Source organism: Pleomorphochaeta sp. DL1XJH-081 (assembly GCF_049310885.1).
Classification (GTDB): domain Bacteria; phylum Spirochaetota; class Spirochaetia; order Sphaerochaetales; family Sphaerochaetaceae; genus CAYZJV01.
Genome location: NZ_JBMDYO010000008.1, coordinates 1 through 95,344 on the forward strand (window position 1 = coordinate 1; position 95,344 = coordinate 95,344).

The window sequence follows — 95,344 nt, forward strand, 5'->3', positions numbered from 1 at the left end:
ACTTCTTCCTCAAGCTCATGGCTGCTTCCAGGAGACCCTACTACAAGCCTCGTTCCCCCAGATTTTTGCACTGAGCCTCTTTTTTTGTATATACAGGGATCAGGTAACGAGCAGGTCCTCATCCGAAGCGTAATCGCGTTTTTTGATATTCTTGAATTTCTGAACCAATTTTGCCACTGTAAGAGTTTGTTTCTCTTCTTCTGAGAGATCAAGGATTATTTTCCCTTCATCCATCATGATCAATCGATTTCCAAAATCAATGGCATGTTGCATGTTATGGGTTACCATAAGTGATGTTAGGTTGTATTCTTTGATGAATTTTGTGGTGAGATCCATCACAATCTGAGCATTACGGGGATCCAAAGCAGCCGTATGTTCATCCAATAACAGCATCTGAGGCTTACTCAATACCGTCATCAAAAGGGTCAAAGCTTGCCTTTGTCCACCTGAGAGCAATCCTACATTATCCTTAAGCCGGTCTTCCAAACCCATGGAAAGTTGTTTCAATTCATCACGAAAATGCTCTCGTACAGCGCTATTTAGAGTGATCTTGAGACTCTTCATTCCTTTATGCAAAGCGGTAACCATGTTGTCTTCTATGGACATGGCGGCGGCTGTGCCTTTCGTAGGATCCTGGAATATTCGTCCAATAGTAAAAGCTCGTTTGTACTCGGGGGTATTTGTGACATCTTTGCCATTGAGGCTGATACGACCGCCGGTTACGGGGTAGCTGCCTGCAATGAGATTAAACAACGTACTTTTCCCTGAGCCATTACTTCCTACAACGGTGATGAAATCCCCAGGTTTGACATCGAGATTCAAATATTCGATCGCTGTCTTCTCATTAACTGTTCCGGGATAGAAGACCTTGGAGACTTGTTCAATTTTCAACATGGTTTGACTCCTTCACTTCAGCTTCCCTTCTAACCTTGTTTCTTCGTAAGGCTTTTTTCCTGGCATCGGCACTGGATGCGGCATTCCTCGTTTGGGCAACGATGAGGGATACGATAACCAGTATACCTGTGAGGAGTTTCAGGTCACTCGGTGTGAGATTGATGTAGTAGCCGTAATATCGGCCGAGGAACATCAATGCCTTGTAGATGATCGCACCAAAAACAACTCTCAACGTGATAAGTGATATCTTATTGCTATCGAATAAGAATTCTCCAATCATGATTGCAGCTAATCCCTGAACGACCATTCCCTGCCCAAGGTTAGCATCGGCAAATCCTTGGTATTGAGCCAGGAGACCCCCAGAGAGGGCGATAAGGCCGTTTGAAATAGCCATGCCGATAACCTTCAGAAGCTTGGGATTCATTCCCATGCTGATGATCATCTGTTCATTGCTACCCAATGCTCCAATGGCAATTCCCAGATCCATCCTGAAAAAGATGTCGATGATTAGCTTAATCACCAGAACGATGATCAATGTTCCCACGAGAAGAGCCCAAGATGTCGAGAGCATACTGAAGATCTCGGGAAATTTCGTATACAATGTCGTTATCCTCAACAAAGGTACATTCGCCCTTCCACCAAGGATACGGATATTGATCGAATAGAGCATCGTCATGGTAAGTATACCGGCAAGCAATCCTGGAACCTTCAATCTGTTATGGATTGTTGCAGTGACGACACCTGCGATCGCTCCCGATAGGGAGGCAAGCAAAAGGGCTGTCACCAGCCCTGTTCCGTTGACTATTGCCATTGTCGCTACGGCGGCTCCTGTAGCAAAGGAGCCGTCGCAGGTCAAATCGGCAAAGTCCAGTATCCGGTATGAAATCAACACACCGATGACCATGATGGAAAATATCAATCCATCAACAAAAATTCCTTCTAACATCAATACATCCTATCTGACGATTTTTTGACCATCCTGAATTACTACTGCAGCCGAGTCCTTCAGGTCATCAGGAATAGTTATCCCTAATTTTGCGGCTACGTCAAGATTGAACCAAAGTTCGAAGTCGGTTGGATCGGTAAGGAAAACGGTTCCGATCTCGCCGGGCTCTTTCCCATCGAGCAATTGTTCGATGATTTTTCCTGTAGCAAGGCCGATTTTGTAATAATCGAAGCCCCATGCGACTAGGAAGTCCAAACCTTCTACATTCGAGGGGTCGGCTGCCATGAGGGGGACATTCGCTTTGGATGCCACATCATCTACAGATGGCAGTGCGCTAATTACGGTGTTGTCAGTAGCAATATAAATTGCATCAACTCTTCCGATGATCGATTGGGTCGCCTGCATGACCTCAGCGGTATTGGAAACAGCAGCAGTCACAAATTCAAGTCCAAGATTTTCAGTTGCTGCCTTAGCTTGTTCCATCAGAGTGACCCCGTTCGCCTCTCCACTAGCATAAACGTTTCCGATTACTTTAGCTCCGGTCAAGCGGGCTAATAGTTCAATCTGGGCGTCGACAGGGTTCATATCCGATACACCGGTTGTGTTTTCGGTATAGGGAGTATCATAGGTAGTTACGAGGCCGGCTCCAAGTGGATCTGTAATAGCTGAGAACACGACAGGAATGTCAGTGAAAACATTTACAAGAGCCTGTGCAGTAGGAGTGGCGATACCTACAGCGATATCCACATTGTCTGCCTTGAATTTCTGGGCAATCTGAGCTGAAGCCGAAACATCTGCATTGGCATTCTGGAAATCGAAACGGACGCTCTTACCCACAGATTCCAGGTGGTCCTGCATACCGACTTCTACGGCGTCGAGGGCAGGGTGAGCCAAGAATTTAGATACACCGACCAATGGTTCTTTCGCAGCAGCCGATTCTTGAGTACCGGCGGCGGAGAGAGGCATCGCAAGCACGAAGGACAAGAGCAACAGGATACTAGCTTTTTTCATACAAAGCTCCTTAGCATATGGTTTGATGGTCACTATAGACCGACGTTACATTTTTGTAAAGATGGCTATGCAAAACGATGCATAAAAATACGAGCGATATTCATATATTTGACAATACGGTTCCTCAATACATAAGGGGTAGGCCCCAAGTCCCACCCCTTGCCAGTGTTCCGATACCAATGAAAAGTACCAATATCCCAAGAAAAGCGAGAGGTGTCCAAACTTTACCTCAACAGCCCTCGCTCCGTTTGAACTCAATTACCGGTGTAGAGAACTGCAGCCGAGTCCAGATACTGCTTCGGGATAGTGATTCCCAATCGCTTTGCAACCTCTAGGTTGAACCATAGCTCGAAATCAGCAGGATCGGTAATGAAGATGGTTCCCAATTCTCCAGCTGTTTTCTCATTTTTCAAGACTTGTGCGACAGCTTCTCCGGTCTTCCTTCCGTGTTTGTAGTAATTGAAACCCCAAACCATGAAGTAATCCAATCCTTCGGCACTGGTTGGATCCGCTGTGAATAGGGGAATACCAGCACTTGCACAAACTTCACTGAGACTAGAAATTGCTGAAACTACCGTATTATCAGTGCCTACATAGAGTCCATCAATCCTATTCGCTATAGAAAGTATAGCCGATTTTACTTCTGCCGAATTGGAAACTCCTGCAGAAACGAATTGCAATCCCAATTCTTTTGTTGCAGATTCCACGAGATCTTTCAGCTGCACACCATTCGCCTCACCGCTGGTAAATACGATTCCAATAGTTTTTGCACCGGTGAGTTCAGAGAAAAGTTTTATCTGATCAAATACGGGATTTTTGTCTGAGACTCCACCCACATTTCCATCATTAGGCTCATAGGTCGGAACGAGTCCAGCTTCGAGTGGATCTGTTATCCCTCCAAATACTACCGGAGTCTCGGTAAAGACGTTGGCGAGAGCCTGGGCAACAGGTGTGCCTATACCGACAGCGAGATCTACTTTGTCTGCTTTGAATTTCTGGGCTATCGAGGCTGCAGTGGAAATATCACCATTTGCGCTTTGGGAATCATAAGAGATAGTGAATCCCTGTTCATCAAGATAGTCCACCATTCCTTTTTCTATCGCATCAAGCGCAGGGTGGGTCACTATTTTCGAGACACCGATGCGGATCGATGTCGATTCACCGACTTCCATCTCTCCTGTGGCTGAAATCACTCCTATGAAAGCCACGCCTATAGCCAATAGTCCTACAATTTTTTTCAATCCTCTCATTTCGATACTCCTCAAATTCCGAATGATAGGACTATAGCGCCTTCTTATGTTTCTGTAAATAGAAACATAAGATAATCTGTACATTTTTTTTCTGGAGGGTGAATATAAAAAAACTGTTGCATAGGATGCCCATGCAACAGTTTTCAGTCCAGTATGGAAAAATGGTGGAAAGGAGATCAATAATCGAAGGGGTCTTCCTCTTCATCGATTACATCATCGTCGAATAGGAAATCTTCTTCCTCTTCCTCTTCTTCAATGATTTCAGTCTCCTCATCATCAAGGAAAAATCCATCGAGATCCTCATCCTCGTCTTCATCCTCAAACTCATCGTAGTCATCATCTTCCCTGAGTTCGTTAGGATCGAAATCATCATCGATTTCTATACTTTCATCTTCTTCGAAATCGTCATCGAAGTATTTGTCTTCCCATTCATCCTCATCATGGTATTTCATGGCAGTCCCCCCTCTCAGGTACCGATAGGTACACAGTAGAAGAGAAGGTTCCATCTGTCAATCGGGTTTTTAACGGTAGGAACCTACTTTTATATTTTCCAAACGAAGCGGAATGTACCGATACCAAGATTCTGACCTTGTCCAAAGGTTCTGAGACCGTCCATTCTATTGCGTCACCAAGGTGATATTGGTATAGTTCCGTTATCGAGGAGGTGTTCTCATGTCTAGAAAATTGGTGCTTGCTATTCCTATGGGCGATCCAGCCGGAATCGGACCGGAAATTGTGTGTAAGGCATTGGCACATGGAGTTCATGGAAAATCCGCGAGTGCATTGGTCATTGGCGACTGGGCTCTCTTCGAAAAGACCATACATGATTGTGCATTGGGAAATCCATTCAACACTATCGTCCATACTGACCAAGATTGTAGGCAAGCCATTGCCTCCCACAATGAGTCTATTTTCTACCATCTTCCATTGGTCGACCTCTCCCAATTCAATTATGGGGAGATAGACGGAATGTGTGGAAGAGCGGCATATGAAGCAATAGTTAAAGCAGTGGATCTGACCCAATCAGGTATATCCGATGCGATTGTTACACCTCCATTGCATAAAGAGTCACTTCGTGCCGGCGGAGTAAACTCTATCGGGCATACCGAGATTCTTGGAGAATTGACTAAAAGTGGTTCCCCAGTGACTATGTTCGAAACACTCGGGTTGAAAATTTTCTTTATGACCAGACATCTTAGTCTACGCCAGGCTTGTGATGCTGTTACCGAAGACAGAGTATTCCGTTCAATCAAGGAGTGTTATCGATTGACCCAGAATTCAGCATTCGATACCTCTTTGCCTTTTGTGGTCGCTGCTCTAAATCCCCATGCCGGCGAACATGGATTGTTTGGTGATGAGGAGCAAATGGCTATCGTTCCCGCTATAGAACATGCCCAGGAAGAGGGTATGAATGTAGTAGGACCTGTCGGGGCTGACTCTGTCTTTCATCTAGCGAAAGTGGGAAAGTATCGTGCAGTACTTTCTCTCTACCATGACCAGGGTCATATTGCCGCAAAGACTCTCGACTTCGATCGGACTATTTCCGTCACATGGGCTCTACCGTTTCTCCGTACCAGCGTCGACCATGGGACGGCATTTGATATAGCAGGTAAAGGAATCGCCAGCGAGGTCAGTATGGTTGAAGCCATCAAGGTTGCTATTAAATACCTCTCAACTGGAGACGAAGATTCATGATTGTGATCGATGGACTCCATAAGAGCTACAAGATCAGATCGGGAAAGAAACATGTACTCAAAGGAATAACCTGTACAGCTCGTGACGGTGAGATTTATGGATTGCTCGGACCGAACGGTGCAGGTAAGACCACTACATTGCGAACAATCGCTACACTCTTAAAACCCGATAGCGGAACGGTACGGGTAGATGGGCACGATGTGGTGACCGAAGGTAGAGTTGTTCGGGACCGTATTGGCTTCCTTACCGGAGAGATGAAATTAGCTGGACAACTCTCCTGTAGGGAGCTGTTGCGATATTTTGGCCGTTTGAACCATATGTCCGCTGCTACCATAGCAAAAAGGACTGAAGAACTGGCAGCCGATTTTGATATGATAAATTATCTAGATATGCCAATAGCCAAGCTTTCGAGCGGCATGACACAGAAGGTCGGTCTTGCTGTGAGTATCGTACATGAACCTCGGAACATCATCTTCGATGAACCTACTAGTAGCTTGGATGTCCTCGCAGTCAAGGTTATCTCCGATTTTCTTCGTTCAGCGAAACGTAATGGTAAATGTGTGGTCCTTTCCACCCATGTCCTCGCCGATGCCCAAAGATTGTGTGACAGGGTGGGGATAATCTATGATGGTGAATTGTTATGCGAAGGTACGGTCGATGATTTGCTATCCACCCATAAGGTTCCCGATATCGAGACATTGTTCTTCTCATTGGTGAACAAACAGATGGAGCAAGTATGAATGATGCATTGGTTATCTTCAGGAAGGAATTGAAGAATTTCATTAAAGACAAGAGGACACTCTTCTCCACCTTCCTCCTTCCTCTCATGGTACTTCCCATAATCTTTATTGGTATGGGTACTGTTATCGGTGAACTGGATAAGGATGCCCGAGATACTACCTATGCATTGGCTATTGAAGGAAACGAGGACCCTCGGTTAATCCGTCTTCTGGATGAAAACATCCTCTACGAGCGTGTTGAAAATAGGAGAGCCGATATCGTTGTCACCTTTCCACCAAATTATGTTCCAGGGATCCAGTCGCAAGTCGTGATCACCTACGATTCCAGTAGCCAGAAGATGCAATATGCACAGCAACAGGTGGCTTCTGCGATCAAGCAGTATGAAGCTCTCCTTGCCTCCCAATTACTGAGATCCTATGGATTATCAAGAATGGATCTTGAGAGCCTTTCGATACTGACTGTAGATACGGCTAGTGAAGCTGTTCAAGCCGGAGGGTCGTTCCTCGCTATGTTGGTTCCTTATTTCCTGATGATTTTCCTCTTCTCCGGTTCCATTAACGCAGGCTTAGATACTACCTGTGGCGAGAAGGAGCGGGGGAGCCTTGCTATACTTCTGGTGAACCAAGTATCGCGTACTTCCATAGCTTGGGGAAAAATACTCTTTGTCTCTGTAATTGCCGTATGTTCCGCTGGAGCTACCTTCCTTGGCCTCATGGTCTCTGTGATTCTCCCCCATGGGTCCCAGATGATTTTTCCTGCAAGTGTAAGTGGGGCAACGTTGAGTGGCATTTCCCTTGTGGTAATTATTGGAGCTTTATTGTCTGCAGCCCTGTTTACTGGTGCCGTAGTCGCGCTGTTGGGAAGTCTCGCTCGAAGTGTGAAAGAGGGAGGGACCTACGTAATGCCACTGTACATGATCGTTGTTCTCGTAGGAGTGACTACCATGTATATGGATCCTACCACCAACGGATTCATTTTCTTGGTCCCTATTGTCAATACGATTTTCGTCATGAAAGCGAGCTTCATGGGGATGATCACTACATTGCATGTGGTGGTATCGATTGTTGCTAATATCGTATTCGCTGGTATATGTGCTTTTCTGGTTGCACGGTTGTTTAATTCGGAAAAGATTCTGCAGACAGTTTAAGAGGTGTCCATGGACAGAAGAATACCATTGGTTATCGTCTATACGGGTAACGGTAAGGGTAAGACAACAGCTGCGATGGGATTGGTGATGAGGACTTTAGGCCACCAAAAACGATGTGCGGTCTTACAATTCATCAAACCCGAAGGTCTGGAGACTGGAGAAAAGCGATTCTCCATTGCCCAAGGAGTACTCTGGGAAAATTATGGGGAAGGATTCCTCTGGCGTGTGGACGATACAGAACCATCCCGTAAAGCTTGCCTTGCCGGTTGGGAGAGGGCGAAAGAGCTAATATGCGACAATTCATATGAAATGGTCGTATTGGATGAATTCACCTATGCACTGAACAACAAATTTGTTCCTGTCGGGGTTGTAGTCGATTTTCTCAAATCGATACTGAACGATGAACAACGACCCCATATCGTGATCACTGGGCGTGATGCACCATCCCCATTGGTAAATCTGGCCGATATGGTGCACGAAATTGTTGAAATCAAACATCCATGGCGAACAGCACGGGTTAAAGCGCAAAAGTGCATAGAATTTTGAAATAGAGACAATTAGACCCTCAAACGAAAGAAAGATAGGGTTTCTGTATACCAATTCGAATAAACAGGGTATAATCGTTCAAAGAGGTCAACTATGGGTTTAATCGAATGTCATTCACATCTTCTTCCATTCGTTGACGATGGTGTGCGATCTAAGGAAGAGAGTTTCAAAATTCTCCAAGCTTATGCAAAAGCAGGATTCGACCGGATTGTCGTTACTCCTCATCTCTATAACCCCATGGTTTCCACGAGGATACATAATATTCGTCCCATGTACGCGTGGGCTGGTGAGGAAGCCAAGAAGCTTGGTATAGAACTCATCCTTGGTAGCGAAACCTATGTGGGAGGAGCCGTGGATCCGCAGGTGTTGCCTTTTATCAATAATTACGTATTGATCGAGGTGGATACCAGTACTGAACCACTGTTCTTGTTGAATCATGCCTACTCATTGCGGAAGAGGGGGCTTTTCGTCATCCTCGCCCATGTCGAACGGTACCGTTGGTTCAAGGAAGATGGACAATTGACCGATAAATTACGTGAAATCGGGGTCTTTTTCCAATCGAATGTAGAGGGTGTCGAGAATGGAGAGGCAGAAAAGTTTCTCAAACTGGGAATGATAGATATTATTGCGGGAGACAACCATGGCAATGAGCAGTTGCCGGCTAGGTTGGCAACCGCTTTGCGAGATAATCCTACGGTGTTACAAAGAATGGAAAATCTTTTCCGTAGCCGATAGGAATTCAATAGGGGGATAACTATGCTGCTGGACATGACGATTTCCAATTTTCGTTCAGTACGTGACTCACAGACAATCTCATTCGAGGCAGTCAAGGATAATAGGCTTGCTCAGGAGAAGATTGTAGAAGTGAGTGAAAAACTGAAAGTGATCAAGACTGTCGCTATTATCGGTCCCAATGGAGCGGGGAAGAGCACGTTCGTTCGTGCCTTGGAAGCCTTGAAGGCAATAGTAACAGCCGACGCAGAATTGGAAAATCCTTTACAATTATTGGCTGGGACTTCATTTGCCTATTCCGATATAAAAGGAAGACCTGCCGATATCACGGTTGAGTTGGTAATGGGTACCGATGAGGAGTCTGGGCAGGCTCTTGTAGGAAAGTACTCTATGGTAGCCGATCGGGAGAAGGTCTTCGAAGAATCGTATCATCTGTTTGTCGGTCGTTCAAGGAAGTTGATGTTTGAAAGGAAATTAATCGATGGGGATGCAGATGAACTTAAATATTCTTATCGATGGGGAAAAATGTTCAGGGGTGAGAAAAAGCGTCTCGTAAACAAGGTTCCCCACAACCATTCCTATCTTGCCGCTGCGGCAAGAAAAGGTAGTACGACGCTCCTTCCCTTGTATACGTGGTTTACCGATGAGTTGATGCTTCTCCCATTTGGTCTCTCAACTGCGAGCGAAAAGCTGATAGTCGACCAGTTGAAGAAACATCCAAGTTGGAAGAAGGCTCTTATAGATTTTCTCTGGAGTATTGATATCACCGATATTCGTGATGTCAGATTCCAGGAAGACCGTCTCATCTTTGTCCATACCAATGTTACCCAGCATTATGCATCTTATTTCTCAAATGAATCTTTGAGTCTACGGAGACTCACATCTATTGCAATGGCAATGTTCGAGAGTTTTACCACAAAACGCTGTCTGGTAGTCGACGATTTTGGAATGTTGTTGCATCCCAATGCTTTGGAACATGTTATACAGGTGTTTGAGGCTAACAATGCTCGGTTCGGCTCGCAAATGTTGGCTGTGGATTGTAATCCCTCTCTCCTAAAAGATGGCATTCTACGTCGCGATGCGGTTTGGTTCGCCCAAAAGAGTACCGACTCAGCAACAGAATATTACAGCCTGGCCGACTTCAAGTTCTCCAAGGCAAAGCGGGATCTTACCGGCCAATTCTATTTGAATGGCTCGTATGGAGCCCTTCCAATTACAAGCGAATTCAAGTTCGTCGATAATGAATCAAAGGAGCAGTGAAATGAAACGCAAGAAAAATAATGAGAAACCACGAAGAACCTTGCTTGTCGTCACCGCTTCGGAGGCACAGTCACTCTACTTTTCTCAAATGCGCAAGGATTGTCGATACACGAATATGACTGTCTTGTGGGCACAGGAGGCGGTTACACTTGAGGATTTAGTAAAAGAGGCCTACAAAGCACGCATCAAAGGAAGATACGACAGTACCTGGTGTGTATTTGGTTTCCATGATATGGGAGTCGATTCCCAACAAGTGAGGTTGATTGCCGCTTTTGCACAGAAAAAGAAGGTCCAACTCGCTTGGACTAATCCCAGTATTGCTCTCTGGTATCTTCTTCATTTACAGAGCCCCCGAACTCCGATAAGCGATCCAGCTATCATTGAGAGTACCCTGTCGAGTGTATTCCCAAACTTCTCCAATAGTCCTGCATACCTGCTGAATGAAGGCTCTTCGCTCCACTTGAAACTCTTCTCAGCAAAAGCTCAGGCTGCGGTGAATGCAGGATCCTACAACGCTCTGGTACAACAACGAGGGTCGGATTTGCCTCCAGTGAATATGACCAAGCTGTTGACTGAGATATCCGATATCTGTGGTACTGCTGATATGTCCCATAACCAGAAGCTTATCGGGTTGAAGAACGCCTGATATGCTTGGCCAAGGACTCACGATTCTCCTCTATATGTTCGCATTCGCCACAGGGTGCATGACTCTCGTGCTCTCTGTGGTGTTCCATATCCGTGAGAGTTACCAATGGACTAAGTACTTCATCATTTTTCATGCTTCTCTCCTATTGGTGATAGTGCTCCAGGTCCTTAAGGTATTTGTCGATGTTTTTCTTGGGGATACGGTTGCATCCGTCACGGGAATAGTCGTACAAAGCCTTCTTGCTGCAAATGTAAGTTTCCTCATACTTTTTGTTCCTTATTTCACCACTTGGATAATTGCCCAACCGTGGAGAAATCCCTATCGAATAATCTTTAGTTTCCTTGCGATAGCTTATATGTCCCTGAGCGTTCTCCATATCATTTTTAACTCAATCTGGGTTTTCCAGATGTCGATGATGTTGGTTTTCGTAGGAACCTTGTTTTTCTGTATTGGAGTTATTCTCAAGAATCTTAAGACCATTGTGCAACATGATGTCCGGATCGTAAGTAAGTCCATAATTATACTATCATTCGTCATGATACCTCTGCTCATCATCAGTCTCATATTCCCCCAATGGCGCTATATCACCTATCCGATTTATTTCATGGCATTCTCAATTATTCTTCTTGTCTTCCTCTTCATCTATTTTAAACGTATGCCCCATGAAGTCCAACATGAACTCACCTACGATAAGGTTGGGAAATATCATATCACCGAGCGTGAATTCTCTGTCATTCTCCTTATAAGGGAAGGACTTACCAATAAGGAAATCGCTGGTCATCTTGACATATCGGTGAACACAGTGAACAATCATGTAGCAAACATATTTTCAAAGACAAAAGTGAGAAGCCGCATAGACTTGTTGAATAACCTCAACAAGGATTAGGAGGTTATCCATGGAAAACGATACTGCAATTGATATCCGTTTGTGCGCTAGACCAATAACACTGGTGCATGAGATCAAACCCGATCGAGCTGTTGTTTGCCTCCATGGTTATGCCGGTTATCCAGGTGAGTTGGCTCTCCCTGCCAAACGATTGTATTCCCATGGATTCGATGTATTTGTTCCCCGTTATCCCGGACATGGGACCAATGGAGAAGATTTTATGAAAACGGGTAGGGGGGACTGGATTGAAGAAGCCGAGAGGGTTCTTCTAGAGGCATTGTCTACCTACCACAGCGTATCTCTTGTAGGACACTCCATGGGAGGCGCAATCGCTGTTATCCTGGCAATGAGACATCCTGTAGATAGAGTTGTACTGTATGCCCCTGCGCTATCTATTCCAGCTCTGCCTTTCAAGCTCGTCTCGTTACTTAGTGTTTTTATGAAACGTAGGGCACAACCATGGCAATCCGATAGTCGATATCCTTTCTTCGATGAACGTGACGAATCCGATGATGCTTTTTTAGGTAAAGAATATTGGAGCTGGCAATATTTTAAACAGCTTCGGCAATTGGGCTTGATACAACGAGAAGCTGTATCTGCACTTTCACAAACATCAGCTGATATCCTCGTGTTGACTGGAGAAAAAGATGCTGTGGTCGATAAGCATGCCGGAAAGATCGTTGTGGAGCTTGGATCCGGGAAAAACAATTGGGTCCATCTTCCACTCGCTACCCACCTTATCCCCTACGATATTGATGAAAATACCCGTGAAGAGGCTATGCAGAGGACCATTTCCTGGCTCTCTTGACCGATTTGATCTTAGCGGGGGTTGTTGCCACTTTTCCCTTTTTGTACTAAAACTGTAACAACCGGGTCCACTTTTCCGGTACAGGAGGAGAATTTCCCCATGAGTGTACGCGTACGTTACGCACCATCACCCACTGGTATGCAGCATATCGGTGGTGTAAGGACTGCATTGTTCAATTATTTCTTTGCCAGAGCCCAAAAAGGCTCCTTTATCCTACGGGTAGAGGATACCGACCAGGAACGAACTACAGCTGATGCTTTGCAAGATCTCTACGATACGTTGGATTGGCTGGGTATTGAATGGGACGAAGGCCCATTGGTTGGGGGAGATCATGGTCCATACGTGCAGAGTGAAAGGTTTTCGCTCTATCAGGAATATGCCGAAAAACTGATTTCAGACGGTAAGGCTTATCGCTGTTTTTGTACTCCAGAGCGTCTTTCGGATTTGCGAGAGAAACAGGTCGCCGAGAAAGCGAAGCAACAGGGGTATGATCGCCATTGCAGGAATCTCACAGATGATGAGAGATCCAAGTTAGAAAGTCAAGGTTTGCAATCGGTAGTCCGTCTTAAAGTTCCTCTTGAGGGTAAAACCACATTCCACGATGTCCTCATGGGGGATATCACCAGACGCAACAGTGATGTGAATCCCGATCCCGTACTTCTGAAATCGGATGGCTTTCCCACGTATCATTTGGCGAATGTGATAGATGACCATCTTATGGGAATTAGTCATATCATGCGTGCCCAGGAATGGATTCCCTCCGGTCCCTTGCATATTCTTCTCTATGAAGCTTTCGGATGGGAACCACCCATCTATTGCCACCTTCCCATGGTCATGGGAAAGGATGGACAGAAACTCTCCAAACGTCATGGATCGACAGCGGTTCGTGATTTCAGGAAAAAGGGGTACTTGCCTGAAGCTCTAATGAACTATGTCAGTATGGTTGGCTGGTCATATGATGGTCAACGCGAATTCTTCACTAAAGAAGAGCTTTGCGAATTGTTTAGCCTCGAAAAGATCAACAAGGCACCAGGTGTCTTCGACTATAAGAAGCTCGATTGGTACAATGGGATGTATATTCGGCAGAAGAGTGATGAAGAGCTCACCGAACTATTGGTTCCCTATCTGCAGGAGGCTACCTTTGTGTCGGAAGTACCGACTGTTGATGAGCTCTCCATGGTAAAGGCTATTGTCCCGGTTGTTAAGGAACGCCTTAAAGTATTGGAAGATGTGGTGGAGATGAGTAGATTCCTCTTCACTGAAATCGATGTTCCCCAATCTTCATCGCTTATTCCTAAGAAACAGGACGCCAAGACTACATTGGAAGTATTGAAGCAGGTAGTTCCCATTATTAAAAAGATGGCCAATACTGCCGATGAGGTGATCGAGGAAGAATTGGTAGCTTTGGCGAATGGATTGGAGATCAAGGTTAATGGAGTGTTCATGCCTATCAGGGTAGCAGTTACTGGTAGCACGATTAGTCCTCCTTTGTTCGATTCGATTCGGTTGCTTGGATTGGATACTGCTGTCGCCCGGCTGGAACGGGCAATTTCTACGCTAGAAAACGAGGTTGCATAATGGCTGAAACTACAATGGACAAATTGGTCTCTCTCTGTAAGAGACGCGGGTTTATTTTTCAATCCAGTGAAATATATGGTGGATTGACCGGAGCTTGGGACTATGGACCGCTTGGAGTCCAATTGAAAAACAATATTCGGGATTTCTGGTGGAAAGAGATGACCCAGATGCACGACAATATCGTCGGCTTGGATGCTTCTATCCTCATGCATCCGAAGGTGTGGGAAGCAAGTGGTCATGTTTCGAATTTCACCGATCCGATGGTCGACTGCAAACAATGTAAGAGTCGCTTTCGTGCCGACCAGATTGATCTTGATGCCGCATGTCCAAATTGTGGCACAAAAGGTTCTTTCACTGAACCACGTAATTTCAATTTGATGTTCTCTACCCATATTGGGGCTGTACATGACGATTCTTCGGTAATTTATCTGAGACCCGAAACTGCTCAGGGTATTTATGCCGATTTCAAAAATGTGGTGCAAAGCAGCAGGGTGAAGATCCCCTTTGGCATAGCCCAGGTCGGAAAATCTTTCCGCAATGAGATTACAACAAAGAATTTTATCTTCCGCTCCTGTGAATTCGAACAGATGGAGATGCAGTACTTTGTCAAGCCAGGGACCGATGAACACTGGTTCTCTTTCTGGCGTGACCAGAGGATGGCCTTCTATCATAAGATGGGAATCCGACCCGAAGCACTCCGATGGCATAGACATGGTGAAGATGAATTGGCCTTCTATGCAAAGGATGCCTACGATATCCAATTCCAATTCCCCATGGGCTGGCAGGAACTCGAGGGAGTCCACAATAGGACCGATTATGATCTGAACCAACACCAGAAGTTCAGTGGAAAAGACCTCACCTACCTGGAACAGGAGACTAAGGAGAGATATGTTCCCTATGTAGTGGAGACTTCTGCCGGTTTGACCAGGAATGTCCTTATGGTCCTGTCTGATGCATACGAAGAGCAAGAACTAGAGGGCGGTGATGTACGTACGGTGCTTCATTTCCATCCATCAATCGCTCCTGTAACGGTAGCAGTCCTTCCTTTGGTGAAAAAAGATGGAATAGGTGATTTTGCTTCAAGACTCGAGCACGAACTGAGGGAAGATTTCGCTACCTTTTTCGACCAGAGTGGAGCCATAGGACGTCGATACCGTCGGATGGATGAGATTGGCACTCCCTATTGCGTCACTGTCGATTACCAGACACTGGAAGACAATACTGTGACATTGCGTTTCAGAGATTCCATGGAACAGATCCGTGTATCCATCACCGATCTTGTGTCGAGGATGAAACAAGAGACAAAGAACTACAAAAGGCAATAGATAGGAGCCCATTCGATGAATAAAGCCTTACAGACTTTGCAAGATCGTGGATTTATCAAACAGTGTACCGATTATGAGGGACTCAGTGATCTGATGGACAAGGAACCGGTTACCTTCTATGTTGGCGTCGATCCAACCGGTAGAAGTATCCATATTGGACACATGGTTCCCTTTTTCGCTATGCATCATCTCCAAGAGGCAGGGCATAATCCTATTGCACTTGTTGGTGGAGGTACTTCTCTCATCGGTGATCCATCGGGAAAGAGTGAGATGCGAATGATGCTCACAGTAGAACAGATCAGACAAAACAGTGCATCCATCAAGGACCAGTTGGGAACGGTGGTAGATTTCTCGGATAGTCTCGGGGAAGGGAAAGGCCATGCCACGATGCTGAACAACTATGATTGGCTTGGCGGGTTGAACTATATCGAATTCCTTCGTGACATCGGTAAGCACTTTTCGGTCAATCGCATGCTCACCTTCGAAAGCTACAAACAGCGTTTGGAGAGAGGGTTGTCCTTCATAGAATTCAACTATCAATTACTCCAATCCTATGACTTCTTGACCTTGTTTCGTGACCACGGTTGCCGATTGCAGATCGGTGGCGATGACCAGTGGGGAAATATAGTAGCCGGTATCGAATTGATACGAAAGGTAGAGAGTGCAGAATGTTTTGGTCTTACCTTCAATCTCATAACCCGTGCAGATGGCCATAAGATGGGCAAGAGTGAAAAGGGTGCCGTATTCTTGAATCCTGAAATGTACAGTCCCTACGACTTCTATCAATATTGGCGTAATGTGAATGATGCAGATGTTATCAAATTCATGAAACTATTCACATTCCTTCCTTTGGAGGAAATTGCTACCTATGAAAAATCATCGGTTAATATCAATGAGGCTAAGGAAAGGTTGGCTTTCGAGCAGACAAAGATAATCCATGGGGAATCTGAAGCAGAGAAGGCAAGGGATGCAGCTAAATCGATGTTCGGAGGCGGTCTCTCTGCGGAAGCCAGAGAAGGACTCCCTACGATTTCCATCCCGATGGCTTCTTTAGAGGCGGGAATTGGCGCAATTGAGCTTTTCGCTATGACCGATCTATGTAAGACGAATTCGGATGCTCGTCGTCTCATTTCCCAAGGAGGCGCTACTATACAAGATAGGAAAGTCGAAGATGTCAAACAAGTGATTGATGCATCTTGGGCTCAACAGGGTGAGATGATCCTTAAAGCCGGAAAGAAACGGTATTTCAGGATTGTTTTCACTTCCTGATACAAGGCACGTCGGGAGCCGATCCCGGTACGAGGTTCCATACCATGCGTAAGAAGATTGTCCTTTTGGTTTCACTGGTGTTGTTTATTGCAGTCATGCCGACTCTTGTAGCACAAGCTGCTCAAGAGGCCCTTGCCGCTGACCAGGTTATTGTCGACATGGCAGTAATGCAAGGACCATCAGGTTTTGGAACCATAGGTCTCAACCGCAATGAGGGCAGATTGGATGACCAAACTAGAATCGATCTTTCGGTTTATCCATCGCCCAATGAGGTTATCGCACGTCTTGCAAATGGAGAGTTGGATATTGCAGCACTTCCCACGAATGTAGCTGCGAATCTCTATGCGAAGGGAGTTCCCGTAAAGACAGCCGCTGTAGTAGGCGAGGGTATGTTATTGTTCCTCACTACAGACAAGACGATAACCGAACTCTCCGACCTCCAAGATCGTAAGATTTCCATTCCAGGCTCTGGCAGTACACCTGATCAGATGACAAAGATCTTGGTATCGGCTCTAGGATTTGATTATGAATCGGATGTGCAACTGGATTATAGTATTGCTTCTCCGGCACAACTTGCTCAGATGATGATTGCTGGAAAGCTTGATCTTGCAGTCCTTCCAGAGCCCTTCGTCACAATGGTTCTTAATGCCAACGAACAAGCTGTTCCTTTGTTAGATGTACAGGTCCTGTGGTCTGCACTTACTGGTACCGGTAATTATCCCATGACTGTCATCGTAGTCTCAGATGGATTCATTGCTGAGCATAGTGATCGTCTTCCACTAGTCATGGGAGCAATAAAGGACTCGGTGGAATGGGTAAATGCAAACCCTGGCGATGCAGGTGTTATGATAGAAGAGGCTGGTATCATGAAGGCTGCAATGGCTACTCCTGCTATTCCACGGTGTAATCTGGTCTTCAGAACTGCTACCGAAGGCTACGATGCCATGGATACCTATCTTAAGGTCCTTCATGGATTCGACTATGCCTCTGTCGGCGGCTCGGTACCCGATGAATCGTTCTACCTGGCTTACTAAAGCGATAACTATGTTTTCGGTCCTCATCCTGCTACTGCTGTGGCAGCTTGGGGCCGTGCTTCTCGATTCTGGAGTCCTGCTTCCAACTCCTAGCAAGACGTTGACCGCATTGTATGGACTATTGTCACAGGCACCATTTTCTCTCCAAGTCTTAGCTACTGTAGGTAGAGCACTAAGAAGTTTCCTTATCATATTCACCGTGGGTGGTGTATTGGGGATTCTTGCCGGTTATGCAAAACCATTACATGCATTCTTGGTTCCTGTATTGGTAGTTTGTAAAGCTACTCCAGTAATGTCTATTATACTCCTCGCATTTATCTGGTTTTCCAGCGGAACCGTACCGCTATTCTCCGCTTTCCTAATGGGGTTTCCCGTGATGTTTGTCCAGGTTGAACAGGGGGTTCATCAAATTTCCCCAAGACTCCAAGAGATGACTCTCGTCTACGGGTTTAGTCCCTTCGCCCGACTCTTCCATTTAGTGATTCCCTCTCTGGTACCGTCTATTGTCACAGGGGCTAAAGCTTCATTATCTATGGTATGGAAAGTGGTAATCGCTGCAGAAGTCCTTACGGTTCCCCGCTATGGTGTAGGATCAAGAATGCAATTGGCTCAAGTCCATTTGGATACTGCAGAGGTTTTGGCATGGACCCTGATTGCCGTAATGCTTACGGCTCTCGGAGATATTGTTTTCCTTGCTATTCTTCGTATTCCATCCTATTTGAAAAGTCGGAAGAGGCTTTTGGGGGAGGGGGATGCATGATCTTGGAACGACTGTACAAATCCTATCGGATAGGAGACCACCTGCTGCCTGTATTGAGTGATTTCTCACTTGAGATGCCCCCAGGTTCAATTACTGCTTTCGTCGGGCCTTCAGGATGTGGAAAAACCACACTACTACGTCTGATTGGTGAATTGGAGCATGCTGATAGTGGCTCTATAAAGCGTACTGAGGAGGAGAAGGGAGTTTTCAGTTATCTATTCCAGGAGCCAAGATTGCTGCCTTGGAATACCGTTTTAGCAAATGTCGAATTAGTATTACGTCCTTGGTATGATGATCGGCATGAGAGGATTCATCGAGCGTCCGGATTCCTTCATTTAGTTGGACTGGAGGAATATGGTAAATTCAAGCCTGACCAATTATCGGGAGGAATGCGTCAACGTGTCGCTATCGCTAGGGCATTCGCTTATCCGGGCAGGATCATGCTTCTAGATGAGCCTTTTCAAAGCTTGGATACACATTTGAGGTGGTCCCTTGTTGAAGCATTCCTGTCACTTTGGAAGGCAGATAAAAGGACTACCGTCTATGTTACACATGATGTGTCAGAAGCTTTGCTTATGGCAGACCTTGTAGTCCGACTTTCATCACGTCCTATGGGCATTCTTGAGACTTTTACTATCGGGACCCCAAGAGAACAACGCAGTCTTGGAAGTCCCGAATCAATCGTTATACAACAATCCTTTTATACGTAGCCTTGGTCTATCATGGCATTGGCGACCTTCAGGAAGCCAGCAATATTTGCTCCATCTACTAGATTCCCCTCACTACCATAGTGTTTTGCCGTATCACGAATATTAGCGTATATTCCCTTCATGATACGCTGGAGTTGTTGATCTACCTTCTCGGCGGTCCATTGGATCCTAGAGCTGTTTTGGGCCATTTCCAGACCACTTACAGCTACTCCTCCAGCATTGGCAGCCTTCGCAGGTGCGAAGAGTACTCCGTTGTCGTGGAAAATATCGACTCCTTCCAATGTAGTGGGCATGTTGGCACCTTCAGCCACGAGCTTGATATTCGATTTCACTAGGTTTCTAGCGTCAGTTGCTGATATCTCGTTTTGTGTAGCGCAGGGGAAAGCGCAGTCGGCTGCAAATGTCCAAACTTGGTTTGCTCCTCCGTTCTCTTTCCGAGGAAAGTATTCTGCCTCTTTGAAGGCCTCAGCGTATGCGGATATGCGTCCGCGGGTAACATTCTTAAGGGTTTTTACATAGCGCAGTTTTTTATCGTCGATTCCGGAGGGATCATAGATACACCCGGTTGAATCACTCAAGGTAACAACTTTAGCTCCTAGGGAGTTGAGTTTCTCAACGGTATATTGGGCTACATTACCACTCCCAGATACTAAACAGGTCTTTCCTTCAAAAGATTCTCCCTTATCATGTAACATTGCTGCAGCTAGGTATACAAGGCCGTAACCTGTGGCTTCAGGACGGATATACGAGCCTCCCCAGAGAGGACTCTTCCCGGTAAGGGTTCCTGTGAATTCATTTCTTAGGCGTTTGTACTGTCCGAAAAGGTACCCGATTTCCCGACCACCTACGCCGATATCGCCAGCAGGTACATCGGTATCGGCTCCAATATGACGACTTAATTCGGTGATGAAGCTTTGGCAGAAACGCATAACTTCACTGTCGCTCTTACCTTTTGGATCAAAATTGGATCCGCCTTTTCCTCCCCCCATCTGTAAACCAGTTAGGCTATTCTTAAATGTCTGTTCAAAGGCAAGGAATTTTACAATACTCAGATTAACCGATGGATGAAACCTGAGCCCTCCCTTATAGGGACCGAGTGCACTATTCATTTGAACGCGGAATCCTCTATTAATCTGAAGGATTCCTTCGTCGGTTGTCCAGGGAACACGGAACATGATTGCACGTTCGGGTTCTATAAGACGATCGAGAACCTTATGGTAGACTACATGTGGCAAGTCATCGATTATCTTATCCACAGAATTCAAAAATTCATGTACGGCTTGTTGGAACTCGGTCTGGTTTGGATCGTCTTTTTGTATTTTTTGGAATAGTTCAGCGGTCACGTCTCTCATCTGATGCTCCTCTGGGGTATGGAAAATTCCATTGCTTAATTTTGGTAAAAACTATAGAGAACTAGAGAAAAATGGTAAATAGGGTGCAATTTTTGCAGAATGTATGGGTAGAGAAGTTTATTATGGTGCTACGCAATCATAGATATGCGATTTATGTATACCTCAAAATAAGCCAGTAAAAATTGAGTTAAAAAGAAATGTATATTTATGCAAAAAAATTACAAGAAACCTAATGCCATCATTCCTGATATCCAGAAGAATAGGGTGATTAGAGAGAATACAGTCGTGAAGACAACAATTTGACCTGCCAGATCTGCATCTCCCTCCATTTGTTGGGCCATGGTATAAGATGAGACCGCAGCCGGAGAAGCAAACATCGACATGAGAAGGATGAGCTCTAAGCCTCTGAATCCAACTAGTATGGAAATGGTAAGCCCAACAGCTGGGACGATGATTAAACGATTAATTATGCCGATTGAAAGAGGTCTGAGATTATTTCTTACCGATGTGAACGTCACCGATCCTCCAAGTACTATCAAAGCTAATGGGGTTGCGATATCAGCAACTTCGAAAAGAAAGTTTTCAATCATTGTGGGTAATTTTACTTGTAATAGAGTAAAGAAAAGACCGAGCAAACCTCCGATGATAATGGGATTCTTCATGATTCCCTTCAGAATCTTTGGATAGTCGGGGGTACGTCCCCTAAAATATTCGAGTGCTGTAACACTTGTCATATTAACTAAAGGAACAACGACTCCGACCATTAATGAGGCGATTCCGGCACTAGTTCCGCCGTACAGCTGCATTGCCATGGGCATACCGAAAAAAATGAAATTGCTACGACAAATTCCTTGTACCAAAACTCCCCTTTGGGAATTCTCGGTAACCAGTTTTGGGATGATGAACATATAGAATCCGAACATTGCTAGGAGAGCTATAACCGAATACCACAAGAGTCTGAAAGATGTAATAGTCGAGAAATCCGATTTGTATATGTTCGAAAACAACAATATCGGCATGAATACCCTGAAAATGATGTTGTTCAATTCTCGTAATGATTTCTCAGATAGCAGTTTCATCTGACGCAGGCTGAATCCGAGGGCGATCTTTGTGAACAACGGGAACAATACCGTGAACGCTGTTATGAATACCATGACCGAATCCTATGAGCTGGGGCGTAGACGGGCGATGTTCTCTTCGAATGGAGGATAGATTATTCCTTTCTCGGTAATTATTCCGGTAATATGTTGATGTGGTGTCACATCAAAAGCAGGGTTGTACACATCCATACCGTCTGGAGCAACTTGGACTCCACCAGGGTGGGTTATTTCAGATGCTTCTCGCTCCTCGATAGGAATCTGATCCCCTCTCGAAAGCTGGAAGTCGATCGTAGATACTGGAACCACGCTGTAGAAGGGGACTCCATAAAGTTTACACAAGGCGCTGAGCATGAATGTCCCGATTTTATTGCAGACATCTCCATTCGCAGCGACCCTATCGCCACCAAGGATTACCAAGTCTATCTTGCCATCCCGAATTAACGTTGCACCAACACTATCGGGAATCAGTTTCGACGGTATTCCAGCTTGAGTCAATTCCCAAGCAGTTAGCCGGGCTCCCTGCAATCTGGGTCTCGTTTCATCAGCATATACGAATAGTTCTTTACCGGAATAGAATGCCTCTTTGATTACTCCCAGCGCGGTTCCCCAACCAGCGGTAGCAAGGGCTCCTGTGTTGCAATGGGTAAGAATAGTGGCTTTGTGAGGAATGACTTGGTTTCCTATTCTGGACATGGTCTTGTTGGTTTCAATATCTTCTTCCCTGATCAAATCAGCTTCGCTCTTCAATCCAGTCAGAATTTCTTGTGTTGTCTTCCAATCCGAATGATCATATGTGCTGAGCATCCGATTCAAAGCCCAATGGAGATTCACCGCGGTCGGGCGTGCCGCATCCATAAAATCACAGGCCTCTTTAAGATTTTTTCTGAAAGCCGAGGGGCCATCTGAGTCAAATGTGGGAGCTAATTCCATTGCGGCTAGGAGGACACCATATGCCGCAGTCGCTCCAATCGCAGGGGCTCCTCTCACAACCATATCACGGATCGCGAACTCAACCTCCCGGTAATCGTGACATACAAAGATAGTGTATTCAGTAGGTAATACCCTCTGGTCAATCAAATGCAAAGCCCCTTCCTTGAATTCTAAAGTGATGAATGATTCCATCATGTAATGATTCCTCCGTATGTTCCGATTAAGACGATCTATGCTGGATTTGTTCCCAGCGATCATTGAATTCCTGGATTACCTGATGTTCATCCAGGACAAGGATCTTCCGATTTTCCATGAGTAGCTCTCCACTACAAAACACTGTCTGCACATCAGAGGACTTGGCACTGAAAACCAGAGCACTGAATATATTGTTCAACGGCGTCATATGCAATGAGTCTGTTGATAAGAGCATAAGATCGGCATCTTTTCCTACCTCCAAGGTGCCGCACTCTGAATCGCGGCCTAAGGCTGTAGCTCCACCGATAGTAGCCATGCTTAAAATATCAAAAGGCGATACTTTTCCCGCATCTCCAGTACTTGCAGCTGCAAGCATTGCTGCCAATCTGATCTCCTGAAACATATCCAAGGTATTGTTAGAGGAGGCTCCATCGGTACCAAGTGCAACCCGAATGTGTTCATCAAGATAGGTCGCCAAAGGTGCTATACCACTTCCGAGTTTGCAGTTGCTGCTTGGATTATGAACCACGGTAGCTCTATTCTTTTTCAGAATAGCAATATCTTCACCCTGCGGGTGTACACAATGTGCATAATAACAATTAACAGTTGAGAATCCCAACGAATCGAGGTAAGCGATGGGGGTTTTTCCAAAAGAATTCAAACTATCGTCTACTTCCTGTAGTGTCTCGTTGGCATGTATATGGATTCTACAGTTCTCTTGTTTTGCAAGTTCTACTGCGTAACGTAATGTTGCCTCTGTACAGGTATAAACGGCATGCGGTGCTATATCGTATCGAATTTTTCCTTGGGATCGGGTTGCCTGTTCACGAAGGAATGGAAGTCGTTCAGCTACACGTTCCTTCGATTCTTGGAGATCTCCGAATAACGTGATGCCAATATTTGCCTTTACCTTGGTTTTTTGTATAGCTTCAACGGTTCCCTCGGGGAAAAAATACATATCGGCAAAACAAGTCGATCCGCTTGATATCATCTCTGCAATACCGAGGAGGGATGCAGGGTAGGTGTCTTCAGCTATGAGGGTATCTTCAAGTTTCCATATCTCCGATAGCCAATCATGGAGGTTGGATACTGAATCTCGATAGTTTCTGAAGTAGGTCATACTCAAATGTGTATGTGCATTCACCCATGTGGGCATGGCGATCATGTTGTGGGCATTGATAGTCCGATCGGGAGTGAATGTATGAGGTCTTTCCCCCAGTGCAACGATCCTTTTTCCATCAATAGCGATATCACCTTGGAAGATCTCCCGCTCACTGGTCATAGGTATAATCGTTGCATTTTCAATCAATGTTTTCATTGGCACGATACTACCATACAAAGTCGGTTGATGTCATCCAAAGGATAAGGGTATGGCCACCCGGAGGTGGCCATATTAGAAATCAATATGCTCCGTAAAGGGGACCATATGCATTGCATGCACGATAGTCTGATCCTTCGCTATCCATACCAAATGAGTTCCAGGCGCTAGGTCTGAATACCTGATCAGCTGGTACGTTGTGCATGCTGACTGGAATACGCAACATGGCACAGAGGGTAATGAGATCTGCTCCAATATGACCGTAGCTAATGGCACCATGGTTTGCTCCCCAAGTTGCCATAACCGTGTATACATCCTTGAATGGCCCCTCTTCTCCGTCAGTGCGGGGTACGAACCATGTAGTTGGCCAGGTTGGATCTGTACGTTTGTTGATCTTGTCATAGACTTGATCGGGAATGTCGCATGTCCAACCTTCAGCTATTTGCAGCACAGGACCAAGACCTTTTACCATATTCAATCTGCACATGGTAACCGGCATTTCTCCTTTTGTGAGGAAGGTGGAAGAGTAACCACCTCCACGGAAATAGCCACCGTTGGCAACACTGAACTGAGATGCCTCCAAGGTCTTCTGGACATCCTCTGTCGTTACCTCCCAATAGGGTTTCATTACAGGATTTCCGTCTGCATCTTTCATGCTTCCCGCAGCATCCAGAGTAGTGGCACCGCTGTTGATCAAATGGATGAATCCCTTCTCAGCTCGTCCGGTAGGTTTCCATCCGGTTACTCGCTCAATGGCTTCAGGGCTCCAGTAAGTTCTTACATCGCTGAAGATCTGCGCACGATTAGTCAACAATTTACCAAATAGCATTGATATTCCGTTACAGAAATCATTCTCAGTTGCCATGATATAGGGCTCACGTATACCATTCCAATCGAAAGATGTGGTCAACATGGTTTCCATGAAGTCACCATTCGGCCAATGGTCTGTCCACTGACGTTGACCTTGGAAACCGGCTGCAATGGCATTCCTACCCATTGATTCCTCTTGGAATCCAAGTTCAGCCAAGTTCTTGTTTCCCACCATCAAATCGCGACCGATCATAACCATCTTAATGCAGTAATCCCAATCGGCTTTTCTCTGGTCCTCAGTGCGTTGCCATTCGGGTGGATTGACTGTGTCAGGAGCTTCTGTACAGTTTTCAGCGACCCACTCTTGAGCTAGGGCAAATTCTTTGGGATCGAAAATTTCTTCTTCAACACGTCGAGCAATTTCACTCATATCGACAACTTCAGTACGCATACCGAGATATGCTTGTAGGAAATCCTGATCAACTATGGAACCAGCGATTCCCATTGAGCATCCTCCAATCGAAAGGTATGAACGATTTCTCATAGTCGCTACTGCGATTCCGGCGCGGGCAAATCGGAGAATCTTTTCCGAGACGTCCTTTGGAATCGAGGTATCGTCATTATCCTGTACATCCCTTCCATAGATTCCGAAGGCGGGAAGACCCTTCTGTGTGTGTGCGGCAAGTACAGCTGCAAGATAGACAGCACCAGGGCGTTCGGTTCCATTGAAACCCCAGACAGCCTTTACGGTCATAGGATCGGCATCGAACGTCTCTGTCCCATAACACCAGCATGGAGTAACAGTCAATGTCACCGCGACATTTTCTTTAGAGAATTTTGTCTGACACATTGCCGACTCGGCAACACCGCCGATGGTGGAATCGGCAATAACACACTCGACAGGTTCTCCATTGGAATACCTTAAATTTTCACTAATCAATTTGGCGGCTGATTTTGCCATATTCATCGTCTGATCTTCCAAAGATTCCCGGACTCCTCTCTGTCTGCCATCGATAACAGGACGAATTCCAATCTTTGGTAGAGCATCTGTATATCGTTGCTCAGGTCCAATACGTTTCATGTCGGTAATGTTTGCCATTTAGTACCTCCTATGGTATATACTACATATGATACTGTTTGTGTAATCGTTTACATTGATCATAGTATCGCATGGACAAATGAATAACGCAATCATTTTTTCCACCACTTGGTGAAGGAGGATCCTATGTTGAAGAATGTTCCGGCTCTTTTGAGTCCTGAGTTGCTGAAGATTATCATGGAGATGGGTCATGGTGATGAATTGGTAATTGGGGATGGTAATTTCCCAGCTGCATCTTGTGCACAGAGACTAATCCGTCTTGATGGTCTGGGAGTTCCTGAAATCCTCGAGTCTTTGTTGAAACTCTTTCCACTCGATTCATTCGAGAAGAATGCTTTCTTGATGGAAAAGGTACCTGGCGATACGGTTGAGACTCCAATCTGGAAAACATACGAGAAGATTGCAGAGGCAGGAGATCCAAATTTTAAGGGTTTTTCACAGATTGAGCGATTCGCATTCTATGAGAGGGCAAAGAAAGCCTATGCCATCATCGCAACTAGCGAACAATCCCTCTATGCAAATATCATACTGAAGAAGGGTGTCGTGGTTTCCTGAAAACCTCAATTTCCTCTAAGTCGATCAAGCGTTCTTGAGACCTTTCCTCTCTGAATTTTCTTCGTACTGGTCATAGCCATCGGCTTGTCCAGTACGGTCACCTTTGAAATCTTTTTATAGGAAATGAGTTTCTTATTCACTTCGGTTACAATCTTGTCGATATCTTCCCTTATGGTCATCCCATTAGTATCCGTATCCATTTTTCCATAGTGATCTTTATTGGGATAGATCAAGGCTTCGATTCCTTCGGCACGAGCCGATCTATTGGCGACATACCCGCGTATCATGACCTGTTCTACCTGATTGTAGAGTTGGAACATATCCTCGATTTCTTCCGGGTATACATTCTTTCCCCCTTCGGTCACGATCATATTCTTTGCTCGCCCTTTCAGATACAGATATTTTTCCTTATCGAGAGATCCTAGATCGCCTGTTTTCAGAAATCCATCCTCAGTAAATAATTCGGCAGTATTTTCAGGGTCATTGAAATATCCTTTACATATATTGGGACCTTTGACCTGAACTTCACCAACACCTAGCAAATCAGGATCGGCGATTCTCATATCGACTAAGGGAAATACCTTTCCTACCGACGTTACTTTGAACCGGCTGATCGGATTGAGTGTTAAGATCGGTGCAGCTTCAGTCAGTCCATAACCTTGGATGAAATCAAGCCCGAGCTGTTGAAATTGTTGGAAAGTCTTGGGCGAAAGAGGACCTCCTCCACAGATGCACAATTTATTGTCCACCATTCCGATCCCATCCAAAAGTTGGTGGAACCAGAGCCTCCCGGGATTAACATGGAAAACTCTTCTAGCGATTCCATTGATCCACATGAGAGTTCGGATAAGGATATATGTAGCAAGACCCTTCTCACGAACCTTTTTCATAAGGCCTGCCAAGAATTTATTGTAGAGTAGGGGAATCGCAAGAAAGAGTGTTACCTTACCCCTACGCATTTCGTTCAGTACCCTAGATACAACTATACCTTGGCCAAACAACAATTCACACCCATGCATAAGCGATTCCAAGAAGACAGCAGTCATGGTATACGAGTGGTGCAATGGTAGTAGTGCGTAAAAGACATCCTCTTCAGTAATAGCTAGGAACTGAGGGTCTCCTGCTTGGTATAGATCACTAACGAAATTCCTATGTGTAAGTACGACACCCTTTTCATTTCCAGTAGTACCACTTGTAAATAATATGGCAGCGATATCATTCTCGTCCGGTAACGGATTCAGCTGACTTAGATCAGCATTTTCGGGTATTGCACTTATCGGCATTCCAAGAGTGTCATTCTCAACTCCATCTAACGATAATACGATTTGCAAAGATGTGAACCATGATGAATCTGAAAGCTTTTTCAAAATATCATTGTCTGCACATATGGCCCTTGCTCCACTGAATCGGCTGAGCGCATCGACCCTGTCTAGCGGCATCTGATTATCGAGTGGGACGACAACTGCAGAGGCATACATGATACCGAGGTAGGCTATAGCCCATTCGGGAGAATTCTTGCCATTTAGGACAACCTTATCGCCTTTTCCAATACCTTTTGATCTTAAATATTGTGCAGTTCCGATAATCTTTCGATAGATTTCCGTGTATGTAGATTCTTGTTTTTCATTTCCTTTTATCGTTGAGAAGGCTACACGATCGCCGAATTTTTCTAGGGTGATATGTAGCATCTGAGGAATGGAAGGCCACTCTCCCTCAAATAGTCGCCCCCTATAATTGTCTAGCTCATCCCACGAATGGACCATGAAGAATCTCCTTCTTTTACCCGTTTGGTTATATATAACTATACGGGCATCATAGTAGTATCTTCATCTATGTTGCTTCAATTAAAATGAAATGTCAATTAATTATCCAACAATAAATAATGAGCCATAGTATATGTTAACTATACTATAGCCACATCCCAAATTGAGGTTTTTCGGCATGATCGAGAAGATCTTGCAAGCTTATGGAATCGACCACTGAATTAATGGCTTTTTCCAAGGCTTTCCATAAGGGAAGAGTGTCGCACTCTCCCGTTCTAGAACAGTCATCTGTTCCGTCTTCTAGACAAGGTACAGGGGCGAGACTACCCTCCATTACCCGAAGCACCATTCCACAGGTTATTTTTTCAGCAGGTAAGGTGAGGCTGTATCCACCTTGGGGACCACGAACACTCTTGGCATAGCCTGAGCGGACAAGTTGGATAATAATCTGTTCGAGATACTTGTGGCTAATCTGTTGCCTTTCAGCAATCTCGCGGATCGAGACATTCTGATTTGGATTCCTTGCAAGTTCCAGCATCAATCGCAAAGCATATCGACCTTTTGTTGAAATACGCATGTATGCCTCCTGCTTTCAGGATACTATACTCTGCCTATAGGAACAATAGGGATAAAAAAGGACACCCGAGATTTTCGGGTGTCCATTCACCTATTGAAGATTTTTAGCGGTTGAACAAATACTGGTTCACAAGATTATTCAACATTTCCTGCTTTCCACTAATGTCTTTTGGATCAGCTTTTTTACCGATTTCGGCAAGTTTCTCAAGTGAAATCTTTCCATCTTCGAATGCTTTTCCATCTCCAGAATTAAACGATTTGTAACGATCGGCTTTGAAAGTTTCAATCTTTCCGTCATCGATGATTCTTGCAGCAGTCTCCAATCCAAGAGCAAAAGCATCCATTCCTCCGATATGCGAAATGAAGAGGTCCTCTAAATCGGTAGAGTTTCTGCGTCTCTTTGCGTCGAAGTTGAGTCCTCCCGAATGCAAGCCGCCATTCTTGAGAATAATTAGCATAGCCTCAGTAGTCTCATACACATTTGTAGGGAATTCATCAGTATCCCAACCATTTTGTGCATCACCTTGGTTTGCATCAACGCTTCCAAGCATTCCGTGGTCAACACAGACTTGTAGATCATGGGCAAAGGAGTGTCCTGCCAACGTAGCGTGATTGTTTTCGATATTGCATTTAAAATCATTTTCGAGACCTTGGTCTTTGATGAAAGCGATTGCAGTAGCAGCATCGTAATCATATTGATGTTTAGAGGGTTCCATTGGTTTTGGCTCGATGTAGAATGTGCCCGTAAACCCGATCTTGCGGCCATAATCACGTGCCATCCTGAAGAAGGTTCCCAAATGGTCCTGTTCTCGTTTCGTGTCTGTATTCCACAGTGTCATGTATCCCTCACGACCACCCCAGAAGGTGTAGCCAAGTCCACCAAGTGATACATTGACATCCAAACTTGTCTTGACTTGGAGAGCAGCTCTTCCAACAACCGGGAAGTCGGGGTTTGAAGCTGCTCCATTCATGTAGCGTGGATGGCTAAAGAGGTTCGAAGTGTTCCAGAGAAGTTTGACTCCAGTCTGATCCTGCAATTTCTTCAGGTATGCAGCAACTTCAATATAATTTGCTTCATATTCAGCAGCAGTCTCTCCTTCAGGCGATGCGTCGATATCATGGAATGCGTAGAAAGGAGCTCCTATTTTGGTGAAAAACTCAAATGCAGCCTCAGCTTTTTTCTTAGCCGCGACCATAGGATCTGAATCGTTCCAAGGGAAGTGCATGGTTGCTTTTCCGAAAGGATCGGTACCGTCTGCACAAAAAGAGTGCCAATAGGCTATGGAAAAACGTAAATGGTCCTCCATGGATTTTCCAGCTACGATTTTCTTTGGATCATAAAATTTGAATGCGAGAGGATTATCCGATGCGGGGCCCTCATAGGAAATTTTTCCTATTCCCTTAAAAAACTCCTGATTGCCGATAAAGATATCACTCATAAATTCCTCCTTGTGGAATGTCTAGACAACCGTCAACTGAAGATGGGTTCAACGGTAGATACATACTTTTTATAGTTTTCGTACGATTTGGCATAAGCTCTCACTGCTTCGTTATTCGGAGTACAACCAGCACTGCGGTCCAAGATCACATGGTCAGCAACAATCGCTTCAATTGTGGTAGGTCTGCCCTCAGTATGCTCGAGACACCAGAGTGCTTGCAATGCTCCACCAAATGCGGCAGCTTCGGTAATAGTAGGAACGACAACCGGCAAATCACATACATCGGCTACCATTTGCCTCCAGACCGGTGATTTGGCTCCTCCACCAATCAATCTGATCTCCTTAGCTTCATACCCAAGTTCCTTGAAAGAATCCAATCCGATCTTCAAGCCATATATTGCCGATTCAAGGGCTGCGCGACTAATATTTCGTTCAGTCATATTGTGGAGATCGAATCCAACAAGACATCCCTTTCCATGGGGATAATTTGGTGTCCGTTCTCCATTGAAATAAGGAAGCATGATAACCCCTTCAGCACCTATTGGAGCTTGATGAGCCTCCTTGTCGAATTCCACAACACCCTTCTCAAACAATTTTCTCGTTACCTCGCTTGCAACGGTGCAATTCATTGTGCAAAGAAGCGGCAACCAGATGCCAGTAGAACTACAGAAAGCAGCTAGAAGACCCGCTGGGTCAATAATGGGTTTATTCGATGCTCCAAAAATTGTCCCGCTGGTACCAAGACTCATAGTGAGTGTTCCATCGGTTACCGTTCCAGTGCCTATAGCACCCATCATATTATCGCCACCCCCAGAAGACACGGGGATTCCGGCAGGTATACCCAATACTTTAGCAGCTTGTAGTGTTACTTTCCCTGAAGGCATGTGTGCTTCGATGAGTCGGGGGAGCAGTTTTTCAACATCTCTGTCGTTATCGATACAAGCAAGCATTCGCTTGGACCAGGAGCGAGTCCGGATATCGAGCAAAGCTGTACCGGATGCATCGCCATATTCCATAGTAGTCTCGCCGGTAAGCCAGAAGTTGATATAGTCATGAGGAAGAAGAATGGTGGCCAGTTTCTTATAGAGTTCTGCTTCATTTCGTTTAAACCAAAGAATTTTTGGAGCTGTATAGCCAGGGAGAATTAAATTGCCCTCTTTTTCCAAAAGGGAAGGCTTTCCTCCAGCACATTCAGTTATAAGATCGCACTCTTCGGTTGTCGATGTGTCGTTCCACAACTTAACTGGATAGAGGACATTCCCTTCTGCATCCAGGGGGACGAATCCATGTTGCTGTCCACTGACTCCAATTGCTGCGATCTTTTCCTTTAACTTGGGGTCGATGGACGAAAAACAACTCTTCATCGCAGTAATCCACCACTCGGCTCTCTGTTCACGTGAACCGTCATCCCGGCTGATAAGCTCATGGGGTGCTTGGCTGGTGGCTAATATCTTTCTTGCTTCACTGTCGTAGCAAATGACCTTGGTACTTTGGGTTCCTACATCTATCCCTGCGACTATCGGCATATCAATTCCTCCAACAAAGATTCTCTGGTCTATATATATTCTATGTATACGTAGTGATTTTGAATAGACAAAATTGTACAGGCATGTATATTATTGACATATGGATATCAATGACGCTGTATTTGTATATCAGATGAAGAATAGGAATGAGTTACGATGGCATGGGAGGACTCACTCCCATAACGACAGGGAGTTCGAGATCCATTATTTCTTAGGTGGCGATGGTGAATTCATTAATGGAAAGACCTCCTATACCATCAGTCCCGGAGCATTGTTTGTCAGTACTCCCCACACCGTCCATACGATCCATGCCCATGCTCAGGATCCTGTCACATATTACGCAATCCTAGTAAGGCTAGATAACGATGAGGAAACCTTGTCACTCATGCTTTCCCAACAAGAAAAGCATTCTCCATTCCATATTGGAACCAACTACCGGTTTTTTTTCGAAGAAGTTAAAGAGAAAGGGTTGTCCTCTTCATTGCATAGGAGACAATCTGCTTGTCACCAGATGTGTTCTCTCTTGTACCTCCTTGAGGAGGGTGCAGAGGGTTTGGGTAATGACAATGAAAGCCGTCACCTTGAAAGAGCGCTTAGGATCATGCAGAAGAATGTGATGGGTACGCTTACACTCGGAGAACTTTCCAATGAATTACATCTTACGGAATCATATTTTATCCGGCTCTTCTCGAGACGCATGAGACAGACTCCTATGAAATACTACATGAAACTGAAGATTGAGGCAGCAAGTGCCTTGCTGACCTGTACCGAACTTTCGGTTAAGGAAATAGCCGCCAAGCTGGGCTTTTCCAGTGAGTTTCACTTCAGTAAGCAATTCAAGTTGAAGACTGGTATGGCTCCAACGTATTATCGAAGAAATTACCTTCAGATGCTAGGTTCTGATACGCTAGAAAAACAATAAAACCATTACTACAGTTGCAAGACCGGTAGTGAAGAGAGCTATGCTGCTAATTGCTCCCTGCACCGGTCCCATTTCCATTGCCCTTGCGGTTCCAATTACATGGCTGGAGGTTCCCATAGCGATTCCCTGGAGGGTAGGGTCCTCTATATGCAACAATTTTAAAAACAACGGTCCTATGAGCACTCCGCTGATCCCAGTTACCATGACTGCCAATATCGCAAGAGAGATGTCACCTGAAACAATCTTGGAGAGGTCTATCGCAATGGCGGTAGTCACCGATTTTGAAACGAGGGAACGGAGCAAGACCAAATCCAGCCCCAGAAGTCTACCAAGTATGGTTACCGATGAGATAGAAACTCCTGCGCCAACGGTACACCCGATAATTATAGGTAATAGGTGCCTTTTCAGATGGGTGACATTCTCATATACCATAACAGCCAACGATATGGTTGCAGGAAGGATAAGCATCATCAATAACTGGCCACCTATCTGGTAATGGCTGATGGGTATCCCAAATGCTTTAAGGAACACGATACAGGCAATCGCTGCAATAATTATTGGATTAGCAGCTGGTGAACCGATCTTTCGAGCAATGGCTAGCGCAAGGATATAGCTGGCCAGTGTTAAGGTGATACCAAAAATTGGGGTAGTTAGCACAGATTCAAACATAGCTATCCTCACTCTTGCGATACTTGTCTTGTAATCGCATGACGAATTTAGCTGCTGCGAGTGAACTGAGGAAAGTGAGAATCGTACTTACAACACAGATCCCGACAAATAGGAGAGCTTGGTTGCCTAGCAACTGGTATCGTTCTGCAATCTCAACGACAGGTGGTATGAAGAGTACGCCCATATTCGCAAGAAAAAAGTGGCCTACTTTTCCAATCTGTTGCAAACGTACGAATTTGAAGACCAATAATAGTAACAACAAGAGCATGCCGATGATACTGGGGGGTATGGATAGGGGGACTATTCTGGAGAGCGCGGTTCCCACCAATCCGACAAGACTCAATATAAATAGTTGGAATACGATACTGGTTTTCACTGAATAGCAAATCTCCCTTTCGATTGTTGAAAGGCACTGTACCTTCTGCAAGTGGTTTTTTCAACCTCATGCTGCTACATCTTGTTCCATTTCGCAATAGGAGAGTGGTTATCAAAAAATATTGTTTCGAAAATGCTTGATTTCGAAAGAGAAAGGTAATAGAATCGAAAGTGAAAAGAAAAACTTAAGTAAGGTGGTGATTTGTGGTCGGTCTTTCGACTCGCGAAGAACAGATTGTGGAACTTCTCAAAGAGGGTGGTGAGATATCGGTAACCGCGCTCAGCGAAAAATTGGATGTCTCTTCTGTAACGATCCGTTCTGATTTAAAAAGTTTGTCAGCAAAAGGGATTATTGTTCGTACCCGCGGAGCAGCCATGTCTGCATATCACCCTCTGTTAGCTGAGAAACAATCGAGCAATGTGGAAGTCAAGGAGGCGATCGCTAAAGTCGCAGCCTCCATGATTCAGGATGGAGACAGGATCATGATTACGAACGGGACCACAAGTGCCCTCATTGGCAAGTACCTTTTAGGGAAGAGGGATGTCCAGATTGTATCCAACTCCACGCTTTTGACACCCTATGCGAGAATGAATCCAAATATCTCCCTTACCATGGTAGGTGGCGAATTTCGCCCCTCGGCCGAAGCACTCGTCGGTCCCGAGGCAATCAAACAGTTGAAGGAGTACCATGTACCGATTACTTTTGCGGGTACCGATGGTTTTACTCTGGAACACGGTTTGACTACACATTTAATGGAGAATGCCGAGATTGTACGCCAAATGTGCAGACAGGCAACGAAGAGTGTTTTGGTAGCCGACTCATCAAAATTCGGTAAGCAGGGGTTCGTGAGGATTTTTCCTCTCTCGGAGATAGATGTACTGATTACTGATAAGGGTCTCCCGTTATCCGCTATCACTGCGATAGAAGAGATGGGGATAGAAGTGATTGTCGTATGAAGAATGTCCAACCATAGGTTGGTTGGCGATAGGAGAAGATATGGCTGTAGAAGTAGTAATGCCAAAACAAGGAAACTCGGTTGAGTCGTGTATCATCATCGATTGGAAAGTGAAAGAGGGTGATTCCGTTTCGGTCGGAGATGTAGTTTGTGAAGCGGAAACCGACAAATCGACTATAGAAGTCGAATCGACAGCAGACGGCACCGTACTGAAGTTGTTGTATGCTGTAGAGGATGAAGTGCCGGTCATGCAACCTATCATGGTTGTAGGTAAGAAGGGAGAGAAAGTCTCCGTGGAAACATCAACACAGTCTGCGGAGAGTGAAGAGACCCAGGAACCTCATAAAAAGGAAGAGCAGGTTGTAAAAACAGGAGAGGGAGATGCAAGACGAGAGAATGCCAAGACTGCTGAAAAAGCCACGGGAATCTCGCCTCGAGCACGTGCTGTTGCAAGTTCTTCCGGTGTGGATATGTCCCTTCTTCAACCGACTGGACCGAAAGGCAGGATCATAGAGCGTGATGTTATTGAAGTACTTGCTGGTAAAGAGCCATTGACTCCTGCAGCGAAAGACGCTCTCCTTAAGAAGGGCCTTAGTGCTCCTGCAAGTGGCAGTGGGATCGGTGGTAGAGTACTCTCATCCGATTTGGTAGACTCTGGTACTACTTCCGGATCCGTAGTACAGGCTGCTATGGACCATGTTGAGGAATTCCCTGGACCATTTGAAGAAATGACGGTACGTGGTGTAAGGAAAGTGACCGCAAAACGAATGCACGAATCGCTGGCCACGACAGCCCAATTCACTATGAACGCATTTGCTGATGCCTCTTCTCTACAATCTTTACGCGCACGTCTGAAGTCCAGTGCTCCCGAGTTGGGATTACAGAAAGTTACCATCAATGACCTCATATTGTTTGCAGTCTCCCGTACCATAGTTCAGTTTGGATACATGAACAGTCACTTCCTTGGAGATAAGATGCTTACATTTAAGCATGTCCATTTAGGATGTGCGGTCGATACGCCCAAGGGTTTACTGGTTCCTGTGGTGAAATATTCTGACAAGCTCTCTCTCAAACAATTGAGTGATGAGTTTAAACGCCTTGCAACAGAAAGCATGGAGGGTAAAGCTCAGCCTGACGATCTGTCGGGGGGAACTTTCACCGTTACCAATTTGGGTTCTATGGGGATTGAAAGCTTCACTCCAGTGATCAATGTTCCTGAGGTTGCCATTCTAGGAGTTGGGGGCATATCACTTCGAGCAAAGGAAGATTCCGACGGAGACGTATTTTTTGTCCCTCATATCGGTTTATCGCTCACTATTGATCACCAAGCTGTAGATGGTGCACCGGCAGCACGTTTCTTGAAAGCACTGTGTGAGAATATCGCTTCGATCGACCTGTTGATGGCTTTATAGGGGAATGTTCATGGAATTTTTTGATTTGATAGTAGTAGGAGCCGGTCCTGGTGGATATGTAGCAGCAGAGCGCGCTGGAGCACTAGGAAAGAACGTCCTTCTTATAGAGCGTGATCAACTTGGTGGTATTTGTACTAACTGGGGTTGTATTCCGACAAAGAGCCTTCTTAATTCTGCGAAGCTATATCGTCATGCAAAAGAGGGCGAAAAAATGGGAGTTTCTGTGCAATCGGTCAGTTTTGACCTTGGGACGGCTATGGCTTGGAAGCAAGAGACCATTGAGACGCTCCGAAGTGGAATCCAATTTTTAATGAAAAGCAATAAGGTCACCGTAGTATACGGTGAAGCTGAATTTGTAGATGCGCATCATATACGCCTTGGAGAGACCACATACGAATGTGCGGATCTGATTTTGGCTACTGGATCTTCACCTGTTGTACCCCCCATCGAAGGCCATAATCTTCCCCATGTACTGACGAGCGATGGAATTCTTGCTATCGATGCACTTCCCAAGTCGCTCGCAATTATTGGCGGAGGTGTAATTGGAGTCGAATTCGCTTCATTTTTCTCATCGGTAGGGGTTAAGGTCTCTATTGTTGAAATGATGGATGAGATCCTTCCTATGATGGATAAGGAATTCGCTAAACTTATGCGTCGGGAAATGAAGGATGTCGATTTTCATTTGGGTTGCCGAGTAACGGGAATAACCCAAGAGGGTCTCATATACACTGATGCTGACGGAAAGGAACAGAGACTTAATTCGGATCTGGTCTTGATGAGTGTTGGTAGACGGGCAAATACCCAGGGAATGGAGAATCTGCATCTTAATATCGAACGTGGCGCAATCGTCGTCGATGAGAAATTGAGAACGAATATTCCCCATGTCTACGCTGTTGGAGATGTCAACGGCAAGTCTCTGCTCGCCCATTCCGCTTCAAGGATGGCCGAAGTTGTTGTCTCGAACCTGTACGGAAATGGTGGTCAGAAAATGCGGTACCATGCTATTCCTTGGGCTGTGTATGGTATCCCCGAAGCCGCTGGGTGTGGTTTGACTGAGAGTGAAGCTAAGAGGCAAGGCAGGGAAGTTGTCGCTGCTACAACCCAAATGCGCGCCAATGGACGATTTCTTGCTGAACATGGAAAGCGCGCTGCAGGCTTATGCAAAGTGGTTGTAGATGCTGAAACAAAGGTAATCTTGGGAGTACATCTTCTGGGACCGTACAGTAGTGAGATGATTTACGGCGCCGCTACGATAATTGAAGCTGAGCTCAGGATCAAGGATGTAAAAGAGATAGTATTTCCCCATCCAAGTGTCTCTGAAGTAATTAAAGATACCCTATTCGCAATAGAACATACCCTCTGAGGTAAAGGAGCAATATCATGTCCAAACAAATATCGTTCGACCCGATGAAACTTCGTGAGAAAGATACCATCAAGATTCCCTCGGTACCAGTGAACCACTATGTTCCCGACTTCAAGAAAGAGTTGAAGACCTACGGTAAAGAGCGCTTGGTGAAAGTCTTTTATGATATGTTGGTAATACGGGAATTCGAGACTATGCTCGATTCCATAAAGAAGGAGGGCGTGTACCAAGGGATTTCCTATAATCACAAAGGACCTGCCCACCTGAGTGCTGGTCAAGAATCAGCAGCAGTAGGGCAGGCGATGAATCTGGACCCGGAGGATTTTATCTTCGGTTCTCACAGAAGTCATGGGGAAATCCTTTCCAAGTGCCTTTCTGCGATAGCCAAGATGGATGAAAAGGATATTGCCAGTATTCTGGAAAACTACATGGATGGCCAGACGTATGAAGTAGTGAAGAAGCACTTTCCCGGCAAGGATGCAAAAGATCTCGCTGAAAACTTCATTATCTACGGGACCTTGGCGGAAATATACGCTAAAGCCCCTGGCTTCAGCAAAGGCCTTGGTGGCAGCATGCATACATTTTTCGCTCCATTCGGTAGCATGCCCAATAATGCTATCGTCGGAGGGTCGGGTACGATTGCTTTCGGATCTGCATTGTACAAGAAGATCAATAGAAAGAAAGGTATCGTAATTGCAAATATTGGCGATGGATCACTCGCAAGAGGTCCCGTTTGGGAAGCTATGAATATGGCCTCAATGGATCAATACCATACATTGTGGGGAGATATGAAAGGAGCTCCTCCCTATATGGTGAATGTATTCGACAACTTCTACGGTATGGGTGGACAACCTGTCGGAGAGACTGGAGGAATGGGGGTCGCGGCACGAATGGGTGCCGGTGTGAATCCCGATGCGATGCATGCTGAGAGGATTGATGGTTTTAATCCATTGGCTGTTGCGGATGCAATCGCCAGAAAGAAGAAGCTCTTGCTCGAGGGCAAAGGCCCAGTCTTTATGGACACCATCACCTATCGGTTCAGCGGTCACAGCCCTTCGGATGCCATGACTTATAGGACTAAAGAGGAACTGGAAGCATTCAAGGAGCAGGATCCAGTTTTTGCCTATGGTCGCTATATTGTAGACAATGGGTTGGTCTCGGAAGATGATCTTAAGGAAATGCAGTCGGCAATTTTAGAAAAGATGCGCAAAGCGCTTGAGATTACTGTTGATGACAAAATTTCTCCCATGGTGGATGAACAGTTTATCGAGAGTGTCATGTTCAGCAATGGAAATGTCGAAAAACTCGATGATCGTGAAGTCGAATTGAGTGAGAAACTCGAAGATAATGCTCGAGTCCAGCAGATAGCTAGACGTTCTCGCTATGCCTATGATGAAAACGGAAAAGAGCTCCCTTCCAGTAGACAATATCAATATCGTGATGCAGTATTTGAAGCCATGGTTCACCGATTCAGTATCGATCCAACCTTAGTAGCTTATGGAGAGGATCATCGGGACTGGGGTGGAGCTTTTGCTTGCTACCGGGGACTCACTGAATTACTTCCTTATCATCGTTTCTTCAATTCTCCCATCTCGGAATCTGCGATAGTCGGTAGCGGAGTAGGTTATGCGATGTCCGGTGGAAGAGCTGTCGTAGAATTGATGTATTGCGACTTCCTCGGTTGTGCCGGAGATGAGGTATTCAACCAGATGCCAAAGTGGCAGGCTATGTCGGCCGGAGCGCTAAAGATGCCGTTGGTATTACGTGTTTCTGTAGGTAATAAATATGGTGCCCAGCACTCACAAGAATGGACGAGCATGGTTGCGTCAGTTCCAGGTTTGAAGGCTATGTATCCGGCAACACCCTACGATGTAAAAGGTATGCTCAACTATGCTCTTCGTGGAACAGACCCCGTAGTATTCTTCGAAAGTCAGAAACTCTACGGTATTGGCGAACAATTTGTGAAAGAGGGTGTGCCTGAAGGATATTATGAGATTCCCGAAGGAGAACCAGCAATCCGGAAAGAAGGTAATGATATTACCTTGATTGCTCTTGGACCAGCTTTGTATACCTGTATGGATGCGGCAAAACAATTGAAGGATTCCTACGGTTTAGAGGCAGAGGTAATCGACTTGCGTTGGATTAACCCACTCAAATATGGAATGCTGGTGGATTCAATTAAAAAGACCGGTAAAGCAGTTCTGGTAACCGATAGTGCCGAGAGAGGTAGTTATCTGCAGACAGTTGCCGCCAATTTAGGTAGGCTGGCGTTTGATTATCTCGATGCACCTCCTGTAGTAGTAGGTTCACGTAACTGGATTACACCTCCTGCTGAAATGGAAGATTATTACTTCCCTCAGGTCGATTCGATCATCGATTCGATTCATGAACAAGTTATGCCAATCGATGGTCATACGGTGAAAAGAAATAAAACTGATGGTGAGTTCAACCGTATCCAGGCAGATGGTGTATAGGACAGCATGGAGAAGAGTTTACAAGACCCGCCGTCAAGGGCGGGCCTTGGACTAATTATCCAGTAGAGGAAGATTTTATGAATATTTTGGAGAGCGTCCGTAACGATATAAACAGTCCCGATAAGAAAACCAGACTGGATGCCGCATCACGTTTGGGTGAGGCATGTAAAGATGGAAGTTTGAAACGAGAGCGGTCGGAAGAGGTCAACAATCATGTTCACACGACCTATTCTTACAGTCCCTATGAACCTTCGGCGGCGGCTCTTGCTGCATGGGAGGCTGGATTGGGTATAGTCGGATCCATTGATCATGACAGTATCGGCGCGGCAAACGAGATGTTGGATGCCGGGGCGAGGATTGGCATTGCCACTACGATTGGCTTCGAGGTCCGTTGTGGTTTCCAAGATACCCCCTTTGCAAATAAGAAGATAAATAATCCCGATTCCGAGGGTATTGTCTATATGTGTGTTCATGGAGTACCGAGGAAGGCCATAGACGAAGTGGATGAATTCCTTTCTCCAATAAGACGTGTCCGCAATGAACGAAATCGTGCACAGGTCGAAGCTTTAAATAGATTGGTCTCCAATAGTGGGTTGCAACCAATCGATTTTGACAAGGATATAGTTCCTCTCTCCCGTTGGGATTTGGGTGGTAGCATAACCGAAAGGCATATTCTGCATGCATTTGCCCAGAAAATTCTCGACCACGCTCCAGAAGGTGAACCGGTTGTCTCCTTTTTGGAGAATAATCTCAAGCTAACGGTAACAGGAAAGATTCGTTCTTTCTTACTAGATACCCAGAACCCCCACTATATATACGATCTGTTGGGAATACTGAAAGGTAATTACCTTCCCCGGTTCTTTATCCAACCAAGTAGGGAGGAGACGGTCGATGTCCGGAAAGTCGTAACATTCGCAAGATCGATTGGGGCAATTCCAGCATACGCATATCTTGGAGATATCGAAGAGAGTGTTACTGGTGATAAAAAGGCTGAGAGCTTTGAAGACGCTTTTCTTGATGAGCTCGTTTCATATTTGGCAGGGATTGGATTTCCTGCAATTACTTATATGCCTCCAAGGAATACTAAGGCTCAAATGGAGCGCCTCCAGAATTTATGCAAAAGATACGGGCTCATGGAAATAAGCGGTGTCGATATCAACTCATCCAGACAATCTTTCAATTGCCCACAGATGTTAGAAGAGGGTTGTGCGCATCTGGTAGATTCTGCCTGGGCTTTGGTCGCTCATGAGAAATTGACTAACCATAACAGTAAGTGGGATTTGTTCAACCCAGAGAATCCCTTCTCGTCAAAAACCTTAGAGGAACGTTTGCACCTCTATGCGAATCTTGGTAGAAAGATGGATCCTTTCAATCCGTCCTCGATTATCGATGAAGCAGACATGTTGTTGAAAAAGGAGAAGTAATACATGGAGATACCGAATAAGAAGACCACGTCATGGATACCACCTATCGTTCGAGGTATGACATTCGATGGCGAGACAGGGCTTTTTGTTACAACTATAGAGTCAAAAAAGGCTGACCTCATGTTAGAAGCTGTCGGATCCCATGAGTCTTTAGAATCACTGGTGAGTGCATGGCAAAAGCAATTCGAGAGTTTTTGTACTACTGAACAACAGTTTCCTACAACGATCGGAGTCGAAGGTGACTCCCTGATAATGGGATTAGGACTGATGTTTGATCAGGCTAGTGGTGGTAGAGGAGTAGAAAAAAAGCCTTTCATACCAGGATCATCCAAGCGTTCTGAGATCATGAAGAATAAAATATCCTTGGTCACCGGAGGAGCTCAAGGCTTTGGTGAAGGCATGGTAAAAGGTTTAGTTGGTGAAGGCGGCTTCGTCTATATTGCAGATATGAACCTAGAGGGAGCCGAAGCATTAGCCAAATCATTGAACGAAGAGTATGGAAAAACTGTCGCAAAAGGAATCTATGTGAATGTAACCGACGAAGATTCGGTTGAAGCGATGATGGATGAGGTTGCACTGACCAGTGGTTCTCTCGACCTATTCGTCTCAAATGCCGGAGTCCTGAAGGCAGGAAGCGTAAAAGAGATGGCTTTAAAGGATTTTCAATTCGTTACCTCGGTAGATTACACAGGATTCTTCATATGCACGAAGTTTAGCGCTAGACAAATGGCATTCCAAAATTTAGGCTCAAATAATCGTTATTTAACTGATATTGTAGCAATCAGTAGCAAAAGTGGCCTAGAAGGCTCGAATAAGAATGGTGCCTATGCAGGGGCAAAATTCGGTACTATCGGATTAGCCCAGAGTTTTGCGCTGGAATTGGTGACCGATAATATTAAAGTGAATGCCGTTTGTCCTGGCAATTTTTTGGATGGTCCCTTATGGTCCGATCCTGATAGAGGACTTTTTGTACAGTACTTGCATGCTGGAAAAGTACCGGGTGCTAAATCCTTGGAAGATGTAAGAAGATTCTATGAATCGAAGGTTCCTTTGAACCGGGGTTGCCGGACAGAGGATGTCGTACGTGCAATATGTTATATTGTTGAACAGAAATATGAAACAGGACAAGCCGTTCCAGTGACCGGCGGTCAAGTAATGCTTAACTAGGCGGGAGGAAGCCATGAAAACTAGAGCAGTTAGATTATATGGAAAGAATGATTTGAGGATAGAGGAATTTGAACTACCTGCAATCAAGGATAGTGAAATTCTCGCGAAGATAGTAACCAATAGTGTCTGTATGTCAGACCACAAGGCCGCTGAGCAAGGAGCAGACCATAAAAGGATTCCAAGCAATGTAGCTGAAAATCCAATCATGTTAGGTCATGAGTTCTGTGGGGAAATTGTTGAAGTCGGCAAAAAGTGGGCCGATTCCTTCAAATCTGGCGACAGATTCTCAATCCAGCCTGCACTCAATTACAAGGGAACCTTGGATGCTCCCGGATATTCTTACCAATACATCGGAGGTGATGCTACCTATATTGTGATTCCGAACGAGGTAATGGAGCTTGATTGTCTACTGAAGTATGAGGGGGATGCCTTCTTTCTCGGATCTTTGGCCGAACCAGTTTCCTGTATTGTTGGGACCTATCATGCCATGTACCATACTACCGGAGGCTCATATGTCCACAAGATGGGGATTGCAGAGGGCGGTAATGTCGCTATACTTGCCGGTGTAGGTCCCATGGGATTGGGAGCGATCGATTATGGTCTCCATTGCGATAGGAAGCCTGGCCTTATGGTGGTTACCGATATCGACGAGGCTCGCCTTTCCAGAGCGGCTGAATTGTACCCTATAGAAGAGGCAGCTAAGCAAGGGGTTACGTTAGTTTATCTGAATACTAAAGATCTTGATGATCCTGTCGTAAAACTCAAGGAACTTTCAGGAGGACATGGGTATGATGATGTATTCGTGATGGCTCCTGTAAGACCCCTAGTCGAACAAGCGGATGCGATCCTTGCCAAAGATGGCTGCCTAAACTTCTTCGCAGGACCAAATCGAACCGATTTTAGTGCAATGCTCAATTTTTATAATGTACATTACGGCTCAACCCATATCGTGGGTACTAGTGGTGGAAATACCGATGATATGAAGGAATCTTTGCAGATGATGGAGAAAGGTTTGATCAATCCTGCTGCCATGATCACCCATATCGGTGGATTGGATGCGGTGCCTGAGACCGTGATTAAATTACCTTCAATTCCAGGTGGCAAGAAGCTCATGTACACGCATATAGATCTTCCTCTGACCGCGATTGTCGATTTCGAAGAAGTTGGTAAGAAAGATCCCCTATTCGCAAAATTAGCTGAAATCGTCGCAAGACATGGAGGTCTCTGGAATCTCGAAGCGGAAAAGTATCTTTTGGAAAATGCTCCAAAGCGCGAAACCAACTAGAGGAGGATTCTCATGGCCAAGTATATCGCAGTAGATTTGGGAGCTTCCAATGGTAGGGTTATCGTTGGTGACATCTCTGGTTTCGAGGTGACAAACAGATTTGTCACCCGTAACGAGATGTTGCTGGATGAGTCACATTGGGATATTACCTATATATTTTCAGAAATCAAAAAGGGAATCAAATCTGCTTTTGCCAAGTATGGGGACGAAATTGTCTCTATTGGAGTCGATTCCTGGGGTGTCGACTACGGCTTGCTAGATGGGCATGGATCGTTGATAGCTCTTCCATATCATTACAGGGATGCAAGAACCGATGGCATGGTTGACGAAGTATGCGGTAAACTTGGTAAGAAGAATATATTTGGCAGGACGGGAATAGCTTTCCAGCAATTCAATACAATATACCAACTAGCGGCAATGGGAAAATCCCGTCCCCATGTTCTCTCTCTAGCCAAACAATATGTCTCAATACCTGATTTGATCAATTATTGGTTGACTGGCGTAGTAGTGAATGAGATTTCTCATGCTTCTACAACACAACTGTATAATCCAAAGACAAAGGACTGGGATTGGGAGACGATTGAATCATTGAACTTTCCAAAGGAAATGTTCGGTAAATTGGTCCCTAGCGGCACGGTGGTAGGGCCTTTGCATGAGAGTGTCGCACAGGAACTTGGTTCAACTGGTAAAGTTGTCGTTGTTGCAGTTGGCTGTCACGATACTGCTTCTGCTGTCGCGGCCGTCCCTGCTAGGAAAGGCGAGGACTTCTTGTACATTTCCAGCGGAACATGGTCTCTATTGGGCGTGGAATCCACATTACCCATCCTAAGTGATTCTGCTCTGGAAAGTGGATTCACGAATGAAGTTGCTGTAAATGGGAATATCCGATTCCTCAAGAATATCATGGGCATGTGGATACAGCAGGAGTGTGTCCGCTATTGGGAGTCGAGAGGTGAGACTATTTCTTGGAAAGACCTAGATAAACAGACATTAGCATGTGCTTCATATCCTGGATATATAGACCCTGATGACAATAGGTACCTTAAGCCGAATAGCCCCCAATCATTAATGGTGGATCGAGTTTCAGAGAACTGTAAGGAGTTGGGTTTTGAAGCCCCTTCTAATTATGGTGAATATATGGTTGCCATCTATCGTGGACTTGCAAAGGCGTATGCCAAAGCTATAAGGCACTTGGAGTCGATTACCGGAAAGAAGTATTCAGCTCTTCATATCATTGGAGGTGGTTGTAAGAATGAGATTCTGGACCAATGGTCTGCCGATGAAACTGGGCTGAACGTCTATGCTGGTCCTATTGAAGCCACGGCATTAGGTAATATGGTCGTGCAATCTTATGCTACAAATGGAATCAAGAATCTACAAGAGGGACGTGAATTAATAATCAAACACCAGAAAGTAAAAGAATTCACTCCTGTTTAAAGGTATCGGTTGCTTCAATTAGATCCGATTGCACATGATTGTGTAGTCGGATTTTATTATATGTGGCTGTTGCAAAAATGTTGCAAAGAAGCGAATATGAAAAAAAATTTGTATAAATATGTAAAAAGTGTTGCATAAATATCCGTTAATTAGATAATATGCAACAAACATAAAAGTGCTTCGCAACAAGATATGATGGAGGATTTCAATATGTCTGATGCAATGTTGATATTGGCTGATGGTACGGTCTATTGTGGTAAGTGTTTTGGCCGTCAAGCTCCATCCTATGGACAATTAATGGATATGTCCTATCAGGATGCTCCAGTTGGAGAATTAGTATTTAATACTACCATGGGTGCTTACCATGAAATTATCACAGATCCTTCTTATGCAGGACAGTCCATCGTAATGACTTCTGTCCATATTGGAAACTATGGAATGGATGATTCATGGAATCAGATGATAGGTGATACTCCTTTATGCAAATCACTAATATTGCACGAATTGTATGATGGACCAATTCCCTCAGGACGAATTCCCTTAGCCGAAATGATGAAGCAATGGAATATCTGTGGGTTGGAAAGAATCGATACGCGCGCTTTGACTCTGCATATACGTGATAAAGGGAGTATGTACTCAGTAATCATCGGTGAATCCAACCTTTCTAAAAATAGAATCAAATCAATCGTTGATTGGCTTAGCTCATGTCCCCCGATGGAAGATTGGGATTTTGTTTCTAAAGCAGCTATCGACGAACCGAAATATATGCCAACGGAAGAAGGCAGTATTGCCCATTATGCGTTGTGGGATTTTGGGATAAAGAAATCAATCGTGACACAGTTGCATGCGCATGCGATAGATGTGACAATATTTCCCTGTTCGCAAAAGCTGGAAGATATTCTGACAAGAGAGCATCATTTTGATGCTCTCTTTCTTTCAAATGGACCAGGAGATCCCGGTTCACTCGAAAAACATGTCGAACAAATAGGCAATTTTATTGGTAAGATTCCTATCGTAGGTATTTGTTTAGGGCATCAACTTGCTGCTAGAGCTATCGGAGCTACTACAGAAAAGATGCTTTTTGGACATCATGGAGCAAATCATCCTGTACGTGATCTGAATACCCAAAATGTCTACGTTACTGCCCAAAACCATGGCTACTGTGTAGTAGAGAAAACACTTCCAGAGACAGCTGAGACTTGGTTGATCAATGACAACGATGGGTCACTGGAAGGTTTCTATGACTCTACGAGAGGGGTGATGACAGTCCAATTCCATCCGGAGGCAGCCCCTGGTCCTTGGGAAGCAAGGAAAATTTTCCAGACTTTCATAACATTCGCGAAAAATTATACCAGCAATACTTTTAACCAGGAGGTTTCCCATGCCCGCTAGGAAAGATATCCACTCAATTCTCATTATTGGAAGTGGTCCCATTGTGATCGGACAGGCATGTGAGTTCGACTATTCGGGAACCCAGGCTGTGAAAGCACTGGAAGAAGAAGGCTATCGTGTCATCCTGGTGAATCCGAACCCCGCAACGGTCATGACAACTCCCCATATAGCCGATGCAATCTATATGGATCCATTGACCGTACCCTATGTTGAGAAAATTATTGCAAAAGAGCGTCCTGATGCAATTTTAACTACAATGGGAGGCCAAACTGGTTTAAATGTTACGATCGCTCTCCATGAAGCAGGAATTTTGGAGAACTATGGAGTCAAAATTATTGGAGCCAGTATCGCGTCTATCGAATTGGCTGAAGATAGACGAAGATTCAAGGATATCGTCTCATCACTTGGATTGGAGTCGGCACGATCGGTAACCGTAAAATCTCTTCAAGAAGCAAGGATATTCAAAGATCTCGTTGGATTGCCTCTCATTCTTAGACCCAGTTTTACCCTTGGGGGCTTTGGCGGTGGTATTGTAAAAAGTGAAATGGACTTCGAACAGATGGTAAAATCTGCCTTGTCGGCTAGTCCTACACATGAAGTTTTGGTAGAAGAATCGCTTCTCGGATGGAAAGAATTTGAGTTGGAAGTGATGAGGGATCAACACGATAATGCGATAATCGTCTGTTCTATCGAGAATATCGATCCAATGGGAGTACATACAGGTGATAGTATGACTGTAGCTCCAATCCAGACACTTACTGATGAAGAGTACCAGAGCATGAGGATGGCTGCGATAGAGATCCTACGGGCAGTCGGAGTCGATTGTGGTGGATCGAATGTACAATTCGCATTTGATCCGGAAACGAAAAGAATGGTGGTTATTGAGATGAATCCAAGGGTATCCAGATCTTCGGCTCTGGCGAGTAAAGCTACCGGATTCCCTATTGCTCGCTGTTCTGCGAAGCTTGCAGTTGGATATACTCTGGATGAGGTTTTGAATGATATAACAGGAGTCACTTCGAGTAGTTTTGAACCCGCACTCGATTATTGTGCGGTGAAGGTTCCTCGATTCGAGATGGAAAAGTTCCCCATGCCAACAGATGCTTTGGGAACCCAAATGCGGAGTGTAGGAGAAGTCTTGTCAATTGGCCGGAGTTTCATAGAGGCATTGAACAAAGCCATGAGATCAAATGAAAGAAATCTTGATGGAGTGGTTAGATTGGAAACCATTGATGGCTATTCGCTATCGGATGTTCCGATCATCATGCGTAGCGCCCATCCTCTACGAATCTGTGCAATCTATAGCACGCTTTGGGAGAGCGGGGATGTCGCAATACCGGAAATTCTCAATATCACCCATTTTGACAGGTGGTTCATTCACCAACTCTATAGATTGAGCCTATTCGAGAAAAATCTGATCAAGGAATCTTCGAGAGAGAACCTATCGGCAGAACTTCTAAAAGAAGCTAAGAGATTGGGCTTGAGCGACCAACGTATAGGATTTCTCACCGGAGTTACCCAAGAACAGGTGCGAATGGATCGCAAGAGGCTGAATATCGAACCAGTAGTCCATTTCGTAGATACCTGTGCAGGAGAATTTGCGGCAAAGACTACCTATGCATATACAACGTATGGAGAAATAGATGAAGCAGAAGAATTCGATTCACGTTCTGTTGTGATAGTCGCAAGTGGACCGAATAGGGTAGGACAAGGCTTGGAGTTTGATACATGTTGTACATTGGCTTCTCTAGCCTATAAGGAATCTGGAATAAAAACCATTATGGTCAATTCAAATCCGGAGACCGTATCGACCGATTTTACCATTTCTGATCGACTCTATCTTGAACCTCTCGTTCCTGAGCAGGTATTACATATCGTAGAACGTGAAAAGCCTGCAGGTGTCGTTCTGCAGTTGGGTGGCCAGACGCCACTATCCCTGCTTCAATCATTGCATGATGCACATATTCCGGTAGTCGGGACATCCTATGAATCTATGCAATTGGCTGATGATAGGGGGAGGTTCTCTGCCCTAATTACAGAATTGGGTCTTCATCAAAGTAAAAACATGACAGCTGAATCATCTGAGTCTGTGCTTCCCTGTGCCAAAGAAGTCGGTTTCCCTGTCCTCCTCAGACCGTCTCATGTCCTAGGTGGTAGGAATATGGCTATTGTGTATGATGATCAAGAACTACAGTCCTATCTGCAAAGTGGTGTTAAAGTTTCATCATCTTCCCCACTTCTGGTGGATCACTTTTTGGAGGACGCCTTCGAATATGATCTTGATGCTCTCTGCGATGGGACTTCTCTCTATATAGGAGGGATTGTACAGCATATCGAAGCGGCTGGGATTCATTCTGGGGATTCGGCAGCAGTATTCCCCCCATATGCCGCCAAGCATGAGATATTGGAGGAAATGCGCCAAGCTGCCTATGCCATTGCCCGTAGACTGAAGATAGTGGGATTCATGAATATCCAGTTTGCTGTCCAGCATGATCAACTGTATATCATTGAAGTCAATCCAAGAGCCTCAAGAACTGTTCCTTTCATTGCCAAATTATCCCAGGTCGATCTAGTACGTGCTGCTGTAGGTATTTGGGAAGGACATGATCTGGTAGAACAAGGTCTCGTTGATCGAAAGGGAGGAATTGGAGAAGGTACGTGCAAATATGGATGGGCTGTAAAAGAGGCAGTATTCTCCTTCGATAGGTTCGTTGCCATGGACCCCCAGCTTGGTCCCGAAATGAAATCTACTGGTGAAGTCATCGGTATTGGTGCGACCTTTGGTGAGGCTTACGCGAAAAGTCAGATAGCCTGCGGGAATAGCTTACCGAAACATGGAAGGGTTTGTGTGTCGGTCAATAAAAGAGATCGGGAAACGATTAAAGGAATAATCAGGGAGTTGAAGGAACTGGGATTTGAAATTGCTGCAACTCGAGGGACGGCAAGAGACCTTTTCGATGCTTCAATCGTTTGTGAAACCATGCTAAAGACAGACGAAGGGCATCCCAATATTATCGACCATCTTAAAAATGGAAGGATAGATCTCCTTATTAACACACCTATGGGCAAGCGTGCGCAGAAGGGGGTTGAGAGTATTAGATCGGTTGCTTTGACGCAAAAGGTTCCCTACACAACAACCACAAGTGCAGCTGCAGCGGCTTTGGCGGCGATAAAATATCTTCGCGATGGAAATGTGGGGATTGTTAGTCTCTAACCATACGACAGACACAAGTGGAAAATGGCTTTCTCACATGTGTCTATCTTACTAGAGAATTCTTTTGATAAATTATCGGGCAGAGAGGATTTGAACCTCCGACCCCTTGGTCCCGAACCAAGTGCGCTAGCCCCTGCGCTACTACCCGAATTACGATATTGTGGAAACCACAACGGTAAAAACTATATACAACGGGTTGTTTTGTGTCAATGTGCAACATTGACACTATATTCACTACATGCTATTTTTCTTGAGATATCCTTTACAAGAGGATACTCCCAATTTGTGCATAAAAAGAGGTCGTACATGCCTTCAAAGGATTCCAAAACCCCGGAAAAGGACGAAGCAAAAGTCGTCAAATTCAAAGCTGGTGAAGATACCGGTTCCAGTGTCGCAAAGAAGAAAGGTGGTGTCACCTTAACGCAAATCATTACCTATGTGATACTTGGGTTGCTTGCGATAGTACTTGTGGCAGGTGTCTTTCCATCCTTCGGGACGCAGGGCTCAGCAACAAGTATTCAATTCGGTAGCTATGATGGCACACCGATAGAATTCTCATTCGGAAACTATTTCTATCAGCAATACCAAACCCAAGCTCAACAAAATAGGGGCTCTGGAGACTCTGCTGCTTATCAAATATGGCGTGCTGCATTCGAGAGTACGGTTTTCCATACTGCTGTTACCAAGATGGCTGAACGGGCAGGAATCAGAGTTGTAGATGAGACGTTGAATAAGGCAATCATCGATAGTGGTGCTTATGATAAGGATGGAAAGTTCGATGTAGGCACGTATGAGAAGGCTAGTGTGGAGAGTAAAAACCAACTCAAGACCCAGTATGAGCAAAACCTACCGGTCCAGATGGTTATGGAGGATGTCGCTACGGTTTTATCTTCCCCTGCTGAGATGGATTATATTGTTGCCATGGGAGATTCAGCCAGATCGTTCGAATATGTCGCTTTCGATTCTTCTACCTATCCTGATGACTTGGCTCGTGAATATGCAATGGCGAATCCTGCTCTTTTCACACTGATCGATGTCTCGGTAATTACCGTATCAGATCGTGAGACAGCTGAGACATTGAGAGCTTCGATCGTAGATGGTGATATTACCTTTGAAGAAGCTGCACGCACCGACTCTATCGATGGTTTCTCTGAAGAAGGAGGTCGTGCAGGAATTTGGTATCTTCATGAACTCCAGGGAAATTTCGCTAACCCTGAAGAGGTCAATGCACTCTTTTCGACTGCAGAAGGTACCGTTTCCACTGTATATGACGCTCCAGGCGGGGCTGCATTCTATCGGGTAGAGAAAAAGCCGTTCCTTGCCGATTTCGAAGACAAGGAAGTATTATCTGATGTTAAGAATTATATAGGTACCAATGATGCGGCAGTGATTTCTGCTTATTTGGAGCAGGAAGCTCAAGAATTTTCCCAGCTTGCTGCCTCAAGCTCTGACTTCGTTACGGCAGCTACTGATGCCGGCTATGAGGTTGTGAGTGTGGAAGCTACTCCTGCCAATATCGGAGGATCCAATTATCTCACCGGTTTCTCCTATACCGATCCAGCTGGACATCTTAATAGACTTGCAAATGACAATGAGGCTATGGGAACTCTCTACTCTCTTGAAGTAGGATCGGTTTCCGAACCACTTGCTTCGGGGGATATTTTTGTCGTAGCCAAGGTTGTGCAAGAGACTCCCATGGATGAGGAGACAAGAGACTATTTGAAATTGGTCTATCCCTACATGAGTCAGTCGCAGAGTCAACAGGATTTGGTCCAATCAATATTCACCTCAGAAAAGTTTGAAGATGATTTCCTGATGAGTTTCATGGAAAATATCATGGGAATTGAAGGGGATAATTAATTCCCAAAAAAAATAAGGACAGCAGAGCTATGATTAGGGAACCGATCTCTATTAACGATGCTCATGTTACTTCTGATTGAAAATATACTCCTGTCGGATGGGTCCGGCGGGAGTTTTTTATTGACTATCGGTTGCCAATAGGGGCCGCTATGGATACACTGATACCCGAGAGGTATATGATGAAATCACCGAAAGAACTCTCTCTAGAAAAGAAACTTCTTGAGGCTTTAGATCCAACTACACCTCCAGGGATCATCGCCTCATTATTAATCCATGATGAAGAAATCCAAATGATGCAAGACTATGCCAATAGTGTCTCCATTGTTCGCTTGGGATTCAATGATCATGGACCTGTTCATATGCGACAGGTAGCACGAAATGCGGTCAAGATGATGCATCTTTTAAAAGATGGCGGCATCCAAGGAAGTTTAGAGCATGATAAGGTAGGCTCCTTCGAGGATTCTCTGTCTGCGGTTGTCCTAGCAAGCTTTCTCCATGATTTGGGTATGGCTATAGGCCGACAAGATCATGAATTGCTTAGTGCGACTCTCGCTTCGCCCATCATCACAAGAATATTAGAGTCAGCATATCCTGATGATATCAAGAAGAGGGTAGTAATCAGGTCCCTTACTCTTGAAGGAATTGTCGGGCATATGGCAACGAGAAGGATCCACAGCATTGAGGCTGGAGTGATTCTTCTAGCCGATGGTTGTGATATGGAAAAAGGAAGGGCAAGGATTCCGCTTGCTTTAAACACCGAGCCAAAGATTGGGGATATCCATAAGTATTCTGCAAATTCAATCGAGAAGGTGACAATTCAAAAGGGAGTTGAAAAACCTATCAGGATAATCGTTGAGATGTCCGCTGAAGTGGGGTTCTTCCAAATTGAAGAGGTACTTCTTCCAAAGGTAAACTCCAGTCCAGTAAAGCCGTTTGTTGAGTTATTGGCAGGAGTTGTAGGTCAAGAAAAAAAACAGTATCTGTAGCATACGGGAGGTAGTGATGATTGCGATATTAGGAGAGGCTTTGATTGATTTGATTGGAGGGGAAGGTAAGGACGACCAGCCCTGTTTTTACCATTACGCTGGTGGCTGTGCACTGAATGCGGCTACGGCTGCTGCAAGATTGGAATCCGATGTATTATACATTGGAAGACTTTCTGCAGATATGTTCGGTAAACAGATGCAATCCTATTTCAGAGCGAATAATGTAAAACTGATTGACGAATTTTGTGACGTAACGGAAAACTCGATGATTGGTTTCGCGAAATTAGACGAACATGGAGCAGCTTCCTATGTATTCTATAGCGAGGGAACTACCGTTACAAAACTAGGTGTACAAGACATCACGAGAGTTCTCAATAGCCATCCTGAAATTGCATATCTTCATGTTGGATCGGTTTCTATTGCCCTAGAAGACTCGGGGAACAAGATTTTAGATGCTCTTAGGACTACAAAGAATCTTCCATTTGTATTCTTCGATCCTAACGTAAGGCCTACGGTAATCCAAGATTTTGATTCATACAGAAAACGGGTTCTGGAGATAGTAAAGCTTTCCTCTTTGGTAAAACTATCACATGAGGATCTTGCACTAATCTATCCAGATCGTTCGATCGAAGAGGGCGTTCAGGCTATCTTAGATTTAGGTGCTTCACAAGTGATCTTAACTAAAGGAAAAGACGGCCTACAATGGTGCACAAACAATGGTCTGGATGTTTCGGTACCTGCAATCGACAACCCGATAGTAGATACAGTTGGTGCTGGAGACACCGTAAGTGGTGCAATCTTGACCTACCTCGAGGAGCACTCGATTGGGAGAGGTGATTCAATTACTGAAGCCCAAGCGAAAGAGGCAATGGAGTTTGCAGCATTAGCTGCAGCGGTGACTACTTCTAGGAAAGGAGCGAATCCTCCTAAACGTAGTGAAGTTGGTTCTGTCCGTTAGCATCTCCCTCGTTTAGCGAAGGAATAACCATTTTTTCCTCCATTTTTGACTACATAAAGTGCATGGTCAGCACTTGTGTACAGCTCAGTAAATGTTTCTCCGTCTTGTGGATATTTGGCTATGCCGATGCTGCAAGGCAGATTATCTTTCCTGAGATTGTCAATCAAGACATTAATTTTTACCTCCAAGCGTTCCATATCGGTAAAATTTATCAGACATACAGCAAATTCATCACCTCCGAGACGACCGAAGATGTCAGTATTCCTAAAAACTTGTTTTACATGGAGGGCTATAGATTTCAGTACTTGATCACCATGTAAGTGTCCAAGAGTGTCGTTGACCTGCTTGAAATTATCCGCATCCAGCATTACCAATACATGCTGGTTTGTGTGGGGTTCGGCAAGATCGAGAATCCTAACGACACTAGCCTCGAACCCCCTTCGATTCATTAAACTTGTTAGTGGATCCGTCTGTGATAGACCAATAAGTCTTAGCGCCTCTATCTTTTCTTCATGTATATCTTGAATTCGTCCTGCGATACGTGCTACTTGGTTTTGATTGTCGAACATAGAAGTGAGAAGAAATCTCGTCCAAATATAAATATGCTTTTCCTCTTCAACTGCCTTTGAAAGTCGGACTTCAATCTTAGTACCTCTGATTTTTTCTCTAATAACAGTCTTTAGCGTTGCAATAAACCGAACCTTATCATCTGGGTGCATATCGTAAAGATCTCCCAAGGAAAGATTGGCATGATTAGGGAAGCCCCTTCCGAACATTCGTATCCAGTTTCTCTCCCGGGAAATGAAGAGAAACCTGTTTTGCAAAACGCTCCATTCAAAGATTACCTCATCTGTCTGTTCCAATAGAATCCTGTACCTTTCATCACTGGAACGCAACTGTACGAAAGCTTCATGCATGGCTGTCGCGTCAACAGCCATCCCGTATAATACAGGATTTACACCATCAGACGTATCCTCATGGATCTTAAAAGAGCAGGAAATCCACTTGAACCCCGAATCCGATGAAGTCTGATATTCAAAATTCCCCTCTCTCTTGTTTAGAAGAGCATGCTGGATAATCTGTCGAACCATTGGCCTATCATCAGGATGGACCGTTTCCATAAAACTGTTTCCTGTTACACTGATGAGACTCTCCCTTTTCTCGTATCCTGTCAGCGAGACGAAAGGATCGCTTACGAAGAGGAAGGTCATAGCCTGATCCAATGTTGTCTTGAATAGTCCTCCTGGAATATGCGTGGTTAACATATCCAATTCGTTGTTCAATCTCCTAAGCTGTTGGGTATCCTTGGCGACATGATCTATTAATAGGTTGAACGAGTCTGCTATGCTGGAGAATTCTGAATTACCTTCCAGTTCAATATGGTGGAAATAATCATGGTTACGAATATGTTCAATACCATTAATCAATTTTTGTATCGGATGACCAATTTGGTTTGAGATAAACTGCAAAGAAAAAATCAGTGCTATGAGGAATAGGAGTGTGAAAAATAGGAATAGGGGAATACTCTCTAATACAGGAAGATAAATCTCATTTGTAGCTATCCCTGTGAATACCGTCCATCCCAGTTCAGGTATGTACTGGTATTGTCCCAGAGATCTTTCTCCATTGAAAGAATACTCGATTGTTCCTCTTTTGTTCTCCATGGTATACGAGGGTTCGATTTTATCAGATAGATCGCTAATATTGTCGAAATCCTGGATAGACCAATAGCCTTTATCTGCCATATTCGTAGCAATGATTGAACCATGAGAGTCTATAACCAAGCGAAAAGTACTCTCGAACATACCTGCATCGTGGGCGAGTTCACGTAGATATGAGAGATCCAAGACAGAAATGATCGAACCTTCGAATTCTTCACCCTCGTATAAGGGCATACCCATCATGATGTAGACATCTTCGGCAGATTCGGCTGGGGAGGTAATCACGGGAGATACCAGTTTTTGTGTCGGTCCTTTCCTTAGGGAAGTAATGTCCAACATATGGCTGGACCTAGCTGGATATAGTGGGTCATGGTAAACCAAAATAGTGCGTTCATTATCCTCGACATACAATGCTTTGGTATCTGGATGAACTTCTGTATAATACAATAAATTTTCCTGCAAACTGGAATATGCTTGTCGACTTTCAAAGCGGGAGAGGAATGTACTGCTCTCCAAAATAGCGTGCATCTGTACGAACTCATTCGCGATATAGGTCTGGATCTTACTGGCATAAAGGTCTGCATCATAAGCAACCGTTTCCCTGACGAACGGATCGAATCGAATTATGAATGAGATCATAGCTATCAGTATCACTAGAAGAATGGGAATCAAAGAGAAACTGAAAATGATTGTCTGCAGTCTGCGCGTAAAACGCAACTTGTCCTCCAAGTCTGTGACGAATTTTTTGGTGTTTACTAAGTAGTCGGGCTTTATGGTACCACGGGAATTTTCGGCTGTATAGGATAAGCATAAATCGAGTTACGATACTTTAGCTAAAGATATCCAAACAAGAGCTCGTGTACTATAGCAAATGTCGGTGATGTGCTATAGTTGCGCAGTTATGTTGAAAATAAATAAGAGTATGAGAAATATTGCAATCATTGCCCACGTAGACCATGGAAAAACTACTTTGGTGGATGGATTGTTCAAGCAGAGTGGACTTTTTGCCAATGGATCTATGGCCGATAGGATTATGGATTCGGGTGCTCTGGAGAGGGAACGGGGAATTACGATAAGTGCAAAGAACTGTTCAGTCGATTGGAAAGATGTAAAAATTAATATCATTGATACTCCAGGACACGCTGACTTCGGTGGAGAGGTCGAACGTGGCCTTTCTATGGTGGATGGTGTAGTCCTGCTAGTTGATGCAGCCGAAGGACCATTGCCCCAAACAAGATTTGTACTTCAAAAAGCATTGAATCTCCATTTGTCGGTAATTATCGTTATAAACAAAGTCGATCGACAGGATGCAAGACCCCAAGAGGTACTTGAAGAGGTTTACGACCTCCTTCTAGAGTTGCATCCTGATGAATCCATGCTAGAGGTTCCTGTTCTCTACTGCATTGGCCGTGAAGGAACTTGCGGGCTTGAGCCCAATGAGCTCGATGGTAATCTTCATGCTCTCCTAGATGCCATGTTATCTAAAATCCCAGGTCCCACCTACGATGATGAGGAACCATTCCAAATGCTCGTCTCTGATCTTGGATATAGTGATTTCTTGGGAAGGTTAGCAATCGGTAAAGTCGTCAATGGAACTGCTACGAAGAATGATTCTCTTGTATGTGTTGGAGCCGACAATATTAGGATTCCACTGCGTGTTACCAGATTGCAGTGTTATCACGGTCCAACCTTCACTGAAACCGAATCGGTCGGACCGGGCGATATAGTCGTTCTCTCAGGTGTAGAGAAGGTCTCAATCGGTGATACCATTTGTACACGCGATTACCCGAAAGCCCTTCCAAGGATAACGGTAGATGAACCGACAGTCGCCATGCAATTTAGTAAAAATATCTCCCCTCTAGCGGGAAAAGAGGGGACTTTCGTACAGTCTACCAAGATCTATGAACGATTGCAGAAAGAAGCTCTGCAGAATGTCTCTATTCGTGTAGAAAAGAGTGGTGAGGATGACTCTATCATGGTTAAAGGAAGAGGAGAATTCCAACTTGCTATCATTGTGGAATCCATGAGGAGAGAGGGGTTCGAGCTTTGTGTCGGTAGACCTACTATCATTTTTAAAGAGGATGAGAACGGGAAAAAGCTTGAGCCGATTGAATTTCTAAGAGTCGATTGTCCTGAGTCATATAGTGGCATCGTCATGGAAAAACTGGCTAAGCGGAAGGGTCAAATGCTTGATATTACGTATGATTCCGATAGTCGTGTAACTATGCGATTCGAAATTCCTTCTAGAGCACTGATCGGTTATAGAGATGAATTCCTTACCGATACGAAGGGGACCGGTATCATGCATGCTGTACTAAAAGGCTATGAAGCCTATAGGGGCGATTTTCCCGATAGATTTTCCGGTTCTCTGGTCTCAGATAGGGCTGGGAATGCTGTTCCCTATGCTCTGTTCGGCTTGGAACCACGGGGAAGGTTGTTTGTCCGACCGGGAGATCCAGTCTACGAAGGTATGCTGATTGGAGAACATAACAGGGAAGTCGATCTGGCTGTGAATCCGACAAGAACCAAGAAATTGACGAATATGCGGGCATCGGGAAAAGATGAAGCAGTCATTCTGACTCCTATTTCTACCATGAGCCTCGAACAAGCTATCAGATTCATTAAAGATGATGAACTAGTTGAGGTTACACCAAAATCAATCCGTCTGTGTAAGAAGATACTCAACGGTCAACAACGTAAGATATATGAGAGTCGGGGGTATATGCCTACTATGTAAGGGTGTAGGATTCCAATATCCCGAAATCCTGCGGGGTCGGGATGGAATCCATGGCACCATTTCTCATGACAGTAATACTAGAAGCTGCACTCGCACTGGCAAGAGCCTCTTCAACAGTAGAACCTTTTGCAATATTGGCGATATAACAACCAATGAAGGTGTCCCCTGCTGCCGTAGTATCCACTACAGGAACATTCCAAGTTCCGTGACTGTGGCGGATATGCTTTCCTCGACCAAATCGGGCACCAGCGCCACCAAGAGTAATGATGAAATCAGAATCCGGATAATTTGCGGTTAGGTATTCCATTGCCTCGGTTGGATCAGCCAATCCCGATAAACCTTCTGCTTCAACCTCGTTCAACACGAATAGAGAGATTCTGCCAAGTGGTAGATCTCCTACAGTCTTATCGAAAGGAGCAGGATTGAAGCAAATCTTCAAACCTTTATTTGAGGATTGAGTGATAATGTACGATAAATTATTAATCTCATTCTGAAGTATCACCCAATCACCGCTATCGAACTGGTCTATGACTTGATCGATCTCTTTCTCGGTGAATTCTTTATTTGCTCCAGCATAGAGGACGATAGAATTCTGTCCATCTGAAGCTACCTGGATTAGAGCTTGTCCTGTAGGTGTATCTCCAACGGTCATAAGGTTGGTTCTAACTCCCATGCTTTCAAGTTTATCCTTGATCCATAATCCATCTGGACCAATCTTGCCAGCATGAAAGATCTCATGTTGTCCAGCCTTGGCAACCGCTACAGATTGGTTTGCACCTTTGCCTCCAGTGGAACGTGTCATGGAAGTGCTTCCAATGGTCTCTCCAGGTTTGACAATATGATCAACCGAGAAAACGATATCTATATTCGTTGAACCAAAATTCAGTATACGCATTCCAGCTCCTCCATGTACTGTTTCGATTGATTGTAGGAGCTGGAAAGCCAAAGGTCAATACAATACATTATAGTAAGTTTACGCCATGCGATGCAGCTTCTTGGTGAATCTGTTCTGGCCAGACAGAAGCTTGAACCTCTCCGATATGGGCTTTCTTGAGAAGTACCATACAGATTCTGGATTGGCCGATTCCTCCTCCAATAGTTTGGGGAAATTCACCTTTTAATAAACGTTTGTGCCAGTAAAGGTTACTCCTTTCACTATTGTTTCGCATATCTAGCTGCCTGAGAAGGGATTGTTGATCTACCCTGATTCCCATTGAGGACAATTCCAGCGAATCTTGTCGAACTGAATCCCAAACAATAATGTCCCCATTCAAGCCATAACGGTTCTCCCCAGTAGGAGTGGACCAATCGTCATAGTCGGGCGCTCTTCCACCATGTAAGACACCATCAGCAAGAGGATGTCCAATTCCTATGAGGAATATCGCTCCATATTTTTCAGCGAGAATCTTTTCCCTTTCGACTGGCGTCAGGTTGGGGTACAATTCGTATGCTTCTTCTGAGTGGATGAATGTAATCTCCTCAGGGAGAGAAGGTGTACAAGCAGGAAACATTTCACCTACAAGGAATTCTGTCCTCTTTAGAGCTCCATAAATCTTGGTGACCACAGTCTTAAGAAATTCAAGATTCCGTTGGTTATCTTGCATTACCATTTCCCAATCCCATTGGTCAACATAGATCGAATGGATAGCATCGATGTCGTCATCAGGTCTTATGGCATTCATGTCGGTATAGAGACCGGTATTAGGAGTGAACCCATAGTCTGCAAGTGCCATTCTCTTCCATTTTGCGAGAGAATGAACAATTTCCATATCGAGATTATTCATATTCTTGACTGGAAAGGAGACTGGACGTTCTATGCCGTTGAGGTCATCGTTGATACCAGATCCTTTGGGTACAAAGAGTGGGCTGGTTACGCGAGATAGATAAAGCTCTCCAGATAATTCTCTCTCAAAGGTGTCTTTAACGAATTTGATGGCTTTTTCGGTATGTTTCTGATCCATCAATGGTTTGTAGGTTTTTGGAAATTGGGGGGCGATCATGGTAGTCCTCCTTATACATATGCCTGGTCATGTACGCCAGCGACAGCACGACCAGATGGTTCATTCATCTGTTTGAAAGCGATATCCCATTCTAACGCAGTTTGCGTAGAACATGCTACCGATGCTTCATGGGGAACGCAACGGGCTGCAGCTTCTGAGGGAAAGAATCCCGCATACAATGAGCGGTAATAGTATTCTTCCTTGTTCATTGGTGTGTTGATGGGAAAACGGTGTTTAGCAGTTGCAAATTGTTGATCAGTTACTTTCTCACTAGTCATTTTACGGAGTGTATCGATCCAGTTATATCCAACTCCATCAGAAAACTGTTCTTTTTGACGCCAAGCGATTTCAGGTGGTAAGTAATCTTTGAATGCCTCTCGCAAAATCCATTTTTCAATACGCTCTTTCCCTGGGATTTTACTGGACATCTTATCGATGGGATTTTGTGTCATTGCCGTATCAATAAATTCATAATCCAGAAATGGGACTCTTCCTTCAACGCCCCAAGAAGCTAAGGATTTGTTTGCACGAAGGCAATCGTACAGATGTAACTTGCTTAATTTCCGTACCGTTTCTTCATGGAACTGTTGAGCATCCGGAGCCTTATGGAAATAGAGGTAACCGCCAAACAATTCATCTGAACCTTCACCGCTGAGTACCATTTTGATACCCATGGATTTGATGAATCGAGCGATCAGGTACATAGGGGTAGATGCTCTGATCGTAGTAATATCATAGGTTTCTAGATGATAAACGACATCAGGTAATGCATCCAAGGCTTCTTGGATGGTGAAGTGGACTTCATGATGGATAGTTCCTATGAATTCAGCTGCTTTTCTGGCAGCAAGAAGATCTGGTGAACCTTCTAGCCCTATGGCAAAGCTATGTAACTGAGGCCACCATGCTTCATCCTGGTCCTCCGATTCGACACGCTTCTTGGCATATTTCATGGTTACAGCTGCAATAATTGATGAATCTAGACCTCCACTGAGCAAAACTCCATAGGGAACGTCTGTCATTAACTGACGCTTAACTGCAGCTTCAAGATCTTTCCTGACTTTATCGATGTCTGTTGTAAGGTTTTTGACTGTATCGAATTCCATCCAATCACGATGATACCAACGTTTTGGCTCCGATTCGGAACTTAAGAAATATGAACCTGGAGGAAACTCCTCATAATGGGTGCATATTCCCTCAAGAGATTTCAATTCTGAAGCTACATAATATTGTCCGTCTGCATCCCATCCTTGGTATAAGGGTATAATACCAATGTGGTCTCTTCCGATCAAAAAGATCTCTTTTTCACTATCGTAAAGTGCAAAGGCATAGATACCATTGATTTCCTTAAAAAAATTGACGCCCTTATCACGATAGAGCGCCAAGATGACTTCGCAGTCGCTATGAGTCATGAAGTCGAAAGAGTCGGCGTACTGTTTTCGGATATCGAGATGGTTGTAAATCTCGCCATTAACCGCAAGAGATACCTTACCATCCTTTGTGACCAAAGGTTGTTTACCTGAGAATGGGTCGACTATCGCAAGTCGTTCATGTGCAAGAATCGAATTATTGGCACAATGAACTCCTGACCAATCTGGTCCACGATGTCTGATCTTTTTTGACATATTCAGAACTTGTTCCCGAACTACGTCCATGTCTTGCGCAATGTTGAAAGCGCCAACGAATCCACACATGCTACTCCTCCTCTCGATAATATGGAACCACACTACAGGTGGCATAAACTATAATAGGGAAACCTAGCGAGTTCTTGGCCTCCCTGTCAATCGTATTTGTGGATATTTATACATAAAAAATGATTGATCATCGATTTTTATCAATCGGGTCTTGCTTTATCAACGACCGTATAGTAGTATCGAAAACGATTTCGAAAGGAGAGCCTATGTCTCGGGTAATTACCATATACGATATCGCCAAGGCTGTGGGAGCATCTCCCGCTACAGTATCGAAAGCACTCAATGGCCGTCGTGATGTAAGTGATGCAATGCGCGACAAAATTATTAAAAAAGCCGCTGAGATGGGCTATAGACCTAATGTTAATGCCCGGGGATTGAAGATGAAAAAATCTTGGCTGGTAGGTATTGTCTATGGCAGTGACATGCACGATACTTTGGAACACCCACTTTTCCTTCCCATTATGGATGCCTTCAAAAGACAAATGGAGATGCATGGTTATGAATTGTTATTTTTATCCCAGTCTTCCAAATTTATCGGGGACAGCCTATTCTCTCACGCTTTTAGCCGACAGGTAGAGGGTCTACTGCTAATTAATGTGTCTCCTGAGACCGCTAACTTGTTCAAACATTCAGCCACTCATATACCTATGGTTTCTTGCGATGGCATCATCTCCTCTATGACATCGGTTTTAACAGACAATGAGTCAGCAGGTATTGAGGCAGTCGATTATCTCTATAAGATGGGTCATCGTTCGATTGGACACATAGCTGGACCGGTAGGAATGATCGCCACTGCAGGGGAGGAACGAAAAAGAGGATTCAAATTAGGCCTTGAACGATGTGGACTCGTCTATGATGAATCACAAGTAGTGACAGCAAAAGGGTGGACTTTCAAGGCGGGTAGAGATGCATTCATGCAGTTATTGAATCAAAATCCCCATATGACTGCGGTATTCTGCGCGGCTGACTTCTATCTAATGGGAGTCTTGGATGTATGTAAGGAGCGTAATCTTACTATTCCTCAAGACATGTCCGTAATCGGTTTTGATGATCTTCAATGGACCGCATATATGAATCCTGGATTTACTACCTTTAGGCAAGATAAAGAGATGTTGGGAAAGTTATCTGCAGATCGGTTAGTTGAGAATATTAATGGAGAGCATAGGGAAGAGATAATTAGGATACCAGCGACATTGGTGATCCGAGATTCTGTAACACACATAGTTTAGAGGTGCCGAACGTGAGACTGCAATTTCCTGAAGACTTTTTATGGGGCTCTGCTACGGCTAGTTATCAAGTAGAAGGGGCTATTGACGAAGATGGGAGAAAACCATCTATCTGGGATACGTTTTGTTCTGTGGAAGGCAATATTTCACATGGTGATAGCGGAGATGTTGCAGCTGACCAATACCATAGATATATGGAAGACATAATCCTTATGAAAGAGGTCGGACTTACAGCCTACCGATTCTCACTCGCATGGCCAAGAATCTTGCCTTATGGGGTAGGCGAACCGAACCATTTGGCAATTGATCATTACCGTCACCTTATGGAATCTTTGAAAAATCAGGGTATCGAAGTTGTGGCAACTCTGTACCACTGGGACCTACCACAAGCACTTGAAGATCTAGGTGGCTGGCGTAATCGTGATACGGTATATGCATTCGAAGAGTATGCGGCTATCTGTTTCAAATCATTCGGAGATCTGGTAGATAAGTGGATTACCATAAACGAACCCTGGTGTATTGCATATTTGGGACATTTGATCGGAGAACATGCTCCTGGACACCATTCTCTCGAAGAGACTGTCCGAGTAATCCATCATATCAATCTTGCACATGGGAAGGCCGTAACTGCACATAGGAACATTATTGGTCAGAGTAATATCGGTATTTCTTGGAATCTGTTCGTTCATCGTAATGCTACTAAAAATGGTGGAGACATAGAAGCAGCAAAAAAGGCATTGGTATATGAAAATAGAGTATTCACAGATCCTGTTTTACATGGAAAATATCCTGATGAATTAAAAAATGAACCTTTGTGGCGATTTCCTATTAAAGAAGGGGATCTAGAAGAAATTAACCAAAAGATTGATTTTATTGGAATTAATTACTACAACGAAACTATAGTGAAAGCATCGGCAGAGAATCCTAAAGGATATATCCCTGTTCCTCAATGGCAAGAGACGACAAGTCAAGACTGGCCAGTAACTCCCAATGCATTGTTAAGAGTTCTCTCGTGGATCACTGAAGAAGCGGGTAACATACCATTATATATAACTGAAAACGGATGTGCATGTGACGACTACATAGACAAAGATGGAAGAGTGCATGACCGATTTAGGATCGATTATTTATGTCGGCATTTGATGATCTGTAATGAGGCGATCAATATGGGTTTACCTTTGAAAGGATACTTTGTTTGGTCATTTATAGATAATTTTGAATGGGCATGGGGCTATGAAAAACGTTTTGGAATTGTATATTGCAACTATAAGAATCAAACAAGAATCATTAAAGATAGTGGGTATTTTCTTCGTGATACGATAGCAGGTTACTGTGAAATATAAATTAAAATTATATAAAAACAAATATATAATATATGAAAACTATATAAAAATTATATTTTAAAAGAGTATATACGCATATAAATATACATATAAACACATAAAGAGTTGATATAATTCAATATAATTATATGTATTAAATATAAGGTAATAGCATTACTTTTACTAATGGTAAGCTCATTTCCCAACAAAGCGAGGGCAGCGGGGCCACAACGTGGCCACATTGCCGAGCGAGTGCCGGAAACAAAAGCTTGCTTGTATTACCGAACGAGTGCAGGAAACAAAAGCTTGCTTGTATTACCGAACGAGTGCAGGAAACAAAAGCTTGCTTGCATACCATTCATTACCTGTATGAGCTTGATAATATAGTTGGACACAAAATAATAATTGTTTGAGACTCAGCATCACTACTGTGGCCAAAGGAAGAATATAATCATATCAAAGATTGCACTTCGCTGTATGAGGTGAGACAACCTTGCCAAGGTTCTGGTAAGAAATATACAAATTCAATAAAAATATTAAATGGAAGTTTGATGAAAAATATATGAAAATACCATATAAGAATATAAAAATATGTATAAATAAGATATAAAATATAAATGAAAAAAATATAAATATTACATAAGTAAAATAGATAAATACATGTAAATTACATGATAGCAACATAAATTGATACAATTATGTTATAGTTATAAATCTATTCATATTATATCTTGTACGATTGCAATAGTGGATATATACTTGATACGTCAAGGAATTATAGCTATGTCAAAAACTATTTCCTTCCATCTTCAGAAAGGTGGAGTAGGAAAAACTACAATTTCGGGAACTCTCGCAAGCCAATCAGCACTTAGTGGTTATTCAACACTACTTGTAGATGTTGACCCACAAGGTAATGCCTCTTCATGGTTTTATGATGGGGAATTGCAATGGGAGCTTTCTGATGTGTTGCAAGGAAAATGTTTTATACAAGAAGCCATAGTAGAAATTGCTACAATTCCTAATCTATTTATGTTACCGACTTTTGGAATCGGCGGTGGACTGAAGCAATATGCAGAAACAAAAATTGCCGATGAGCCATATGTTCTCCAGGATCTGGTAAAGGAACTTTCCCAATCTTTCGATCGGATAATCCTTGATCTTTCACCAGGTCTCGGTAAACTTGAACGTTCTGCTTTGATAGCGAGTGATGAAATAATTACTCCTATGACACCTGAAGTATTCAGCCTTGATGGTCTTGAAATTTTTATAGATGAACTGGAGAAGATAAAGAAGAATTTGAGAAGTCCTGTTAAACATGACAAGATTATAATTAATTCTTTTGATGAAAGAATTAGGCAGCATAAAGATATTTTTGAAGCTGCCTTATCGGGGTCTTTTACAGTTTTTAAGATTCCTGTTGATCCTGTATTCAGAAAATCACAGGAAAGGAATATTGCTCCACAACTCTATAAAATGAGAGGACGCGGACTGAAGCCCGTCACCATCGAAGCTATAAAGACTATTGATTCAAGTATCTGGAGATAATTATGGCATTAAAGAAGAACCCGGATGTTATTGACCAAGAAGATTCGCTTAGCGCAAAGAAAGCAAAGCAATTATTCAAGCACGATTCTAAACCGAAAAAAGAGAACAAGATTCTTACTACCTTTTCGATAGAACCATCGTTCAAACGAGAATTAGAAGAAATGTTTTCCAATATGGGCTTAGGTTGGGCGGCGGGTATTCGATTTGCCTTAAAAGAATTCAGTAAGAAACATGCTGAAGAAATGTAATAATAGTTCTAATTTTCTTTAATTCTTTATAATTAATTACTATATACCTATACTAAAAATATATGATAAATAATTAAAGTTATATAATATTAATAGGTTTATCATGTAAAAATGATAAAACATTGTTATAGGTTATTTCCATACATCTTAATCTTGCTTCAGTAGTTCCCCAAGCAATATGTGGTGTTATAAAACAATTGGGTGCTTCCAATAGGGGATTACTTGTATGTGGAGGTTCTTTAGAAAGAACATCAATACCGACGGCTTGAATCTTCTTTGAAACCAACATGGAGTAGACATCATTCTCATTGAACAATGAACCACGAGCGGTATTCAATAATATTACTGAATCTTTCATCATAGAAATAGTTTGTTTGTTCACCATACCTGAAGTTTCTTTATTAGCAGGAACATGGAACGAAATGATATCACTATTCCTATATAATTCTTCAAGAGATACAAAAGCAAGAGTGTCAGTCTCCATAGACTTGTCTGGATTACGCGAATAGCCTAAGACCTTCATACCGAAGGCGAGGGCAACATCCGCAACCTTTGAGCCTATACGACCAAATCCGACTATACCAAGAGTTTTTCCTTGTAATTCAATTCCAGGATAATCCCAAAAACAGAAATCTCTATTCTTTACCCATCTTCCTTTATGGACTGCTCTGTTGTGGTGTCCTACATGATGACAGATTTCCAACAATAGGGCGAACGTCATTTGGGCGACAGAGTAGGTGGAATAAGCTGGTACTATTGAGACTATGATATTTTTTCTGTGAGCAGCATCGATATCTACAACATCATAACCGGTTGCCATAACACCAATATATGTTAAACGATCACAACAAGAGATCGTATCTGAATTGATGGGAGTCTTGTTTGTTAGGATAATAGTAGCATCAGAAATTCGATCGACTATCTGATTTGACTCTGTATGTTCATAGACAGTCAATTCACCAAGTTCTTCAAGTGGTTCCCAAGAGAGGTCTCCAGGATTTAACGCGTAACCATCCAATACAACTATTTTCTGTTTCATATCTATGTATTATCCAGAACTAGAGTCTAAATAGCAACTCCTCATATCCTGGAAAAGGCCAAGCCTGCTTATCTGTAAAGGTTTCCAACATATCGGCATGTGATCGTAAGTCCTTCATTTTCTCAAGGACTTCATCATGATAGAATTGGGCTTGTCCCACTGTATCGTCCGACATGGCAAGTGCTTGGGCAAGAGCGATGTGAAGAGCTTCACCAGCTTTGATCGTCTCATTAAGCTCAAATGACAAAAGGCTGGCAATTTTTTCCAATTCCTGTGTTGAAAAACCTATGCTCTTCTGACTTTGGATGTCATCAACAAGTTCTGACAGATAACGCGTTACTGCAGGTACGATACTTCTACGGGTCATCTCCACCATTACTCCAGCTTCGATATTTACCTGCTTGCTATAGATCTCTGCATACACTTCCAGTCTGGATTCAAGTTCTTGCTTAGTGAAAATGCAATGTCTCTCCAACATATCTACATGTTTGGGTTCAACAAGTTGTCCTAATGCTTCTACGGTACTGGGGAGATTGGGTAGCCCTCTATGTTTGGCTTCCCGTATCCAGTCTTCTGAGTATCCATTCCCATTGAATACGATACGTCTATGCTTTCTGTAGAACTCTCGGATAATTTCAAGCATTTCTTTCTTTTTATCTTTGGCAGCTTCGAGCCTGTCTGCAACCTCACAGAAAATATCTGCTACAGCAGCATTGAGCATTGTATTGGGACCAGCCAAAGATTGCGATGAGCCTACCATCCTGAATTCAAATTTGTTCCCGGTAAAGGCGAAAGGAGATGTTCTATTTCTATCAGTCATGTCCTTTGGAAGGCTTGGAAGAGCATTTACTCCGAGTTTTAAGATTTCTCCACTTGGAGTTTTATAGGGAGTATTGGAGACCAGATGTTCCAATATTTCAGAAAGTTGTTCACCAAGATACATGGAGATTATTGCAGGTGGTGCTTCGTTTTGTCCAAGTCTGTGTTCATTGCCAGCGGTAGCCGCGCTTGCCCTGATCAGTGGAGCATACATATCAACTGCTTTGACCAAGCTAGTTAGTACCAAGAGGAACAGGAGATTCTCTTGGGGGCTATCACCGGGAGAGAGAAGATTCTGGCCATCGTCAGTAGCAATGGACCAGTTGTTGTGCTTTCCAGAACCATTCACTCCTGCAAACGGTTTTTCATGCAATAACGCTTTCATCCCATGTCTACGGGCAACAGACTTGAGAATTCTCATGAGCAACTGGTTACGGTCTATAGAGAGGTTCGCAGCATCGTAGATCGCAGCTATTTCAAACTGTCCGGGAGCTACCTCTTTATGTTGAGTCTTTGAAGGTATACCTACTTTCCATAGCTCGTAGTTCAATTCATTCATGAATACGGTAACACGATCGCTAATAGAACCAAAATAATGGTCATCCAACTCCTGACCTTTTGCAGCCAAATTCCCGAAAACAGTACGTCCTGTCAAACGAAGATCAATTCTCTTTTCAAAATAATCCCTATCGACCAAAAAATATTCCTGTTCAAATCCTACGCAAACGGTTATATGGCGAACATCCTTATGCTCAAGCGCATGCAAGACTCGCAATGTCTGTCTCTCCAAGGTATCAACTGATCGGAGTAGGGGGACCTTCTTATCGAGAGCATGTCCATTGTAGGAAAAAAATGCAGTAGGAATATAGAGAGTTTTAACTCCTTCAGTCTCTTTTATAAAAGCAGGAGAAGAGGTATCCCAAGCTGTGTAACCACGAGCTTCAAAGGTTGCCCGTAATCCCCCATTTGGAAATGATGAGGCATCTGGTTCGCCCTGAAGTAACTCTTTGCCAGAGAACTCCATGATAACCTTTCCCGATTTTCCGATGGTAAGGAAAGAGTCGTGTTTTTCGGCTGTCGACCCTGTAAGAGGTTGGAACCAATGGGTATAATGGGTTACTCCTTTTTCGAGTGCCCATTGTTTCATTGCTGAGGCTACAGCCTCAGCAACCTGAGGTGTCATGTCCTTATCACCATGTTGTATCTGTCGTAGCTCTGTGTAGATGTTTGGATCCAGAAAATTTTTCATTGCTGCTTCATTGAAACAGTTCTTTCCAAAAATTTCTTCAACTGAAACATACGTATATTCGTGAGAGCTTTTCATGGTCGTCTCCTTGACTCAAAATGACAGAGAGTATGTTACTCGACAGTAACTGACTTGGCAAGATTCCTTGGTTTGTCGACATCACAACCCCTCTCAATCGCACAGTAGTAAGCGAACAACTGGAGGGGAACAACAGCAAGAATTGGGACTAAGGCATCTGGAGTGTCCGGTAAATAGAGTGTCATATCCGCAACTTGGGAGATTTGGGGTGTTCGTTCACAGGTTATTCCAAGGACTTGAGCTCCTCGCGCCTTGACTTCCTTGATATTGGAAATCATTTTTTCCACCATCTCCGATTGTGTGCAAAGTGCAGCGACGAATGTGCCCTCTTCTATGAGCGCGATAGTGCCATGCTTGAGTTCTCCAGCTGCGTAAGCCTCCGAGTGGATATAGGAAATCTCTTTAAGTTTCAAGGATCCTTCCAAGGCAATATTGTAGTCGAACCCTCTTCCGATAAAGAATATGTCGCTGCCATGTGCGAACCGTTTAGCCAATTGGCGGACCACATCACGTTGTTCCAGAATAATATCAATCTTATCTGGTATACGTTCAAGTTCTTCAAGGTAATTTTTAATCTCAAGGGCATTCATGGTTCTTCTGATAGTCGCCAAGTGAACGGCAAGAAGATGTATTACTGATAATTGCGCTATATAGGCTTTTGTTGAAGCTACTGCGATTTCAGGACCTGCCCAGGTGAAGATAACATCATCCGCTTCTCGGGCGATCGAACTCCCCACTGTATTAACAATAGCCAACACACGTGCTCCCAGCTTTTTTGCTTCTCGAAGTGCTGCCAACGTATCTGCAGTTTCTCCCGATTGGCTTATTACGATTACGAGTGTCCTATGGTTTACAAGAGGTTTTCTATAACGAAATTCCGAAGCGAACTCTACTTCAACTGGAATTTGAGCCATATGCTCGAATAGATATTTCGCAACCATACCAGCATGGTATGCCGTTCCACAAGCTGTAATAAAAATTTTGTCGATCTGACCTATTTTTGTCTCGTCAAGATCAATGGAATCGAATCTGACAGCTTTCCTGTCATGCGTTATACGTGGCCTTATTGTATCTACGACGACTTTGGGTTGTTCCATCATCTCTTTCAACATGAAATGGTCAAAACCCTCTTTCTCTGCAGCAAAGAGGTCCCATGTCGTCTCTACCGGAGTAAGGGAGATACTGTTGAGCTCCATATCAAAGAAATTCGCTCCCTGTCTATCTACTCTCGCAATATGATAATCCTCAAGAAAGTAGAAATTCCTCGTATAAGAGAGCAAAGCCGTAACATCGCTAGCAAGGAACATCTCATCATCACCGATCCCAACGACGAGGGGGCTGTCTTTTCGAGTAACAAATATGGCATCTTGGCTGGATACGTGGAGCATCGCTAACGCAAAAGAGCCTTCTAATTTTCTGACAACCGAACGAAGGGTAGAAACTCCATCCCCATCCCAGAGAAGGGCTGCCAGATGGGCTACGACTTCAGTATCGGTATCAGATACACAGGAAATACCCTGCTCATGAAGTTCTTCTTTTAATTCAAGATAGTTTTCAATGATCCCATTATGGACCACTGCTACTGAACCATCCGAACTGGTATGCGGATGCGCATTCAAAGTAGTAGGAGCTCCATGAGTAGCCCACCTCGTGTGGGCAATTCCGATATGGGCTTCGATAGGAGATTCCATCAGTCGGTTTTCAAGAATAGCTATTCTACCGGCCTCTTTAATTGTACTGATACCATTATTACTGATGAGAGCCAATCCAGATGAGTCGTAACCACGATACTCAAGTCTTTTGAGACTTTCGACCAACAATTCCGATGCATTCCGATCACCAATATAGCCGACTATACCACACATGGTGGTACTATATTGCCTATCGCCAAACGATGTCAACAAGAAGAAAAGTCAGGATGTTTCTTTTTGAGCCAGTCGTTTTCTCAAGGCTTCAAATGCGGCAATCGTTTCATCTTTTTGTAGTTCCCTATTTTGGGCGGGTTCTTTGAAAAGATCGGTCGGTATTTCGGAAAGAAATCTTGAAGGAATAGATGGGACTATCTCCTTGTTTCTTTTTCTCTGTTTGCAACTGGAAATGAATAGGAGTCTTCTCGCCCGGGTAATCGCGACATAAAAAAGGCGACGTTCTTCTTCCAGGGTTTCAGGATTCTCTTGTAACGTTCTAGCATGGGGAACTATATGGTCTTCGATTCCTCCAAGAAATACGGTATCGAATTCCAATCCTTTGGAAGCATGCATGGTCATCAGTGCTACTTTTTTTTCAGTTGTATCCTCCTCTCCTCGATCGCGAGATACCAAGGAGAGTCGTTGCAGATAGTCATAGATCGATGCTCCTGCATTATCTTCCTCCCGTTCCCAACGGGAAAAGAGTCTCAGGAAAGTCTCAACACTCTTATATCGCCAGAGTACAGCTTGATCATTTCCTGGATGTTCTACTGCAATATGGTATTTATATCCAATATCTTCCATCAAGGTTTTCATTACATGGCTTTTTTTTCTTCCAGCCGAAAAGAGAGCTTGCCTGTAGGTATCGATAAGTTGGTAAAAATTTTCCAACGGTTCCTTTCTGGTGAACTGGATAGGGGAATTATGAGCTATGATAATTCCAATAGCACTATAGAGAGAACAATGGTGTGATTCAGAGACATTCCTCAGAACTTGGAGGGTAGCTCTTCCGATCTTTCTTCTTGGAGTATTGATAATTCGTAAGAGAGCGATATCGTCATCAGGATTTGCCAAGACACGAAGATACGCAATCGTATCCTTTACCTCCTTCCTTTCGTAGAAACTCTGTCCACCTGAAACAGCCGTCGGAATCGATTCCAACATAAGTGCATTCTCAATCGGTGGAATAAGGTGATTCGTCCTCACAAGAATACCGAAATGGTCCCACCCTATTTGTCGCTCAAATGAAATCCTCCGCATTTGCTGGATTATTGATTCAATCTCCTCCTCTTCATCTTGGGGATGCATCATGACGATACGACCTCCAGAATCGCTTTCGGTCCAAAGAGACTTCTTCTTCCTCTGGGTATTGTTCACTATCAGCTCATTTGCAGCTTTAAGAATGGTTCCGGTAGATCGATAATTACGTTCCAATTTAACTTCAATCCTCTCTGGAAAATCGGATTCGAAAAGTTCGATATTCCGAAAGTTTGCTCCTCGCCACGAATAGATGGATTGGTCATCGTCCCCAACAACACAAATATTCCGACTTTTCTCTGCCAACAAGTGCACGATGGAATATTGTTCAAGTGATGTATCCTGGAATTCATCTACCATGATATGGCTATATTGTGATCGATATTCTTCAAGTACTTGTGGATAGTTATGGAACAATGCTAATGGCATCGTGAGCAGATCATCAAAATCGACTGCATTGTAGAGTCGCATATGTTCCTTATAGTCATCATAGAGACGTCTGGCGATTTTTGAACTTTCTTCTGGCCAGTTTCCTCGTCCTGTTTTTATTAAACTGAAGAGGTTTAGCATACCATCGATATCGTACGCGAGCGGGTCTAGATCCTCCTCCAACATAACCTCTCTTAAGAGTGATGCACGATCTGCTGAATCGTAGATAGTGAAGTTATGTTTATAGCCGAGGAGATCGCAGTGTTTCTTGAGGACTTTCATACCAAAGGCATGGAAGGTACAAGTAGTAAGATCTACGAGCGGGTCACCGGTGAGCATTCGTACTCGACTGGCCATTTCGGCTGCTGCTTTATTGGTGAAGGTGAGGGCTAAGATTGATTGCTGGGGAATATTCGATTGCAACATATGTGCGATCCTGTATACAATCATTCTCGTCTTTCCTGAACCGGCACCGGCAATGATCAAGACAGGTCCCTCTATGGTAGACGCAGCTAAGGCCTGTTCCCTATTTAGGGAGGCTGAGATGTTAATTTTCACTAGAAGAACTCCAATTTAAACTATTTTTACAAAGATTGAGCCAACTCCCTTACCAAGAACGAGCAAGAGACTCACTATAGTCGCCGACATGATAACACCTGCGCTAGCTGCAAGCATACTATGTTTTCGATCCAATCCGAGTACCCAAGCACCAAGAGTCCCTGTCCATGCCCCGGTGATAGGAAGCGGAATACCCACGAATATCATAATACCCCATGTCCCATAGGTCTCAATTTTTGGACCAAGTTTCATCCGTGCACGTATGACTGTACGGTCGAAAATTCGTGTATAGAAATTCCATTTCCCATACAAGAAACCATGGAAATAGGTAAGGAATATATAGACCAGAGGAGAGACCAGCAAATTGGCTCCTGCACCTAAGAGAATCGCTTCCCAAAGAGGATAGCCACGGAAGTAGGCAAACGGGATTGCCCCTCGGAGTTCGCTGATAGGTGCCAATCCCAAAATGACGGTTCCTATGATTGTCTGGATATCCATGAGCCACTCCCATTTCTCTTTTCAATGGTAATCGCATCTGCTGGGCATACCTCATGGCAGCAATAGCATCTGATGCATGCGCTATAGTCGGCCACGATACCTCTGTCCTTGTCAAGGGTAAGCGCTTTTCCAGGGCAGATCTTAACACATCGACCACAACGGATACATAAATCGTTGTCGAATAATGGTTTTGGTTCCTTCTGTTGGTGTTTCAATTGAATGAATCGGGAAACCAATGGACCGAAAAGTGCCATCAATAGACGGGTTCTCTTTTCCTGCTTAATTCTCTTAAAATCGGCGATAACCAGTTTCTCTGGATTGAGAAGAGGGTAGGCGATATCTTCCAACTTATTCCATTGGGATAACTTTTTATCGTGCAACTCTCGTATGAGAGGCAAGGAGAATGGCTGATATCCCATGATGATAGCTTGTGCCACATCGAGTGCAGTAGGGTCATTGGAGGCTAGTAACAGTCCAGTATGCCGAGGAATACCTCCCGCTGGGCCTGGGCCTTCCATAGATACTATTGCATCCATGATAGCGTAGTGGGGTTTTATAACTGAATACAGTCCAGCTAGCATTCGTGCGAAAGATTCTCTGGTCGGATATCGCATATGGCAAGCACTTTTATGTAAACCTGGAACCATACCAAAAAGATTCTTAACACTACCCGTTGCATACATGAGTTGATGGGTTTTCAGTTTAGCCACAGAGATAATGACATCTACGTCATCCATAATTTTAGGCAATGGCAATTTGTGTCCTAGCGTCCCAGGGATTCTATGCATGCGAGGTTCTTTAGCGAATTCACACCATTGAGCTCCCTCTTTTTCACATACTTCTCCAATCATTGAGGTTTTTGGTATGAAATTTGGCCCATGGATACCGGGTGAATCACCAACAAGAACTTGGTCGGCACCACGTCTGTAACAGAGACGGATGAGAGCAGCGAGTATTTCCGGTCTTGTAGTTATTGCCTTTTCCGGTGCAGCATCACTCAAGATATTGGGTTTCAGTAATACCCGTTTATTGAGGATATCGGGGAAATCGGCCATACTGCAGAGTTTTTCCAAAACTGCATCTATCTCATCATCATGGTATGTTCCACATCTGGAAATTGCTACAATAGGATATTTTTTCATCCGATCTTCCTCATAAGACAATAGTACAGTGGCCCTCGTCCTCCCTCTGTGTCGGGGAGAATGATACTGCCATGAGAGAGTTTTTGAGCAAAAGGTCCGTCGATGGCAATCTCCTCGTAGCGGCCGTCCCTTTTTTTCTCTAGTTTCTGGATAATCTCTTCATTTTCCTTACTGGAGATACTACAGGTGCTATAGAGGATATATCCACCCAACTTTACAGCCTCCAAAGCGGCCGCAAGCATGGCAAATTGTTGGATAGCTAAATGTTTTGTCCTAGAAGGACTCCATTGGGCTAGAGCCTTCGGATCTTGTAGTACATGTCTCTCAGAGGAACATGGTGCATCAAGCAAAACAGCATCATATCGCTCTTGTTCATAGAGTCCCCATTTTGTTGCATCATGGCTGGTAATGGTAACTCGACTACGTATCTCTTCTGGAAGATAGTGATCTACGACTTTTCTCAATCGTCCTCTTCTCTGACTAGAGCGATCGTTGCTGATTAATAGACCTTTTGTCTGCAGCGAGGTTGCAAGGACTAGAGTTTTTCCACCAGGTGCAGCACACATATCCAAGACAATATCTCCATCGGAGATAGGAAGACTTCGAGCTGCCAAAATGGAAGCTTCATCCAAATAGTAGCTCTGTGTCAGTCCTTCGGAAAAAGGGATCGGGTTGGAGGGTTTTAAAAGAGCCTCACGAAGGGTAGGCCATCTTTGGCCATACATGGATTGGTAGAAGGAATCGAATGTCTGTGTATCTTTTTTATGTGATGAACCCATAGCAATACTTTAGCGATGTACAAGCACTCTGTCCAGAACAACTAGGAAGTAAGATGGATCATAAATCCAATACAGAATATTGCACTGGCGAAGACGCAGAATATATGCCAGATCATGTGGTTATGGGGAATTTGCTTTACCGCATAGAAGATTACTCCAAGGGTATAGAAAATACCTGCAGCCAATATCCACCACAAGAGTCCCGCTGGAAGGTAGGGTACGATTTTGTCCCAGAAGAAAACAATCATCCATCCCATACCCAGATAAAACATTACATGTAGAGGTTTGAGCCTCTCCCAGAAAAGGAGACTGAATACAATGCCAGCTATTGCGATAGCCCATACGAAGAGTATGAGTCGTATTGCTACAGTAGTACCTATGAATGCTAATATGGGAGTATAGGTTCCAGCTATAAGAAGGTAGATATTCGCATGATCAAAGACTCTGAAAAGTCTCTTGGCATCACTTTTAGGAACCGAATGATAAAGAGTCGAAGATGCGTAGAGGAGAATCAGAGTTGCCGCATATACCAACATGCCGACCCAGGTCCTCCCATGGAGAAAGTTTTCTCTCCCTGTAGCGACGAGAAACAAAAAAACTACTGCTCCAAGAACACCAAGACCATGGCTTAGTGAATTTTCCCTTTCTGCCGCAGCATCCGCATGATTATGTAGGGTGATATGGCGAGTCAACCATGTTTCGTTTGATTTCATTCCAGTAGACTAGCGACAAAATGAAAAAAGGACAATGATATATTTCTACCATTGTCCTTAATCACTATTGCTGTATTACCCTAGTCCATCCTTACTAGTAGGTCAGAGGATATGTTCCAAGAACCGTTTTGTCCGATCCGACTTGGGATTTGTGAATAGATTCTTTGGCGTGTCGATTTCGATGATTTCGCCTTCATCCATGAAAATGACCCGATCTGCTGCAGCTGATGCAAATCCCATCTCATGGCTTACAATTAACATGGTCATTCCCGATTTTGCTAATGAGAGCATGACATCCAAGACCTCTTTGATCATTTCGGGGTCTAGTGCACTTGTAGGTTCATCGAACAACATGACTTTGGGGTTCATGGCGAGTGCACGGGCAATCGCCACCCGTTGCTGCTGTCCTCCCGAGAGCTGATTGGGATGACTATCAGCCTTCTCAGATAAGCCAACCTTTGCAAGCAATTGCTTTCCAAGTTCTTCAGCCTTGGTTTTCGACATTCCTTTCACCTTAATAGGGCCTAGTGTAATGTTCTCCATTACCGATAAATGAGGGAAAAGGTTGAAGTTTTGGAATACCATACCAACTTCTTCCCGGATCTTGCGTATATCGGCATGTCCGGTAACCTCATCCTCGTCAATGAAGATACGGCCAGAGGTGGGAATCTCCAATTTGTTGATTGTCCTAAGCAAGGTACTCTTACCACTTCCTGAAGGACCAATGATAAGAACCACCTCTCCCTGTTCTACAGAGAGTGATGCGTTTTTTACTGCATGTAAAGTTTCTTTCTTTGTGGTGATATAATCCTTACAAAGATTTTCAATCCGTATTCTAGCCATTTCTATGCAACCTCTCTTCAAGCATTCCTACCAAACGTGATAGCAAAAGCGTTATCACCAGATAGACCAGTGCGACAATCAACATGGTCTCCAAGGAGAGAAAGGTCCTTGAAATATATTCTCGTCCCTTTCTGAGAATATCACTAAGGGCTATAGTTGAGACCAAGGATGAATCCTTGAGCATGGAAATGAACTCATTACCGATTGCGGGCAATACCACTTTAATTGTCTGTGGAAGAATTATATAGCGGAATGCTTGTCCGCGTGATAATCCGAGTGCTATTGCAGCCTCCATCTGACCTTTTGGGATTGCCTGTATACCAGCTCTTACGATTTCTCCCATATAAGCACCGAAACAGATAGACAATGCTGCTACAGCGGCTGACATTCCTTCAATCTGGAACAATCTTCCCATTGCATAGTAGATGAAAATCAATTGAACGAGTAGAGGAATTCCACGGATGAATTCTACATAAACACCACTGATCATATTCACCAAGCGGCTTTTCGAGACACTACCTAATCCAGTGAACAGACCAATAAAAATTGCACCTAGAATCGCAAGGATGGTTACTTGGAAAGTAGTAGGAGCTCCTTTTATCACTACAAGGAAGATTGCCCTATATGGTTCGGGAAAGAAGATAACCAATGAACCCAATAAAACGATCGCAAGAGCGAACGTGATTCGCCAGGAATTGAATACATGGTTGTCATTCTTATTGGGTATCAAAACCCCATCTGTCATTTGGATGGCAGTGGGGACCTTCTTCTCAATATCATTTTTGGGGACCGATACCACCTGTTTCGCAATAGAAGGGCGAGAATCGTAAGATGAGTCGGATGTATTGTTTTTTTCCATAAGACCTCTACAATAGGGCAAACCGAAGCCTAGGAAAGACTTCGGTCAACCTTTTGAACGAAAGACGATTACAGTATATTCCACTTGTCTTTCAAAGCTGCAATCGTTCCATCAGCTTCAAGGGCTGCAATGTTTTCGTTGATGATATTGAGTAATTCGGTGTTCCCTTTCTTTACTGCCATGGCAATCTGTTCAACATCTCCATCAAGAGAACCGCTCGCATTGAGCTTATTGGCATAATTTTCATTGGCAAGTACAAAATCGGCAGCGATGATGGAGTCAGCTACCACCGCATCAAGATTCTGGTTGAGCAGATCTTCTACAGCAAGCCCGATCTCATCGTATGCTTTGACGGTGACACCAGGAATCTTTTCAACAGCAAAGTGACCGGTAGTACCAATCTGTACACCTACAGTCTTGCCAGAGAGATCTTTTTCATCGGAGATTCCAGTTGAAGAGTTGTTTACGATAATGGATTGTGTAACTTCAAGAATTGGAGTAGTGAAGTCCATGGTTGCCTTTCTTTCTTCAAGGACAGTCACTCCAGAGGCAACAGCATCATAGGCTCCGTTATTGAGTCCAGCGAAAATACCATCCCAAGCTACATTCCTAACGGTCATGGGTATGCCAGAACGTTCGCTCATCGCAGCGATAAGATCGATTTCAAAACCGACAATTTCACCATTTTCATCTACGAATTCAAGTGGTGGCCATGTACAGTCGGAACCGAAAACGTATCCTTCAGATTCTTTCGCTCCACCAGCAAAAAGAATAGATACGAACATCAACATGGTAGCACATACAAGCAGTGTCTTTTTCATAACAACCTCCAATAAAGATACAGATTGCCAGAATTTACATAATTATGCATTGAATGTCAATGAGATTTGTATAAATATTCACAAAATGGCAGTAAATACGACTCCAGTAACCAATCCGACTACGGTACCACCGATTACTTGGATAAAACTATGGCCAAGCATAGTCTTGAGATTTTCGGGAGTAAATTCACCATCAGCATGGATCTGTGCAAGCAGTCTACTCCATTCATTTATCACTTCCGCCTGTTTGCCGGCTGCTCTTCTAATCCCCATAGCGTCATGCATGATTATCAAGCTAAAAGTGATTGCGATGGCAAAGGCCATACTGGTAACACCCTCGGTCATGAATATGCTCGTACAGAGTGCTACTACCATTGCAGTGTGAGAGGAGGGCATCCCTCCAGTACTGAAAAACAGTTCGGCTTGGAATTTTCGTTCAAATGGCCAAAGCAGGAAAGGTTTGAGGAACTGAGCTACGAATGCCCCAGCCAGTGCTGCTATCAACGGTCGGTTTGAAAGAATTATTTCCATATCCATATAAATTACTTTACTGCATTTCGCTTGCGTTCGGCAATATGGGCTTGCAATTGATAGCGAATAGTCTGTACAAATTGAAGTAATGAAAACAGACCGATCGGCATCATTGCAAACTCTGATTATCAATATGGCCTCATTTTGGGCACAATTTGCCATTTCTATGGTCAATCTTGCTCTCGTGTACCATATGAGGTTGGCTTTCAATCTCTCTGCCCAAATGGTAGGACTCTCCGCGGCTATTTATACATCAACCTATTTTGCTTGTTGTCTCCTGCTGGGTCCATTTGCATCACGGCTAAAACCTCGTCATAGTGTCGAGCTTTCGATGGTTGGCATGTCATTTGCAACCTTCATCGTAATGACCACAAAGACAGTTATTATTGCCTATCTGGCCTTGGTTCTCTATGGAATCGCTATGTCATTTTTGTGGCCTCAGATTGAGGGATGGCTTGCCAGAGGGAAAGAGGGTAGGGCTCTCAATCGTGCAACATCTTCTTTCAATGTTTCATGGTCCTTGGGTGCCGCACTCTCGCCTTTTTTGACTGGCATTCTACTCGAACACGCCACAGGTACGCCCTTATTAGCTGGTATAATACTCTTTATCCTTGTGTTTCTTATTGTAAAAGTAGCGACTATGCTGGTACCTGGAATCCGAGCTGTGGTATCGGAAAAGCAAAATCTCCACCAGACTGAAATGGTAGATTCTAGTACACCTCTGCGTTTCTTGTCTTGGGCGGGAGTGCTTACGGTCTATGCCTCCTTGGCCGTGACTCTTACGATTTTTCCCCTTCATGCTATGGATAATCTTCCCTTCTCCGAATCAATAGTAGGATTTCTCCTCTTCGTAAGAGGTATCTCGACTGTAGGAATGTTTGTAGTGATGGGAAAAACAAGTATATGGCACTTTAATAAGCATATTGTCCTTATTACCCAAATTCTGGTGGCTATGATTTGTCTGTTCGGTACCATAATAGAAGGAGTTGGGGGGCATATCCTATTTTTTTTCCTATTCGGAATATTATTCTCCATGTCCTATTCATACAGTATCTTCCATGGTGCTTCCGGTAGCGTTAATAGATCCCATAGAATGTTGCTCCATGAGGTATTGCTCACCATCGGTACCGTTGTTGGCTCGGTAGTGGGGGGAACAATTTACCAATATCTGGATTTCGCCACGGTATTGTACGCATGCGCAGCGTTAGTTATGGTCCCTGTACTTGGATCATGGGTGTTTGGTTTGCTGGGTATAAAGCGTGTATAACCTACATCCCCTGTACTAAATCGGCACTTTACGGCATGATAAGCCTATACAATATAGATTAGGAGTTATGAATGGGTTCTACTTTGGCATACAAGATCTTGCGTGAGCATTTGATTGAAGGTGAGCTGGTGGCAGGCAAAGATATTGCTATCCGCATTGACCAGACCCTTACACAAGATGCGACAGGAACCATGGCCTATCTGCAATTTGAATCGATGGGTCTTGATAGAGTGCAAAACGAACTGGCCGTCAGTTATGTCGACCATAACACCATCCAAGTCGGATTTGAGAATGCAGATGATCACCGATATCTGCAAAGTGTAGCCCAACGTTACGGTATAGTGTTTTCCAGACCGGGAAACGGTATTTGCCATCAGGTCCATCTTGAACGGTTTGGTCTCCCAGGCAAAACTCTCTTGGGTTCAGACTCCCATACTCCGACAGGAGGGGGTTTGGGCATGATCGCAATTGGTGCGGGAGGGCTCGATATTGCTGTTGCCATGGGCGGAGGAGCTTTTCATCTGGTTGCTCCTAAAGTTATTGAAATTCGACTTTCAGGAAAATTACGTCCTTGGGTATCGGCAAAAGATGTGATCCTCACTGTACTTGAACGGTATGGGGTCAAAGGGAATGTCAACTGTGTATTCGAATATACAGGGGAGGGGGTGAAGACACTCTCAGTTCCCGAGCGTGCGACAATCTGTAATATGGGAGCTGAATGTGGAGTAACTACTTCATTATTCCCCTCTGATGAACATACTAGGCAATTTTTGGAAGCTCAAGGACGGGTTGCGGGGTATCGCTCAATGGAAGCAGATTCCGATGCCTCATATGATGGTCTTTTCGAAATCGATCTAGCGACCGTAGTTCCTAAGACAGCAGCTCCTCACTCACCTGGTAATATCGTAGATGTCGCACAGTTGAAAGGTCTCCGTGTTGACCAGGTGTTGATCGGATCTTGCACCAATAGTTCATATGCGGAGCTACATCGAGTGGCTCAAATCTTAGATGGGCATACCGTTGCCTCGAATGTAAGTTTGGGAATAGCGCCTGGTTCCCGAGAAGTGATGCTTATGTTGGCTAAGGATGGATCTTTAGGTAAACTCATTGCTTCAGGGGCAAGGATATTGGAGAGTGCTTGTGGTTTCTGTATCGGTAACCATCAAAGTCCTGGCTCAAATGCAGTCTCCTTACGTACGAACAATAGAAACTTTGAGGGCCGGAGCGGCACAAAAAGTGCACAGGTCTATCTGGTTAGCCCAGAGACAGCTGCACTCAGCGCGATATCGGGAGAATTCACCAACCCTATCTCAAATCATGGTATCGCCTATCCAGATCCAGCTAAAACTGATGTCTTTATTGTAGACGATGGTCTTCTGGTGTTTCCTCCAGAAGATGGAAATTCAGTCGAGGTTCTCAGGGGGCCGAATATTGGAAATCCACCTGCGAGTTCTCCTCTGGAAGACCATATTTCCGGTGTTTGTACGCTCAAGGCGGGTGACAAGATCACCACAGATCATATTATGCCAGCAGGAGCACGATTGAAATATCGTTCGAATATACCAGCTTATGCAAAGTATACGTTTGAGGGTGTCGACTCCTCTTTCCATGATCGTGCGATGGACAATAAAAATAAATCGATTGCAAATATCGTTGTCGCAGGCGTTTCTTACGGTCAGGGTAGCAGTCGGGAGCATGCAGCGATTTGTCCAATGTATCTGGGGGTGAAAGTGGTTATCGCAAAATCATTCGAGCGTATCCATCAGGCTAACCTATGTAATTTTGGCATTCTCCCACTTGAATTTATCAGTGATGACGATTATGGAAAAGTTGAACAGGGCGATGAACTCGAATTAATTGGCGTAATCGATTCTCTGGAAAAGATGGTAAACGAAGGTACTCCCATTACCATCTACAATAGGACACGGACTATTGAATTCGCTGTTCAAGCGAATATTACCCCACGACAGTTGGCCTTATTGAAAGCAGGTGGGTTGCTTAATTTTACTAAGAATGTATAACCCAAACAAAGAAAACCTGCCAGGATTAATCCTTGGCAGGTTCATGGTGATACGACGGGCGACTGCGATTTAGCGGTCGCTCAAATTTTGTACCTTTCTGACATATGGTCCACTGTAGACCTGACGAGGCCTTCCAATCTTTCCGTACGGATCCTTCTTCCACTCCAACCAGTGTGCTATCCATCCGGGTAGTCTGCCCATAGCGAACATGCAGGTGAACATATTTGTGGGAATACCCATTCTTCGGAAAATGAGTCCCGTATAGAAGTCAACATTGGGATAGAGGCTACGTTCCTTGAAATATTCATCATTGACTGCGGCATCTTCCAACTCAAGGGCAAGATCCAAGAGAGGATCATGTTCACCATGCTCGGATAGAACTTCCTTGCAGAGCTTTTTCGCAATCTTTGCTCGAGGATCGTAGGTCTTGTAGACACGATGCCCGAATCCCATAAGGAGAATTTCCTTATTCTTCGCTTTCTCCACAATTTCCTGGGCTGTCCATCCGTTCGCATGGGCGGTTTCCAACATCTCTATTACAGCTTGGTTAGCTCCTCCATGCTTATAACCCCAAAGAGCGCAAATTCCTGCAGAAATCGAAGCATATAAATTTGCCTCGCTACTAGCTATAAGCCGAACAGCTGTAGTACTACAATTCTGTTCATGGTCAGCGTGGAGAATCAACAATTGGTTGAGTGCCTTTACATGTAGTGGGTTGATCTGGTAGTCGATCACAGGAGATTTGAACATCATATTAAGGAAGTTTTCGCAATAACTATATTTGTAGGAAGGATTCACGAATTCTTCACCTTTCATATGACGATAGGTGAATGCAGTAATTGTTCTGATCTTCGATACAAGGCGGGTAACTGCGAAGTCGACCTGAAGTTCAGGGTCAATGTCATCCATTTCCGGGTAGAATGCCGATAATGATACAGACATGGCGGCAAGCACCGACATCGGATGAGCATCAAAAGGATATCCCCTGAAGAAATTTTGCATATCAAAGTGCAGTAATGATTCTTTATTGAGTAGCTCTGCATAATGCTTCCGTTCTTCTGCATTCGGAAGCTCACCTTTGATGAGCAAATACGCAACTTCAACGAAATCACAATTTTCTACGAGATCTTCAATATCATATCCTCGGTACCTAAGGATTCCCTGCTCACCATTCACATAACAGATCGAGCTGGTACAACTTCCTGTATTGACGAATCCAGGATCGTAAGTAATATACCCGGTCTCTTTCCTGAGGGCATGGATATCTATCGATTTTGCCCCCATATTATCGGTAATTACCGGAACTTGAATGGGTTCCTGATCTGGTAAAGACAGCGTAGCGAACTCTTTATTGATCTCCATATTGCCTCCTTGCATGTATGACGAAATCAGTTCCACAGATGTGTGCTATTCAATCGATCAAGAGCCTTGACCAAAGCTTGCGTTCCATTGCTCCCTTCTCCTGCTCCTTGCAACGCTATATACAGTTGCTGCACGAGAGCCAACCCTGGTAACGCAAGTCCCATGTTCTTGGACTCCTCCAAAGCTATTCCCATATCCTTGATAAAATGATCAATCATGAATCCGGGTTTGAAATCATCTTTTAGCACACGCGGTGCCAAGTTGTCCAGTGTCCAGCATCCTGCAGCTCCTTTACCAATAGTTTGTACAAGGGTCTCTCCATCTAGGCCGGCCTTCCGGGCATAGAGTAAAGACTCCGATACTCCGATCATGGTTCCTGCAATGACAATTTGATTGCACATTTTAGTGTGTTGTCCACTACCTGCGGGACCTTGCAAAACAGCCGATTTTCCCATTTCCTGAAAGAAGGGAAGAATCTTCTCGAAGGATTCCTTTGTACCTCCTGCCATTATTGATAGTTGTCCATTTCTTGCTCCAACATCCCCTCCTGAGACGGGGGCATCAATACTATCACATCCAATTTTTTTAGCTGCTTTGTTGATTTCGATTGCCAAAGATGGTTTTGTAGTAGTCATATCGATAAAGATGGTTCCCTCCTGCGCATGTTGCAGAAGACCATTTTCACCAAAATAGACAGCTTCTACGTCTGAGGGGTGGCCAACAATCGTAAAAATTATTCTACATTTTTCTGCGATCTCTTTTGGCAAATCGACAGCAGTAGCTCCTTCAGAAACAAGAGGAGCTGTCTTGCTTTTCGTACGATTGTATACATAAAGAGGCGAAGCAAGTGGAACGATATGGTGTGCCATCCAGCGCCCCATTACTCCCGTTCCTATCCATCCAACTGCACCTAAAGTAGCTGTATTGTTCTCCATCGATCCCTCCGAGAATATGTAGTTAGTATAAATATGGTAAACCAATTTATGTAAAATGAAAATATATGTTAGCCTGATTGCCTTGGTTGCTGCAGTATGGTAAGTTGTGTCCATATGGGAGAATATATGGCAGAAGCTGATCGAAACATCCCCTTGGAAGAGGAAATATCCGATATCGCCGATTTTTTTAAAGTATTCGGTGATTCCACTCGATTGAAAATTCTTTTCCTCTTGGAGAAGGGGGAACTCCCTGTACACATGATAGCTGAGACATTAGGCATGCAGCAATCTACAATAAGTCAACAATTAAAGCTATTAAGAGCTTCGCGGCTCGTAAGACACCGGAAAGAGGGACGGAATATTCACTACCGCTTGAATGATGACCATATAGCTAAGATTCTTTCTCTTGGAGTTGAACATTACGAGGAAACCCTCGGGTAAAAAAAGCCCGAGGATCTTCCTCTCTATCCAGAGATGAGAAGAGTCCTATTTCTTCTCATCAAGCGCTTTGGCTTTCAACCAATAGTGGTGTGCCTGTAACCTGATACCATTGATATTGATGAATCCTTTGCAATCGACAGGTTGGTATCCACCGGATACTTCCATGCTTCCCAAAGCTTCATTGTAGAGGGAATAGGGGCTTGAGACACCGGCACCAATGAGATTTCCCTTATAGATGGCGACTTTAGCGGTTCCTGTTATGAGCTCCTGACTTTTTTCGAATGCTGAAGTCAAAAAATCGAACTCTGGGCTAAACCAATAGCCGTTGTAGATAAGTTCAGCGTATTTAGGCATCAGCATATCCCTCAAATGCATGACCTCTTTATCCATACAGATTCCTTCTAAATCTCTATGGACAAACCAGAGAATCGTGCCTCCAGGAGTCTCATAAACACCTCGACTCTTAATTCCCACATATCGGTTTTCCACCATATCGATTCGTCCGACTGCGTTATCATGTCCAACTTTATTGAGGTATAGGAACATTTCAAGTGGATCGGTGATTTCAGTTCCATCGTTTTCGTTAAGGACTTTCACTGGAACCCCATCAACAAAATCGATCGCAAGTACCGTCTCTTGGTCTGGTGCATCTTTTGGTGAAACGGTATGAGAAAATACTTCGTCTGGACAACGAAGTGCCGGATCTTCCAAGATGCCTGCCTCATGACTGATGTGGAGGAGATTCTCGTCTTCGCTGTAGGGTTTCTTGGTTGATGCTTTTACGGGAATTCCATATTTTTCTGCATATGCAATCATATGGGATCGACCTTCGAATTCAGCTAGCCATTCGGGGTCTTTCCATGGGGCGATTATTTTTACATCGGGCATGAGAGCATAGTATCCAAGTTCGAATCTTACTTGGTCGTTTCCTTTACCGGTCGCTCCATGGGCGACATATTTTGTTCCCTCTTTCTGTGCGATCTCAATATGTCTTTTTGCAATAATAGGTCTTGCTATTGAAGTACCGAGTAAGTATTTCCCTTCATAGGTAGCGTTGGCTTTCAAAGCTTGGAAAATGTAATCAGTAACCAAATCCCTTCTTAAATCTTCCACATAAACTTTGGATGCCCCTGTGGCAATAGCTTTCTTCTCGATAGCATCAAAATCCTCAACCTGACCAACATTGGCAACGTAGGCGATAACATCAAAACCTTTGTTCACCAACCATTTGAGAATTACCGAAGTATCTAATCCTCCGCTGTATGCCAAAATTACTTTTTCTTTACCCATATGATCACCTCTTCTCGCCCTTGGCGTATATAATTTCATGTAATGACCCGAATATTGCATAAACATAAAATAAAATCAAGTATTTACTGCATAAATATACAAGAAGGTCTGGAGGAAAGAAAATAATCTGGAAATTCTATGGGACAGGTTGAAGTTCAACGACTAGATTATCGTCTCCAGTCAGTTCTGGAAGAGGAAATGGAAAATTCTTTAGATAGGGAGTTTCTTCGGTTTCCCGAAACAACGCGACATCCACAGAGTATTCATATGCAGGAGATATGTCACGTGGATCATAACGGAGAATGAAATTCACTGGAAACCGTTGCGGATTCCGAATGCTCTGTTTAACAATTGGTACACTCTGGTTGTTAGATAGATTGGTTGCGACTAACGTAATCTCCATATGCACCCTAGAGGGAAAATAGAGGTTGTTTGGATAGAGAACGGTTCCTGCGATTATCCTATAGGGGATTCGTTCTGGCTCAGGTTGGGCAATGGAGAGTTGATTGCTGACGCAACCCGAAAAGAAGAGTAGGGAGAGAAGCAAGATGTAGAGTACGTGTTTTACCATGTGCACAAATCCTATTACAAACTGTCGTTCAGATACTATACAATACTGAAGCAAAACGGAGAAGGGTGATAGTCCGATTTTTGATGATAAGACTACTGATTAAATACAAAAAAAAGAATAAATATACAAAAAATATACATAAAAATAAAAATTAATGTTGCATTTACAATATATTCGTCTGAGGAGCTTCATTCAGTTGACACTTTACTAAATTTGTCATACATACATTTATATAACAGGAGAAGTGTAATCATGGTACAAATGCCTTTCTTGAAGCCTGGTGATGAAAAGAGAATATTATTGGACCACGGTGTACGACCTTTGAACCATAGGGTTGCTGTATACCGATATCTGGTCGACCATCAAAATCATCCTACTGCAGACGACATTTACGGAGAATTGAAGAAACATATGGCTTCGATCTCTCGTACAACTGTCTACAATGTATTAAATCTACTTTGTGATCGCAATGTTGTAAAAAGAATCGCAATAGAAAAGAACGAAATGCGTTATGATGCCAATATCGCAAACCACATGCATTTCAAATGTTCAGATTGTGGGAATGTCTATGATTTACATTCAGTTGGATTCCCTGACGTACAAGTACCGGATGGTTTCACTATAGATGAAGTCCAGGTCAATATTACCGGTCATTGTCCTGCCTGCGAAGCAATAGCCTGAATATAATCCTAATTCTATAACAACTCAATTCAATAATTATTAATGAAAAGAAAAGGCCACCATCCAACGTAAGTCGGAAGATGGCCTTCATTATTACTCACCTGATTATTAGAATGTACTATCCTTCCCATAGAGAATCGTAAAGTAATCCATATCCGTTGAGAAAATCTTATTCAGATTCGGAATAGTCTTCTTGTACGACTCCAAGGTTCTCCACAAGGTGAAGAATTCTGGATTCTCTTCATATGCTTCGGCGTAAATTTCGGTTGCCTGTGCATCCGCGACACCCTTGATGGTCTCAGCTTCAGCATAAGCCTGACTCAAGATACTCTTCTTATCGTTCTCGGTCTTACCAACCCATCTTGCTTGTTGACCTTCTCCATAGGAACGATAGGCCTCGGCAATCTGGTTTCTTTCCTTTATCATTCTTTGATAAACGCTCTGTGTAAGATCATCACTGTAACGAATCTGTCTAATTACAATGTCGATGACTTCAATCCCGAACTCTTGGGTAAATGGACTTGCCATGACCAGCATCTGCTGACTCAGTTTTTCACGACCGATTGCGATGGTTTCCTGTTGCGTTTCTGTTTTTGTAAGATTGCGCAACTGTTCGGCATCCTCCAGGTTTTCGACATTCTGAACCTGTTCAACAACCCGAAGGTTATTGATCTGGTTGGAATTCCTGACGGCTTCATTAAGGAAGTTCTCACTGATTACCGTACGGATCGTCGAGTCAATGATATCATTGAGTCGTAGGATAGCATTAGGTAGGGAAGTCACAGATTGATAAAAAAGTGCTGGATCGGTAATTCTCCATCTAGCGGTTGTGTCTACCCATATGAATTGGTTTTCTTTCGTCGGAATACGCTGTGCATCTCCGTCCCAACTCATGATTTTCTTTGGATACTTGACAACGGTATCGACCAACGGGACTTTGATTTTGAGACCGGCTTCCAGGTGGGTATTCTCAATTTTTCCAAACCTGGTGACGACCGCGATTTCTCCCTCTTGTACGATAAAGAACGGTCCGAGAAGCAGGAAAATAACAAGAAGAACCAATATGACGACCAAGGTGGTTACAAGCTTTTTCATTGTGCACCTCCTTGGACATTGGTGAGATTACTAATAGGTAAGAAGTTTTCCAACTCCTTGTCGATCAAGGTAAGAGTACCTGCGTCGGCTTCCTTCAAAATTTCCTCCATAGTCTCTATATAAAGACGTCTAGCCGTAATATCCTCGCTAAGCATGTAGGCTTCAAGCACAGAACTGAATCGTGCTACATCACCAAGTGCATTGTTTACCCGCTCAGCAGCGTATCCTTCTGCAACTTGAGTAATTTGTGCAGCTTCTCCTTGCGCCCGTGGAATTTCCCGGTTGTATTGCTCCTTTCCTTCATTTATCAATCGGTTCATATCCTGGATTGATTTGTTTACATCTTCAAATGCATCCTGGACCTCACCGACCGGAGGAACGATATTTTGTAATTTAACCGTTACGACACGCACTCCAAGATTATAGGAATCAAAGGCTTTCTGCATCTTTTCCTGTGATTCAATCTCGATCGCGGTTCGTTCGCTGGACATGATGGCGAGAATAGGTAGATCTCCAACCAATTGGTTTATCACGCTCTGGCTGATATCTCGGATTGTCTTATCTCTTTCTTGGACATTGAACAACCATTTTGCAGGATCCTCTATCCTATACTGGATGATCCATTGGACATCGACAATATTCAAATCTCCCGTCAACATGATCGACTCTCCAGCTGAAGAGCCGGAAGGGGTGTTCATGAACATGGAACTGTAATCCTGTGAAGTGTTGGATTGCCCAAAGGTCATGGTTTGCACGACTCTTGTAGGGACATTGTAATTCCGGTCGATTCCCAGAGGGAGTTTTGTCTGCAAGCCGGGTCCGACTATCCTGTTGAATTTCCCAAACCGTAATACTACGGATTGTTCTGTTTGATCCACCACAAAGAAACTACTCATCACCAATATGAAGAGTATTACTACTGCAACGGCAGCAATAATCAGTTTCGGACTTATGTGGAATGGATTGCGGGACGATGCTCCCGAACTATTCATTACATTTCCTCCTTGGTAAGAATCCTTACCTATGATGTAAATGTAGCTTAGTTGGTGGGCATCGTCAATGAAGGTGATACAATCGCTCGTCGGAAATACCAATTTTGATGAAATATCATGCATTCCTTGCCTATAGGTTGCATACGATTGAAAAAACCTAATTTCAAGGTTATAGTGTTCATCATGAAAAAACGATTGATTACCTCCGCACTTCCATATGTGAATAACATCCCCCATCTAGGAAATCTGGTGCAGGTCTTATCTGCAGATTGTTTCGCCCGTTTCTGTCGTTCCAAGGGATATGAGACTCTCTATATTTGTGGAACCGATGAGTATGGGACGGCGAGTGAGACTCGTGCCTTACAGGAAGGGGTGGATCCAAGAACGCTCTGTGATCGATACCATGTGATCCATAGAGATATCTATAAGTGGTTCGAAATTGATTTCGATTCCTTCGGAAGGACTAGTAGTCCTGAACAGACAGAGATTGTCCAAGATATTTTCAAAAAAGTAGATGCGGCGGGTTACATTCGTCCTGCACAAATTGAGCAATTGTACTGTGAACATGACAAACGATTCCTAGCAGATCGTTTTGTTGAAGGTGTCTGTCCAAAATGTGGTTCTACCGGAGCACGGGGTGATCAGTGTGATTCCTGTGGAAGCCTATTGGACCCAACCGATCTCATAGATCCCGTATGTGGTGTTTGCGGATCGACTCCAGTTCTCAAGAAAACAAGACACTTGTACATTGATCTTCCTAAGGCGTTACCTCTACTGGAAAAATGGCTGGACAAGGCTTCTGTAGATGGTTTTTGGGCAAGGAACGCGATCCAAACTACGAAATCATGGATTCGTGACGGATTGAAGGAACGTGCTATTACCCGCGATTTGAAGTGGGGGATTCCTGTACCCAAAGAGGGGTATGAAGATAAAGTCTTCTATGTATGGTTCGATGCACCGATTGGTTATATATCCATAACTGCCGCATATACTGAAAATTGGAAGGAGTGGTGGCAAAATCCTAATGAAGTAGAACTTTTCCAGTTTATTGGTAAAGATAACATTCCTTTCCATACGGTCATATTTCCCACATCCCTATTGGCTACCGGAGAAGATTGGACAATGCTTCACCACATGTCTTCCAGTGAGTATCTGAATTATGAAGGTGGAAAGTTTTCAAAGAGTAAAGGGATCGGAGTTTTTGGAAATGATGTCCAAGAGACCGGAATTCCAGCTGACATGTGGAGATTCTACATGTTCTACAATCGACCAGAGAAATCAGATGTACTCTTTACTTGGAAAGATTTTCAGGAAAAGGTTAATGGAGAGTTGATAGGAAATCTATCCAATCTGGTTAATAGAACATTGACTTTTCTCCAACGTTTCTATGATGGAAAGATCCCCGAGGGTACGATTGACAGTTCTTTAGCTAAGGTGATATTAGAAAAAGAGTCAGAAATCGACAATCTACTTGAACATGCTGAATTGAGAGAGGCTCTGAGAAGAATATTCGCTCTCTCTTCAATAGGTAACAAGGCTTTCCAAGATGGAGAACCCTGGCGTCAAAGAAAAGAGAACCCAGAGGCGGCAGCTACATTATTACGCACATTGGTATACCTAATTCGGGATTTGGGCATTTTAATCCAACCCTATATGCCAGCAACATCGAAGCGTTTGTTGGGTTATCTTGGCAGTACGGACGCCGCTTGGAGTGATCTAGGATCTTTCAATGGATTAGAAAATCTGGAAAGTCCGGACTATCTCTTCACGAAGCTTGAAGATGACCTAATAGAGACAATGAGAACCCGATACGCGGGAAGTCAAGATTCCCGGAATGAGGAGAAGCAACGAATGATTGGACAAGAGGAAAAAGTGGAATCGCCAGCAGAGATATTCGCAAAGAAAGTAACACTTAAGGTGAGTAAGATTGTCGACATACAGAGACATCCCAATGGGGATAAACTATATATCCTCCAGGTTGACACCGGAGATGAGGAACCAACGACGATCGTTTCAAGTATTGTCCCTTTCTATAAGGAAGAGGAATTGAAGGATAAGCATATCGTATTGGTACAAAACCTAAAACCTGCCAATTTTAGAGGTGTGAAGAGTAGGGGAATGCTTTTGGCTGCAAGTGATCCAACTGCAGAGCCACACTCAACCTGTGAAGTGCTGTTTGCAGACCAATTTCCTGTAGGTACTGAATTGAATCCTGAGGGATTTGATGCACCGGAACAACCGAGGAGCCAAGTAAAGGCAGACCAGTTTTTCTCCTTGCCTCTGGTTACTGAGGATGGAATTGTGAAGATTGACGGCAAACCATTGGTCTCAGATGGAAAAACTCTTAAGGCTACTATGTATCTCAATGGGGAAGTGGGCTAAGCGACATGGAGATCATGAAGGTTCAGCGGGTGGGTCTAGATAGACTCGAAGCTACCGGAAATCCATTCCAAAGCCAATTCTGGGCCATCGTAAAAAGACCTTCAGGATGGAGGTCTTTTGCTTTTTCCTATACTGCGACAGGTATCGATGGTAACGAACATGTTTCAATCGTCCTAGTATTGGTCAGGAAGCTATTTTTGGGTCTCCGTTTGGCATACATTCCTTTCGGTCCTCCTGTCTATGAATATGAAGGGGACCTTTCTAACCAGATTAAGGAGTTTTCCCAACGCATTAGACCCCTTCTTCCGAAAGGAACCGCGTTTATTCGGTACGATTTACCCTGGTTTACCCAGGGAGTGTCCGAGTTACCGACGATTGGCGGGAAGAAAATCAAAATATGCCGGGAATCGGTTCAACCAGAGGGTACCTCGAGGATTGGCCTCTCTGGGGGATATGAAAATGTCCGATCACAATATAGGGAAAGAGCACGCAGGAATATCCGTAAAGCTAAAGCTCACGGTATTACGGTTAAACCATGGAATGGTTCACAAAAATTATTCGATTCATGGTACACAGTCTATCTTGAGACCGCAAGGAGAGATGGCTTTTCCGCCCGATCGGAGACCTATATAAAACATATTCTCAAACTTCAGACAGCTGGAGTTTCGCCCCATCTCTTTCTTGCATTTCATGGAAATAAAGTTATTGGAGGGGCTCTGATCATGTCATCGTCTGAGATTTCCGTTTATCTCTTCGGAGCTTCCTTGAGGATTGAAGGTTGTTCACCATCTTACCTATTGCAAGATATCGCTATTAGGGATGCTTGTGAGAGAGGATGCAGTATTTATGATCTTTATGGAATCAGTGGACCCAATTCTCGCGGTGCACATCTGGAAGGACTGAGGCTATTTAAACGAGCCTTCGGAGGCTATGTCTGTTATCGTCATCCGTCGATTGACTATGTATATCGGAGATTCGTGCGTTTTTCCTACTCTCAGATGGAGAGGTTTAGGTTCAGTCTGTATCGGAAAAAGCATCCCAAGCGAATGTCACAACAATTTTCAGTTAGTCGGATCGATTGAGCACTGTCTATCGATCGATATCCTCAACAGCTTCAAAGAGTCTTCTGAATTGGTCGCCACGATCGAATTCATGACGGAACATACCGAATGAAGCCGCTCCAGGAGAGAGTATCAAAGCCACATGAGGAAGAATTGCTGTATCAGATTTTGCAGCTTTATAAGCCTTATCAAAGGCCTCTTTAAGAGAAGAGAACGGACCACTGTAGGGAATATCGTGTTCGGTAAGAAAAGGAATCAACTTGTCCTTTGTGAAACTGCCATCAAGGAGATAGACTGAAGAGGCATCTCTGGCAGCTTGAAGCATTCCATCAGGCTTTAGATTCTTATCGGTTCCTCCGCAAATGAGATGGTACGCCCAAGGACAATTGGCACAAGAGAAGGTAACTGCTTCTGGTATAGTGGCTGAAGAATCATTAATAAAGACAACGTGGTTCTTCACGCCCAATTGTTCTTGCCTATGGGGAACGCCTCTGAAGGTGAGTAGTGCTTCGGAGATCTGCTTAATCCCAAGTCTCAAGCTACGGCAAATGGACCATGCTGTCCTGATCTTTACTGATATTTTTTCTGCTCCAAGAAAACTTTCGGTTGTCCTGACATGTCGGGATTTTATATCGGATATTTCCATTACTTCACTGTATACATTCTTTGGAACGATCATTCTGGTGTTTCTAGAACCGAATAGAAGCCATTTGTCATCTTTATACGATTGGTAATCTACATAATTATTTAGATGATCAGGGAACAGCGATGTTAGTGCCACCAAATGAAAATTCGGTATCTTTGGCCCCATCGATGCATACAGGTCTCTGATTTGCCAGCTCGATAATTCTAAAATTACGTATTCGGGAAGAGCGCGACCATTATGCAATCGTTCCTCGAAGTTCATAAGTACAGAAAAGCCACTAATTCCCATATTACCCAGCTGGACCGTCTCATGACCGGTGGCATTCAATATATGGGTCACGGCAGCCACTGTTGTAGTTTTTCCTTTCGTGCCGGTGACAGCAATCGCTTTTAAGGAATCCACCAATGGTGATGACATGAAGTATGCAATATCGCTTGTTACCCGTTTCGCGTGAACCAGGTAAGGACTCTTTGGAGAGACTGCAGGATTCTTCACTACAAGGTCAGCCCAAAGGAAATCCTCTTCGCGGTGTTTGCCACAAACTAGGGTTGCTCCCTTTTCCTTGAGCATTTGTATCGGATTCCCCAGTTCCTTCTCACTCCGAAGATCTGTTATCCTCACTTCATCTCCATGGTCAAGAAAGTAACTTGCAGAAGCAAAGCCGCCGCCAAGGATTCCTAATCCAAAAATTAATACTCGCATAGTATCTGTATTGTATCCATGCGTTCAGGCTCAGGCAAGCAGTGAAAGCTCTTTTTTAGTACTTTGGAAGCACCTCTTGACGTTATTGTCCTTAGTGAGCATAATGTCAACGTAATTACAACAGACCAATTGGTTATCTTAACGATTAAGGAGCTCTATCGTGCCTTGTGGAAGAAAAAGAAAAAAGCATAAGATTGCTACTCATAAGAGAAAGAAAAAGCTGAGAAAGAATAGACACAAGAACAAGAAGTAAGGTGTCTCGCAATCTGAAAAAAACCGCCGGTCGCTCCGGCGGTTTTTCTGTATGACGGGCATGTCATCATCCTTGGGTGAAAATCCCAAGGGGCGTAGTTGCCGACGAACCCGATAGCGA

General features: G+C 44.0%; 80 protein-coding genes and 1 tRNA gene. 41 read left to right on the forward strand and 40 right to left on the reverse strand.

Features of this window, described 5'->3' with window-relative positions; all coding sequences use genetic code 11:
• Window positions 1–99: 99 nt before the first annotated feature.
• The 5 genes from ACODJP_RS11440 to ACODJP_RS11460 form a co-directional block, all read right to left on the reverse strand.
• Complete coding sequence (locus ACODJP_RS11440) at window positions 100–894, reverse strand: ABC transporter ATP-binding protein (RefSeq protein WP_422481598.1); 795 nt, start codon at window positions 892–894, stop codon at window positions 100–102.
• Complete coding sequence (locus tag ACODJP_RS11445; protein WP_422481600.1) at window positions 881–1,840, reverse strand: ABC transporter permease; 960 nt, start codon at window positions 1,838–1,840, stop codon at window positions 881–883. Before ACODJP_RS11445 ends, ACODJP_RS11440 begins: the two co-directional genes overlap by 14 nt.
• Before the next feature lie 9 nt (window positions 1,841–1,849).
• Window positions 1,850–2,851 carry an ABC transporter substrate-binding protein gene (locus ACODJP_RS11450; RefSeq protein WP_422481602.1) on the reverse strand — a complete coding sequence of 334 codons (1,002 nt, stop codon included), beginning with the start codon at window positions 2,849–2,851 and terminating at the stop codon, window positions 1,850–1,852.
• 254 nt (window positions 2,852–3,105) lie between these two features.
• Window positions 3,106–4,101 carry an ABC transporter substrate-binding protein gene (locus ACODJP_RS11455; protein WP_422481604.1) on the reverse strand — a complete coding sequence of 332 codons (996 nt, stop codon included), beginning with the start codon at window positions 4,099–4,101 and terminating at the stop codon, window positions 3,106–3,108.
• Between the two features lie 176 nt (window positions 4,102–4,277).
• Window positions 4,278–4,553, reverse strand: a complete 276-nt coding sequence (locus ACODJP_RS11460; protein ID WP_422481606.1) for a hypothetical protein — start codon at window positions 4,551–4,553, stop codon at window positions 4,278–4,280.
• 220 nt (window positions 4,554–4,773) lie between these two features.
• Here ACODJP_RS11460 and pdxA point away from each other — a divergent pair, with 220 nt between their 5' ends.
• The 15 genes from pdxA to ACODJP_RS11535 all read left to right on the forward strand — a co-directional run bounded on the left by pdxA (window position 4,774) and on the right by ACODJP_RS11535 (window position 19,238).
• The gene (gene pdxA, locus ACODJP_RS11465) at window positions 4,774–5,796 is read left to right on the forward strand and encodes a 4-hydroxythreonine-4-phosphate dehydrogenase PdxA (RefSeq protein WP_422481608.1); all 1,023 of its coding nucleotides are present in this window, start codon (window positions 4,774–4,776) and stop codon (window positions 5,794–5,796) included.
• On the forward strand, window positions 5,793–6,536 hold the full coding sequence (locus ACODJP_RS11470) for an ABC transporter ATP-binding protein (RefSeq protein ID WP_422481610.1): 744 nt from the start codon (window positions 5,793–5,795) through the stop codon (window positions 6,534–6,536). The genes pdxA and ACODJP_RS11470 overlap by 4 nt, the downstream gene beginning before the upstream one ends.
• Complete coding sequence (locus ACODJP_RS11475) at window positions 6,533–7,684, forward strand: ABC transporter permease subunit (protein ID WP_422481612.1); 1,152 nt, start codon at window positions 6,533–6,535, stop codon at window positions 7,682–7,684. Before ACODJP_RS11470 ends, ACODJP_RS11475 begins: the two co-directional genes overlap by 4 nt.
• 9 nt (window positions 7,685–7,693) lie before the next feature.
• Window positions 7,694–8,230 (forward strand): cob(I)yrinic acid a,c-diamide adenosyltransferase, encoded by a 537-nt coding sequence (locus ACODJP_RS11480; RefSeq protein ID WP_422481614.1) that lies wholly within the window; start codon window positions 7,694–7,696, stop codon window positions 8,228–8,230.
• A gap of 93 nt (window positions 8,231–8,323) precedes the next feature.
• Complete coding sequence (locus ACODJP_RS11485) at window positions 8,324–8,965, forward strand: CpsB/CapC family capsule biosynthesis tyrosine phosphatase (protein ID WP_422481616.1); 642 nt, start codon at window positions 8,324–8,326, stop codon at window positions 8,963–8,965.
• 21 nt (window positions 8,966–8,986) lie between these two features.
• Window positions 8,987–10,222: an AAA family ATPase gene (locus ACODJP_RS11490; RefSeq protein ID WP_422481618.1), complete on the forward strand. Its 1,236-nt coding sequence runs from the start codon at window positions 8,987–8,989 to the stop codon at window positions 10,220–10,222.
• Window position 10,223: 1 nt separating this feature from the next.
• Window positions 10,224–10,868, forward strand: a complete 645-nt coding sequence (locus ACODJP_RS11495) for an RloB domain-containing protein (protein WP_422481620.1) — start codon at window positions 10,224–10,226, stop codon at window positions 10,866–10,868.
• 1 nt (window position 10,869) lies between these two features.
• The gene (locus ACODJP_RS11500; RefSeq protein ID WP_422481622.1) at window positions 10,870–11,754 is read left to right on the forward strand and encodes a helix-turn-helix domain-containing protein; all 885 of its coding nucleotides are present in this window, start codon (window positions 10,870–10,872) and stop codon (window positions 11,752–11,754) included.
• 10 nt (window positions 11,755–11,764) lie between these two features.
• Window positions 11,765–12,562 (forward strand): alpha/beta hydrolase, encoded by a 798-nt coding sequence (locus tag ACODJP_RS11505; RefSeq protein WP_422481624.1) that lies wholly within the window; start codon window positions 11,765–11,767, stop codon window positions 12,560–12,562.
• Between the two features lie 99 nt (window positions 12,563–12,661).
• On the forward strand, window positions 12,662–14,140 hold the full coding sequence (gene gltX / locus ACODJP_RS11510) for a glutamate--tRNA ligase (RefSeq protein WP_422481626.1): 1,479 nt from the start codon (window positions 12,662–12,664) through the stop codon (window positions 14,138–14,140).
• Window positions 14,140–15,465, forward strand: coding sequence for a glycine--tRNA ligase (locus ACODJP_RS11515; protein WP_422481628.1), 1,326 nt, complete (start codon window positions 14,140–14,142; stop codon window positions 15,463–15,465). The genes gltX and ACODJP_RS11515 overlap by 1 nt, the downstream gene beginning before the upstream one ends.
• Before the next feature lie 15 nt (window positions 15,466–15,480).
• Window positions 15,481–16,734 carry a tyrosine--tRNA ligase gene (tyrS, locus tag ACODJP_RS11520; protein ID WP_422481630.1) on the forward strand — a complete coding sequence of 418 codons (1,254 nt, stop codon included), beginning with the start codon at window positions 15,481–15,483 and terminating at the stop codon, window positions 16,732–16,734.
• Window positions 16,735–16,778: 44 nt separating this feature from the next.
• Complete coding sequence (locus tag ACODJP_RS11525) at window positions 16,779–17,768, forward strand: ABC transporter substrate-binding protein (RefSeq protein WP_422481632.1); 990 nt, start codon at window positions 16,779–16,781, stop codon at window positions 17,766–17,768.
• The gene (locus tag ACODJP_RS11530) at window positions 17,743–18,528 is read left to right on the forward strand and encodes an ABC transporter permease (RefSeq protein WP_422481634.1); all 786 of its coding nucleotides are present in this window, start codon (window positions 17,743–17,745) and stop codon (window positions 18,526–18,528) included. The genes ACODJP_RS11525 and ACODJP_RS11530 overlap by 26 nt, the downstream gene beginning before the upstream one ends.
• A complete protein-coding gene (locus tag ACODJP_RS11535) occupies window positions 18,525–19,238 on the forward strand; it encodes an ABC transporter ATP-binding protein (protein ID WP_422481636.1) in 714 nt (237 codons plus the stop codon). The genes ACODJP_RS11530 and ACODJP_RS11535 overlap by 4 nt, the downstream gene beginning before the upstream one ends.
• Here ACODJP_RS11535 and gdhA read toward each other — a convergent pair.
• The 5 genes from gdhA to ACODJP_RS11560 form a co-directional block, all read right to left on the reverse strand.
• Window positions 19,229–20,590: an NADP-specific glutamate dehydrogenase gene (gene gdhA / locus ACODJP_RS11540; protein WP_422481638.1), complete on the reverse strand. Its 1,362-nt coding sequence runs from the start codon at window positions 20,588–20,590 to the stop codon at window positions 19,229–19,231. The two genes, ACODJP_RS11535 and gdhA, sit on opposite strands and share 10 nt — an antisense overlap.
• 218 nt (window positions 20,591–20,808) lie before the next feature.
• Window positions 20,809–21,744, reverse strand: coding sequence for an AEC family transporter (locus tag ACODJP_RS11545; protein ID WP_422481640.1), 936 nt, complete (start codon window positions 21,742–21,744; stop codon window positions 20,809–20,811).
• Window positions 21,745–21,753: 9 nt separating this feature from the next.
• On the reverse strand, window positions 21,754–22,815 hold the full coding sequence (gene mtnA / locus ACODJP_RS11550) for an S-methyl-5-thioribose-1-phosphate isomerase (RefSeq protein ID WP_422481642.1): 1,062 nt from the start codon (window positions 22,813–22,815) through the stop codon (window positions 21,754–21,756).
• 25 nt (window positions 22,816–22,840) lie between these two features.
• The gene (locus ACODJP_RS11555) at window positions 22,841–24,133 is read right to left on the reverse strand and encodes an amidohydrolase (RefSeq protein ID WP_422481644.1); all 1,293 of its coding nucleotides are present in this window, start codon (window positions 24,131–24,133) and stop codon (window positions 22,841–22,843) included.
• Window positions 24,134–24,215: 82 nt separating this feature from the next.
• Complete coding sequence (locus tag ACODJP_RS11560) at window positions 24,216–26,042, reverse strand: L-fucose isomerase (RefSeq protein WP_422481646.1); 1,827 nt, start codon at window positions 26,040–26,042, stop codon at window positions 24,216–24,218.
• A 126-nt stretch (window positions 26,043–26,168) separates the two neighbouring features.
• On the opposite strand from ACODJP_RS11560, the gene ACODJP_RS11565 reads away from it, so the two are divergent.
• Window positions 26,169–26,597 (forward strand): RbsD/FucU family protein, encoded by a 429-nt coding sequence (locus tag ACODJP_RS11565; protein ID WP_422481648.1) that lies wholly within the window; start codon window positions 26,169–26,171, stop codon window positions 26,595–26,597.
• Window positions 26,598–26,602: 5 nt separating this feature from the next.
• Here ACODJP_RS11565 and ACODJP_RS11570 read toward each other — a convergent pair whose 3' ends face one another.
• The 4 genes from ACODJP_RS11570 to xylB form a co-directional block, all read right to left on the reverse strand.
• Entirely contained in the window at window positions 26,603–28,360 is a 1,758-nt protein-coding gene (locus ACODJP_RS11570) for an AMP-dependent synthetase/ligase (protein WP_422481650.1), read from the reverse strand.
• 145 nt (window positions 28,361–28,505) lie between these two features.
• On the reverse strand, window positions 28,506–28,937 hold the full coding sequence (locus tag ACODJP_RS11575) for an RrF2 family transcriptional regulator (RefSeq protein WP_422481652.1): 432 nt from the start codon (window positions 28,935–28,937) through the stop codon (window positions 28,506–28,508).
• 103 nt (window positions 28,938–29,040) lie between these two features.
• Complete coding sequence (gene xylA / locus ACODJP_RS11580; protein ID WP_422481654.1) at window positions 29,041–30,375, reverse strand: xylose isomerase; 1,335 nt, start codon at window positions 30,373–30,375, stop codon at window positions 29,041–29,043.
• Window positions 30,376–30,407: 32 nt separating this feature from the next.
• On the reverse strand, window positions 30,408–31,901 hold the full coding sequence (gene xylB / locus ACODJP_RS11585) for a xylulokinase (protein ID WP_422481656.1): 1,494 nt from the start codon (window positions 31,899–31,901) through the stop codon (window positions 30,408–30,410).
• Window positions 31,902–32,001: 100 nt separating this feature from the next.
• Between xylB and ACODJP_RS11590 the strand changes: the two genes are divergently transcribed.
• Entirely contained in the window at window positions 32,002–32,823 is an 822-nt protein-coding gene (locus ACODJP_RS11590) for a helix-turn-helix domain-containing protein (RefSeq protein WP_422481658.1), read from the forward strand.
• On the opposite strand, the gene ACODJP_RS11595 is transcribed toward ACODJP_RS11590, so the two are convergent.
• Window positions 32,809–33,492, reverse strand: coding sequence for an LrgB family protein (locus tag ACODJP_RS11595; RefSeq protein WP_422481660.1), 684 nt, complete (start codon window positions 33,490–33,492; stop codon window positions 32,809–32,811). The two genes, ACODJP_RS11590 and ACODJP_RS11595, sit on opposite strands and share 15 nt — an antisense overlap.
• Window positions 33,485–33,868: a CidA/LrgA family protein gene (locus tag ACODJP_RS11600; protein WP_422481662.1), complete on the reverse strand. Its 384-nt coding sequence runs from the start codon at window positions 33,866–33,868 to the stop codon at window positions 33,485–33,487. The genes ACODJP_RS11595 and ACODJP_RS11600 overlap by 8 nt, the downstream gene beginning before the upstream one ends.
• A 203-nt stretch (window positions 33,869–34,071) precedes the next feature.
• On the opposite strand from ACODJP_RS11600, the gene ACODJP_RS11605 reads away from it, so the two are divergent.
• The 10 genes from ACODJP_RS11605 to carB all read left to right on the forward strand — a co-directional run bounded on the left by ACODJP_RS11605 (window position 34,072) and on the right by carB (window position 49,991).
• Window positions 34,072–34,824 (forward strand): DeoR/GlpR family DNA-binding transcription regulator, encoded by a 753-nt coding sequence (locus tag ACODJP_RS11605; protein ID WP_422481664.1) that lies wholly within the window; start codon window positions 34,072–34,074, stop codon window positions 34,822–34,824.
• Between the two features lie 40 nt (window positions 34,825–34,864).
• On the forward strand, window positions 34,865–36,235 hold the full coding sequence (locus ACODJP_RS11610) for a dihydrolipoamide acetyltransferase family protein (RefSeq protein ID WP_422481666.1): 1,371 nt from the start codon (window positions 34,865–34,867) through the stop codon (window positions 36,233–36,235).
• A gap of 10 nt (window positions 36,236–36,245) precedes the next feature.
• Entirely contained in the window at window positions 36,246–37,598 is a 1,353-nt protein-coding gene (gene lpdA, locus ACODJP_RS11615; protein ID WP_422481668.1) for a dihydrolipoyl dehydrogenase, read from the forward strand.
• Window positions 37,599–37,615: 17 nt separating this feature from the next.
• Window positions 37,616–40,072, forward strand: a complete 2,457-nt coding sequence (locus ACODJP_RS11620; protein WP_422481670.1) for an alpha-ketoacid dehydrogenase subunit alpha/beta — start codon at window positions 37,616–37,618, stop codon at window positions 40,070–40,072.
• A 77-nt stretch (window positions 40,073–40,149) separates the two neighbouring features.
• On the forward strand, window positions 40,150–41,496 hold the full coding sequence (locus ACODJP_RS11625; protein ID WP_422481672.1) for a PHP domain-containing protein: 1,347 nt from the start codon (window positions 40,150–40,152) through the stop codon (window positions 41,494–41,496).
• A gap of 3 nt (window positions 41,497–41,499) precedes the next feature.
• The gene (locus ACODJP_RS11630) at window positions 41,500–42,663 is read left to right on the forward strand and encodes an SDR family NAD(P)-dependent oxidoreductase (protein ID WP_422481674.1); all 1,164 of its coding nucleotides are present in this window, start codon (window positions 41,500–41,502) and stop codon (window positions 42,661–42,663) included.
• 13 nt (window positions 42,664–42,676) lie between these two features.
• Complete coding sequence (locus ACODJP_RS11635; protein ID WP_422481676.1) at window positions 42,677–43,948, forward strand: zinc-binding dehydrogenase; 1,272 nt, start codon at window positions 42,677–42,679, stop codon at window positions 43,946–43,948.
• A gap of 12 nt (window positions 43,949–43,960) precedes the next feature.
• Window positions 43,961–45,385, forward strand: coding sequence for a rhamnulokinase (locus tag ACODJP_RS11640; protein ID WP_422481678.1), 1,425 nt, complete (start codon window positions 43,961–43,963; stop codon window positions 45,383–45,385).
• Window positions 45,386–45,595: 210 nt separating this feature from the next.
• On the forward strand, window positions 45,596–46,777 hold the full coding sequence (gene carA, locus ACODJP_RS11645) for a glutamine-hydrolyzing carbamoyl-phosphate synthase small subunit (protein WP_422481680.1): 1,182 nt from the start codon (window positions 45,596–45,598) through the stop codon (window positions 46,775–46,777).
• Entirely contained in the window at window positions 46,767–49,991 is a 3,225-nt protein-coding gene (gene carB / locus ACODJP_RS11650; protein ID WP_422481682.1) for a carbamoyl-phosphate synthase large subunit, read from the forward strand. The genes carA and carB overlap by 11 nt, the downstream gene beginning before the upstream one ends.
• Before the next feature lie 75 nt (window positions 49,992–50,066).
• Here carB and ACODJP_RS11655 read toward each other — a convergent pair.
• Window positions 50,067–50,139: transfer RNA gene (locus tag ACODJP_RS11655), tRNA-Pro, on the reverse strand.
• Window positions 50,140–50,297: 158 nt separating this feature from the next.
• Here ACODJP_RS11655 and ACODJP_RS11660 point away from each other — a divergent pair.
• From ACODJP_RS11660 to ACODJP_RS11670, 3 genes are all read left to right on the forward strand, one after another.
• Window positions 50,298–51,851 carry a SurA N-terminal domain-containing protein gene (locus ACODJP_RS11660; RefSeq protein ID WP_422481684.1) on the forward strand — a complete coding sequence of 518 codons (1,554 nt, stop codon included), beginning with the start codon at window positions 50,298–50,300 and terminating at the stop codon, window positions 51,849–51,851.
• 179 nt (window positions 51,852–52,030) lie between these two features.
• Complete coding sequence (locus tag ACODJP_RS11665) at window positions 52,031–52,837, forward strand: phosphohydrolase (RefSeq protein ID WP_422481686.1); 807 nt, start codon at window positions 52,031–52,033, stop codon at window positions 52,835–52,837.
• A 16-nt stretch (window positions 52,838–52,853) separates the two neighbouring features.
• Complete coding sequence (locus tag ACODJP_RS11670) at window positions 52,854–53,795, forward strand: PfkB family carbohydrate kinase (RefSeq protein ID WP_422481688.1); 942 nt, start codon at window positions 52,854–52,856, stop codon at window positions 53,793–53,795.
• Here the strand turns inward: ACODJP_RS11670 and ACODJP_RS11675 are convergent.
• Complete coding sequence (locus ACODJP_RS11675; RefSeq protein WP_422481690.1) at window positions 53,792–56,173, reverse strand: diguanylate cyclase domain-containing protein; 2,382 nt, start codon at window positions 56,171–56,173, stop codon at window positions 53,792–53,794. The two genes, ACODJP_RS11670 and ACODJP_RS11675, sit on opposite strands and share 4 nt — an antisense overlap.
• Before the next feature lie 184 nt (window positions 56,174–56,357).
• Between ACODJP_RS11675 and typA the strand changes: the two genes are divergently transcribed.
• Window positions 56,358–58,193 (forward strand): translational GTPase TypA, encoded by a 1,836-nt coding sequence (typA, locus tag ACODJP_RS11680; RefSeq protein WP_422481692.1) that lies wholly within the window; start codon window positions 56,358–56,360, stop codon window positions 58,191–58,193.
• On the opposite strand, the gene ACODJP_RS11685 is transcribed toward typA, so the two are convergent.
• From ACODJP_RS11685 to asnB, 3 genes are all read right to left on the reverse strand, one after another.
• Window positions 58,186–59,088, reverse strand: a complete 903-nt coding sequence (locus tag ACODJP_RS11685) for a ribokinase (RefSeq protein WP_422481694.1) — start codon at window positions 59,086–59,088, stop codon at window positions 58,186–58,188. The genes typA and ACODJP_RS11685 overlap by 8 nt on opposite strands.
• Window positions 59,089–59,155: 67 nt before the next feature.
• Complete coding sequence (asnA, locus tag ACODJP_RS11690; RefSeq protein ID WP_422481696.1) at window positions 59,156–60,193, reverse strand: aspartate--ammonia ligase; 1,038 nt, start codon at window positions 60,191–60,193, stop codon at window positions 59,156–59,158.
• Between the two features lie 11 nt (window positions 60,194–60,204).
• Window positions 60,205–61,884, reverse strand: a complete 1,680-nt coding sequence (gene asnB / locus ACODJP_RS11695; protein WP_422481698.1) for an asparagine synthase B — start codon at window positions 61,882–61,884, stop codon at window positions 60,205–60,207.
• Window positions 61,885–62,090: 206 nt separating this feature from the next.
• Between asnB and ACODJP_RS11700 the strand changes: the two genes are divergently transcribed.
• The 4 genes from ACODJP_RS11700 (at window position 62,091) to ACODJP_RS11715 (ending at window position 66,225) form a co-directional block, all read left to right on the forward strand.
• Window positions 62,091–63,113: a LacI family DNA-binding transcriptional regulator gene (locus ACODJP_RS11700; RefSeq protein ID WP_422481700.1), complete on the forward strand. Its 1,023-nt coding sequence runs from the start codon at window positions 62,091–62,093 to the stop codon at window positions 63,111–63,113.
• A gap of 11 nt (window positions 63,114–63,124) precedes the next feature.
• Complete coding sequence (locus tag ACODJP_RS11705) at window positions 63,125–64,453, forward strand: GH1 family beta-glucosidase (RefSeq protein ID WP_422481702.1); 1,329 nt, start codon at window positions 63,125–63,127, stop codon at window positions 64,451–64,453.
• Window positions 64,454–65,215: 762 nt separating this feature from the next.
• The gene (locus ACODJP_RS11710) at window positions 65,216–65,977 is read left to right on the forward strand and encodes a ParA family protein (RefSeq protein WP_422481704.1); all 762 of its coding nucleotides are present in this window, start codon (window positions 65,216–65,218) and stop codon (window positions 65,975–65,977) included.
• Between the two features lie 2 nt (window positions 65,978–65,979).
• Complete coding sequence (locus ACODJP_RS11715; RefSeq protein WP_422481706.1) at window positions 65,980–66,225, forward strand: hypothetical protein; 246 nt, start codon at window positions 65,980–65,982, stop codon at window positions 66,223–66,225.
• 79 nt (window positions 66,226–66,304) lie between these two features.
• Here ACODJP_RS11715 and ACODJP_RS11720 read toward each other — a convergent pair whose 3' ends face one another.
• The 12 genes from ACODJP_RS11720 to ACODJP_RS11775 all read right to left on the reverse strand — a co-directional run bounded on the left by ACODJP_RS11720 (window position 66,305) and on the right by ACODJP_RS11775 (window position 79,531).
• Window positions 66,305–67,264 (reverse strand): D-2-hydroxyacid dehydrogenase, encoded by a 960-nt coding sequence (locus ACODJP_RS11720; protein WP_422481708.1) that lies wholly within the window; start codon window positions 67,262–67,264, stop codon window positions 66,305–66,307.
• A gap of 19 nt (window positions 67,265–67,283) precedes the next feature.
• A complete protein-coding gene (locus ACODJP_RS11725; RefSeq protein WP_422481710.1) occupies window positions 67,284–69,407 on the reverse strand; it encodes a glutamine synthetase III in 2,124 nt (707 codons plus the stop codon).
• A 35-nt stretch (window positions 69,408–69,442) separates the two neighbouring features.
• Window positions 69,443–71,272: a glutamine--fructose-6-phosphate transaminase (isomerizing) gene (glmS, locus tag ACODJP_RS11730; RefSeq protein ID WP_422481712.1), complete on the reverse strand. Its 1,830-nt coding sequence runs from the start codon at window positions 71,270–71,272 to the stop codon at window positions 69,443–69,445.
• Window positions 71,273–71,320: 48 nt separating this feature from the next.
• Window positions 71,321–73,339, reverse strand: coding sequence for an ATP-dependent helicase (locus ACODJP_RS11735; RefSeq protein WP_422481714.1), 2,019 nt, complete (start codon window positions 73,337–73,339; stop codon window positions 71,321–71,323).
• A gap of 15 nt (window positions 73,340–73,354) precedes the next feature.
• The gene (locus tag ACODJP_RS11740; protein ID WP_422481716.1) at window positions 73,355–73,837 is read right to left on the reverse strand and encodes a COG2426 family protein; all 483 of its coding nucleotides are present in this window, start codon (window positions 73,835–73,837) and stop codon (window positions 73,355–73,357) included.
• Complete coding sequence (locus ACODJP_RS11745) at window positions 73,816–74,979, reverse strand: DUF362 domain-containing protein (RefSeq protein WP_422481718.1); 1,164 nt, start codon at window positions 74,977–74,979, stop codon at window positions 73,816–73,818. The genes ACODJP_RS11740 and ACODJP_RS11745 overlap by 22 nt, the downstream gene beginning before the upstream one ends.
• Window positions 74,976–75,758: an RsmB/NOP family class I SAM-dependent RNA methyltransferase gene (locus tag ACODJP_RS11750; protein WP_422481720.1), complete on the reverse strand. Its 783-nt coding sequence runs from the start codon at window positions 75,756–75,758 to the stop codon at window positions 74,976–74,978. The genes ACODJP_RS11745 and ACODJP_RS11750 overlap by 4 nt, the downstream gene beginning before the upstream one ends.
• Window positions 75,759–75,799: 41 nt before the next feature.
• A complete protein-coding gene (trhA, locus tag ACODJP_RS11755; RefSeq protein ID WP_422481722.1) occupies window positions 75,800–76,471 on the reverse strand; it encodes a PAQR family membrane homeostasis protein TrhA in 672 nt (223 codons plus the stop codon).
• A gap of 102 nt (window positions 76,472–76,573) precedes the next feature.
• Window positions 76,574–77,314: an amino acid ABC transporter ATP-binding protein gene (locus ACODJP_RS11760; RefSeq protein ID WP_422481724.1), complete on the reverse strand. Its 741-nt coding sequence runs from the start codon at window positions 77,312–77,314 to the stop codon at window positions 76,574–76,576.
• A complete protein-coding gene (locus ACODJP_RS11765) occupies window positions 77,307–78,173 on the reverse strand; it encodes an amino acid ABC transporter permease (RefSeq protein WP_422481726.1) in 867 nt (288 codons plus the stop codon). The genes ACODJP_RS11760 and ACODJP_RS11765 overlap by 8 nt, the downstream gene beginning before the upstream one ends.
• Window positions 78,174–78,241: 68 nt before the next feature.
• Window positions 78,242–78,994 carry a basic amino acid ABC transporter substrate-binding protein gene (locus ACODJP_RS11770; protein WP_422481728.1) on the reverse strand — a complete coding sequence of 251 codons (753 nt, stop codon included), beginning with the start codon at window positions 78,992–78,994 and terminating at the stop codon, window positions 78,242–78,244.
• A gap of 78 nt (window positions 78,995–79,072) precedes the next feature.
• Window positions 79,073–79,531, reverse strand: coding sequence for a divergent PAP2 family protein (locus ACODJP_RS11775; protein WP_422481730.1), 459 nt, complete (start codon window positions 79,529–79,531; stop codon window positions 79,073–79,075).
• An 82-nt stretch (window positions 79,532–79,613) separates the two neighbouring features.
• Here ACODJP_RS11775 and ACODJP_RS11780 point away from each other — a divergent pair, with 82 nt between their 5' ends.
• A complete protein-coding gene (locus tag ACODJP_RS11780; RefSeq protein ID WP_422481732.1) occupies window positions 79,614–80,792 on the forward strand; it encodes an MFS transporter in 1,179 nt (392 codons plus the stop codon).
• 71 nt (window positions 80,793–80,863) lie between these two features.
• On the forward strand, window positions 80,864–82,813 hold the full coding sequence (locus ACODJP_RS11785; protein ID WP_422481734.1) for an aconitate hydratase: 1,950 nt from the start codon (window positions 80,864–80,866) through the stop codon (window positions 82,811–82,813).
• A gap of 69 nt (window positions 82,814–82,882) precedes the next feature.
• On the opposite strand, the gene ACODJP_RS11790 is transcribed toward ACODJP_RS11785, so the two are convergent.
• On the reverse strand, window positions 82,883–84,175 hold the full coding sequence (locus ACODJP_RS11790) for a citrate synthase (RefSeq protein WP_422481736.1): 1,293 nt from the start codon (window positions 84,173–84,175) through the stop codon (window positions 82,883–82,885).
• 26 nt (window positions 84,176–84,201) lie between these two features.
• The gene (locus tag ACODJP_RS11795; RefSeq protein WP_422481738.1) at window positions 84,202–85,110 is read right to left on the reverse strand and encodes an NAD(P)-dependent oxidoreductase; all 909 of its coding nucleotides are present in this window, start codon (window positions 85,108–85,110) and stop codon (window positions 84,202–84,204) included.
• Window positions 85,111–85,236: 126 nt separating this feature from the next.
• Here ACODJP_RS11795 and ACODJP_RS11800 point away from each other — a divergent pair, with 126 nt between their 5' ends.
• On the forward strand, window positions 85,237–85,551 hold the full coding sequence (locus tag ACODJP_RS11800) for an ArsR/SmtB family transcription factor (protein WP_422481740.1): 315 nt from the start codon (window positions 85,237–85,239) through the stop codon (window positions 85,549–85,551).
• A 45-nt stretch (window positions 85,552–85,596) separates the two neighbouring features.
• Here the strand turns inward: ACODJP_RS11800 and ACODJP_RS11805 are convergent, their stop codons facing one another.
• Both ACODJP_RS11805 and ACODJP_RS11810 read right to left on the reverse strand, forming a co-directional pair.
• Entirely contained in the window at window positions 85,597–86,841 is a 1,245-nt protein-coding gene (locus tag ACODJP_RS11805) for an argininosuccinate synthase (protein WP_422481742.1), read from the reverse strand.
• A 136-nt stretch (window positions 86,842–86,977) separates the two neighbouring features.
• A complete protein-coding gene (locus ACODJP_RS11810) occupies window positions 86,978–87,412 on the reverse strand; it encodes a YbaY family lipoprotein (protein ID WP_422481744.1) in 435 nt (144 codons plus the stop codon).
• Between the two features lie 252 nt (window positions 87,413–87,664).
• Here ACODJP_RS11810 and ACODJP_RS11815 point away from each other — a divergent pair, with 252 nt between their 5' ends.
• Window positions 87,665–88,093, forward strand: coding sequence for a Fur family transcriptional regulator (locus ACODJP_RS11815; RefSeq protein ID WP_422481746.1), 429 nt, complete (start codon window positions 87,665–87,667; stop codon window positions 88,091–88,093).
• A gap of 108 nt (window positions 88,094–88,201) precedes the next feature.
• Here ACODJP_RS11815 and hflC read toward each other — a convergent pair whose 3' ends face one another.
• Window positions 88,202–89,188, reverse strand: a complete 987-nt coding sequence (hflC, locus tag ACODJP_RS11820) for a protease modulator HflC (RefSeq protein ID WP_422481748.1) — start codon at window positions 89,186–89,188, stop codon at window positions 88,202–88,204.
• Window positions 89,185–90,180: an FtsH protease activity modulator HflK gene (hflK, locus tag ACODJP_RS11825; protein ID WP_422481750.1), complete on the reverse strand. Its 996-nt coding sequence runs from the start codon at window positions 90,178–90,180 to the stop codon at window positions 89,185–89,187. The genes hflC and hflK overlap by 4 nt, the downstream gene beginning before the upstream one ends.
• A 183-nt stretch (window positions 90,181–90,363) precedes the next feature.
• On the opposite strand from hflK, the gene metG reads away from it, so the two are divergent.
• Window positions 90,364–92,562: a methionine--tRNA ligase gene (gene metG / locus ACODJP_RS11830; RefSeq protein WP_422481752.1), complete on the forward strand. Its 2,199-nt coding sequence runs from the start codon at window positions 90,364–90,366 to the stop codon at window positions 92,560–92,562.
• Window positions 92,563–92,567: 5 nt separating this feature from the next.
• Complete coding sequence (locus tag ACODJP_RS11835) at window positions 92,568–93,644, forward strand: lipid II:glycine glycyltransferase FemX (protein ID WP_422481754.1); 1,077 nt, start codon at window positions 92,568–92,570, stop codon at window positions 93,642–93,644.
• A gap of 7 nt (window positions 93,645–93,651) precedes the next feature.
• Here ACODJP_RS11835 and ACODJP_RS11840 read toward each other — a convergent pair whose 3' ends face one another.
• Window positions 93,652–94,971, reverse strand: a complete 1,320-nt coding sequence (locus ACODJP_RS11840; RefSeq protein WP_422481756.1) for a Mur ligase family protein — start codon at window positions 94,969–94,971, stop codon at window positions 93,652–93,654.
• Window positions 94,972–95,344 lie beyond the last annotated feature (373 nt).

Excerpts from the sequence above, each read along its gene's own strand:
- ACODJP_RS11630 (WP_422481674.1), top strand. The coding sequence starts at position 41,500 with ATGGAGATACCGAATAAGAAGACCACGTCATGGATACCACCTATCGTT.
- carB (WP_422481682.1), top strand. The coding sequence starts at position 46,767 with ATGCCCGCTAGGAAAGATATCCACTCAATTCTCATTATTGGAAGTGGT.
- ACODJP_RS11770 (WP_422481728.1), bottom strand. The coding sequence starts at position 78,994 with ATGAAAAAGACACTGCTTGTATGTGCTACCATGTTGATGTTCGTATCT.
- ACODJP_RS11660 (WP_422481684.1), top strand. The coding sequence starts at position 50,298 with ATGCCTTCAAAGGATTCCAAAACCCCGGAAAAGGACGAAGCAAAAGTC.
- ACODJP_RS11800 (WP_422481740.1), top strand. The coding sequence starts at position 85,237 with ATGGCAGAAGCTGATCGAAACATCCCCTTGGAAGAGGAAATATCCGAT.
- ACODJP_RS11590 (WP_422481658.1), top strand. The coding sequence starts at position 32,002 with ATGGATATCAATGACGCTGTATTTGTATATCAGATGAAGAATAGGAAT.
- ACODJP_RS11525 (WP_422481632.1), top strand. The coding sequence starts at position 16,779 with ATGCGTAAGAAGATTGTCCTTTTGGTTTCACTGGTGTTGTTTATTGCA.
- ACODJP_RS11760 (WP_422481724.1), bottom strand. The coding sequence starts at position 77,314 with ATGGCTAGAATACGGATTGAAAATCTTTGTAAGGATTATATCACCACA.
- ACODJP_RS11535 (WP_422481636.1), top strand. The coding sequence starts at position 18,525 with ATGATCTTGGAACGACTGTACAAATCCTATCGGATAGGAGACCACCTG.
- trhA (WP_422481722.1), bottom strand. The coding sequence starts at position 76,471 with ATGAAATCAAACGAAACATGGTTGACTCGCCATATCACCCTACATAAT.
- ACODJP_RS11545 (WP_422481640.1), bottom strand. The coding sequence starts at position 21,744 with ATGGTATTCATAACAGCGTTCACGGTATTGTTCCCGTTGTTCACAAAG.
- tyrS (WP_422481630.1), top strand. The coding sequence starts at position 15,481 with ATGAATAAAGCCTTACAGACTTTGCAAGATCGTGGATTTATCAAACAG.
- ACODJP_RS11610 (WP_422481666.1), top strand. The coding sequence starts at position 34,865 with ATGGCTGTAGAAGTAGTAATGCCAAAACAAGGAAACTCGGTTGAGTCG.
- mtnA (WP_422481642.1), bottom strand. The coding sequence starts at position 22,815 with ATGATGGAATCATTCATCACTTTAGAATTCAAGGAAGGGGCTTTGCAT.
- ACODJP_RS11470 (WP_422481610.1), top strand. The coding sequence starts at position 5,793 with ATGATTGTGATCGATGGACTCCATAAGAGCTACAAGATCAGATCGGGA.
- ACODJP_RS11530 (WP_422481634.1), top strand. The coding sequence starts at position 17,743 with ATGAATCGTTCTACCTGGCTTACTAAAGCGATAACTATGTTTTCGGTC.
- asnA (WP_422481696.1), bottom strand. The coding sequence starts at position 60,193 with ATGATCGCCCCCCAATTTCCAAAAACCTACAAACCATTGATGGATCAG.
- xylB (WP_422481656.1), bottom strand. The coding sequence starts at position 31,901 with ATGCCGATAGTCGCAGGGATAGATGTAGGAACCCAAAGTACCAAGGTC.
- gltX (WP_422481626.1), top strand. The coding sequence starts at position 12,662 with ATGAGTGTACGCGTACGTTACGCACCATCACCCACTGGTATGCAGCAT.
- ACODJP_RS11575 (WP_422481652.1), bottom strand. The coding sequence starts at position 28,937 with ATGCGTATTTCAACAAAAGGTCGATATGCTTTGCGATTGATGCTGGAA.
- ACODJP_RS11595 (WP_422481660.1), bottom strand. The coding sequence starts at position 33,492 with ATGTTTGAATCTGTGCTAACTACCCCAATTTTTGGTATCACCTTAACA.
- gdhA (WP_422481638.1), bottom strand. The coding sequence starts at position 20,590 with ATGAGAGACGTGACCGCTGAACTATTCCAAAAAATACAAAAAGACGAT.
- xylA (WP_422481654.1), bottom strand. The coding sequence starts at position 30,375 with ATGAGTGATATCTTTATCGGCAATCAGGAGTTTTTTAAGGGAATAGGA.
- ACODJP_RS11665 (WP_422481686.1), top strand. The coding sequence starts at position 52,031 with ATGAAATCACCGAAAGAACTCTCTCTAGAAAAGAAACTTCTTGAGGCT.
- ACODJP_RS11485 (WP_422481616.1), top strand. The coding sequence starts at position 8,324 with ATGGGTTTAATCGAATGTCATTCACATCTTCTTCCATTCGTTGACGAT.
- ACODJP_RS11775 (WP_422481730.1), bottom strand. The coding sequence starts at position 79,531 with ATGGATATGGAAATAATTCTTTCAAACCGACCGTTGATAGCAGCACTG.
- ACODJP_RS11635 (WP_422481676.1), top strand. The coding sequence starts at position 42,677 with ATGAAAACTAGAGCAGTTAGATTATATGGAAAGAATGATTTGAGGATA.
- ACODJP_RS11750 (WP_422481720.1), bottom strand. The coding sequence starts at position 75,758 with ATGGGTTCATCACATAAAAAAGATACACAGACATTCGATTCCTTCTAC.
- ACODJP_RS11720 (WP_422481708.1), bottom strand. The coding sequence starts at position 67,264 with ATGAAACAGAAAATAGTTGTATTGGATGGTTACGCGTTAAATCCTGGA.
- hflK (WP_422481750.1), bottom strand. The coding sequence starts at position 90,180 with ATGAATAGTTCGGGAGCATCGTCCCGCAATCCATTCCACATAAGTCCG.
- pdxA (WP_422481608.1), top strand. The coding sequence starts at position 4,774 with ATGTCTAGAAAATTGGTGCTTGCTATTCCTATGGGCGATCCAGCCGGA.
- ACODJP_RS11765 (WP_422481726.1), bottom strand. The coding sequence starts at position 78,173 with ATGGAAAAAAACAATACATCCGACTCATCTTACGATTCTCGCCCTTCT.
- ACODJP_RS11555 (WP_422481644.1), bottom strand. The coding sequence starts at position 24,133 with ATGAAAACATTGATTGAAAATGCAACGATTATACCTATGACCAGTGAG.
- ACODJP_RS11700 (WP_422481700.1), top strand. The coding sequence starts at position 62,091 with ATGTCTCGGGTAATTACCATATACGATATCGCCAAGGCTGTGGGAGCA.
- ACODJP_RS11450 (WP_422481602.1), bottom strand. The coding sequence starts at position 2,851 with ATGAAAAAAGCTAGTATCCTGTTGCTCTTGTCCTTCGTGCTTGCGATG.
- ACODJP_RS11500 (WP_422481622.1), top strand. The coding sequence starts at position 10,870 with ATGCTTGGCCAAGGACTCACGATTCTCCTCTATATGTTCGCATTCGCC.
- ACODJP_RS11785 (WP_422481734.1), top strand. The coding sequence starts at position 80,864 with ATGGGTTCTACTTTGGCATACAAGATCTTGCGTGAGCATTTGATTGAA.
- asnB (WP_422481698.1), bottom strand. The coding sequence starts at position 61,884 with ATGTGTGGATTCGTTGGCGCTTTCAACATTGCGCAAGACATGGACGTA.
- ACODJP_RS11745 (WP_422481718.1), bottom strand. The coding sequence starts at position 74,979 with ATGAAAAAATATCCTATTGTAGCAATTTCCAGATGTGGAACATACCAT.
- ACODJP_RS11625 (WP_422481672.1), top strand. The coding sequence starts at position 40,150 with ATGAATATTTTGGAGAGCGTCCGTAACGATATAAACAGTCCCGATAAG.
- glmS (WP_422481712.1), bottom strand. The coding sequence starts at position 71,272 with ATGTGTGGTATAGTCGGCTATATTGGTGATCGGAATGCATCGGAATTG.
- ACODJP_RS11455 (WP_422481604.1), bottom strand. The coding sequence starts at position 4,101 with ATGAGAGGATTGAAAAAAATTGTAGGACTATTGGCTATAGGCGTGGCT.
- ACODJP_RS11790 (WP_422481736.1), bottom strand. The coding sequence starts at position 84,175 with ATGGAGATCAATAAAGAGTTCGCTACGCTGTCTTTACCAGATCAGGAA.
- ACODJP_RS11565 (WP_422481648.1), top strand. The coding sequence starts at position 26,169 with ATGTTGAAGAATGTTCCGGCTCTTTTGAGTCCTGAGTTGCTGAAGATT.
- ACODJP_RS11670 (WP_422481688.1), top strand. The coding sequence starts at position 52,854 with ATGATTGCGATATTAGGAGAGGCTTTGATTGATTTGATTGGAGGGGAA.
- ACODJP_RS11495 (WP_422481620.1), top strand. The coding sequence starts at position 10,224 with ATGAAACGCAAGAAAAATAATGAGAAACCACGAAGAACCTTGCTTGTC.
- hflC (WP_422481748.1), bottom strand. The coding sequence starts at position 89,188 with ATGAAAAAGCTTGTAACCACCTTGGTCGTCATATTGGTTCTTCTTGTT.
- ACODJP_RS11780 (WP_422481732.1), top strand. The coding sequence starts at position 79,614 with ATGAAAACAGACCGATCGGCATCATTGCAAACTCTGATTATCAATATG.
- ACODJP_RS11445 (WP_422481600.1), bottom strand. The coding sequence starts at position 1,840 with ATGTTAGAAGGAATTTTTGTTGATGGATTGATATTTTCCATCATGGTC.
- typA (WP_422481692.1), top strand. The coding sequence starts at position 56,358 with ATGTTGAAAATAAATAAGAGTATGAGAAATATTGCAATCATTGCCCAC.
- ACODJP_RS11475 (WP_422481612.1), top strand. The coding sequence starts at position 6,533 with ATGAATGATGCATTGGTTATCTTCAGGAAGGAATTGAAGAATTTCATT.
- ACODJP_RS11640 (WP_422481678.1), top strand. The coding sequence starts at position 43,961 with ATGGCCAAGTATATCGCAGTAGATTTGGGAGCTTCCAATGGTAGGGTT.
- ACODJP_RS11515 (WP_422481628.1), top strand. The coding sequence starts at position 14,140 with ATGGCTGAAACTACAATGGACAAATTGGTCTCTCTCTGTAAGAGACGC.
- ACODJP_RS11795 (WP_422481738.1), bottom strand. The coding sequence starts at position 85,110 with ATGGAGAACAATACAGCTACTTTAGGTGCAGTTGGATGGATAGGAACG.
- ACODJP_RS11480 (WP_422481614.1), top strand. The coding sequence starts at position 7,694 with ATGGACAGAAGAATACCATTGGTTATCGTCTATACGGGTAACGGTAAG.
- ACODJP_RS11805 (WP_422481742.1), bottom strand. The coding sequence starts at position 86,841 with ATGGGTAAAGAAAAAGTAATTTTGGCATACAGCGGAGGATTAGATACT.
- ACODJP_RS11815 (WP_422481746.1), top strand. The coding sequence starts at position 87,665 with ATGGTACAAATGCCTTTCTTGAAGCCTGGTGATGAAAAGAGAATATTA.
- ACODJP_RS11685 (WP_422481694.1), bottom strand. The coding sequence starts at position 59,088 with ATGCGTATACTGAATTTTGGTTCAACGAATATAGATATCGTTTTCTCG.
- ACODJP_RS11725 (WP_422481710.1), bottom strand. The coding sequence starts at position 69,407 with ATGAAAAGCTCTCACGAATATACGTATGTTTCAGTTGAAGAAATTTTT.
- ACODJP_RS11715 (WP_422481706.1), top strand. The coding sequence starts at position 65,980 with ATGGCATTAAAGAAGAACCCGGATGTTATTGACCAAGAAGATTCGCTT.
- ACODJP_RS11460 (WP_422481606.1), bottom strand. The coding sequence starts at position 4,553 with ATGAAATACCATGATGAGGATGAATGGGAAGACAAATACTTCGATGAC.
- ACODJP_RS11620 (WP_422481670.1), top strand. The coding sequence starts at position 37,616 with ATGTCCAAACAAATATCGTTCGACCCGATGAAACTTCGTGAGAAAGAT.
- ACODJP_RS11810 (WP_422481744.1), bottom strand. The coding sequence starts at position 87,412 with ATGGTAAAACACGTACTCTACATCTTGCTTCTCTCCCTACTCTTCTTT.
- ACODJP_RS11710 (WP_422481704.1), top strand. The coding sequence starts at position 65,216 with ATGTCAAAAACTATTTCCTTCCATCTTCAGAAAGGTGGAGTAGGAAAA.
- ACODJP_RS11440 (WP_422481598.1), bottom strand. The coding sequence starts at position 894 with ATGTTGAAAATTGAACAAGTCTCCAAGGTCTTCTATCCCGGAACAGTT.
- ACODJP_RS11505 (WP_422481624.1), top strand. The coding sequence starts at position 11,765 with ATGGAAAACGATACTGCAATTGATATCCGTTTGTGCGCTAGACCAATA.
- lpdA (WP_422481668.1), top strand. The coding sequence starts at position 36,246 with ATGGAATTTTTTGATTTGATAGTAGTAGGAGCCGGTCCTGGTGGATAT.
- carA (WP_422481680.1), top strand. The coding sequence starts at position 45,596 with ATGTCTGATGCAATGTTGATATTGGCTGATGGTACGGTCTATTGTGGT.
- ACODJP_RS11740 (WP_422481716.1), bottom strand. The coding sequence starts at position 73,837 with ATGGATATCCAGACAATCATAGGAACCGTCATTTTGGGATTGGCACCT.
- metG (WP_422481752.1), top strand. The coding sequence starts at position 90,364 with ATGAAAAAACGATTGATTACCTCCGCACTTCCATATGTGAATAACATC.
- ACODJP_RS11840 (WP_422481756.1), bottom strand. The coding sequence starts at position 94,971 with ATGCGAGTATTAATTTTTGGATTAGGAATCCTTGGCGGCGGCTTTGCT.
- ACODJP_RS11490 (WP_422481618.1), top strand. The coding sequence starts at position 8,987 with ATGCTGCTGGACATGACGATTTCCAATTTTCGTTCAGTACGTGACTCA.
- ACODJP_RS11570 (WP_422481650.1), bottom strand. The coding sequence starts at position 28,360 with ATGGTCCATTCGTGGGATGAGCTAGACAATTATAGGGGGCGACTATTT.
- ACODJP_RS11835 (WP_422481754.1), top strand. The coding sequence starts at position 92,568 with ATGGAGATCATGAAGGTTCAGCGGGTGGGTCTAGATAGACTCGAAGCT.
- ACODJP_RS11560 (WP_422481646.1), bottom strand. The coding sequence starts at position 26,042 with ATGGCAAACATTACCGACATGAAACGTATTGGACCTGAGCAACGATAT.